Here is a 115,343-nt window from a genome sequence, read left to right on the forward strand (position 1 = left end):
GGGGGGGGGGGGTACTCCTGGTTCTAAAGAGAAATCATTAAACGATCTACAGCAAGAAGTAGCTAAAGCTAAACAAGAATTAGCTAATAAAACTACTGCCTGTCAAGAAGCGCAAGCGCGCTATAATACTATTCTTCAGCAAATCGAAGATATTTTCACCTTAGTTGATGTTCAATTAGTTCTGCCAGCCTGTAATAAGTTGCAAGAAGCCTTACGTGCTTTAGTAACGAGTAGTTCTAGTTTGATCGATGTCCTTGAATCCCGCATCATTCATATGCAAACAGAGATGATGCAAAAAACCAATAGAATTTTGGAATTAGAGCGTAAAGTTCAGGAGCTAGAATCTAAAGGCCAATCTCACGATGGACTCGTTAAAGAATTAAATAGTCAGATAAATAGTCTCAGAAAAGAAAAAGTTGCTTTGGAAGAGGCTCAAGAGAAGAAAATACGTGAATTGCTTAAAGAGAAAGAGAAGCAAATCGACACGTTAACCACAGCGATTAAAAAACTTGAGAATGAGAAAACTCGTGGTGTTTTAGAAACTAAGATGAAAGAGCTTGAAAGAGAGCTTCAAAAAGAGAAAACTCGTTTAGAAGAAAAAGAGAAAGAGCTAACAGCTCTTCAGAAGAAGATGGACGAGCAAACAGCCGAGCTTCAAAAAAAATTAGATCAGCAAAGCGAAACTTCAGCGGCTGAACGTGAGATACTCCTCCAAGAACAAACTAGACTCAGAAAAGAGTTGAGTGAGGCACGTGAAAAAGTTGCTAAGCTTACAAAAGAAGTCGGTGTTACTCGAGCTTTAGAAGAGAAAAATAAAAATCTCACAACATTGCTGCAACAAGAGAGGAAAGAGCGTGCTGCAGAACAAGAACAACAGAAAACTCTTTTAAATACTCTACAACAAGAACTCAATCAAAATAAGCTGAAAATTTCCTCATATATAACTAGAGATCAGGAACAGCAAAAGAGTATTCAAGAGAAAGAAGCTGAGCTTGCAAAATTGAAGTTCACATTGAGTCTTTACGAGCGTATGGTTTCTGATATTGAGAAGAAATTAGAGAAGAAGAAATCCAAAGAACTTTCTAGTTATTTAGAGGCTAAAGAAAAACTTGCTAATTTAACTGGTGGCACTGTTCATTATACAAGAGTTCAGGTTGGAGATATCACGAACACAGAATTGTATAAAAAGATCAGTGATCAAGAGACAGAAATAGGTAACTTGAAAGAGTCTATAATACAAAAAGAAAATCAACATCGTGAAGAAATTGCAGCTTTGAAAGAAGCTCAGCAAGTTGAAATAGCCAAGTTGCGAGCAGAATTAGAACAGAAAATAAGCAACTATAAAGACCAAATTCAAGACCTAAAAGCTAAGGTTCACGAATTGAAAGCTAAAGTAACGGCTACAAGACAAGAGCTAACTACAAGCATAGAAACTACTCAGTTACAAGCTAAGGTAATCATCCAAAAAGATGAGGAGATCAAATTATTAAGAGAGCAAGTAGTTCAATTAACAAAAGACGCAGCCAAAAGCGGTGCTGTTGTTGAGACTATGTCTTTAGCTTTAAGTCCTAAACAAAGATCTAGTTTATTAGCTATCTCTGGTAAGGATGGTGAAGAATAGCTCTTATTAAGTCATTAACCTGAGATTTTCTTTCTTAGAAAATCTTAATCACTCAAGTTGCTTCACCTGGTTAGGAGGTGAAGCAACACTTGTTTTAATCAAAAACTACATTCTTGAATAGATTATAAAATTAAGCTCTAGAGCCTTCAGGATTAAATTTCTTGATAAAGTCATTCTCTAAGTGAAAACGATTTTTTTGTGAATATATAGCTTCCAGACATTCTTTAGGAGTCACTATGTTTTCTGTCATGGTATTGAGAAGTTGCTGACAGGCATATTTCTGTTTTTCCTTAGCTATAGGATTTGCAAGGATATCAATTGCCGCCGCTACTTCTTCTGCGGTGAAGTCGTGTTTACCACCTATGAATTCTGGAAAGATGATAGATCCTGTAATAATATTTGGTAGGGAATACGCGGGAATAAGAATCTTAAAGATATACTTTGCTAAAAAGGTATCAAAAGGCCCTAGAAGGCAGGTAACAATCGTTGGGGTTTGATTTAATGCAGTCTCAAGAACAATAGTCCCACATTTTGCTAAAGCACAATCACAATCTCTCATAAGTTGATAACGGAATTCTGAGGGGACGATTTTGCTATTACGACAACCTTCTTTTTCTAGGAGCTCTAGCATTTTCTTGTCGTATTTAGAATTACAAGAAGACACAAGCAATTGATGTGATTGTGCTAATGATGAGGATAAAAATGCTTGAGCTTGTATTTGTAAATTTCTAAAGATATCCCCTGGTCGGCTACCTGGAAATACTGCAACACTGGGTTGGTCAGAAATTTCTAACTTTTGTTTCCATGAGTTGCAATATTCGAAATTAGAGACGGTTTTTACTAAAGGATGCCCTAGATAGAGAGTTTTTAAAGGAGAGTTTTTAAAAATCTCCTTTTCAAAGGGAAGTATTAGCAAAAGAGTGTCGAGATATTTTTCTAATACTTTCTTTCTTTTAGGTCTCCATGCCCAAATGCTTGGACATACGTAATGAACAATTTTCCCTTTATATCCACATTTTCTTAACTTTTTGATTAGGAAAAAGTGGAAATCGGGGAAATCTATACAAAAAACAGTTTCAGGATTTTCTTTAAGAATAGCTTTGTAGAGTTTTCTGTACTTCTTAAATAAACTGAAAATAGCACTAAAAACTTCCAAAAATCCTGATACCTGAAACTCTTCCATGCGAATGAGAGGTTCGAGGCCCTCCGCGCGCATTAAAGGTCCTCCAACACCGAAACAGCGTATATTGGGATTCAGATCTTTAATATTACGAAGAAGATCACTTCCTAAAGTGTCTCCGCTGGGTTCTCCTGCGGATAAGAAACAGCTAGGGTTATGAGATTCCGGTAAGCGTGATTTCTTATATATGATACGTAAATTTGCTAACGAAGGAAGCAGACCACAGCCATAGCTAAGGATGTTTACAGGATCTCCGGTACGTATGAAATATATAAACGCTAAGAAACCTCCAACGAAGCCTACCTGCCAAAATAATGCTGGTAGAGTAGAGCGGTTATTCATCTCCAAATGACACCATTGGATAAAAAATCTTGAGGAAAAGGTGAATAACCCTAAACAACCAACAATATGCCAGTAAATATTTGGTGGAGGTAGAGGAAGATGAAAAATATTAGGAGAGGCCATCCATTCCATATGGGGATGGTAGTATGCCTCTAGAGCAAACGGTAGTGTTGTAAAAAATAAGGTTAAAGCAAGAATCACTAATGTTGTTCTTAATGAAAGCTTGCGTGAGGAGGCGATATTGAGATTTCTGAAATAAATAACAAGATTTGCCCCGTGAAGTAGAGCTATGGGAAATTGACTTTGGATAAAACCGTGAGCGATCATCATAATCGCTCCTATAGAGGATAAAACCCAAAAAGCCTTGGGGACATAGGCTTTCTTTCGTCTTTCACTTAAAAACCACTGGACGGTAAACGCACTGCCAAAAAATAAATTGGCAATTAATCCTATAGGATACAGTACATGAACCAGATAAAGAGGAAGCATGGCTAGTTTAAACTCAAGAAGGAAGTTCCTTTTTATATTGTAGAGCTTGGTGGTGACGAATCCAAGCAGCAAGTATTTTATCTAGTTTAGGATAAACTAGGCTACGAATTTCTAATAGAGAAAGCGCCTCTGAAAAACGTACGTGGTTTAAAAACTTACGGTTAAAGAAGTGAATTTTCTTTGTTGGCACTAGAGGAGTTAGCCGGTACTGCATTTGCAACACGAGAGCTGTTAAAATAAAATTCTTTTTAGAACAGCTAGTGAAGGAATCTGCAAAAAACTTCCCTAAAAAGTTTTTAATATAATCAAAGACAGAAGTTAAAGATAAACTTGGATGCTGCCGATGCTTATAACGCACATTGAAATTTACGATGGGGAATAGAAATGCCGCCATAAGCTGATGACGATCGTAATTATATTTTTTACTTAATACGTTTTTATCTAAAACATCTAAACACGCAAAGGTTTGCTCTTCTAAAATTTTATTTAAACGAAAAGCCTTATCCATATAGGGAAAGAGGATTTCTAATATCTGATATTTAACAGTTAATTTGAAAAATTCAGAAGAGACTCCGGAGCCTAACATTTTAATGAGTTCTTCAAAAACACGGGCTTGAGAACTCTTAATTAACTCATAACGGCATTCTTGAAGTGCTTCCAAGGTTTTAGGGTCTACCGTGAAAGAAGCTCTCGCAAGAATCTTTAACAAACGCAACATCCGTACGGGATCTTGTTTAAAACGTACAAAGGGATCCCCTATAGTACGTAAGTACCGATTTTGTAGGTCGCCAACCCCACCGGTATAATCTATGATTGTTTCTTCCGTAGGATCATAGAAAAGACCGTTGATTGTGAAGTCTCTTCTTAAAACATCTTCCTCAGCTGTCCCCCAAAGATTGTCTTTAGTAATGAGACAGTCTTCATCAGCGCTTCCTGAACGGAAAGTAGAAACTTCGATAATCTGATTCGAAAAGCGTATGTGAGCTAATCGAAAGCGTTTTCCAACAAGTATACAATTTTTGAAAACAGCTTTGATTTCTTCAGGTTTAGCTGATGTTGAGATATCGAAATCTTTAGGAGTCGTGTTAAGTAACAAATCGCGGATGCATCCGCCAACGATATATGCTTTGTGGCCAGCTTTTCGTAGAGTTTTTACTACAGAGAGTGCGTGTGGAGAAAAGTCTTTGAGTTTTATGTTGTGGTCGGCAGCTGAATAGATAATTGGAGCGGGTGCAGATTTAGAAATTTTTCTAAACAATTCTAAGCCTCTACGCAAGAGAGTTTTGTTGTCACAGACCATTTATTATAGATATCAAGTGTTAAAAAGTCTTGGAAGAAAAAGGGTTTATAAAAGCACTCTTTTTTCTAGGGGAATTTCACCATAGCAAAAATATCGAAGTTTGCAAGAACAAAATGCCTAGCCGAAAGACATTCCTTTATACCCTATACAAGGATTTTTTTTTATTATTTATCTATGTTTTTTCAGAGAATTTTTATTTTAATTTCCCACGATTTCTCAATCCCACTGTTATCGCGAGATTCTGGGATCTTTATAATCTGATGGGGTAAATATTTTATTTTTGAATCAAGATGATTCTAAAAAATTTATGTAAGAGATGTTTAGGATTTTAACAGATAATCTCTCCTTTAAAAATTTCTAAACGGGTTTTTATACGAGTGTGTCAAAAACACGTATCCAAGAATATGATTTCTCTAATAACAATTTTAGTTTTGTGTTAGAAGATTTAAAAGGGATTAGGAAGGTGGTAGGGATTTTAAATTCAGTAAATGCAAACAGTTGCTCTTTGAGAAGCAATTTAAGTTAGAATTTCTATCTTGCCTTATGTGCTAGTAAATCCATGTGGATGCTATTTTTAACACCTAAATCTTACGACATGATCAACTCTTCAATCTATTGATGAATCTTTAAGGGAATAAATGACAAAGGAAGTAAAACAACTTTTCGGTACGGATGGGGTTCGAGGAAGAGCCAATTATGAACCTATGACTGTAGAGCTTTCTGTATTACTTGGTAAGGCTGTTGCAGGCGTTTTACAGGAGAGCAAACCTGGGAAACATCGTGTTGTCGTAGGAAAGGATACTCGGTTGTCAGGATATATGTTTGAGAATGCACTTGTTGCAGGTTTGACTTCTATGGGAATAGAAACTCTAGTATTGGGTCCTATTCCTACTCCAGGGGTAGCTTTTATTACCCGCGCCTATCGTGCAGATGCTGGAATTATGATTTCTGCATCCCACAATCCCTATTGGGATAATGGGATAAAGATTTTTTCCTCAGAAGGATTTAAAATTAGTGATGTTATAGAACGGCGTATTGAGCAGATGGTGGCTCATAGAGATTTTGGAAATTTGCCTGAAGATTATGCTGTGGGGAAGAATAAGCGTGTAGTGGATGCTATGGGTCGTTACATAGAGTTTGCCAAAGCTGCTTTCCCTAAAGGAAGAACATTAAAGGGGTTGAAAATAGTTTTAGATTGTGCGCACGGTGCTGCTTATAAGGTTGCGCCTTCTGTATTTGAAGAGCTTGATGCTGAAGTGATTTGTTATGGTTGTGAGCCTACAGGAAGTAATATCAACGATAACTGTGGGGCTCTTTTCCCTTCAGTAATTCAGAAAGCAGTAATAGAGCACAAGGCTGACGTAGGAATAGCTTTAGACGGTGATGGCGATCGTATTATCATGGTAAATGAAAAAGGCCATATTGTTGATGGCGATATGATTCTGAGTATTTGTGCTAATGATTTAAAGAAAAAGGACCTTTTAAACGGTAATCGTGTTGTTGCTACTGTAATGACTAATTTCGGTGTATTGAAGTATCTAGAAAGTTTGGGGATAGAGACATTGATTTCTCCTGTAGGAGATCGCCATGTTCTACAGAATATGTTGGAGCATGAGGCAAATCTGGGCGGAGAGCAAAGCGGTCATATGATCTTTTTGGATTACAATACTACTGGAGACGGCATTGTTTCTGCTTTGCAAGTGTTACGCATTATGATTGAAAGTGAATCCACACTGTCAGATTTAACATCCCCAATTGTGAAGAGTCCTCAAGCGCTTATCAACGTATCTGTAAAGGAGAAAATTCCTTTAGATACTTTGCCTTTAGTTCAAGAAGCTCTTAGAGATGTAAGATCATCTTTAGGTGATTCTGGTCGTGTTTTATTAAGATATTCTGGAACTGAAAATATTTGCAGGGTTATGGTTGAAGGTTTAAAGAAGCATCAAGTGGACTCTCTCGCTAAGACTATAGCTGATATTGTTGATTCTGAGTTGGGAGCAGGCATTATAGAATAGGGTAATGTATGTGCGGAATATTTGGATATCTAGGTTCTAAATTAGCTGTTCCTGTAATCTTGGATGGATTAGCTAAGCTAGAATACCGGGGCTATGATTCCGCGGGTCTTGCAGCCGTTATTCCAGGGCAGTTGTTTGTAAAAAAAACAATAGGGCGTGTCGATGAGCTTAAAAACTCCTTGGAAAAAGATAGCGTACCATCTTCATTGGCTATAGGCCATACCCGTTGGGCAACGCATGGCGTGCCCACAGTGAAGAATGCTCATCCTCACGTTGATGAAAACTCTACTTGTGCTATTGTCCACAACGGGATTATTGATAATTTTAAAGAATTAAAATCTCTACTTCTTTCTGAAGGCATTGCTTTTTCTTCTGATACAGATTCTGAAGTTATTGCTCAGTTATTTGCTTTTCGTTACCAATCTACCGGAGATTTAGTCCATAGTTTCTCTTGGACTCTATCACAACTTCAGGGAAGTTTTTCCTGTGGTCTTATTCATAAAGACCATCCTAATGTTTTGCTTTGTGCTGCGCAGGAAAGTCCATTAATCATTGGATTAGGGGAGCAGGAGAATTTTATAGCTTCTGATACGCGTGCATTTTTAAAATATACAAAAAGTGTTCAAGCATTAGCTTCTGGAGAGTTAGCTGTTGTAGGCCTTGGAAATGAAGTTGAGACATATAATTTTGCTTTAAAGCGCATTCATAAAGAAGTGCGTCAAGTTGCTTATACCGATGCAGGCTCAGATAAGCAGGGTTACAGTTATTACATGCTTAAAGAAATTTATGAGCAGCCAGAAGTTTTAGAACGTCTTATTCATAAATATTTAGATTCTCAGGGATGTATTACTGAAACATTCTTAGATGGTTTCTCAATAGAAGATTTTGATGAGATTTCTATTGTCGCTTGTGGTTCTTCCTATCACGCAGGCTTCCTAGCAAAGTATATTATAGAGTCTTTAGTTTCTATCCCTGTTCATGTCGAAGTTGCTTCAGAATTTCGTTATCGACAGGCATATATCGGGAAAAAGACCTTAGCGATTTTAATCAGTCAATCTGGGGAAACTGCTGATACATTGGCAGCTTTAAAAGAATTCCATCGTAGACAAGTTGCTTGTATTTTAGGGATTTGCAATGTCGAAGAATCAGCATTAGCTACAGGTGTGGATCATTGTTTATTTTTAGAAGCAGGTATTGAAATTGGTGTCGCTTCTACAAAAGCTTTTACCGCACAGCTGCTTTTATTGATTTTATTAGGACTAAAATTAGCTACTTCAAAACAAACATTGAGTTTAGAAGAATACCGGGCTTGTGGAAAAGGTTTACTTGAGCTCCCAGAATTATGCAATCGCTTATTAGCAAATGAAGATTTGCATGCATGGGCGAATGATTATTGCAACGAAGATAGGTTCATATTTTTAGGACGTCGCTTGATGTATCCTATTTGTATGGAAGCTGCTTTGAAATTGAAAGAAATTGCATATGTTGAAGCTAACTGTTATCCTGCTGGCGAAATGAAACACGGACCCATTGCTTTAATTAGTAAAGGATCTCCGGTGATTACTTTTTGTGGTGACCCCCTTGTCTATGAAAAGATGGTGGGTTGTATTATGGAGGTGAAAGCTCGGCAAGCACATGTGGTTGCGATAGCTTCAGAATCCCAAAAAGACATTGCTGCTGTTTCAGATTCCCAGATATATGTTCCTGATAGTCATCCTTTAGCATCTCCTATCCTTTATACAATAGTGGGACAAATTATGGCCTACACCATGGCTTTGAAGAAAGGCAATGAAATAGATCGTCCTAGGAATCTGGCAAAGTCTGTAACTGTTGAATAAAGTAAAAGCTTAGTGTTTTTATTTCTAATTATCTTTAATTCTAAAATATAAGACAAAATTCGAAAGGTTTTTCTATGTCTAGCAAGGTTTTAGGAGGTTCCCTCATTATTGCGGGGACAGCTATAGGTGCTGGTGTGCTGGCAGTTCCTGTATTAACGGCATATGCAGGTTTTCTTCCCACAACTCTTCTTTATGTGCTCTCCTGGCTTTTTTCCATGGGATCTGGGCTTTGCCTTCTCGAAGTTATGACTTGGTTTAAGGATAAACAACAAATCAACATGCTATCGATGGCTCAATATACCCTAGGGGATATGGGCAAGATTTTCATGTGGCTCCTTTATCTATTTCTATTTTACTCCTTACTTATTGCTTACTTTTGTGAGGGAGGAAATATCCTATTTCGCATTTTTGGCTGTCAGGGTTTAGATATCCCTTGGATACGTCATGCAGCCCCTTTGGCATTTGCAGTTTTGATTTGCCCTACATTAATGATGGGGACAAAAGTCGTAGATTACTGCAACCGCTTTTTTGTTTTTGGATTAGCTATTGCTTTTGCAGTATTTTGTATCTTAGGAGTTCTAGCTTTACAACCCGAACTACTTTTACGTGCCTCGTGGATACGTTCTATGGACGGTTTATCTATTCTGTTTCTTTCATTTGGTTTTCAAAGTGTGGTGCCTTCACTGTATTACTACATGGATAAGAAAGTTAAAGATGTTAAAAAAGCTATCGTTATAGGTAGTTTGATTCCTTTAATTTTATACGTGATTTGGGAAGCCCTTGTTTTGGGAGTAATTCCTTTAGACTTTCTTATGAAAGCTCAGGAAAATGGCTATACGGCAGTAGAGGCTATGAAAAATTCATTGCAATGTTCAATGTTTTACATTGCTGGGGAATTTTTTGGTTTCTTTGCTTTGGTTTCTTCATTTTTAGGCGTAGCTTTAGGTGTTATGGACTTCCTAGTCGATGCCTTTCAATGGAACAAAAAGAAACACAATTTTTCTATTTTCTTTTTAACTTTTATTGTCCCTCTAGCATGGTCGATGTGCTATCCTGAGATTGTTCTTAAATGTCTTAATTATGCTGGAGGCATAGGCGCTGCTTTAATTATTGGAGTTTTCCCCGTGTTAATGGTCTGGAAAGGTCGTTACGGTAAGAAACATTATCAAGAAAAACATTTAATCCCTGGTGGAAAATTTGTTTTATTATTAATGCTCTTGGTAATAGTAATTAATTTGGCTAGCCTTTATTATAAGTTTTAAATAGAACAATAGCACGTTTATTAATTTTTTAATTATGTGTGAGTATAGGAGGTTACATGGGACTATACGATCGTGATTACGCACAAGACTCTCGTTTACCGGGAACATTTACATCTAGAGTATACGGATGGATGACTGCAGGTCTTGCTGTAACGACTTTTGTATCATTAGGATTATACTTTTCTGGGATGTATAAAAGTTTATTTTCATTCTGGTGGGTTTGGTGTATCGCTACTTTAGGAGTATCTTTTTACATCAATGCTAAGATTCATAAGCTTTCTGTTCCTGCAGTTATGGGGTTGTTTTTAGCCTATTCTGCTTTGGAAGGATTGTTCTTTGGAACACTGGTTCCTGTTTATGCTGCTCAGTATGGCGGGGGAATTGTTTGGGCTGCTTTCGGATCTGCAGGATTGATTTTTGGCTTATCGGCTGCCTACGGAGCCTTCACCAAAAGTGATCTTACACAGATGAGCAGCATATTGATGTTTGCTTTGCTTGGTTTAATGCTGGTATCCGTGATATTTGCACTAGTGTCTATATTTGTTTATATGCCCATTTTCTACCTATTAATTTGCTATCTGGGATTAGCAATTTTTGTAGGGTTGACCGTTGTGGATGCTCAAGCAATCCGTAAGGTAGCTCAGAATGTAGGTAATGATGGAGATTTAAGCTACAAGCTATCTTTAATCATGGCGTTAAAGATGTATTGCAACGTGATTATGATATTTTGGTATCTTTTACAGATTTTCTCTTCCTCAGGAAAAAGAAACTAAAAAATATAAGTTTAGGAAGAAGGGAAAAGCTTTTCTAAGAACCTATCTATATGAAATTCTTCAAGATCCCCAATAAGTTCGCCGTAACCGACGAATTTTGTAGGGATCTTCAATTGTTTTGCTACGCGAAACAAAGTTCCACCTTTAGCAGAACCGTCAACTTTAGTAAGGATTAATCCAGATAGAGGAATAGTATCGTGGAAAACACGAACTTGTTCAATAACGTTACCCCCTAAAGTTGCATCTATAGTCATCAGCCTTTCATGGGGAGATCCTGGGTGCACCTTATCACAAACGGAAACAATTTTTGATAGTTCATTCAGTAAATTGGTATGGGTATGCAAACGACCGGAAGTATCTATAAGTACACGATCATAACCCCGAGATATAGCGGAAGCAATCCCGTCATAAGCAATAGCCGCAGGATCTCCGCCAGGTTTCCCAGAGACAAATCCACAACCTAATTTCTCAGCCCAACAACGCATCTGATCCATACCGGCACTACGAAAAGTATCCGTAGCAACAATCATGACTTTCTCTGATCGAGATTGGTAATAGTGTGCTAACTTAGCTACCGTTGTGGTTTTCCCAGATCCATTTGTTCCCAGCATTAACGATACAAAAGGTCCTTGAATTTTAGGGGATTCTATATGAGGAAGATTGGCTACTGTTTCACGAAGTAGCGAACAGACAAGATCTTTAACCGTAGATTCATCAGGTTTACGGCACTTGCGCAATCGAGAACACAAATCTTCGGTCAAATCTGAGCCAAAATCTGCTTCATAAAATAAACTTTCCGTAAATTCTAGAAGATCTGTAGAGAGGGATTTTTTAAATAAAGACTGGATCTTGTTACTAAAGAACTTGAACACAGATTAGAGCAAAGTTAGTTGAAGTAAAAGAAATGATACAAGATAAGGAGGAAAATTCAAAGGGTTATTTATGCACCTTCATGAATATCAAGCTAAGGATCTTTTGGTCTCTTACGATATTGCTATTCCTCCTTATCGTGTAGCCTCTTCTGTTGAAGAAGGGCAACAGATACTTAAAGAGTTAGGTATAAGTGCGGGCGTTGTTAAAGTACAGGTGCATGCTGGCGGTCGAGGGAAAAATGGTGGCGTAATCGTTGCTAAATCTCCTTCTGACATTTTAGCTGCCATTGATAAATTATTGCATATGCGTTTTGTAAGTAACCAAACTTCTGGAGAAGCCCTTCCTGTAGAGAAAGTTCTTATTACCCCTTTGGTAAATATTGCTACTGAGTATTACCTCGCAGTGATTATGGATAGAAAAAACCGTTGTCCAGCGATTATGTTGTCGAAAGCAGGTGGTGTCGATATCGAAGAGGTTGCTCAGAAGTATCCTGATCAGTTGCTTACCGTTCCTCTAACACCTTTTGCTCGTATATATAATTATCAACTTAGACAGATCATTAAATTTATGAACTGGGAAGGGGATACAGGGAAACAAGGAGTGCAGCTAATTAAAAAGCTTGTCCAATGTTTCTATGATAATGATGCTTCTCTTCTTGAAATTAATCCTTTGGTGCTCACTCAAGAAGGAGATCTTCTCGTTTTAGATGCTAAAGTAACTATTGATGACAATGCTTTATATCGTCATCCGAAACTCGAAGTATTATACGATCCTTCTCAAGAAAATGTCCGGGATGTACTCGCTAAACAGATAGGACTTTCCTACATTGCTCTAGAGGGGAATATTGGTTGTTTAGTCAACGGTGCTGGATTAGCTATGAGCACGTTAGATATTCTCAAAATTCACGGTGGATCGGCAGCGAATTTTCTCGATGTAGGAGGAAGTGCTACAGAGCAGCAGATTCAAGAAGCTGTTTCTTTAGTACTCTCAGACGAAAATGTAGAAGTTCTTTTCATCAACATCTTTGGTGGAATTATGGATTGTTCTGCGGTCGCCTCAGGACTAGTTGCTGTTATGCAAACCAGGGAAAACCTCATTCCTACAGTAGTGCGTTTAGAAGGAACAAATGTGGAATTAGGAAAAGATATTGTACAACGTTCAGGAATCCCCTGCCAGTTCACAGATTCCTTAAATGAAGGCGCCCAGCTTGCTGTGACGTTAAGTAAACAAGTTTAAGGAGCTCTATGTTTTGCTCATTAAGTAAAAAAATACCGATAATTACTCAAGGAATTACAGGTAAAGCAGGTTCATTTCATACTGAGCAATGCCTAGCTTATGGATCTAATTTCGTTGCTGGGGTGACTCCAGGAAAAGGAGGAACCGAGCATCTAAACCTCCCTGTGTATGATTCTGTATTGGAAGCAAAACAAGCTACTAATTGTCAGGTGACAATGATTTTTGTTCCCCCTGCTTATGCTGCAGAAGCTATTTTAGAAGCTGAAGATGCAGGAATTGATCTGATTGTCTGCATTACAGAAGGTATTCCAGTAAAAGATATGCTCGAAGTAAGTCATGTTATGCAAAATAGTGCTTCTCGACTTATAGGCCCCAACTGTCCAGGAATTATTAAACCCGGAGCGTGTAAAATTGGTATTATGCCAGGATACATCCATCTTCCTGGAAATGTAGGTGTGGTCTCTAGATCAGGCACTTTAACTTATGAAGCCGTTTGGCAGCTTACCCAACGTAGCATAGGACAAAGCGTGTGCATTGGTATAGGGGGAGATCCTCTAAATGGAACCTCATTTATTGATGTTCTGGAAGAATTTCAAAATGATCCTCAAACAGAACTTATCTTAATGATTGGAGAAATTGGGGGGAGTGCTGAGGAAGAGGCTGCAGAATGGATTCAAACCTACTGCACGAAACCCGTTGTGGCTTTTATTGCAGGGGAAACTGCTCCTAAAGGGAAACGGATGGGACATGCTGGAGCCATTATTTCAGGAAATTCTGGAGATGCAAAAAGTAAGAAAGAAGCTTTAAAAAGATCAGGAGTCTCTGTCGTGGAATCTCCAGCTCTCATTGGAGAAACTGTAGAAGCTGTATTTCGTTCACTATAGTGTTTGCAAGTTATTTATCTATAATTGCTTGCGTGCGCAATTGCTAATATATTTTTCATACGCATAGAAGTTGATAAATTAGGAAAATAGCGAGCTATTTCTTCTTTTTTGCGGATTCTTTTTAAGAAGATATAAATTCATATTCGGAAAGTTCTTAAGATAAAAATTCTTTGTGGTAATATCTTGCTACAATATAATTCGCTTTTCATGATTATATTCGAAAAGGCATGTGAATCACTATGCTTTATAAAGTACGCATTTAAAAAGTATTAGGATTCACAGGCTTTCAAAAACATGAGCACGGAATCTAGAAAGAATCTAGAGCCTACCTATAGGAAAAAAGGTATGACGAAGAAGCCTATATATTTATTATTAGCCACAGCAATATTTTTAAGTATTCCGACGCTTTCTCCTTCAGGATTCGCTGCTGTGAAAAAAGATACGCGGATAGCAGAGGTGCCTCAAGAAGTCCTTTTAAAGGAAATTTCTGGAGGTTTTTCGAAGGTTGCGGAACAGGCAACTCCAGGTGTTGTTTATATTGAGAGTTTTCCTAAATGCAATCGTCCTGTAAATCCTGCGCCAGGACGTCGTGGACCTTATGACAATCCTTTTGATTATTTCAATGACGAGTTTTTTAATCGTTTTTTCGGTCTACCTACACAGAAAGAACGTCCGATGTCCAAAGAGGCTGTTCGTGGTACAGGATTCATAGTTTCTTCAGATGGTTACGTGGTTACTAATAATCATGTGGTCGAAGATGCAGGGAAAATTCATGTTACCTTGCATGACGGTCAAAAATACCCCGCTAAGGTTATAGGCTTAGATCCTAAAACAGATTTAGCAGTTATTAAAATTAATGCTGATAAGCTTCCTCATCTTACTTTTGGGAATTCTGATAATTTGAAAGTAGGAGATTGGGCTATAGCTATTGGAAATCCTTTTGGTTTACAAGCTACGGTAACTGTAGGAGTAATTAGCGCAAAAGGTAGAAATCAGCTACATATTGCAGATTTTGAAGATTTCATACAAACGGACGCTGCTATCAATCCAGGAAACTCTGGGGGACCTCTTCTTAACATCGATGGAAAGGTTATAGGTGTTAACACTGCTATTGTAAGTGGTAGTGGAGGCTATATTGGTATCGGTTTTGCTATTCCTAGCTTGATGGCTAAGAGGATTATCGATCAGTTAATCAGCGATGGTCAGGTAATTCGTGGATTTTTAGGAGTTACTCTACAACCTATAGATGCTGAGCTAGCAGCCTGCTATAAACTAGATAAAGTTTATGGCGCTTTAGTTACAGATGTTGTTAAAGGATCCCCAGCACATAAAGCTGGATTAAAGCAAGAAGATGTGATCATCGCTTACAACGGTAAAGAAGTAGAATCTCTCAGTGCATTCCGTAATGCGATTTCCTTGATGAATCCTGACACGCGTGTATTACTTAAGGTAGTTCGTGAAGGACAGGTTATAGAAATTCCTGTTATTGTTTCTCAGGCTCCTCAAGATGACGGGGTCTCTGCTTTAAATCGTGTAGGCATTCGTGTACAAAATCTTAATCCAGAAACAGCTAAGAAGTTAGGCATGGCTCCTGATAGTAAAGGTGTGCTTATTGTTGCTGTTGAAGCTGGTTCAGTAGCAGGATCTTCAGGAGTAACTCCAGGACAACTTATCTTAGCTGTAAATAGACAAAAAGTTTCTACAGTAGAAGAGCTGAATGCTGTTTTAAAAGATGGAAATAGCGAAAGTATTCTCCTGATGGTCTCACAAGGAGAAGTAATTCGCTTTATTGTGTTAAAACCAGAAGAATAAGCCTAGATTGTTCATAAGCTTATTTTAAGAAAGCACTCTCTTAGAGAGTGCTTTTTTTATGCTTTTCCTAATTTATCAAGAAGAAGGCAAATAGAGAGAAAACCATTTTTTATTTGTTCTAGGGAGAAGTTTTCTTCAGCAGCATGAATAGCATCACTTAAATACGATGTACCACAAATGATAGGCTCTGTTTTGGATATTTCACCAAGCAGTGAAGCAATTGGAATGGTTGCTTCCATAAATAGTCTAAGGCAAGGTTCGTGGTAGAGCTCGGAATAAATCTCTTGCAACGCCAAAACAATAGGAAGATTCGGAGAACTTCTCCATCCCGGTGATCCTTCGAAGATTTCATAGGAAAATTTTAATGTAGGAGGAACAAGTTTTTCTAAATGTTGAATAACTTGTTTTGCTGTTTTCTCTGGATTTTGATTAGGAACTAGCCTGCAAGAAAGATAGGCAGTAGCTTTATGAGGAATAACAGTTTTAAATCCTGGTCCTGTATATCCACCAGAAATTCCATTAATCTCTAAGGTGGGGTACAAACTTAAAGCTTCTTCAGCAGATCTGGCAGGAGCATATAAAGTAGGACAAAAACCTAAAGTTTTCTCATCATCTTTTAAAAGATTTCCTTTAGGAATATCACAGCATTCATTTTCTTTTGGGAGAGAAACATCATTGTAGAAATCTTCTACGGCAATGGAATTATCACTATGGTGTAATGAAGCAAGCATTTCCGCTAAGGCTCTATTTACATTATAAGCAATGCCTCCGAAGATCCCTGAATGCATATCTTTGCTACCTTCTTCTAACGTAACTTTCATTGTTACTAAGCCACGTGCGCCAATGCTAACAGAAGGCGATTTTGCAGAAGAGAACCCGCCATCAACAATCAAGAAATAATCTGCTTGCAAAGCTTCTTGTTTTTCTCTCACGAAACTTTTTAGAGCAGGGCTATCGCTTTCTTCTTCACCTTCAATAATCCATGTAATATTGACGGGGAAACTTTTTCTAGATTGGTAATAATGTTCAAGGGCTTTCCATGTGTAAAAACATTGCCCTTTATTATCGGAAGCCCCACGAGCTATAAGGCGTTCTTCTTCTCTTCTCATAGTAAAAGGATCTGCTAACCATCCGTCAGAAAGATCTGCAGGTTGTACATCATAATGGTTATAGAGAAGTAGAGTAGGCGCTGTCGAACCTGCTTCGCGGTAAGTAGCATAGATTATAGGAGGGTGACCGGGTTTTTCCCATAATTCTATTGAGAATATATCTTTAAGATTGTCAACTAGGAAATCTGCACAACTTTTGCAATTGGCGAGGCAAGTGGGATCTGCAGATATAGAACGAAAATGAAGAAAATCTGAAAATTCCTTGAGCATTTTTTCATAATGACTTTCAAAATAATTGAGATCATTGTTCATAACTTTCCCTAGGAGTTATTGAAAATAATACCCAAGGTAACTTAACTTTGTTTTGCTGAAAAGTAAGAACATTATAGTGTAATTAACACTATAGATTTAAAAAATGATGGAGAACACCTAATGTAGCACATTAGGGATTTGGACAGAGTATGAAAGCTGGAGATACATATAGAAATTTCATCGTTAAATTAAGCCAGGATCTCCCTGAGATAGAAAGTAAATTGCTCGAGGTGGAACATAAACCCTCAGGCGTTTCTATTATGATGATTATCAATAATGACGATGAAAATGTTTTTAATATCTGCTTTAGAACCTGCCCACAAACTTCTAATGGTGTGGCCCACGTTTTAGAACACATGGTTCTCTGTGGTTCTGATAATTATCCAGTGCGTGATCCATTCTTCTCTATGACACGACGTAGTTTAAATACGTTTATGAATGCTTTCACAGGAGCTGACTTCACTTGTTATCCTGCAGCATCACAAATTCCTGAAGATTTCTATAATTTACTTAGTGTGTATATAGACGCTGTTTTCCATCCTCTACTTACAGAAAATAGCTTTTTACAAGAAGGCTGGAGATACGAATTAAATCCAGAAAATGCCTTAACTTATACTGGTGTGGTTTTCAATGAGATGAAAGGCGCGATGATGACGGGAGAATCTCGATTGTCGGAAGCGTTAAATGCGGCCCTATTCCCTTCAGTTACTTATGGAGTAAACTCAGGGGGTGAGCCTAAGGATATCCTTACACTCTCTCATGAAAGTATAGTAGCATTCCATCAAAGCCAATATACTCTTGGGCGTTGCCTATTTTATTTTTATGGAAATATTAAGCCTTCTAGACATTTAGATTTCCTCGAAGAGAAACTCCTTCGTCATGTAGGTAAATTAGAAAAACAAACGGTTTCGGTTCCTCTTCAGAAGAGATTTAAAGAGCCTGTTAGAAATATCCTTAAATATCCTTCGGATAGTCAAGATGAAGATAAGGTGCTTTTTGGCTTGTCATGGTTGACATGTTCTATATTGGATCAGCAAGAACTGTTAGCTTTACATGTTCTTGATGTTGTCCTTATGGGTACAGATGCCGCTCCTTTGAAATCTCGATTATTAAAATCAGGATTTTGTAAGCAAGCTGATATGGGAATCGATAGCGAGATTCGTGAAATTCCTATTACTATTGTTTGTAAGGGATGCTCTCATGGAGGTGCTCAGAAATTAGAATCCTGGATTTTCGCTTGTCTAGAAGAGATTATAAGAGAAGGGATTCCTAATAATCTTGTTGAAGCTGCGGTACATCAATTAGAATTGGCTAGAAAGGAAATTGCTGGTTACTCGCTACCATACGGATTATCATTATTTTTCCGTTCAGGACTATTACGACAGCATGGAGGTCATGCTGAAGATGGATTAAGAATCCATAGTTTATTTGCAGATCTTCGAGAAAAATTAAAACAACCAGACTATCTTCCAAAGCTTATCAGGAAGTATTTCTTAGATAATCCACATTTTGCTCGCGTAATCCTGCTGCCCGATTCTGACTTGATTTCTATTGAAAATCAAGAAGAGCAATCTCTCCTTAAAGAAATCCAGGAGAAGCTCTCACCAGAAGATGTAGAAAAAATACGCCAGACTTCTAAAGTTTTAGAAGAATATCAAGCACAGCATGAAGATCTGGACAAAATTCTTCCCAATTTTTCTTTGGATAAAGTTCCTAATTCAGGAAAAGAATACAATCTTGTTAAGGAAAATATCTCTCATGGAGAGGTTCTTCATCACGATTGCTTCACCAATGATTTAATTTTTGCAGAGTTGGTTATGGATCTTCCTCCTCTGTCTGCTGAAGAATTGCCCTGGTTACGTTTACTTGTTTTTCTAATGTTACAATTAGGATGCGCAGGGAGATCTTATAAAGAGCAATTAGAGTTTCTCCTAGAACATACGGGAGGCGTGGATGTTTCCTATGAATTTTCTCCACATGCCAATAAAAATGCTTTGTTATCACCTTCAGTAGGGATCCGAGGAAAAGCTTTAGCATCCAAAGCTGATAAGCTTTTTCAAGTTATGGGAGATACATTAACAAGTGTCGATTTTACAGATGTAGCTAGAATTAAAGAGCTGCTTATGCAGCATAATGAAGCATTGACAAATAGCGTGCGTAATAGTCCTATGGGTTATGCTGTAAGCATGGCTTGTATGGATAAATCCATATCAGCAACTATGTCCTATTTAGCTTCAGGATTACCTTATGTAGATAAAATTCGTAGTTTAACGAGCAATTTTGATAAGGAAGTGGATAGCGTTGTCGGTATTTTACAATCTTTATATAAAAAATGTTTCTTTGGAAAGCGACAGCTAATCCTGAGTGGTAGCAGTGCAAATTATCAACATTTACATGAGAATAATTTCTATGGAATTTTAGATATAGAAGGTCAATCGCATGAGCCGTGGACAAATCCTTCCATAGATATCTCTCTAGCATCACAAGGATTATATATTCCGGCGCGTGCAGCCTTTAATGCTTTAGCTTTCCCCATTGGAGATTTACCTTATGATCATCCGGATGCTGCAGCACTTACTGTAGCTGCTGAGATCCTTGATAATACTGTCTTACATACAAAAATCCGTGAACAAGGTGGAGCGTATGGGTCAGGAGCTGCTGTAAACCTTGGTAGGGGAGCATTTTATTGTTATAGTTATCGTGATCCAGCAATTTTCGATACACATCAGGCATTTCTTCATGGTATTGATGAAATTTCTAAGGGAAATTTCTCAAATGAAGATATTCATGAAGGAGTCTTGGGAGTTATCCAAAATTTAGATTCGCCAATAGCTCCTGGAAGTCGTGCATCTACAGGATATTACAGATTACGCTGTGGAAGAGTCCCTGCTTTACGTCAGGCATTTCGTAGAGCTGTTCTTAATATAACGAAAGAACATATCTGTTCTGTTATGAAGAAATACTTAAAAGATCCTATGAGTAAAACAACATTCATTTCCTTCGCTGGAAAAGAAATGCTTGAGGACAATGCAACGAATTTCGATCAAGAGTTGCCAATCAAGTCAGCTTTATAAGATATTAGAGTTTATCTTCTTGTAATAAGGAATCTTCTACGGGAAGTTCCTTCTCTTCATAACTTGGCAATAAAGAGGTTGCAGGATTATCAATAGGGGATGGGTCTTCTACCTTATGGACAGAAGAAGACACTTCTAGATCTTCAAACTTCCTTAATGTTGGTAATACGCGATGTTGCAAACTAGAAGACATATCGTTGTAACTTTGCACAGCATTATTAAGGTTTTTCCCAATCTTATGAAAATGATTGAAGACTATGTGTAGACGATGGTGCAACTCTTTTCCTAGTTGACCTATTTCCTGAATTTGTTTTTGTAGATTTTCTTGTTTCCACATATGGGCAACAGTCTTTAGTAATGCCAATAGTGTTAAAGGCCCTGATAAAATGACATTAGAGGTTGCTGCAACATCGATAAGTTCAGGAGCAATACGCAGAGCATCATTAAAAATACTCTCTCCAGGAAGAAAAAGAATCACAAATTCGGGGGAATAATGAAATTTTTCCCAATAGCTTTTTGATTTTAGAGTTTTGATATGATCTTTTATCTTTCCTACAAGATCGGATTTATCAGAAGTATCTTGAGAGAAATACGTTTCTGAAAATGGAGCTTTCGAATCAATAATCAAACAACGCTCGTGAGGAAGACGAATAATCATATCAGCACGTGCTGAACCTTGGGCATCAGTAGCCTGAGTTTCGTAATCGCAATATTTCAACATTCCAGAAAGTTCTAGAATTCTTTCTAATTGAATTTCTCCCCAGCGACCACGTGATCCCGGATGTTTTAAGATGTCTGTAAGAGCTTGTGTTTCTTTCTCAAGCTTTTTCTCCGCAGCGAGAAGATGGGTAATTTGCTCTTTTAAGGAACCGCGATCTTCAGCATGCTTAGTTTCAAAAGTTTCTAAGTTTTGCTTAAAAGCTGTCAACGTAGCTTGAACAGGAGTTAATATAGACTCAATGGTTTTAGACTTTTCAGAAAAGTAGCTTTGCGTTTCTTCTTTCATTTCTTTGATAAGAGATTGTGAAGAAACCGCGAGTTTATTGCTAAACTCTTCCATGAGTTGTTCTTGACGACGCGATAGTTCTAAAGAATTTTTCAGAAGCTCATTTTCATGCTCTAAATTTCTCCTCAATGTAATCTGAGAAGATTCTCTTTTGCGATAGTAAAGAGAAGATAAAGAAATCCCTAAGCCGAAGGCCACAAGAGCAATAGTGATAGGCGTGATAGAATCCATCATTGACGTTTCTTCTTTCCTTGATATGTGATCGCAAAAATGGGGAAAACTACTAAAACATATAACCAAGAAACTAAGAAAAATACTTCAGTAAAGTGATCAACAAGACCTAGGAAGAATAAACACGCTACTAATCCCGTAGTGACGACAAGTAAAAAAGAGGACACCTTAAAGCGTAGGTTTTTGATTCCAGGAAACTTCCATGGAGAGATCATTAAACTTCCGATAAAAAGCAACCCTAAAGAAATCAAAATAACACGTACTTGTACCGGTAATACCGTTGAAAAATCAGAAGCTATAAGTAAAGCTAAAGAGACTACGCAAGCTGCTGCTGCGGGAATAGGTAAACCAATAAAACACGAATGTCGCGTCGTATCTGCGGGTTTTTTAGAAAATAAATTATAACGAACTAATCTTAAGACGCCACATAGAGAGTAAATAATAGAAGTTACGAGAAGAAGAGAGGAAAAAAATCCTCCAGCATACACGCCATCAAGGCTTTTAATCGCAATGAGCGGAGGTGCTATGCCGAATGTCACAGCGTCAGAGAGGGAGTCAAATTGTGCACCAAAAGCACTTTCTGCTTTCATAATGCGTGCAATAGCACCGTCAGAAAAATCTGCAATCATTGCACTAATTAATAAAAGCGAAAGCCCTTGTAGACGATGTAATAGCTCTACGGACGACGACGTCTTTAACACGCTCTTAAAAATAATGAAAAGTCCACAACAGAGGCCAAAAGCTGTGATAGCATTAGGAGTTACTACACGACGTTTGCCTCGGATCTCTGGTTCCAATTCTGCCATGAAAATTCCGGAAGTTCGTTACGGTCTTAGCATAATATATTCATCTAAAATCAACAAGTTTTTGCCGAAAAGATCATTCCATATCTAAGTTAAAAAATGCTCCTCAGAAGCATATTTTTTTCCGGAGAATGAGAGTACTTTTCAATTGCACGAAACGTCGTCTATTCCTATATATGGTATACAAGCGCATAATGTTTCACTACATATTGGGTTTTCTAGAAGAAACGCCTTCTAGGAAGGGGAGAGTTTTCTCTAAGTTTTTTGATCTTCAACTGCGAGAGATCCCCTGATTTTTTCCTAAGTGGTTAGTCGAATTCCGTTATTGCTTACAAATACTTATTTGAATCGAAAATACAGCTGTTAGGGGATGACTATGGTCGAGGTAAAAGAGAAACATTATACTATTGTAAAACGTAATGGCATGTTTGTTCCCTTTAACCAGGATCGAATATCCCAAGCTTTAGAAGCTGCTTTTCGTGATACACGTAGTTTAGAAAATACCTCTCCTTTACCTGAAGATTTAGAAAATTCTATTTCGGATATCACTCATCGAGTTGTTAATGAGGTAGTTCAAAAGATTAGAGAAGGCCAGGTTGTTACCGTTGAACGTATTCAAGATATGGTAGAGAACCAGTTATATGTAAATGGCTTACAAGATGTTGCTAGGGATTATATTATTTATAGAGATCAACATAAAGAGCAACGTGAGGGATCTTGGCACTGTATTTCCGTGATACGTAGGGATGGAAATGCTGTAAGATTCAATCCTATGAAAATTTCAGCAGCTTTAGAAAAAGCTTTTAGAGCTACACAAAAAATTACTGATATTCCTCTTCAAGAGATTCTTTCTGAGATAAATGAGCTAACCAATAAAATCGTCGAAGAAATTTTAGCAGTTTGTTCTCCAGAACACACTATCGATATAGAAGCTATACAAGACATTGTCGAAAAACAATTAATGGTAGTTGGTTATTATGATGTCGCAAAAAATTATATTTTATATCGAGAAGCACGTTCTAGAATTCGTGAAAATAAACAGGATCTAGCTGCGCAAGAAGAAAGCATTGAAGAAGTTTATGATGTTGTCAGAAGTGATGGAACTACTTACCAAATAAATAAAGCTCAATTAACTAATAAATTTGTTTGGGCATGTCAGAGATTTCCTGAAACAACTAATCCTCATACACTTGCCTCTATGGCATTTGCAAATTTCTATTCTGGAATTAAAGAATCAGAAATTGTTTTGGCCTGCATCATGGCAGCACGAGCTAATATAGAAAAAGAGCCAGACTATGCCTACGTAGCTGCAGAATTGCTTACGGATGTTGTTTATCAAGAAACAATGGGGAAAAGTGCTACGGACTCAAGTCTCTCTGAAGCGCAAAAGGAATGTTTTAAAAATTATATTCTAAATGGGGAAAAGTATCGGTTAAATCCTCGTTTAAAAGAGTATGATCTTGATGCACTTGCTGAGGCTTTGGATATATCTAGAGATCGTCAATTCTCTTATATGGGAGTACAAAATCTCTACGATCGTTATTTCAATCAGCATGAAGGACGCAGATTAGAAACAGCACAGATTTTTTGGATGCGTGTTTCTATGGGGCTTGCATTGAATGAAGGTGAAGATAAGACTTCATGGGCGATTACTTTTTATAATCTACTGTCTACATTCCGCTATACACCAGCAACACCCACGCTATTTAATTCTGGAATGCGTCATTCGCAACTAAGTTCTTGTTATTTATCTACCGTACAGGATGATCTGGCGCACATTTACAAAGTTATTGCAGATAACGCTATGCTTTCTAAATGGGCAGGAGGTATTGGCAATGACTGGACAGGAGTGCGTGCTACGGGTTCTTTGATTAAGGGAACCAATGGGAAAAGCCAAGGCGTCATTCCCTTCATCAAAGTAGCCAATGATACAGCAATTGCTGTGAATCAAGGTGGCAAACGTAAAGGAGCCATGTGCGTATATTTAGAAATTTGGCATCTAGATTATGAAGATTTCTTAGAATTAAGAAAAAATACTGGTGATGAACGTCGACGTACCCACGATATCAATACTGCCAGCTGGATTCCTGATTTATTTTTCAAACGTTTAGAACAGAAGAGCACCTGGACACTATTTAGTCCCGATGATGTCCCTGGATTGCATGAGGCTTACGGTTTTGAATTTGATAAGCTTTATGAAGAATATGAAAGAAAAGTGGATACGGGAGAAATTAAATTATACAAAAAAATTCCCGCTGAAGATTTATGGCGTAAGATGCTGAGTATGCTTTATGAAACTGGGCATCCTTGGTTAACATTTAAAGATCCTTCTAATATCCGTGCTGTGCAAGATCATGTTGGAGTTGTTCGTTGTTCAAATTTGTGTACGGAAATTTTATTAAATTCCTCAAAAAATGAAACAGCAGTTTGTAACCTAGGTTCTGTAAACTTAGTAGAGCATATTGAAGATGGAGATATCAATGAAAAGAAACTTGGAGAAACCATCTCAATAGCTATTCGTATTTTAGATAACATCATTGATCTTAACTTTTATCCAACTCAAGAAGCAGCTAACGCAAATTTATCTCATAGAGCCGTAGGGTTGGGATTAATGGGCTTCCAGGATGCTCTTTATAAACTTAATATTAGCTACGCGTCTCAAGAAGCTGTAGAATTTGCTGATAAAAGTTCAGAATTGATTGCATATTATGCAATATTATCCTCCAGTTTATTAGCCAAAGAGCGGGGGACATACAGCTCTTATAAAGGATCTAAATGGGATCGAGGCTATTTACCATTAGATACCGTAGAGTTATTAAAAGAATACCGCGGAGAAGAAAATGTTCTTGTGGACACCTCGTGTCGCAAGGACTGGACACCTGTTCGTGAAGCTATCAAATCTTATGGTATGAGAAATAGCCATACTATGGCAATTGCCCCAACAGCAACTATTTCTAATATTATTGGAGTCACTCAATCAATAGAACCCACATACAAGCATTTATTTGTAAAATCTAATCTTTCTGGAGAATTTACGATTCCTAATGTGTATCTAATTGAGGAGCTTAAGAAATTAGGATTGTGGGATACTGATATGTTGGATGATTTGAAATATTTTGATGGATCCTTGTTAGAGATCGAACGCATTCCTGATAGTTTGAAAAAAATCTTCCTCACAGCGTTTGAAATTGAACCCGAATGGATAATCGAATGTGCTTCTAGAAGACAGAAATGGTTAGATATGGGGCAATCTCTCAATCTATATCTATCAGAACCTAACGGTAAAAAACTTTCTGCTATGTATCTCACAGCATGGAAAAAAGGACTGAAAACCACGTATTACTTAAGGTCCTCAGCAGCTACCTCTGTAGAGAAATCGTTTACTGATATCAATAAACGAGGAATTCAACCTCGATGGATGAAGAATAAGTCAGCTTCTACGAGCATTGTCGTAGAAAGAACTAAGGAAACACCCGTCTGTTCTCTCGAAGAAGGTTGTGAATCTTGTCAGTAATACAAAAGAGAAGGATGGAAATAATGGAAGCAGATATTTTAGACGGTAAATCAAAACGCGTCCAATTAAATAGTAAACGCCTGGTTAACTGTAATCAGGTAGATGTGAATCAGTTAGTCCCAATTAAGTATAAATGGGCATGGGAACATTACTTAAACGGATGTGCGAATAACTGGCTGCCGACAGAAGTCCCCATGGCTCGTGATATCGCCCTATGGAAATCTAATGATCTTTCTGAAGATGAGCGTCGAGTAATTCTCTTGAATCTAGGCTTTTTCAGTACTGCGGAAAGTTTAGTGGGGAACAATATTGTATTGGCTATTTTCAAGCACATTACAAATCCTGAAGCACGTCAATATTTATTGAGACAGGCATTTGAAGAGGCTGTGCATACACATACTTTTCTTTATATTTGTGAGTCTTTGGGATTGGATGAAGCAGAAGTTTTCAATGCCTATAACGAACGCGCAACTATTAAGGCTAAGGATGATTTCCAAATGACCTTAACGGGGGATGTTTTAGATCCGAACTTCTCGACAGATTCTATAGAGGGATTGCGTCAGTTTATTAAGAATTTAGTGGGCTATTATATCATTATGGAAGGTATTTTCTTCTATAGTGGTTTTGTGATGATTCTTTCTTTCCATCGCCAAAACAAAATGACAGGAATAGGAGAACAATATCAGTACATCTTAAGAGATGAAACTATTCATTTGAATTTTGGTATTGATCTTATCAACGGTATTAAAGAAGAGAATCCTGAGGTATGGTCACAAGAGCTTCAAGATGAAATTGTAGCTCTTATTCAGCAAGCAGTAGATCTAGAAATCGAATACGCTAGAGATTGCTTGCCACGGGGTATTCTAGGATTGAAATCCTCAATGTTCATTGATTACGTTCGTCATATTGCCGATCGCCGTTTAGAAAGAATTGGTTTGAAACCTATTTATAACTCTAAGAATCCATTCCCTTGGATGAGTGAGACTATTGATCTTAATAAAGAGAAAAACTTTTTTGAGACTCGTGTAACGGAATACCAAACTTCAGCAAATTTGAACTGGTAATTTCTATTTAAAATAGTTTTTTAGATGTCTTAGCGACTTTCAGCAACCTCTGAAAGTCGTTTTTTTTATTTAAAAAACCATTTTCGATCCTTTTTTCTTGAAAAGAAAATCCTTAGAGAAAACTAAGATAGCTTTTATAATTTCTTGAGACAGAAGTTCTTATTATTATTTCTAAATGAAACCTCAAGATTTAAAGGTTCCTTTTTTTTGGGAAGAACGTAGTACCAAAATCAAGGACGGTGTCCTCTATATTCCCGATCACTATTTTAAACATGATCAATTCATTATGCCATCGTGGGAGGAGCTTTTTAAGAATGACAATCCTATTTCGTGTGAGCTTTGCTCAGGAAATGGTGATTGGGTAATTTCTCAAGCTCGAAATATGCCACATATGAATTGGATAGCTGTTGAAAGACGTTTTGATCGAGTGAGGAAAATCTGGTCGAAAATGCATAATTTTCAGGTCAATAATTTGCGGATCGTCTGCGGAGAAGCACAAACATTTTTTCGTTACTATCTTAAAAATGAGATTGTACAGCGTATAGTTGTTAACTTCCCTGATCCATGGCCTAAATCTCGTCATCGTAAACACCGTTTATTTCAAGATGAGTTCATGAATGATATTGTTAGGGTGTTGAGAGATTCTGGAATCTTAGTTCTTGCTACAGACGATAAAAACTATCTTCTTGAAGCTATCAAGATCATCAGACAGCATTTACTTCCTACGATGGAAGATCCTTACTATTGCAAGGTATTAGATAACTACGGAGATTCTTGGTTTGAAAGATTGTGGAGATCTAAGGGTCAGGAAATCTTTTATACTGAATTTGTAAGGAAAGTTGGGATATAGCTGACTTGAACAGCTGACCTTCACGATGTCAACGTGACGCTCTAACCAACTGAGCTAATACCCCGAAGTTGGGCATAATGTTATCGAGAAAAGAGTATCTTTGCAATAGGCTTATTGATGTTTAGAGGAATAGGATTACTTCAAGGAAATGTTGTTCGATTATCTCACGAAATTTTTCAAGAGGTTCTTACTCCTGGAGATACTGTTGTTGATGCTACTTGCGGTAATGGAAAAGATTGTTTGATCTTAGCTAGACTACTAAAAGGGAAAGGAAAGCTTGTAGCCTATGATGTCCAAAGGGAAGCTTTAGATAAGGCTTCTCTTTTGTGTTCCAGTTCTCTTTCTCCTTTAGAAAGATCTATTATAGAATTTAAAGAAATGTCTCATGAGTATATCAATGAAGCAGGTGCTAAGTTATTTCATTATAATTTAGGTTATCTTCCAAATGGTAATAAGAGTCTTACTACCCTAGAGACAACAACTCTTATCAGTGTTCAAAAAGCTCTCGATTTAGTGGCTCCTCAAGGTGTGATTACTGTCGTATGTTATCCGGGTCATGAAGAGGGAGCAAATGAGATGGTATCTGTTGAGAGACTCGCGAGTGGATTAGATTCTAAATTGTGGGAAGTAGGATCTTTCTATATTATGAATAGAAATAAAGCTCCAAGACTCTTAATTTTTCGTTCTCTTAAGGTAGACGATAGGGAATAATACGGATTTCTTCTTCTAAGCTAATTCCCTGAGATTTTAATTTATCTCGAACCATCTGGATAAGCTCCTTGACTTCGTAAGAAGTGGCTCTCCCCGTATTCACGATAAAATTTGCATGCTTCGGAGATATTTGCGCTCCTCCTAAAGAAAGGCCTTTTAAACCTGCTTCATCTATCAGTTTACCAGCAGAATTTCCTGGAGGATTACGGAAAATACAGCCCGCAGAAGGTTGTTGGTAAGGTTGAGAGAGTAGTCTATTTTGAAGTAGATCTTTAGCTATCTGTGCAGATGAAATATCTTTTGATATACGGAAGGTTGCAGATAAGATAAATTCGTTATGATTTTGAAAACGTGATTTTCGATAACCGAATTCTAATTCTTCCTTTTGGTATGAAATGATTTCTCCATTAGAATTAATCACTTCGACACTTTCAATTACTGAGGCTGTATCTTGATTGCCAATACCAGCATTCATAAATACCGCACCGCCAACAGATCCAGGAATACCTACGGCAAATTCTAATCCCGAATATCCTGATGTAGAAAGGGTTTTACCTAGAAAAGAAAAAGACATCCCTGAATATACTTTAATAGCGGTCTCTGAGAGAAATTCCTTTCCTTGAATACTATTATATAAGACGAAACCATCAAATCCTTGATCGTCGAATAAGCAATTAGAACCTTTGCCCACAATAATGAAGGGATGGTTTTGACTATGCAAAAATTGAATAACTTGCTGCGCCTCACTTGCTGAATGAATCTCTTTAAAGTAATTCGCAGGACCTCCGATACGAAATGTAGAATACTTACTTAACCAAACACTACGACGAACTGAGAAAGGAAAATGGATGACAGTAGATTCTTTCACGTTTAGGATTCCAGGTAAGTTTAAGATATAGTTAGGTCTAACAACATACTAGTGAAGTTTCTGGATGTGTTTCCGGTATAGATAAACGAAAAATATCATTTAAAACTGCGTGAATAAAAGTACAAGCCTCAATATAGCTGAATTTTTTCACTAGCCTCGTGGCTTCAGCGATTAAAATAGCAGTATTTACAGGTTGACCGTAGAAATGCTCGAAAAGCATTAAACGTAAAACATTTTTCTCCATCAAAGTCAATTTCTCAAAAGAAGTGTTTTTAACTGTTTGAGCAATTAATAAATCCAATTCAGGAGACTTTGCAAGGATTTCTTTTGAAAAACTTAAAGCTGAGAAAGCGTGTTTTTGAGTCACAGCAGTTTCAGACATTAAAAGAGGAACAAGACTTTCTTCAGATGTGGGATCTATACCTAAGGCATAAAGCATCTGCAGCACAATCTCCCGCATTTTTTGTTTGGGGAGGGGACGAGAAATCTTGACGTAAGACCCTAAGGAGCTTTCAGGGGTCAGCGTAGACATTATGACACCAAAACAACGATGATTTATTAGTTATAAAAATACACTTTCAGTTTGCCAAATTAAGAACTTAGTATAGAAAGATGCGAAGTGAGAAAGCACTAAGGTTATATTTTAGAAAGTTTTAAATGCAACAAAAAATCATGGCTTCAGATTTGCCCCTAGAGCAGTTTTTATTAAAAACATTGTAAAGATAAGTTTTGAAAAAATTAAATTTTTCTAAATAAAGAGATAAAAAGTTGATGGACAAAGCACCAGGCAATGGGATTTCAATTGCTTTTCTTTTGAGGATGCTCTAAGATCTTAGCTTTCTTGTCTAGATAAGGGGAAGATTATTTCTATAGATTTTTCCCGTGGCAAGGTACTGGCCTCTGATCATTTAAAGAATCGTGTTAACGAGTAATCGGGATAGAGTGTGGCATTAAATTTAAAAATTAATAGACAGATACGAGCTCCTAAGGTCCGTCTTATAGGTTCTTCTGGTGAACAATTAGGCATACTGAATACCAAAGATGCCCTAGATTTGGCTAGAGAAGCTGATTTAGATCTTGTGGAAGTTGCTTCAAATAGCGAGCCACCCGTATGTAAAATCATGGATTACGGCAAGTATCGCTATGATCTAACAAAGAAAGAGAAAGATTCTAAGAAAGCTCAACATCAAGTGCGTATTAAAGAAGTCAAGTTAAAGCCAAATATTGACGAGAATGACTTTTCTACAAAGCTAAAGCAAGCAAGAGCTTTTATTGAAAAAGGAAATAAAGTAAAAATTACATGTATGTTCCGAGGTCGTGAACTTGCTTACCCAGAACATGGGCACAAAGTTGTGCAAAAGATGAGTCAAGGTCTCGAAGACGTAGGATTCATAGAATCTGAGCCAAAATTAAATGGCCGTTCCTTAATTTGCGTAATGGCTCCAGGAACGGTAAAAACTAAGAAAAAGCAGGACAAAATCAATGCCCAAGATGAAAAGCAATAAGTCCGTTGCGGCGCGTTTTAAGTTGACAGGTTCTGGTCAGTTAAAAAGAACTCGCCCAGGGAAGAGGCATAAGTTATCAAAAAAATCTTCGCAAGAAAAACGCAACCTATCTAAGCAACCTCTAGTAGATAAGGGTCAGGTAGGAATGTATAAGCGAATGATGCTTGTTTAAGGATAAAAGGATTTTATTATGGTGAGAGCAACAGGTTCAGTAGCTTCCAGACGCCGTCGTAAGCGCATATTGAAACAGGCTAAAGGTTTTTGGGGAGATAGAAAAGGCCACTTTCGTCAAAGCCGATCCTCTGTAATGAGAGCTATGGCATTTAATTACATGCATAGAAAAGATCGTAAAGGCGATTTCCGTAGTCTTTGGATAGCTCGTCTCAACGTGGCCTCTAGAATAAATGGTCTATCCTACAGTCGTTTAATTAACGGATTAAAATGTGCTGGGATCGATTTAAATAGGAAAATGCTATCCGAAATGGCTATTCATAATCCAATGGGTTTTGCAGAGGTAGCCAATCAAGCAAAAAAAGCTTTAGAGGCAACTGTTTAGGAAACCAATCTCATGACGATTCAAGAGGAGCTTGAGGCTACAAAGCAACAATTTTGTACTGAATTAAATCAAGTTAACTCTTCAAAAGATCTTTTCGACCTAAAGGTTCGCTATTTGGGAAAGAAAGGTCTTTTTCGTTCTTTTGCAGATAAATTAAGGGAGTGTCCTCCGGACCAAAAGGCTCTAGTGGGTGCTTCCATAAATGACTGCAAAACTTATATTGAGGATTTAATCCGAGATAAAAGTAACTCTATTCTTCTAGAAGAAGAATCCGCAGAATTTCTTAAAGAAAAAATTGATGTTACACTACCGGGAGAACCATGCTGTCCTGGAGGCAAGCACATTGTTAAAAAAGTTTTAGACGATGTTGTGGATATCTTTGTTCATTTAGGATTTTGTGTTCGGGAGGCTCCGAATATTGAAAGTGAAGAAAACAACTTTTCTTTACTGAATTTTGAAGAGGATCATCCTGCTAGACAAATGCACGATACTTTTTATCTAGATACTAAAACAGTATTACGCACACATACGTCCAATGTTCAAGTCAGAGAACTTAGTAAAGGGCAACCTCCTATTAAGGTTGTGGCTCCTGGCCTGTGTTTTCGTAATGAAGATATTTCGGCACGTTCGCACGTTATTTTTCATCAGGTAGAGGCTTTCTATGTTGATCATAGTGTAGCACTTTCTGACTTGACAGAGATGTTGACCGAGTTTTACCATACGTTTTTTGAAAGGAAAATAGAGTTGCGTTTACGCCACAGCTACTTTCCTTTTGTTGAGCCGGGAATAGAAGTTGATGTTTCTTGCGAATGTCAAGGGGTAGGATGTTCCCTATGTAAACATACTGGTTGGCTGGAAGTGGCAGGAGCTGGTATGATACATCCTCAAGTTTTGCGCAACAGCGGTGTTGATCCTGAAATCTATACAGGGTATGCTGTTGGCATGGGTATCGAAAGATTGGCCATGTTAAAACATGGAATTTCTGATATCCGTCTTTTCTGTGAAAACGACCTAAGGTTTTTACAGCAATTTTCTTAAGGAAGAATGGCAGAGCGGTTTAATGCACCTGTCTTGAAAACAGGAGACCTGAAAGGGTCCGGGGGTTCGAATCCCTCTTCTTCCGTTTCTTTTTAGATACCAATCTTTTAGCTTATTCTAGCTTCTCTTTTCTAGTTTTCTTCTCATTTTTATTTATTTATTTTTTTATTTGTTTTTAATTTCTTTAGTTCAGCGTTTTATTAATTATAGTTTTATTTGTCTTCTAAAATTAATTGATAGTTAAATTATTTTTATAATAAACTAATAAAACGATTGTCGAATAATAATCTAATTTTTTGATTCCTTTACGGGGAAGTATGAGAAGATCTTGTTATAATTTTGAAAAAGCATTGGAGCATTTAGAGAAATTAAAAAAGATTTCTTATAGTTCTCCATCATCTTTCATAGAGAACGCTAAACTTGATGACATGTTTTCTGTCGATCATCATGTCGATGAAATGAAGCAAGCGTTGAAGAATATAGAAGATTATCTCAAGAAAGCAGGTGCTTTACCGAAGAGTGAGGCAAATAAGGCATTGCAGGAGTCTAATTTCCTTATTGCTGGTGTCCAGAATGTATTTTCGTTTTTAGAAAGTCGTGAGAGAGAACTGTACCAGAGCTTAGTTCATGACTATTCTGAGTTAAGTAAGGTCTATAGTAAGACACAAGCAAATCTTAGCCGAAAAATCATCAAGGAAGAACAGGAAGAAGATGAGGATTTGGTAGAACGAGAATTAGAAGAAATGCATCAAGAAGAGCGTTTCTTAAATAACCTGGTAGAGGTTAAGCGAGATCGTTCTTACGAACTTTTCTACATGTCTGACGAAGAAAATAAGCGTTTCTATACTGATACGCTTACTCAGATTATTTGTAAGCAAGGAAAAATCCATGAAACAGCTCATGAGGGCGATCCCTTAACGAAAACGCTTTTATGGAATAGTGAAGAACTCCACAATTTAGCTTCCTCATTAGTATTTACTAATGATATGCCTATACGGCTATTTTATCAAAAGGCTCTGAGTGATTTAGAAACAGAGTCTACGGAAAAGATTCATAATGCTGTTATGGGGTTGTTCTTTTCTAGATACGAGGCCACTGTAGTTTCTAATAACCCTAAAAAAGATAATCTCCATTATTTCAATGATTTTCTCTATTTCCTCAGGGATGCCTGGAAGGCTTTGAGTAATAATACTCACGATCAGATGCATTATCGACATTCTCATACGTTAATGTCTGCCTTAAGTAGTGGAATCTTTGAAGGTAAACTCGTATTTATAGAGGCTGCTCGGTACTTATATTTTCATATACATACGAAATTGCAATTAGAAGGGGATAAGAAACCTCTGTCTTCAGGACAATATGTTTCTGAGGTATATGAGGAGTTATATCGATTGCTTTCTAAGTATCCAAATGGGCCGTTATTTAAAGCTATAGACAGAATGCTCGATCCGAGTTCCTCAGTGTTTGATCCTATCATTTTAGGTATGTTTCCTGGAATAGAAGGAACTTTGAAATTAGGAGATAAATCTATAACAGTTATACGATCTCCAAGCCCTATAACACAAAGCTCCATACTGTACGCTAATTGTAATGAGGAATTTATAGGATTTCTTAATGCTAAAGCAGATTTAGGAGAGACTACCTTCATTTTAAACATACAGAATCGTTTATCTAGAAAAGATCGTGCGAGAAGTCGTGTGATAGAAGAGAGCTTAGATAGAATCGATAGAGCATTCATATTTTCATTTCCAGAACCCGAGGATCTTCTGAAAAGCATAGAAAGATTACACGGAGAGCAAGAAACATTTTTTGGATTCTTTTCCGTATTGAAAGAAGAATTTAATAAATCGGGCTCCTTATCTCTTTTTTCTATTCCTAATATATCTAAAGGGCAAATTCATGAATTTCTAGACAACAGTTTATCTGTTTTAAAAGATACCTTTTTCTCTAAGAAAAAGATCTTATTTAAAAATGATAAGCTATTACTTCTGCATATTATTTCCTATCTACTTGTCTTTAAGCTTATAGAAATTATAGATCCAAATAATCTCATAGTTATGTCTAAAGATGGTTTGGATTATGCATCGATATTCATTTCAGGATTTACTTCCTTTGCCGGAGAAGAATCATGGGATGAGCATAGACTAAAATTACTCATGGTAAAAGTTCTTGCACCTACTTTAGTAGCTAGAGACCGTTTGATATTTGTAAATCACATAGAACTAATGAGTAAGTTTCTCAATTGTTTGAGAAAAAATAAACAGAACTTGTCTAATCTCAAACCCTTGTTTAGTTATGATTTAGAGAAATGGGATTTCTCAGATTATCTCAACGAAATTACTGAAGCTTAGCATAAGCATAATTCGTAAATATCGCTAAGGCGAATAGAGGGAATAACATTACAGGTAATATCGGTAAAACACTGCTGTTAGATAATACCATCCCCGCTTTTAAAAAGACGAAAAAGGTGTTTATCGTGCCTAGGGGAACAAGATAGGCAAGAGTTACTGTAGATACACGACTGAACCTTAGACAGAGATAAGCTGAGATAATCATCGCTGATATGCAAGCTAAAGGTGAAATCAGCATATAGTAAAATGTAGATAATAAAGATAAAATGCGCTGAGGGATAGTTGTTGATAGTCCTAATCCTGTGGCATTCCAAGGAATGGCTCTGAAAGATTCTGAAAGACGATTTTTACCTCCAGCTGTGAAAATCTTAGAAAAAGGATTATCATAGAACCCAAATTCAATCTCAGGAAATTCTTTCATATCTGAAAACTCACTGAGCTCCATACTACCAGATTCCGTTTCTGAAAAACGTATAACATCAAGACCAATAGGAAGAGATGGCGTTGTAAACGCTAGTTTTTCCATTGTGTAAATTGTCTTTGGATTTTTAATCCAAAATACTTTGTTAAGAGTTAAAGCTTTTTGTTCAATAGAAGAATATAGTAAGACTGTTTGATCTTTGAGATAGAGAGCAGGAACTTTATCTTGTGCCTTATCTAGTGTTCCACGATCCATATGTTCTTTGGTTGTAGATATTTTCTCACATATAGGATGCAACCATTGAAAATTTGCATATAGAAGTAAGGTGATAATGAAGCTCGAACGAATTAAAGGAGCTGTTAAAGATTTCAATGAGAGTCCTGATGCCTGAAGGAGAAGGACTTCCCGTTTGTTTTGCATTGAAAATAATGTAATCGTCGTGGCTACAGCAACCAGTTGAGGAATTAGAAATTCTGCTTTAAGAGCTATTTGAGATAGATAATATAGAATAGAAAGCTTTAAAGAGGCGCCTGAAGCTAATGAGGTTGTATTTCCTTTGATAGCATGTAGAGAATGATGAATTGAGGCATAAAAAACAAAGGCAAGTACTATTAAAGATAGTAGAGATAGCCAAAATTTAGTTAATACATAACGTTTCCAAATATACATAGTCTAAGCATAGCCTCTGCTTTCTCGATACGCACGGATAGCAAAAACCACCCAAGAAATTACCTGCGGAATAATGAACAACATAAGCGCAGGAAATAGTGTAGTGGTATTTTTGCCAACTATTAATAAAATCAAATCCATCACAGGAAAAATACAATAAAGAGCTATAGATTTACGAAATCTTGGTTTATAAGTCCCTAAGACCATTCCCGAATACGTTAATGTGATACAAAGCAAACCTATGCCGATTCTTCTCAAGGTTTCCGGTAAGTGTGCATGACTGAATGATTGTTTAACAAGCTGCTTCCAAGGTAAATAATCTGTTCGCGTTTTCATGTAAGACTTCCCCGCGAATAATGTTGAAGTGATTTTAGGAATCAACATCTCATCCAAAGTTTCTATGTAGTATTCCTTGGAATTTGAAGAATGTTGGTCTGTTAGTGTGGAAGGAAGCTTTGAAATCATAACAACATCCCTGGCCTGTACAGTATCATTTGCCACATCAGGAATGATAGTTTTGATAATTCCTACATTCGCAATTTCCTTATCTCTTTTTAAAGCAATGATCACATTATCAAATTTACTTTTTGCACAATGGTCAACGGTAATGAAAATACGATTGTTTTCTTTTTTTTGTAGCGTCTGAAGTAGAAGTGTGGGTGAAGTCATTGCCATATTAGCAATTTCTTTACAGGTTTGAAATCGACAAATAGAAGCGAGTTCAGAACATGTATAAAAGTTTATACAACAGATAGCGCAGGAAACCATGAGGACAGGGAAGGTAATAATTCCTTGAGAAGCTCCAGATGCTTTAAGGAAAGTGATTTGGTTGTTATCAGAAAGACCTCGAAAAAGCGCAAAAGCTGAAATAAAACAAGAAATAGGAAGAATGAAAGGCAATAAGTAGGGAATCTGATAAGCTGTTAGTCGCAAAACTGTTGGATAGGGAACGTCTTTTGCTATATAACTGACGATTTCTTGAAGAGAACTAATAATAGAAATACAGATAAGACTAAGCGTACAAAAAGTAACGGTTTTTAAATAACGGAAAATTAAGACTTTCCATAAAATAGGCATAGTATACCTGATATCAGGAGTTCTTCAAGTTTAAGGATAATATGACAGCATTTCTTCAAGTCAATAGGCCTTAACTTATTTGTAATGAAATTTACACGGACATGTATTTAGATTATGTTATCCTGTCTACTCAGAAATGATAAGCGATTAGAAGTTTTTTTTTCTGCTTTAGATATGAAAAAAAGCTACTTACTTGCTTTGTCAGGAGGAAGTGATTCATTATTTCTTTTATATCTCCTTAAGTCTCGAGGAGTCTCTTTTACCGCAGTCCATGTAGATTATGGATGGAGAGAGTCTTCTTATCGTGAGGCTGAGGAACTCAAAATTAGATGTGAAGAAGCAGGTGTCCCTATTATTGTAGATCATGTGCCTCCGGAATGTAGAACTTCAAAAGATCCAGAAAATGCTGCCCGGCGCTATCGTTATGCATTATTCCATAAGGTATGTAAGGAACAAAATCTTTCTGGGATATTTTTAGCTCATCATGCTAATGATCAAGCTGAAACTGTATTAAAACGTTTATTAGAAGGGGCATCCTTAAGCAATTTAAAAGGCATGACTCAGGAAACGTATTACGAAGGTATTCCGCTTTTCAGACCCTTATTGCACATCCCTAAACAAATTTTAGTGAACGCTTTAGATGAAGAACATATTCCTTATGTTCAAGATGTAACCAATACCGATGAACGTTATTTGCGCGCTAGGATGCGTAAGAAGATATTCCCTTGGTTAGAAGAGATTTTTGGTAAGAATATTACACAACCTCTATTGACATTAGCTCAAGATTCTGAGGAACTTTCTTCTTACATGAAACTGCAAGCCGAGCCCTTTCTTGAAAATATTCAAAAAGAAGACGCAACATGGTCTATTGAAATTCCTAAAGCATTGGTGGAACAAGTTTTTTTAGCAAAATGGGTTTGTAAGGAATTCTTTCTTAGGGCTGGGGTAGTTGTCTCAAGGCATTTCTTGCAAATGATTTATGATCATCTACATCGTAATTTGCCAGCGCAAATGCGACTTCGAGATAAAAGAGTGATCGTAAAAGCTGGGGTAGTAATGATAGAATAGAAAGTATATAATGATGATTCTCATTGTATATTCGAAGATGATGAGTAGTAGGTCATTGTATATACAGTGTTTCATATTTTTTTTATTTTATAACTAGGTTTTATAAACAAAATAATAAAAAATATGCTATATTAAATAATTACCTGTCTGATTGATTAGCTTAGTTGTGTAGTTTATGTCTAAAGATAAAAAAATGAAGCCCGAATCGAAAAAAAATTTTCCTACGGTATTTTTTTTCCTTCTATTTGGTGTAATCTTCGGCGTGATCGCTGTTCAAAATTTTTTAGTCGCCAAGAAAGCCCGGGTCAGTTTTAGCCATCAGCTAGAGCATTTAGTAAACTTAAAATTGATTTATCCCGAAGATAGCCGAAAGATTGCTCTGAATGATAATTTAGTTTCATTTAGTGGACGTTTTCGTGAATCTCCAACAGCTGAAAGTCAGCTACGCTATCATTATTTAGAGTTGATAGATCAAAGACATCAATTAGAATTTGATCTTCAAGAAATAAATAAGAGTTTAGATAACCTCTCAAAAGAGGTGGAGAGCTCTGTTTTATGGTTTTCTGCGATTTCCGGATCACCTATTCCTGAAACAGGATATTTGATTTCTCCTAGTGTGGAATTAGGAAAATCTTCTTTAGCAGCTCTTGTAGTTCAAGGTTCAAATAATTTCCAAATTATCAATTTACGTTCTTTAGAGCAGCGTTATCAAACTCTTCCTAGATCTAGTGAAAGTCTACGTACATTTGGTTCAGATTTATATGAACTTATTGGAAAGTATTTATCTCCAGCTTTAGGTGTGGGTTCTGAGAGTTTAAAACGTGAGCTAAAAGATCTCTATCAACAAGTGGAGCTTTCTCTAACACAATCGATGGATGCTGAGCAGCTTGGTATTCTTTATCAGAAAGTTTTAGGTTCTTTACAGAGAATTTCTTCATCACTGGCTTTATCTGATAATGGTGAGCGTTTTGGTCAGTTGCGTTCAGTACGTCTGTATCGTGAAGAACGTAGTAAATATGAGAAACTTGTCGAAGATAGTCAGATCAATCAAGCGCAGTTGGATAAGCTTCGAGGAGAACTTAGCCAGGTAGTTTGGTATTTCAATAATCAGGAATTATCTTCTCGGGCTTTAGAAAAACAAGATCCTGAAGTATTTGCTCATTGGTTTTCTGGAGCGAAACAAGAGTGGGAAGGTTTTTCTCATAACCGCACCTTAACTTTTAAGGCTCCTGATCAGCCACGTAATTTGGTATTAGAGAAAACATTTAAAAGTGAAGAGCCTGCTCCGCATTATATAGGATACCTGTTTACATTTTTACCCATTATCCTTGTGCTTGTCTTTGTTTATTTCGTCTTTTCCAGACAAGTACGTGGTATGAATGGCTCTGCGATGTCGTTCGGAAAATCTCCCGCACGTTTGTTAATGAAGGGACAAAATAAAGTTACCTTTGCTGATGTTGCGGGTATTGAAGAAGCTAAAGAAGAGCTAATAGAGATTGTAGACTTTCTAAAAAATCCTACGAAGTTTACGAGTTTAGGGGGAAGAATCCCTAAAGGTGTATTATTAATAGGACCTCCTGGAACAGGAAAAACATTGATAGCCAAAGCAGTTTCTGGGGAAGCGGATCGACCATTCTTCTCGATAGCGGGTTCAGATTTTGTAGAGATGTTTGTTGGGGTCGGTGCCAGTCGTATTCGTGATATGTTTGAGCAAGCTAAAAGAAATGCTCCTTGTATCATTTTTATTGATGAGATTGATGCTGTAGGTCGTCATAGAGGCGCAGGTATCGGTGGTGGTCATGATGAACGAGAACAAACATTAAACCAACTACTTGTTGAGATGGATGGTTTTGGTACGAATGAGGGTGTTATCCTTATGGCTGCAACTAACCGTCCTGACGTATTGGATAAGGCGTTATTACGTCCCGGCCGTTTTGACCGTCGTGTGGTTATGAATTTACCTGATATTAAAGGTAGATTTGAAATCCTAGCCGTACATGCTAAGAGAATCAAGTTAGATCCTACTGTAGATCTTATGGCGGTAGCACGAAGTACCCCAGGAGCTTCTGGAGCTGATTTAGAGAACTTATTAAATGAAGCAGCTCTTCTTGCTGCTCGTAAGGATCGTACTGCTGTGACTGCTGTAGATGTTGCAGAGGCTCGTGATAAGGTTCTCTATGGTAAAGAACGTCGTAGTTTAGAAATGGATGCTGAAGAAAGAAAAACAACAGCATATCATGAATCCGGACATGCTGTTGTAGGTCTTTGTGTGCAACACGCGGATCCTGTGGATAAAGTCACGATTATTCCTAGAGGTTTATCTTTAGGAGCAACACATTTTCTTCCTGAGAAGAATAAGCTTAGCTATTGGAAAAAAGAACTTTTCGATCAGTTAGCTGTTTTGATGGGAGGACGTGCTGCAGAGGATATCTTTTTGGGAGATATTTCTAGCGGTGCTCAACAAGACATTTCTCAGGCTACAAAATTAGTCCGTAGTATGGTCTGCGAATGGGGAATGAGTGAACAGTTGGGTACTGTAACTTATGACGAACGTTCCGATGCCTCTACGGGTTATGGATCCTATCATGAGAAAAGCTACTCAGAAGAAACAGCAAAAGCTATTGACGGTGAATTAAGAGCATTATTAGATGCTGCTTACCAGCGTGCTTTAACAATTATTAGAGAGCATCGAGATGAAGTAGAGCTTATGACTCAGATGTTGATTGAGTTTGAAACTTTAGATGCTAAAGATGTTAAAGAGATCATGGATCATACATGGGATCCTGAAAAGAAAAGAGCGCGTCTGAAAGAAGAAGGGATGTTATTCAAGAAAGTATCTGATGATTTGCCTCCGCCACCACCTCAAGAAGATGCTATGAAAGATGGTACATTAAAACTAAACAATACCACTACTTAAGCTGGTTTTTGAATTTAGCAAGACATTAAAAAAGCCACATAATTTATGTGGCTTTTTTATTTTCTCAAACGACTTGTAAGAAAACTATGCGGTAGGCAGGAGAAGACTACTCACTCAGGGTAGCTTTGTGGCTAAGTTTGTATTGACCTTTTTCGTTAATGCTTAACAGCTTAACAGCCAAAATGTCTCCTTGTTTAACGAAATCACCAACGTTTTCTATACGTTGTTTAGAGAATTCAGAAATATGGCAAAGACCTTCCTTACCTGGAAGAATTTCTACGAAAGCTCCAAAAGGAACAATCGATGTCACACGACCTTCATAGATCTTTCCAACTTCAACTTCGCCAACTAAACCTTCAATAATAGACTTAGCTTTTTCTATCGCTTGTGGAGAAGATGCTGAGATACTGACAAGACCTGAGTCATTAATATCAATTTGAACTCCAGCTTCTTCAATAATTTGACGAATCTGTTTACCTCCAGGTCCAATAACAGTAGCAATCTTATTTGGCTTGATCTGCATCGTTTCGATACGAGGAGCGTATTGCGATAAATCTGTTTTTGGAGCAGCAAGGGCTTCTTTCATGATGTCAAGAATATGTTGACGACCAGCTTTAGCTTGAGTTAGAGCTGCTTGCATAATTGCAGGAGTAATACCTTCTACTTTGATATCCATTTGGAATGCTGTGATTCCTTCAGTGTTCCCAGCAACCTTAAAGTCCATATCTCCTAAATGATCTTCTAATCCAGAAATATCTGAAAGAATAGTTACGTGATCATTATCTAAGATTAATCCCATAGCAATACCTGCTATAGGAGTTCTAATAGGGACTCCAGCGTCCATTAGAGCTAAACAGCCTCCGCAAACAGAAGCCATAGACGAAGAACCGTTAGATTCAGTAATATTGGATTCTATACGGATAGTATAAGGAAACTTTGAGGGATCAGGTAGAGTGTGGGCTAAAGCTTTTTCAGCAAGCTTGCCGTGACCAATTTCTCTTCTTCCGGGAGAGCCTATTCTTCCTACTTCTCCAACAGAGAAAGGAGGGAAGAAATATTGCAAATAAAATTTAGCTAACCCTTCACCATTCAAGTCTTCATAGCGTTGTGCCATGGCTTCGCTACCTAAAGTACAAACAGCCATGGTTTGTGTTTCTCCACGAGTGAATAAACAACTACCGTGGGTTCTTGGTAGGAAAGATGTGTCAATAGAAATAGGGCGGATTGTTGTTACTGAACGTCCATCAGAACGCAAACCTTGTTCGCGTATTAAAGCACGCATATAATCAGATTTAGCTTTTTTAAAGGCTGTTTTAATATTCAAAGCCGTGAAGACTTCATTTTCTTCTAAAAATTTCTCTACAATTTCACTTTCTAATTGTTTTGAAGCGGCCTCGAAAGCTTTTTTCTCTTTGATTTTCAAAAGATCTGAGAATTTACCTTCAACAAATGTATTTACAGAAGACTGCACTTGTTCTGGAAGAGGGACAATCACATCAGTATTCTTTTCCTTACCAATCTTCCTTTGCCAATCTTTGATTGCTCTGCAGATGGTTCCTATGTGTTTATGACCAAAATCAATAGCTTCAATAACCTGCTCTTCTGTGAAGAAGTCACAATGACCTTCAATCATTAAAATAGCATTTTCAGTTCCTGCTAAAACAAGTTCCATTCTAGAAACATCCATCTCAGCTTTTGTCGGATTTACTACCCAACTATTGTTGACGAAGCCAACACGAACACCAGCTACAATACTAATTTGAGGAATGTCAGAAATAGCTAGCGCTGCGGAAACCCCGCAAATAGCTATAGGATCGGGGAGAGTCACCCCATCATATGACCATACATAAGATAAAACTTGAACGTCCTGCATTAACCGGTTTGGCAGAGAAGGACGCATGGAACGATCTATTAGACGAGAAGTTAAAATTTCTCTTTCAGTCGGGCGTCCCTCTCTTTTAATGAACCCACCTAAAGTTTTTCCTATAGAAGAAAATTTTTCTTGATAATCGACTCTTAAAGGAAGGAAGTCTACCGGTTCTTCGAGATTGGACGCACAAACAGATGAAAAGACCCAAGTTTCTTGCATGCGAGCAAGAACAGCCCCGTTAGCCTGACGAGCAATTTTCCCCGTTTCAAATACTAATGTTTTGCCTTCTTCAAGGGTAACGGAAATAGTTTCAAATGTCATGAAGGTCTCCTGATTAGATCTTATGTTCGGGGAAAATCAATGAAAGATTATTTTCTTAGATTTAATCTTGTAATTAAATTTTTATATCTTTCGGTGTCTGTAGAGTTAAGATACTCTAAGAGCTTTCTTCTTTGTCCTACTAATTTTAGTAAGGCTAGTCGAGAATTTTGGTCTTTAGGAGATCTCTTGAGGTGTTCTTTTAGTTCTGTAATGTGTTCCGTTAATATAGCGATCTGCACATCTGCTGAACCGGTATCCTTTTCATGAAGTTGAAACTTTTTTGTAATTTCTTCTTTAGTTCCCTTATCCAAAGACATTGGATGTCTCCTTAAAATAAAATAATTGCCGCAAAAGCCAATTATACTTGAGAAGATTGTTAATGTACACCTTTTGGTATGGTGAGACGGGTTTTTTTGATTTGTAAATAAAAATTCCACATTCTGAATCTCATTCAAAAATGGTTGTTAAACTAATATGAGGACTTTTTACTGTTTCTTATTAGGAGTCTTTTTTTTTATAATCCAATTCAAAAAGTGGTTATGAGTTATTTAGTATAAAGCCGATGGATATAGAAAAAGATATATTTTTTATGAATCAAGCTCTTAAGGAAGCTCGCCTGGCGTATGACGAAGACGAGGTTCCTGTAGGCTGTGTTATAGTTAAAGATAATAAGATAATTGCTCGTGGTCATAATACTACGGAAAGGCTACAAGATCCCACGGCTCATGCTGAAATTTTATGTATAGGGGCAGCAGCACAATATTTGGAGAATTGGCGTTTGGTAGATACTGTGCTCTATTGTACTCTAGAGCCTTGTTTAATGTGTGCCGGAGCTATTCAGTTGGCTCGTATTCGTAGAATTGTCTGGGCAGCCCCAGATTTACGTTTGGGTGCAGGGGGAAGTTGGATAAATGTTTTTACAGAAAAACACCCATTTCACCATGTGGAATGTTTTTCTGGGATCTGTCGTGAAGAGTCTGAACAATTGATGAAACAATTCTTTATAGAGAAGCGAAAAGAGAAAAATGAAAAATAAAATACACGATTTATTAAATCAGCTTTATGAAAATCAAAAATCTCGTTTACAAAGTGTGGGAGAACAAATCATTCCCAACTTAACTTCGGATGATGTATTGCAGCCAATGGATTTTTCTATACTGGAAGAAAATCCTTTCTTTAGGTTTGAGGAGGGTGTTCTTTCTGGATTGGGAGAAGCTAGAGCAGCAATTTTAGCATTATTTGCTGATGAAGTTTAAAACATTCGGGATATTCTATAAGGATTAGGAATTTTTTCTTTATAGCAAAAGAGAATTCCTAACATCATTGATAGGATTGATCCAAATAATATAGCAAAGGCTCCTGAGAACAGAAGAATAAAAAAATAGAAGGTTGTTAAAACGACGAATCCCCATTTACGTGATAGAGTAATAGGAAAGGGGTTAAGTCCTAGGCGTTTTTCCGGATCAAGAAAAACCCAAATCAGTACTAGCGTGCTAATCAAACATTCTGGACCAAATAGAGCTTGCGAACTATGAAATAGTTTTAAGCATGCCCAAATTACGAATCCTATAATAAGAGTCTGGCTAAGAATGAGGACTAGGAAAGTCATAGATCCTAGTTTTCGAATAATGTGGTTGGTTGCTTTATAAAAAAAGGTAAAACCAAGAACATTTCGAATAAGTAGGCGTTGAGTGATATCCATACATCCTTCCTTATGGATGCACAGAGAGTCTGCAGTAATCAGGGGATAGGTAATAAACTGCCAAAATTTATGTTTATGTATTCCCGCTGTCGATAGTGCTAAAGTTTCAATAATTCCTGGAATACCGAAGAGTTTTTTCATCAGATAGGAAAGTAGAGGAGAAATACACGAGGTTATCAAGATAAACGAAGGAAGTTGTCTAAGTACCTGAGTGAGAAACGGGTTTTTGTTATGTTTATCTGGGAAGATAACCCTCATGGAGGTTTTACCTGATTCTTTTCTTTTCAGTAATGCCTTATATTAGATCATGGATTGTTTTATTAGAAGTCCTTATCTAAATAATTAATCAGACGGAGATGTCGTTAGATTTGCTTTAATAGTGTATTCTTTTAATGAAGATAGGAGAGCATTAGTTGCTTGCAATAACTTCATAGACTCCGTAGATGTAGCATTTACAGCTTTTTGGTTTGCTTGAGCTCTTTGTTGTGCGGCGGAAAGCTCTTGTTGGATTAACTGTCGGTTAGCAGTAATTTGCTGATTCGATGTTTGGTAAGCTTGAATTTCTGTTTGGTTTTTATATTCAGGCTTTTTGTCATCAAAATTATCAACTTTTTGAAGATCAGGAACTTTCAATAAAGGCAAGTTGATAAGCTCTTTTGTTTTCTTTTGTTGTGCTACAGTATTATCTTGTAGTACTGCCATAATAGACTTTCCAAATTCTGTAGTTGATGTCGATAACTGTAGCATTACAGAAATACAAAAGTAGATAGCCGAAGGTTTGTTAATTACAATACTCTCGGGGATAACTTGTGTACTTGGAGGAACAACTGTTGGGACTTTATCAATATTTGATGCTGTAGATTGGATGCTCATTATATTAAGTTCCTTAAGATTAAATGTTTGCTATCAAGCTCACAATTTGTGAGAACGTTTGAATTAAAGCCTGACCTACTTGTAAGGACTGTTGGATAATGTTGTTGTTAGTGTTCAAATTACTTGAAATCACTTGGGAACCGTTTCCTAGCCCTGAAATTTGGTTTTGGAGAGCTTGTCGAGAAGCTCCAACAGCTTGATTCGTTGCTTGAACATCCTGTAAGAATGCTGATGAGTTATCATTTAATTTGTTCTTAGGGATGGTTACATATTGGTATAAAGCTTCTTGGTTGTTTAAAAAAGTTTGAGCAGAAGCGTTAGACTGAAGTTCTTGAGCGATAATAGATAAGTTGTCCTGAGCAACCAATACCGACTGGTATACATAGTATACGGTAATAATGAGTGGGTTGGAATCTTTAGCAAATTTTGCAATAATTTCGTCAGCTGTTGCTGTATTGGGCCCACCTGTAATAGATGTTCCGGGAACGTCGATAGCGGCTCTAGGACTAGTTTGAAGTGCTGGAGAAGAGAACCACATAATTTCCTACCTATTTTCTTCGATTAACTTTAAGTTGTTTTCCTACTTGCTTATGAAGGAGGTTTATTGAGTTGGTTTACTGTACTTCCAATGGAACTTGTTGTTTTTAAGAATGAGGAGTCTTGAGAAGCTAGTTGTTGGATGATGTTAATGTTCGTAGATGCGTGTGAGAGAATAATTTGTCCATTTTGTCGAGCAGTCACTAATTCGTCTTGAATGTTAGACCTTTGAGCGGAGTAGTTTTGGTTTTGGTTTTGTACTCGAGTAATTTCGTCTTCTTTCCCCCCAGCACTTACTACAGCAAATTTGATTTGATTAGTTGCTTGGTTTAATTGTTGTTGAATATTAGTATTATCATTTAATTGTTGTGATTGAGTCAGAACTGTTTGTTGTCGAATTTCAATCGCTTGTAAAAGAAGCTCGTAAATGCTAAAAAGCAATGCGCCAATAGGAGGTGTGTTTAATGGATCCAGTGGGGGAAGTTGAGCAGCCTGCGTCGCTTCTCTAGTTGCTATCGAAGCCGTAGATGTGGTGCTTATAGGTTGTACTGTCATAATGGAAAATTTTTTAGTTTTGTTTAGTTTTATTTTACCAATAAACAAAGCGTTTTATTAAATAATAAATTCAAATAATAATTGGTTTGTTTAATAAGTTGTTTTCCTTTAGTAACAAATAGAATTAAAAAATTTTGCAAGGAAAGTAAAAAAGTTTTGATCTCTAAAATTTAGAGTTTCTAAAGAAAATAAAGGACTTGTTATCAATCGATGAATGAGAGATCACTGGATTGGAAATAGGGGCCTTTAGCTAGAGAGGAGAAGGAAGTGTCTGGAAACGAATGTGATGACAGTACAGGAACTTTCGATGAGGATGTGAGTGCTTATGTACTGGTGACTTGTGGGCATGCGTCTTCAGATGGCAAGATGAAAGTAGAGATGACCTATGAAGGAGATCCTGCTGTAATTAGCTATTTATTAACTAAAGCTCAAGATTCTCTAGAAGAGTCTTAGGAGTATTCTTGTATGGGATTTGAGGCCATGCACGTTTTTAATAAGCATCTTTATCAGAAAGTCTATCAAGGATTTAGATGGGAAACTTTGTTGAGTAGATGTAGGTCTTTCTCAATAGAGTGGGTATTTCTATCCTCTATAGTTTTGATTTTCGGTGGATTAGGTTGTGCTTCTATTGTGGACACAACTTTATTTTTATTGATGATATGCTTTTCTGCTTTAGCGTTAATTGCTTCTGTATATTTCCGTTTTTGGGGATATGGTGTAGTTTCTTGTTTATTTCTATCCGTATACTACTATAAGCACATTGCTACCTGCTCTTCATTATTATGGGCTTTGGGACTATCTACAGCCTTTTTATTGTCTTGGGGAATTTTTGTTTTCGGTATATCTCTTATCGACGAAGAAAATGAGGAACAAAAACAAAAATACGATCAGCTATCGAATCAATATACTGAGATTCAAGTGTCTTATGATAAAGCGGTTCTCGATAAAGCTATGGCCTGTGAATTTTTAGAAAAACGCGCACATGCTTTAGAATCTGAGCTTCAAGAATGTCGAACTTTGCTTCAAGATTCCTGTAAAAAGCAGGAGCATATGGCTTTAGATTTGCAAATTCTTGCTGATCAGAAAAACAGTTGGTTAGAGGACTATGCTGTTTTACATAACGAATACGTTCGTCTTGTAGCTGGAGATGAAACTACTTCTGTATTTTCTTGGGTATCAGGAAAAGAAACTCTCCCTAATAGTGAAGGGAGAAGTGAGGATGCCGAACTATGGCTACGAGCTTTGCGTGAAAAAGATGAAAAAATGTCATCTTTGGAAAATGAGCTTATTGAAGAGAAATTATTAAGAAAAAGCTTAGAAAATGAATGTCATAGTCTCAAGTCTCATGTTGAAGAAATAGATCAACTACGCTCACGGCTAGAGGAGTTTCAGAATCTTTTAAACCAGAAGGATGAAGAACTTACACAATTACATGCTCTTGTGAATCAACAAGAAGCTCTTGTTAAGACTCCTGTTGCTGATGAATCCAAATCTTATAAGGACAAGTATTTACAGCTAAAGGCGCAGTTTGCTGAAAAGTCAGAGGCGTTAGCAGAAGTTCGTAAAGAGCTTTTCTTAGTTCGTGAAGATTATCTTGCCTTACAAAAACAAGAGGAAATCACCTCAAGTTTTGCAGATATGGAAGATATTGAGATGATTCAAAACCTTCTCGCACATATAGAAGGCTTAGAAGAAGAGATTACTTCTCTAGAAGAGTTAGTATCTCATAACCTGTCTCAGTAATGAGTAGAGTGTGCTCCCATTGTGCACTGGGCTGATTATCGCAAGTTCTTGCTTCCCAATGATTTCTTGGATCGATAACTCCTTCTTTTTTCCCAACATTGATCATAGGTTCTATGGTAAATGTCATTCCAGGAGCTAAGGGTATATTACTACGGTTTCTATAATGAGGCACATAAGGGTTTTCATGGAATTTGATTCCCACACCATGACCTACAAACTGATCTACCACAGAAAACCCATAAGTATCAGCACAAGCTTCTATAGCTTCGCCAATTTCATATAAGGGTAGATTAGGTTTTAATACAGCGATAGCTGCGTTGAGACAATCTAAAGATGCCTGACAGATGCGTTTCTTGATGTCTGAGACATCACCGATCATGACCATACGACTACAATCACCATAGTATCCATCGACAATGCAAGAAACGTCGATATTCATAATATCGCCGTTCCTTAGAGGAATATCATTTGGAATTCCATGACAGATTACCTCATTAAGTGAAGTACAAATTGTTTTTGGAAAAGGTGGAGACCCGTAATTTAAAGGAGCTGGAATTGCATCATATTCTTTATGTAGTTGACGCGAGAGTTGGTCCAGTTCTTCTGTGGTTACACCTTCTTTAGATGCTTCACAGAGTGCATCAAGGATGCGAGCGGTAATTTGACAGGCATGACGAATTTTTTCAATTTGCTCAGGAGTCTTTAAAATAATGTCATACTGTGACGCGTAGTATTGTTTTTGTTGTTCCCAAGATACTTGAGGGGCCTGGGGATAGTGGCAATGTTTCCACTTGCGTTTGCTTCCACACCAACAGGGATCGTTTCTTTTCATCTAATTACACTACTTAATATAAAAACCTATGTTAAATGCTATTGAAATACCTTTGAGCATCAGGTTTGCAGACATTAATAATAAGGCAATACTGAACAATCTTTCTAAAGCAACTAAACCAGAAGATCCGAGAATACGATTGAAAAAACTCGAGCTTAACAAGGTGAATACAGATAATACCCAAGCGATGATCATAGCACCAAGGATGAGTTCTTTAGAAAACAGATCTTCTTCCATATAGCTAAGCAATGAGGTAATAACCGCGGGTCCGGTGATTACAGGGAAGGCTAGAGGAAAGAAGATAGGCTCCGATTGAGGTTCAGATGAATCGGATTCTATAGGTGGAGGGACCAGCATCATTTTCAGTGACACTGAAAACAATAAAACACCGCCGATAAATTGAAATGCGTAAAGGGAGATATCAAGAAATTGAAAGAATTTCCTTCCAAAGGTGACAAAAAGTAATAAGGTAACAAGAGCAAAAATACATTCTCTAAGAATGATTCGTTGTTGCCTTTTTGCCGAATAGTGCTTCAATAAAGACACAAAAACAGGAACAGATCCTGGGGCATCAAAGAGCACGTAAAATAGTAAGCTAAGATTAATCAGAGTTAATAGCATAAAACGTCTCTTTTATAAGAAGGCTAACTGTAATCCAGACATAAGTAGCTGTGTACCTACAATTGTCGCGAAAAGACCGAGCACCGTTTGTGTAGCAAGAAGTACTTTAGCTTTTTCTTTTCCTCCGCCGACAAAAACTTGTAGGATTATCGTTGCTAAAGAAATGAGGGTCCAAGAAAGAATGAGAATAAGAGAAACAGAAGCGAAGCTGTAGCGTTTACCTATTAAAATACAGCAAGCTGCTAGCCAAGAGGGCCCGATCATAAGAGGTAAAGCTATGGGTGTTACCAAAGATAAAGCAGAGGGGGATGTAAAACCTTTCCAACTATTTTCTCTACTTAAATTTAAAATAGCCCGCATTCCCGTCAAAGTGACGGCAATACCTCCAACAACCTGTATTGCGCATAGAGGAGTTTTTAATACATATAGAGTGCCTAAAGCTGCTTCATAAAGAGCAAACATGCTAAAGAGGGCAAATACACTTTCTCTCGCTAATAGCGACAAGCGCTCTCTTCTGGAATAACGAGCAAGTACATGATTTAATACTAAAACATTAGTTAGAGCATCAGCAGCTAACAGTAATATGCAAGCTTGGGGCAGTAGAAAATAAATAGTATCCATGGGAAGAATTTTTATATGCTCAGGCTATTATTTTTCAAGGTAATCAACTAAAGTGTGGAGAAACATGGACATTACGATACGGGTAGTTAAATTATCTTATGATAGATGAATCAATAGCAGAGAGCATAAAGCTTTATACTAAACCCTTCTCCTCCATTCTTTTGTTTGGTCCTCCAGGAGCTGGTAAAGATTTGTTAGGAAACTTCATAGCCCATGGGGATAGCCAGGTATATGTTTCCCTTGGGGATATTTTCCGTTGTTATCCTATAGGGTCTCCTATTCGACAGCTTTTTCATAAATACGCAGTTTCTGGATCCTTGATTCCTGATGAAGATGTTGTTGCTGTATGGAATTATTATGTTCAAGGATTGGTTGCTACTGGACAATTTCTACCAGATCGTCAAGATCTGCTTATTAGCGGTCTTCCAAGAACAGTAGGACAGGCGAAGCTTTTAGATTCCTATATCACAGTACGTCATGTAATTATTTTAGAGGTGCATGAAGAGGCTAAGTTGCTTGAGCGTACGCAACAATCTCTTTATAGTAAGGGTAGAATTAATGAGGTTGGTATTGAAGTATTGCAAAAGCGCTTGCAATCATATCAAAAAGATATAGATGCCATCATTCAACACTATCCTATTCATAAGATTTCTCGTATTAGTGCTGACCAGAAACCGATGGAAGTACTTCGAGATGTGTTGTCTCGCCTTGCCCATGTATTTTCTCATCCTGGCAAACCTGTGAATTAGACGGGTATATCTGATCCAAAGAAAAATTGCTGATTTTATCTGCAAAGTTCGGATAACGATGTACTATAGCTTGTAATAAGGTATTCCCCAGTTCTTGACTTAAGGGTTCTTGGGATTTTGCAAGTAGAGGAAGTGTAGCTTGCCATTGGAGAACTTCATCTTTAACAATTTTAGGTGTATCGGGTGTTGCCTTAAGATAAGCTTGAAAAGCTTTTTTAGGATATTTTTTACAATAGTCAATACTTTGTTGAAGAGCTATTTGTATAGCCTCAACAACTTCAGGAGATGTAGCTTTTGTGTCTTTTTTACCACATAAGAGAAGTTGAGGACCAGTAGGAAGACCATAAGAATCAGAGAGGAAATAGCCTACAGGCATTCCTAAAGTATCTAGTTTAACACCCTCAATATTATAAAAAGCTCCGTAGAGGAAATCGATTTTTTTCAGTAGCATTGGTGAGATTAAATCAGAGCTCACATTTCTTACGTCTGAGGGAACGACTCCGTGTAGACGTAACGTTTCTAATAGACAGGAAAGATCTCTCGAGTTGTTTAGACAAAAACCCAATACTTTATTGTTCAAGTCTTCAAATTTTGAAATATTGTCTTCTTTTCTGTAGATAAATCCTTGTAGGGTGGAACCGATTAGAGATCCTACTATTTGTACAGGAGCCCCCTGAAGAGAAGTTTTTATTACTCCAAGGGCGTGATAAAGGGTCAAGTCTACTTGTTCAAATAGAACATGAGGAATAACAGCGCCGGTATCGGTACTTTTTTGAATATGTAAATCTATGCCTTGATTGCGGAAAAATCCTTTAGAAACTCCTACATATAGAGGAATGTGGTTGGGATTAGGAGTCCAATCTAAAAGTATGGTTACAGGAGTGAGGTTGCTTGGATTTGTTTGTTTAGCCTTGACTTTCCACATAGGTAGGATAAGCAAAGGAATAAGTAGAAAGGCGAATTTTTTACTCGGCAATCTAAATCTCTTTGTTGTTTTCTCTATGCGAAATAGAGCAAAGGTAAGCTTTTCGCTTAGTAAAATTGATTGAAATAGGATAAAGGTTACCGTTGTTAAGGCAAATAATCCTGAAAAGGTCATTTCCATATCGTAGTTTCTTCGACTTTCGAGAATGAGAATACCCAGACCAGACTGAGAAGCCACCCATTCTCCAGCAATAGCAGCGAATCCTGCAGATCCCATGGCAATTTTTAATCCAGAAAATATATGGGGAAGAGCATAGGGAAGACGGAGTTTAATGAAGATTTGTCGTTTCGTGGCTTGATGTAAAATAAATTGCTCTAAGAGTTCTTCAGGAGTAGATGTGATTCCTTGATAGATCGTTATCGTTAATGGGAAAAAGACCGTAAGTGCTGTGGGGACAATAACAGCATTTAATCCCCAGCCAAACCATAGCACAATTAACGGTGCTAGGGTGAACATGGGAGTACATTGTACTAGTATGAAAAATGGATTTAAGAGATCTTTTGCTGGCTTATAGGTCAACATAAGGATTACTAATCCTATCGACAATAATAGAGCTAAAAAGAATCCCCCTAAAATACCTCGCAAAGTATACCAGGAAGAAGAAAGAATAAGATTCATAGAATCTGAAAAATTCGCTGCTATTTTTGATGGAGGTGGGCAGAGAAAAGAAAAGGATGCGTTATTTTTAGCAAAAAATTCCCAAAACAAAATTAAAAGTGAAATAGTTAGAAAGTAACATAAAAACTTTTTTTTCATTTTGTTAGTGTAGAAGAAGAAATAATAAAGAAATCATAAGGGAATAGAGTATATGCGGCAAGAAAATGATAGTTTAGGAATTGTAGAAGTCCCTGAAGATAAATTATATGGTGCGCAAACTGCGCGTTCTCAGAAATATTTTTCCTGGGCTCCTGAGGTTATGCCTCAAGAAGTTATCCGTGCTTTAGTTTGGATTAAAAAGTGTGCTGCTAAGGCGAACCGTGATTTAGGATTTTTAGATTCAAAATATTGTGACATGATTGTTTCTGCTGCTGACGAGATTCTCGAAGGCAAGTTTGACGAGCACTTTCCTTTAAAGGTATGGCAAACGGGCAGCGGAACACAATCCAATATGAACGTAAATGAGGTTATTGCTAATTTAGCTATTCAACGTCATGGAGGCGTTATAGGTAGTAAAACACCGATACATCCTAATGATCATGTAAATAAATCCCAATCTTCTAATGATGTTTTCCCCACAGCTATGCATATTGCTGCGGTGATTAGCCTTAAGAAAAAGTTGATTCCCGCAATGGATCATTTGCAAAGGGCATTAGATGCTAAGGTTGCTGAATTTCGCGATTGTGTGAAGATAGGCAGAACACATTTAATGGATGCTGTTCCCATGACATTAGGACAGGAGTTTTCTGGCTATAGTAATCAGATACGTCAATCTTTAGAGAGGGTTGCGTTCTCTCTTACACATATGTATGAGTTGGCTATAGGAGGAACTGCAGTAGGTACGGGGTTGAATGTTCCTGATGGATTCATAGAGAAAGTTATCCACTATTTGCGTCAGGAAACAGGAGAGCCTTTCATTGTTGCATCGAATTATTTTTCAGCATTATCCAATCACGATACGTTAGTAAATGCTCATGGTGTTTTAGCTACTTTAGCTTGTGCCTTAACGAAGATAGCTACGGATCTGAGTTTTCTGGGATCAGGTCCTCGATGTGGTTTAGGAGAATTACTATTTCCTGAGAATGAACCGGGATCTTCAATAATGCCTGGTAAAATCAATCCCACACAATGCGAAGCTTTGCAAATGGTTTGTGCTCAGGTTATAGGAAATAATCAAGCAGTAATCATTGGTGGAAGTCGAGGAAATTTTGAACTCAATGTCATGAAACCATTGATAATTTATAATTTCTTACAATCTGTGGATATTCTTTCGGGAGCCATGCAAGCTTTTGCTGATTACTTTGTTTCAGGCTTACGTGTGAACAAATATCGTCTCAAAGAATATTTAGATAATTCTTTAATGCTTGTTACAGCTTTAACCCCAGTTTTAGGGTATGATAAGTGTTCTAAAATGGCTTTAAAGGCTTTTCATGACAATATAAGCTTAAAGGAAGCGTGTATACAGATGGGATACCTATCTGCAGAAGAGTTCGATCGTCTTGTTGTTCCCGAGTCTATGGTAGGGAAACATTAATGAGAGGATTTACTCTCTAAATTGATCAAAGCTTGAGCAAATAAGAGAGCACTCTTCGTATTTGAAAAGATATGATCAACACCGATAAGCTCATCTAAATGATAGCGTTTAAGATCGCTTAGCGGTGTTTTTTTTACCCCTGCCAAAAGTAAAAGTGTTCCTTGACGATCACATTCTAGGAAGAACTCTTCTAGAGCATGCATAGCGGATGCATCGATTGTAGGTACACGACTCATACATAATATGAAAATCTTTGGAGGCTTTTCTATTTCATTGAGAAGATTTTTCAATCTATCAGCGATTCCAAAGAAGAAAGGACCATTGATCTCATAAATTTCGGTATGTGCAGGAACTTCAGATTTCGAAAATAGGTCATCATCTTTCGCCTGCTTATTCTCATCAAAATATCTTGCTGTAGATATCACGTCAGAAAGATCACTCATCTGTTTCATGAATAGAAATGCAGCTAACATCATACCCACTTGCACAGCAGAGGTGATTGTTGTCATAACTGTAAGAATAAAGACAGTTAAGAGGACAACAACATCTTTCTTAGGAGCAGTGAATAAATGAATAAAGTGATGGATTTCACTCATATTCCAAGCAATAAGAATAAGAACAGCAGCCAAGCAGGTAAGGGGGATTTTTACTGTTAGTGGTGCTAAAGCTAAAAGAATAACGCAGATAAAGGCGGAATGAATTAGCCCCGCTACAGGTGTTGTAGCTCCAGATTTAATACTTGCGGCAGTTCTTGATAAAGAACCTGTTACAGGCATTCCGGCAAAAAATGATGTGCCGATATTTGCGATACCTTGGGCAACAAGTTGGCAATTGGATTGATGTCTCCATCCTGTCATACCATCGGCAACTACAGCTGAAAGTAGAGTTTCAATACCGGAAAGAACAGCAATAGTTAATGCATCCGGCATAAGCTGTAAAATTTTTGTCAGGCTAAGATGCGGAAACGAAGGCAACGGTATTGATTGCGGAAGAGCTCCGTAACGGCTGCCAATCGTAGGGATATCGATTTTTAGCAACCATACTAATGTTGAAGCTACGATAATAGCAATCATTACCCCTGGGTATCGTGGCTTATAATTACGGAAATAAATCATGATTAGTAGGGTAAATAACCCTACGGCAAAAGCTTTACTATCCCATGTCCAAAGATAATCCCAATAAGCTATCCATTTAGCAATAAAATCTGTAGGAACGCTATCTCCCATTTGTAGACCTAAAAAGTCTCTAATTTGAGAGGAAAAAATGATAACAGCTAAACCTGTCGTTAGTCCTGTAACCACCGGATACGGCATATATTTAATGAAAGTGCCAAGCCCGGTAAGTCCAAAGGCTACCAGGAATACCCCTCCCATTAGGGTGATTGTGAATAACCCCTCGACCCCGTATTTTGCTGAAATACAGTAAAGTATAGAGATGAAAGCACTTGTTGGTCCTGATATAAGAACACGACTACCGCCTAAAGCAGAGGCTATAAAGCCTCCAACGATCGAGGCTAATAAACCTTGAATAGGGGATACGCCAACACCGATCGCAATAGCAATAGCAAAGGGAAATGCTAGAACGCCTACGGTAAGTCCGGCTAAGAAATCTTTTTTAAATGTATTAAAGGTGTAACCTTCCTTAATACAAGTGTAAAGCTTGGGAACAAGGTGTTTAAACGATAAGGCGACTTTCACTAGACTCCTAACGTGGATTCAGAACTAGAGAACTTTATTATTGTTCTGTTCTTTAGTATCTTTGTCAAATAGTTCGTTATGTTTATAGACGTTTTGTTGCGTCAAATCTAAGCTTCAAGAATATAGAATTGCTGTATAAAACGGTGCTAAATAACAAATTTTTGATTTTAGTATATAAAAAAGAAACGCTTTTCTTAATCTGGAAGGATTTTTCCTACTTTACCTAACCTGTAAATAGGAGTACACTAGTTCGTAGAATTATTTTTGAGGTCATTATGTTGAAATTCCAATTGTGTGCTCTGTTTTTATTTGGATATATCGCGATTGTTTTCGAGCATATTGTGCGAGTGAATAAATCTGCTGTAGCCCTAGCTATGGGAGGTTTAATGTGGCTAGTTTGTTTTTCTCATATGCAACATGCGGATCATATGATTCTAGCTGAAGAAATTGCTGATATGGCTCAGGTAATCTTTTTCTTATTCGCAGCGATGGCCATTGTTGAACTCATAGATGCACACAAAGGGTTTTCGATTATAGTGCGATGTTGTTATATACAATCTAGAACTCTACTTCTTTGGGTTCTGATAGGGCTTTCTTTCTTCCTCTCTGCTGCCTTGGATAACTTAACATCCATCATTATCATTATTTCTATTTTGAAACGTTTAGTTAAATCTCGAGAAGATCGTCTGCTTTTAGGAGCTATTTGCGTCATTAGTGTAAATGCTGGAGGTGCTTGGACTCCTTTAGGAGATGTAACGACAACAATGTTGTGGATTAATAATAAAGTGACCTCTTGGGGAATCATTCGCGCTTTATTTGTTCCTAGTTTAGTTTGTGTTCTCATTGCTGGAGTTTGCGCACAATTCATGCTTAAAAAGAGAACCACAGGAATGATCTCTAAGGATGTTGAAATGGAGGGGTCTCCTAAAAAAAGTGGTTTAATCATCTGTATTGGTTTAGGATCTTTATTGATGGTTCCTATTTGGAAAGCTTGCTTAGGTGTTCCACCATTTATCGGAGCTTTGCTAGGACTCGGGCTTGTTTGGTTGGCCAGCGACTGGATTCATTCTCCCCACGGGGAAGATCGCTACCATTTGCGCATTCCTCATATTTTAACCAAGATCGATATCTCTTCTATTACCTTCTTTATAGGTATCTTACTGGCTGTTAATGCTCTAACTTTTTCTAATGTTCTCTCTGAACTTTCAATGAGCATGGATAGGATATTTTCTAGGAATGTTGTAGCTATTTTTATTGGTCTTATTTCAAGCGTATTGGATAATGTTCCTCTTGTTGCTGCGACTATGGGTATGTATCAAGTCCCAATGGACGATACTTTATGGAAGTTGATTGCTTATGCAGCAGGCACCGGAGGAAGTATTTTAATCATTGGATCAGCTGCCGGAGTTGCCTTCATGGGCATCGAGAAAGTTGATTTCCTATGGTATTTTAAGAAGATCTCTTGGATTGCACTAGCTAGTTATTTTGGCGGTCTTATTTCATATTTTATGCTCGAGCGTATCGCTATGTTTTTCTGAGCTGGTTGTTTCTGAGTTAAAAAATTTTTTTAAAAACTTTGTTTTAATAAAATCTTTATACCTCTATCATACCGCCTCCTTATAAACATTCTCTATTTGGAAGAGAGGTAAATATGAAAGTAAAACAAATTACAGCCTTAATTTGCTCCCTAGTACTAGGTTTTCAAATTTCAGGTTCTGCTAAGACCTTAGTTCAAAAAAATGCATGTTCAGATTTGGATTTTTTAGAACATTTACTCGATGTTAAATACGCTCCTAAGGAGTGGAAGCATAAGCTTTTTCATTGGAATTTGAAGGACGCAACGGATCAAGCACGTTTGAGATTATGTATCGAGGAAAATCCTTCAACCAGGCATTGCCAAGGAGTTCTTTCGCAATACATATCTGATTTAAATGACTTCCACGCTGGGATTACTTTCTTCAGTACGGAAAACTCTCATTTACCTTATACAATCAAGTTAAGCAGTTCTCATAGATGCTTTGTTGTTGATGTGCATACATATAGCTCCGAAATTTCTATAGGTGATGAAATCTTAGAGATGGACGGCCAGCCAATTATGCAAATAATTGAAAGCATACGCGTTGGTAGAGGTGCTCCTTCTGATTACGCTGCAGCTGCACGAACACTATTTTCTCGTTCTGCTGCCTTAGGCCATCAAATCCCTATCGGAATAGTTACGTTAAAAATTCGTCGTCCTAGTGGTTTAACGCGTACGGTAAAAGTTAAATGGCGCCATACTCCTGAATATATTCAGGATCTATCTTTAATAGCTCCTTTGGTAAAAGATCCAGTAATTGAAATGAGATCTGGACGCGCTTTACCTTTAACGTCTAACGCATCTGAAAATTGTTTATTCACAAATGAGATGGTTCCTTATTTCTGGGGTGAATTACGCGAGCAATACAAACGCGGTTTAAACAGTGATTACAACATAGGAAGTAAAAAAGGATTCTTACCTGATTTCGGACATGTGACATGGAGAGCTAAAAGTGGTCCTTACCATGCCTATGTATTCACATGCACAGATAATCGTGGACAGTCCCACAATATTGGATTCCTTAGAATTTCTACATATTCTTGGACAGATATGGAAGACCGTAGTGTTATGAATATGGAATCCCCATGGAATGACTTCGGTGAAATCATCAATGTATTGCAAGATAAAACAGAAGCTTTGATTATCGATCAGACAAATAATCCAGGCGGTAGTGTATTCTATCTTTATGCATTGATCTCCAGATTAACAGATAGACCTTTAGAAACACCTAGACATAGAATGATTCTAACCCAAAATGAAGTTCAATCTGCAGTAAAATGGTTGAATCTTCTTGAAGGTGTTGAAACTGATGAGCAAGCAAGAAATGCTCTCGGTGATGATATGGAAGGTTATCTTATCGATATGAATGCTGTAGGATATCTACAGACATTTTCTAATACCGTTTTAAAATGTTGGGCAAATGGAGATATTAACCTCTCCACACCTATGCCTTTATTAGGGTTTGCTAACGTGCATCCACATCCTCAGGATCGTTATACACATCCTATATGTGTCTTAATCAACCAGGAAGATTTCTCCTGTGGAGATTTATTCCCTGCGATTATGAAGGATAACGGTCGAGCACTTATTGTAGGAATGACTACAGCAGGAGCTGGAGGTTTTGTCTTTAACGTAGAGTTTCCTAATAGAACAGGAATTAAAAATTGTTCTTTAACTGGATCTCTAGCAGTAAGACCAGACGGTTCTTATATAGAGAATTTAGGAGTCTCTCCTCATGTATGTTTAGATTTTACAGATATGGACGTACAAACAGGAAGATATCCTGATTACATTAACAATGTGAAAAATTTAGTTCTTGATCTCATTGATAAAGAAGCAGATAAAAATGCCTCTCATTCGGAAGAAAGATAAAATATAAGAACTAGATCGTAATAAATATAACAATATACAAATCTTCTGTTATATTAATAACCTTTAGAAAAAGTAAAAAATCTTTTTCTAAAGGTTTTTTTATTAAGCATCATGCTCAATTTGGGAGGTGAGATGTATGCGTAGGGTTATACTAAGTAATCCTAGAGGATTTTGCGCTGGGGTAGTTCGTGCTATCCAAGTGGTAGAGGCTGCTTTAGAAAAATGGGGAGCCCCGATTTATGTGAAGCATGAAATTGTTCATAACCGTCATGTAGTAGATGATCTCAAGAGGAGAGGGGCTATCTTTATTGAAGATCTTGCTGATGTTCCTTGCGGAGAAAAGATTATCTATTCTGCTCACGGTATTCCTCCGGAAGTTCGTGAAGAAGCAAAAACTCGGAATCTTTTTGATATTGATGCAACATGTGTTCTGGTAACTAAGATTCATTCTGCAGTTAAGCTTTATGCAAGTAAAGGTTATCAAATTATTTTGATAGGAAAGAAAAAACACGTAGAAGTTATTGGGATTCGTGGAGAAGCTCCTGAAAGTGTTACAGTAGTAGAAAAGGTGGAAGATGTAGCTAGCCTTCCTTTCGGAGTGGAAGTGCCTTTATTTTTTGTGACCCAAACAACGTTGAGTCTGGATGATGTTGCCGACATTACCCAAGCATTAAAGGTGCGTTATCCGAATATTGTCACTTTACCTAGTTCTTCTGTATGTTATGCTACGCAAAATCGTCAAGAAGCTCTACGCTCAGTATTGCCTAAGGTGAATTTCGTTTATGTTATTGGAGATGTACAAAGCTCTAACTCCAATCGTTTACGAGAAGTTGCTGAAAAACGAAATATTCCCGCTAGACTAGTAAATAGTCCCGATCATATTTCTGATGAGATTTTGAATTATTCGGGTGATATAGCAATAACAGCAGGAGCGTCAACTCCTGAACATATTGTTCAATCTTGTATTTCTAGGTTAAAAGAGTTAATACCCGATCTACAAGTTGAAGAAGATATATTTGCTATAGAAGATGTCGTATTCCAACCGCCTAAAGAGCTTCGTAATTAAAAAGTCTTCATTCTTACATGTATTGCGAGTAGGGATTCATAGGATAGTATTCTCTATTAGAGAATATGTTTATTTATCCTTCTCGCTCTACATTAGATATCCCAAACTCATCGTATACGATCTGGCGAAGTTTTTTTATTCTTTATTGAGAAATCCCTATAGGAGATTACGTCGTTCTCCCCAATCTTCATTGCTAAAGGAAGGGAACGTTTATGGAGAGACTCCTTGGTCAGCATTAAATAAAGTGAGTAGAGAATTCGGAGTTACTTCTCAAGATGTTGTTTATGATTTAGGCTGTGGCTTAGGAAAAGTATGTTTTTGGTTTTCCCATATTCTGAAATGTCATGTTGTGGGTATAGATAGCCAATCTACTTTTATTAACTTCGCTTCTCGTATGCATAGACTGTTATCTGCACAGCCGACACTATTTTTTAAAGAATATTTTCATGAAACAGAATTATCACAAGCTTCTTGTGTCTATTTTTACGGTTCGTCGTATTCTTTGAAGGTATTAAAAAATGTTTTAAATGCTTTAGTAAAGTTAAAGTCAGGGAGTATGGTCATCAGTATTTCCTTTCCTTTAGATTCCTTGCCGGATGGAGATACAATATTTTTCACAGAGAAAAGCTGTGATGTTACCTTCCCTTGGGGCAAGACAAAAGCATATAAAAATATACGAAAGTAAATTTTATTGATAAAGACTGCGAACAGCGTCGTGTTCTGTTTGTAGTACTTGTAGTAAGAAATTATCCATATTTTTCCAATGATCTTTCACCTCTTCGATAGAGCGAGTAATTTCATCGTGTTCCATACGGAATATCTCTTTATAATTTTCTGCGAATGTTCGTGACGCAGTTTCTTTTAACTCATAAATTTTTGATGAGGCCTCTGTAAGCTGCGATAGCGAGGTACAAATTTTACCAGCACCTTTAAAGAATGTTCGTGCTGTTGCTCCTTTCCATAATCCTGTATGTTTTTGGATAAATCCTAGAATCCGTTTTCCAGAGATCTCACCAATAATCGGTGTTGCAGCTCCTATGATACCTAAAGTTGCCGTAGCAATTCCTAACCATTGTGAAATCTTGGCTTGACTTTCATAACTTTCAATAAGCTCTTTAGCTTTTTCTAAAAGATGTTTTCTAGCTTCTAAACGAGAAAGATTATCTTGTTCTCTACTGTTCAACATGAGTTTCATAATTTCTGCGCAGATTCTAAGAACATCCAAATTCGATACACGCATATGCATCAGGGAGCTTAGTTGTGCTTCTGTAAGAGCAAATTCAATAATTTCATCAGGTAAGTTACGAGATTGTGTATAGTGAGCAGACATTTGATTAGAAAGTTCTTCAATAGCGAAGTCTCTTTTCTGTTTATGATGTTGCTGTTCCTGATCCTGACGTTCTTGCTGTCCGTGTTCTCCTTTTCCTTCTTCTCTTTCTTGATACTTTGTATCGAGACGTGTTTCTGTAGTCTCTTTCTGTACATGGCTGAATAGAGCCATAGGACTGAGAGAGGATGTAGAGGATTTTGGTGAAGATGGTGTTGATTTTGCGGTTTCCTCGGAAGTTCGGGCAGTATCTTTCAGACTATGTTCTTTTATAGTTTGCTTGTCATAAGTTTGAACTTCAACTTGTGTTGTAGACAAGGTAAGGGATGATTTTTCCCCGTAACCATCGTCTTTGGATTCTGGTAGAGTTAAAACCAGCGTTGTTGTTTTTGTTATGAGATTCTCGTCTTTAGGGGCTAAGCAAGAGGAAAATCCCATACTGGCTTGCGCTTTTTGTTCTTTTACAGAACCAAAGGATGAGGATTGGCTAGCCTGTCGTAAAGCAGGATTTTTATCAGCAGATGAAAATGTATCGAGAGATTTCTGTGATGACAGATTTGGTAGAGATGAAGATTTCATCAGCATACCATTCTTTGCCATTAAAGTTTCCGAAGGTGCAGGTTTATTTTGGGAAGGAAGTTGTGAAAATACCGATCCCGATTGATTCAGTAAACTCAGGCAAGTATCCGACATGGAACGTAAGATAGCCATTTGGCAACAATCAGGAACGCTAACCTCAGTATCAGTTGTTGAAGATGCCTCTGATCCTGATTCTACCATTAACAAATCAAGCTCGGCACTTTCTGAAGATGTACTCGTTGTTGTTGAACAAGATGCTGTCATAACATTCCTTAAAAAAGAATTTATCTTAGAGCTTCCAGAAACGTTCTATCCATTTCTCTGCATAACTGTAACACGCGTGCGAGATTTTCGAAAGAATCATGAATACTTTCTATGAGTTCTTGAGTGCGAGAGAGGTAATCATCCCTTTCCAAAGTTAATAACTCTATTTTTGTTTCAAGAGATACATAATGAGATTTAATTTTAAACAGACTGGATCGCACCCAAAGCATAGCTCCACGTAAAAGACCTAAAGCTCCTTCTAAAGCAGGTCCTATACCCCGCATAGCTCCTTCTGCAAGTGGAGAAAGCCCAAGATTCTCCATGCTTAAAGTGGCGATAGAGAGTAGGGCAGCTATGACATAAAGAACAATTTGTACGATCTTCAATATCTTTTGTTTTAATTGCTTATTTTTCCCAGGAAGAAGTTTTTCAATAGCTTCCCAGCCGTTTAAAGCATCCAATAAAGTTAATGTTAGGGCAATAAGGCCCGCAAGTAAACTGACCCAAGAGAAAATACCTCCGCCCATAACGATAGCAACGGAAGCTAGTCCTATGGAGATCCAAGGAGTAATCCACTCTACAATAGTAGCTAATGAACCCCAACGTTTTGCTTGTTCCTCCTTCTCTATAGATTTTTGGATTTGTTTTATGCGCTCTTCGTGAGTTGCTTCTAATTCCCTTTGGGTAGTTTCCACACAATCTTTGTAGGATGCATAAGCAGAAAAATCCGAAAGTATCCCTTGTTTTGTTAAAAGGTAACTTAAGGTAAATACACCAACAGAAGGAGGACTAATAATAGGAACAACAGAAGCTGCTCGTGTTTTTTTATTTTTTTGGGTTTTTTTAAAGAGACATTCTTGATGCTGCTGTTTTCCTGGATGCTCATCTTGTGATAATCCTTTATTATATTTTCCTTGAGGCGATTTTAGAGTTAGTCGGTCTTCTTCTTTTTGGCGTAAATCAGTATCTTGAGAAGAAAGTATTTTCTCTTCAGATTGCATTCTATGTTCTAAATCTTCTGTAGATTCACGGAAGATATCAGCTCTTGTTAAACTATCTTTTGTTTTTGGTTCTTCTTCAAACCGTTTAGATGTTGGTGTAGATGGGAATTTCTCAGAGGAAGAGTTCTTTTCAGAGGCTTTTTCCTGAGATTTCGGCATCATTAAATCTTTAAGTAAGCTTTTCATCGATTCTTTGGAATTCTTCTGCGAGAAAAGGTTCCAAGGTGAAGATGTTGATGCCTGTTCTTTCTTTGGTAATTGTGAGGCTAGAGAACTTCCAAATTGTAAGATTTTTTCTCTAGAACTTGCAGGAGTTAGCTGTTTATTCGCGATAACTTGTCCCTCACTTTTTATACATGAGGTTTTACTAAGTTTATCCGTAAAGAATTTTTGTAGAGATTTCCCTAAAGATTCTGGAGCTAGAGTAATCGAATATTTTATATTAGATATTCCTTCAGATTGCTTAGGACTATCTGGAATATAAGGCTGTTGATTTAATAAAATCTCTGTAGATTGTGCTAGCCAGGAAGACATAGTCAGTTCCCTAGAGTTATGGGATTATGCATGGTTTTTTATATCCAAGATTTCTGCTTTCAGTTCTTGATAAGCGCTATGATGTTTCGCTCGTTCCCATGCAAGTTCTAAGGCCTTACTTGCATCTTCATGTTGGTCCATGAGAGTATAGCAAATATAGGCATAATAATGAGGATAGGGATCTTTATCCCGCAACAATGCAGTCACAGCGTAGGCATGTAAGGCCTGAGGATAAAGTTGGCTCATATGCAAAGATGCTCCTAGAGAAAACCAAAATTTAGAGACAAAAGGATTAAAAAAGACTAACCAGCGAAAAGTTTCACTACTTTCTTGGTATTCTCTATTCAGATAGGCGTTGTAACCTTCTTTATAGACACGCTCTAATTCCTCAGAAGAGATTTTAAAAAGTTTTTGGTATGTATCTAACGGAAGATCTTTACTTGGAAAATATCCTGACAGATAACTCTCCAAATCTTCCGGAAAGGGATAATCTTCTTTGCTCGATGAAGCTATTTTTTCTAATAAATAAGCTAAATATGACATTACGGACGCAAATTGTAAATAAAGGTATCCATGAGTTCTTTAAGAAGTTTTAATACATTGGAGCGTGCTTGATGGCATTGTGAAACTTCTTGAAGATGCCTTTGCATATCGGTTCGTTCAAGCTGTGTGATTTTCTCCATATTTTCTTTGCGCATCTGAATATTTTCTTTCAGGAGCTTTTTCTCTTCTTCAGACCATTGCAATGTGTCTGTTATCGTTACCCCAAGTTTTCTAGCTTGATCTACAAGAGCTTTCATTTCTGAATTCTCTCTCCAATCAATAGCTCCTTTCTCAGAGTTGATTTTAGAAATGAGTAACGTTAATGTGTCTACGTTATCGGTACGTTCTTTAACACGCAGATATAATTCTTGGGCTTCCGCTTCAGCTTGTCCGAGAATTCTTTCCATAAGTTTCATAAAACGTATAAATACGTTTTCAACTTTTGGAGTGGGAATTGGGGCAAATCCTTGCAGAGGAGTTGCTGCTGTGAAAAGTGCCATTGGAGATTGTGCTTTTCTTTTAAATGTTTTTTCTTCCTCAATGTTAATCTCTCGAGACTGCCGTACATCATTAAGGTAGCGTAGATGCGCTATGGAGAGTCCGGAAGAAACTTCTTCAATTTCCTCAAAAGAAACCTTAGCTTTGTATTTTTTCCCTCGGTCTCTTCCTTGAGAATCATCTTCTTGATGCTGTCCTTCATGTTGTCGATCTTGTTTTTGATCCCGACTCTCGCGATCTTGTTTAGATTCCTGCGACTTTGTTGTGAGGATTTGCTGTTCTTTTTTCTCTGTAACAAAGGAACCATAAGATTGAGAAGAAATGTGTTCTCCATCTTTTTCCATTCGAGATTGCTGGGATGCTGTTGTATGAACAGCGCGTTGAGCAGATTGTCCCAAGGTATGTTGTGTTGAAGAGTGCGTGGTGGGAGATCGAGAATCAGAAGTTTTCGTAGAAGAATAGCCGGCGAAAGCTTTGGAGGATTGTTGTGATTCTTTCGGTGCGGCATGTGTTTCTTTTGTAGATCTTGGCGCCACGTCCTGAGGTTTGCATCCTTCTTGAGGAAGAAGTTGTTCTTGTTTCTCTAAACTTGTTGGTTCTTCTTGTGTTTTTGTAGGATCAGCAGTTTCTAAAGCCTGTAGGAGATCAGAGATGAGTATCTCAACTTCAACGGTTTCCGGGGGAAGGAAAACAAGGTTATGCGTGCAATCTTGTAAGGGGTTAGCATTTTCTCCGGAAGTTGCAGAAATTTGCGCAAGAGCAAGAGCGGCAAGAGAACTTAGAGAAGCCGGCGCTGATCCTTCTGAAGTAAACACAGAAAGCGCGACTTCTCCGGCTGCGGTTTTTAAAATGCTGGAAGTTGTTGATGCTGAGGATGAAGAAGAGGCATCTTCCTTTAACGTCATGTTGGTAGATGGGACTGCTGAAGGCAGGGGAGTGTTCATACTAATTTTCGCACGAATAAGTTATGGGGACATAGAAACGATGAAAATTATATAAAACCCCATTTTCCTGCAAGTTTGATTATGAAAGGGTTAGACGATAGGAGAGAATACTCGAGAATGTAGGGATTTTCTATTTACAAAAACAGCATTAGGAATCAAAATGAATCTGCTAACCACCATAGAGTGTTTTTCTGCCCAGGTGGTGAAATTGGTAGACACGCTGGATTTAGGATCCAGTGCTTCGCGGCATGTAGGTTCAAGTCCTATCCTGGGCATTTCAACATCTCTTCTCTAGGAAAAATCATTAAATTCCCGTTCGTAGTAAAATAAAATCTAGAGTTTTAGATTTTTTTTGAGGAATTTCATGAAGAAAATGCTTCTAATTTTCGCTTGTTTTCTAAGTTGTTGTTTTTCTGCAGCTTTTGGAGAAAATTCCCTTGCTTCGGAGTCTGTGTCCCTAGTAAAGGCGGTGCCTGTATCGGGATTGCAATTTCAAGAACAAAACGGTCACGTTCCCTATAGTTTCTACTATCCTTATGATTATGGGTATTATTATCCTGAGACTTACGGAGGATATACAGGAACGTCACAGGGTAATGACGATTGTTATTCGCGATTTGAGGATGGCACCTTTTTCTATCATTGTGATTAGGGATTTCTTGGGTGATAGGAAAGAAAATTTTCCACTAAGGTATCCGCAGCTACGTGAGTATAGATCTCTGTAGAAGAAATACGGGCGTGTCCGAGCATTTCTTGAATGACGCGAAGGTCAGCTTTATTGTCTAATAAATGTGTTGCAAAGGCATGTCTTAGAGAGTGTGGCGAGACGCGTTTATGGGTCACTTGCTTTGCGTAGTAGTGGATTCTCCTCCATACACAAGAGCGTTCTAACTTGCGCCCACGTGTAGAGAGGAATAGGTGATGTTCTTCCGGGTTTTTCTTTTGAAAGTTCTCTCGAAAAGGACAAAGATAGGTATCAATAGCTTTACAGGCGAGTTTTCCTAGGGGAACAAGTCGTGTTTTAGAACCTTTTCCGGTAACACGTAGAAAATCATCACTAACGTCACCAATGCATAAACCACAGAGCTCGGATACACGAATGCCTGTGGAATATAGTGTATGGAGAATTGCGGTATCTCTAGCAGAAATGACAGGAGAAACTCTATCTTGTTGAGCAGCAGATAAAAGAGCATCAACTTCTTTTGGAGTTAAAACAGAGGGAAGGCGTTTCCAAATTTTCGGATGTTCAATAAGAGGAGGGTGATCAAGGAGCTTTGCCTCTTTAAGAAATCGGAAAAATACTTTTAAGGCAATCAGGCGACGCGCTAAAGTAGACTCGGCTTCTTTGCGTTTATGTAGCTGCTGAACAAACAGATATACGCTATCTTGGGAGATTTCTTTAGTTGATGTAATAGCGCTTATTTTTAGGAATAGGGTAATGTCCTGACAATATGCAGAAATAGAATTGCGGCAAAGACCGCGATCTACCGAGAGAAAAAGAACAAATTGTTCAAGAATAACATCACAAAACTGGGCTGAGGTCATAAAATCTAATTTCGGCTGGTATAGTTTTGAGTATAGATATTAAGGTAGTTTTTAAGCTAGGACGAGGTAAACGATGGATAGAAAAGGCTTTTTAGAGAGCTCCTCAACAAAGATATTACAAGATTTGGCTGTAGCCCCTATAGATTTGACAGTCCCTGGAGTAATTTCTGAAGAGCGTATAGAAAGATTTTCCTTGTCTGTAGAAGGTTTTACATTAAGTTACGCTACGGAACGTATCGATGAGGGGATTTTATCTGCATTAACAGATTTAGCTTCTGAACGCGGTCTTATCGAATCCATGCAGGCAATGCAAAATGGAGAAGTTGTTAACTATATTGATAACTTCCCTAGTGAATCTCGACCTGCTTTACATACCGCGACACGTGCGTGGGTTAAGGAAATCCCTTTAAAAGGTAATGCTGAGGATATTTCCTTAAGGTCAAAAATTGAAGCGCAACGTCTAAAAGATTTTCTTAATAAATATAGGGACGTCTTTACAACTATTGTACAAATCGGAATAGGAGGTTCCGAACTTGGACCTAAAGCTTTACATTGTGCTTTAAAAGGCTGTTGCCCATCGGATAAGAAAGTATATTTCGTATCTAATATAGATCCCGACAATGCTGCAGAAGTTTTACAAGAGATAGATTGTGCAAAGACTTTGGTTGTCACTGTATCGAAATCAGGAACTACATTAGAGACTGCTGTTAATGAAGAATTACTAGCAGATCATTTCTCAAAACAAGGGTTGAGTTTCCGCGAGCATTTCATTGCCGTTACCTGCGAGGGTAGCCCTATGGATGATACGGATAAATATCTTGAAGTTTTCCATATTTGGGATAGTATCGGAGGACGCTATTCCTCTACATCTATGGTTGGTGGAGTTGTTTTAGGCTTTGCCTATGGCTTTGATATGTTTTTACAGCTCCTTGAAGGAGCTGCGGCTATGGATTTGGCCGCTTTAGAACCTCGTATGAGTGAGAATCTTCCTCTATTATCGGCAATGTTAGGAATCTGGAATCGTAATTTCTTACGTTACCCTACTTCTGTTGTAGTTCCCTACGCTACAGGATTGGAATACTTCCCCGCGCATCTACAGCAATGTGGTATGGAATCTAACGGGAAGAGTGTTGCTCAGACTGGGGAGATAATAAGTTTTGCTACAAGTCCTATTATTTGGGGTGAGGTAGGAACAAATAGCCAACACTCCTTTTTCCAATGTCTCCATCAAGGTAGTGATATTGTTCCTGTGGAATTCATTGGTTTTCTTGAGAATCAGAGGGGAAAGGATATCGTTGTATCAGGATCTAGTTCTTCTCAAAAGCTTTTCGCTAATATGGTAGCCCAGGCGATAGCCTTAGCAAAAGGACGGGAAAATACTAATCCGAATAAAAATTTTAGAGGAAATCGTCCCTCTTCTATTCTTGTATCTGAGAGACTCACTCCTTACGCTATGGGAGCTCTTTTAGCCTTCTATGAACATAAAATAGTCTTTCAGGGTTTTTGCTGGGGAATTAACTCTTTCGACCAGGAAGGAGTTACTTTAGGAAAAGACCTAGCGAACCAGGTTCTAGAGGTTATGCAGGGGCAAGCAAAAGCAGGAACCCTTCTTGAGGCAGAAGCATTGTTAAGACTTTTTAACGATGCTAAAAAATAAAAATACCTGGATCTAAAGATTTGAGAGAGACAAAACTCGTTTCCTCTCAATATTTTAATGGTTTTTATGGTATAATTAGCGCTTTCATTTTCTAAGCGATGGATGAAACGCTATGTTTTTTATTCGTGTGCGTTCAGTAGGATTTTTAGATATTCACGGTGTTTTATCTACTCGTAAGGGAGAACAGGTTATCAAATCCGGTACGGGGGTTTGGGTAGGGGCTCGAGGAGCCATTTTCTATCGTATAGCCTTCTAGCCTTCTTCAATGTCGTTTTTTGATTTGCAACTGTTTTTAAGAAACAGTAACGTTTCTTTTTGTCTTTTTTCACACGCCAATATTTTTTGAGATTTTTCTACTCTGTTTTACTCGGACATTCCTATCTTTTATAAGAGTTTGGAATGGGAACTATGGTTTGACAGAAACGTTATTAAAGCATAAGTCTTGGTATAGAATTCAGATGCGGAGTATTGTGGATAAGAGCACAGCGCTTTTATTTATTTCGCCTCTTAACACGGTTTTAGCTGGGGAATTTTCTTTCTTTGGCTATCGAAAAATAGACGCGCTTGATTTTGTTTTTATTTAAAGATTATAGTGATTTTTTTTAGGGAGGCGTGATTATGAAATTAACACGTACGGTTAGTGTTGCTGTGACGGGTGGAACAGGGCAAATCGCCTACAGTTTTTTGTTCGCTCTAGCTCACGGTGATGTTTTTGGTAATGATTGCGGCATTGATCTACGCGTGTATGACCTCCCAGGTTTAGAAAGAGTACTTTCCGGTGTTCGTATGGAACTCGATGATTGTGCTTATCCTCTTTTACAATCCCTACGTGTTACGACTTCTTTAGAAGATGCTTTTGATGGTATTGATGCAGCTTTTCTAATAGGAGCAGCACCCCGAGGTCCTGGAATGGAACGCTCGGATCTTTTAAAACGTAATGGAGAAATTTTTTCTCTGCAAGGTTCAGTGCTAAATACTTCTGCTAAACGAGATGCGAAGATTTTTGTCGTTGGAAATCCTGTGAATACCAATTGTTGGATTGCTATGAATCAGGCTCCAAAATTGAATAGAAGAAATTTTCATTCCATGCTCCGTTTAGATCAAAACCGTATGCATACGATGTTAGCACATCGTGCGGAAGTTCCTTTAGATGAGGTTACTAATGTTGTTATTTGGGGTAATCATTCCGCAAAACAAGTTCCTGATTTTACACAGGCATTGATTTCAGGAAAACCTGCTGTAGAGGTCATAAGTGATCGTGATTGGCTTGAAAACATTATGCTGCCTTCTATTCAAAATCGAGGAAGTGCTGTGATTGAAGCTCGTGGAAAGTCTTCTGCGGGATCTGCCGCTCGTGCTTTAGCAGAAGCTGCACGCTCTATTTTTCTTCCTAAAGATGGAGAGTGGTTCTCTACTGGGGTATGTTCCGACTATAATCCTTACGGTATCCCTGAAGATTTAATTTTTGGTTTCCCATGTCGTATGTTGCCCTCTGGGGATTACGAGATTGTTCCTGGATTATCCTGGGATGCCTTTATAAAAAATAAGATTCAAATATCCTTGGATGAAATTTCTCAGGAAAAAGCCAATGTCTCTTTGTTATAGTGCAAGTTAGTGGGGTGATTTATGACTCAATCTTTTGATGTATTAAGTCAAAATGCTTTTAAAAAGATTTTTAATAAACAGCGATTTCTTTTTATTTTTTCTAGTTTGTGCTGTTTTGGTTTTGTTTTTGCCATATTTTTAAAACTATGTTCACAGTTTGTTCTTAGTTTTTCGTTGTCGACACTAGGATTGGGAGCTTTTTTCTCTTCTTTTAGTATTGTTTGTGCTTCTGCTGTCATTGTACAGGCACTTTTAAAACAAGAATCCGCGGGAAATGTGGGTAAAATAATTTCAGCGTTTCATAAGAATTGGAAATCGCTTTGGTTATCGCTACTTGTTTCCATGCCATTTTTTATAGCTATGGTTGTAGTAAGCACAGTAATTTTACTCTCGGTATTTTTAAGCTCTTTACCTTGGATTGGTAAATTCTTTCATACCTTGCTAATTTTTGTTCCTTACCTTTCAGCAACAACTTTGATCTTGCTATTTCTAGGTGCGTTCGTATCTCTATTCTTCTGCATACCCGCTTTAAGTGATCATGATAGCATTGACTATATGCACTTACTTCGTTGTTTTCAGGGAAATATCTTGAACCAATCTATTGGGTTTGTCATAGCAGCGACACCTCTAGCTTTGTGTAGCTGGTTAGCTTTAGATTCGTTTTATTTGATGTCGCATTTAGTCTGTTTATCAGATATGAATACAGGATCATTCTTGATGGAAGTCTTAGTATTGGTCATGCCAATAGCTTTAATTCTTACACCTGCAGTTTCTTTTTTCTTTAATTTCTCTTTTGATTTTTACTTAGAGAAGCAAACCTCAAAAGAAAATCTAATTAAAGAGTGAATAGAAACTCTTTAGCTATATAAGCTGTAGATTGTTTTAATACAGCTTGAGCGAGCATATCTCCGGTAAGACCGTGATAAAGTAGACCTTTGGATCCTAGACCCCCTAGGAACCAAAGGTTTTCTTTTATTCTACTAATTACAGGTAAGCGAGTAGAACTTGATGAGCGCATTCCTGCATAATAGTTAAGGATTTTTGCTTCTTTAAGAGCGGGAAATAACGAAAGAACAGGGGGCATGATTTCGTTGTAAGCAGTAGTTTCGTCAGTAACCGGTTCGGGCTGGTTGTGTTCGAAAGTTGCTCCTAAAATGCAGGTATTATTTTCTGTATTTGCCACCATATATTTATGCGCATTGATACTAAATTGTGGCATGGCTAGGCCTTCAGGCCAAGAAATTTCTATAAGCTGACCTTTTACACTAGATAGAGGGAGTTTCTGTAATTCGGGGAGAATATGAGCATTAGCTCCGGGAGTTACAATAATGTGATCGTAAAACTCTTCGATATCTTCAATATTTTCTATAAGTTCGTCATAAAACTGCGTACCAAGATTAGCACAGGCATCCCAAAGACCGTTAATATAGGCATTATTATTTATAGTTACGCCGTTCTTTATGAATAGGGCGCCGAGATTAGAAACTATACCCGGAACTGTCATTTCACAACGTGCTTTTTCCCACCATTCTAATTCATTAGGAAATTCTTCAACGCGTTTCATGAAAATTTCGGCCTGCTCATCGTCTATAGCTGGGCGGATTATTCCTCGAGAAAGAACAATAGGGATATTTAATGCTTTACTAGCTTCTGTGATTAAGCCGTGAGTAGAGGTAATTCCTAAATCTGCAAGCGGGGGTTTACTAGCTTTTTTCCCAGTAAAGCCATGAAGGAGGCCCGAAGATAATCCCGATGCGCCATGACCTAAAGGAACGGGATCGAAAAGATCTATTGTTGCTGTTCCCTGAGAGTGTAGTAGCAAATGCCAAGTTACAGAAAGCCCAGCATACCCTGCTCCTAAAACTGCTATACGCATATGTTTACCTTGAAATCTAGGATCTTAATTAAGAACTTGTCTCTATATCTACTCCTGAGAATAAGCAAATAATGCATTAAATAACAGAGGGGAATGTAGAAGAAAAGAAAGGAGAACTAAAGAAAAAATGAGAGAGGCCCGAAAGCCTCTCCCAAAGGGTGATTGAGATCGTTATAAACGGATTTTTTCCGTTGAAAAGAGGAAAATCGCTAATAACGCTAACAAAGCAATTATTGTAATTTCTGTAACCTCTTTTTTTGCAAAAAAAGTTTTCGCATTCTTACCTTTCTTCCCAGCATCTATGTAGAATGGAATACCTAAAGCCAAGAGAATGATCGCCATAAATAGGTAATTTAAACCTCCAGCATAGATCAACCAGATAGAATAAATAACACCAAAAATTCCTGTGTATTTTGCAGTGGAAGATTTAATTGGTCCTTTATTTGGATAATTCTTGTCTTTGCTGAATTTAAAAAGAAAAGCAGCACTTGCTAAATAGGCAGGTAAAACCATCACTCCTGTAATGCTCAGCATCGTATTCCATGCATTTGTTGAAAAATATACGAGAAGCATCGCGATTTGCATAAGAGCACTCGTTATATATAACGAGACTTTAGGAGAATGCGCAGCATTTTCTATTGTGAAGATCTCTGGGAATGTACCATTTTTCGCTGCAGAATAAGGAATTTCCGCAACGATCATAGTCCAAGATAACCAACTAGAGAGTATGGCTACAAGAAGACCTATGTTCATTAAGACCTCACCCCATTTACCTACAAGAATATCTAATACTCCAGCAGTTGAAGGATTGGCAATACCAGCAAGTTGATGTTGAAATAGGGAACCAAAAGGTAGGATAGATAACAGTATGTAAACAGTTAAGCATCCTACAAAACCTAGTATAGTAGCTTTCCCAACGGCACTGGAGTTTTTCGCACGTGCCGACATAACGACAGCACCTTCGATTCCAATGAAGGCCCATAAAGTCACCAACATTGTACTTTTCAACTGGCTAGTTACTGATCCTAATAACGGTTGTGTTTTTGTAGCTGTATGTCCCCAAAAATCCGTTTTGAAAATAGCAAGTTTGAAAACGAATGCTGTGATAACAATAAATACAATAAGAGGAACGAGTTTACATACTGTTCCGATAATATTGATGAAAGACGCCTGACGGATTCCTTTAAGGACTATGAAATTGAAAACCCATATAAGGATAGAGCCTCCAATAATTGCAGGAATAGTATTTCCCCCTTTAAAATAGGGAGGAAAGAAATAATTTAATGCATCCATGGTCATAACGGCATAACCGACATTACCAAAGATTTGGCATAACCAATATCCCCAACCAATAGTAAATCCTATATAAGGTCCAAATCCTTCTCGGCTGTACATGTAGATCCCTGTTGTTAAATCAGGGCGTACTAATGAGAGAATTTTAAAAGTATTGGCAATAAAAAACATGCCTACGCCTGTCAGGATCCACGCTAAGATAATAGCTCCTGCTCCCGCGGATGCTGCCATATTTTGGGGAAGGCTAAAAATTCCTCCCCCAATCATAGAGCTAATTACCATACCTGCTAAAGCTATGGCTCCAAGATTTGTCTTGGTTTTACCCCCATTAGAAATCATGAATTCTCCTTATCTAATTGTTGCCGGATCGGCATTTTCAAAGTTGAGAAACCCTAATGCAGTTAATGAGAAGCCATACTTTTGCTTAATATTGATGTAGTTATGGAAATATTGAAATTCACTATGTTTGACAACGGAGCGAAGGTCTAGTTCATGCTGTAGGGATTTTTTTAACCACATTTTTGCATGAGATTCTGCGATCTCATCATTAATCCATGTGGGGAAAAATTCTACGTATTCCGCGGCCCATCCACCGATAAGCTCACCGTTTTTATCCTGTCCCCAGCAGATGCCAACACCTGTAGCAATTGCATGAGTACCATCTGATGTGGCAGCTCCGCGTCCAGCCATGATCACTTCTAAAACAGCACCATGTTTGAAGAATTTAACACATTGGTCTACGGGAACAATATTCCCAAAAAGTTCTTTAGGTAGTACAGATGTATAGGGAACGATGTTAAAATTTTCGACTTTCGCTTGTAAAAGAGCGGAGTCATAGCAGAAAGTTTCGAAAGGTTGAGGAGGCATTCCATCATCGGATTCTCCTACTCCTCCCGTGTGGAAGGCTAATGTTGGGTAGCGTGTCCCGTAAGGCATGTATAAACTCCTAAAGATGTAGATAATGAGGTTATAGGATTAGGTAGAGAAGTTAGCCCGAACACCGTAAACTCTAGCAGAACGTTTATCAGGTCTTCGTGCTGGATGAATGTAAATTTGTAGATCTGGAGTTAGAGAAATATGAGGTCCAAATCCTATAGTTGCAAATGTTTCTACTACAGTTTCATATTTGCGAATTTTTCTTTCCGTAACGACTTTAGGATTCACTTTGCTTATCGAGCAAGCAGCTCCTAATAGATCTTGAGAATTACGATTTATTGGATTTGCTGATGCTAATCCAAGAACATAAGAACGATTAAGATTTACTGCTGTTCCTGTAGCTCCATTCCATCTTCCAAATACATAGAGTTTTTCACCGAAGTGCTGACCAAAATTCAGTGACCATCCTGTTGTTTGTGTAGGCTGCTGAGGAACCTTTCTCGTAGAATAAATTAATGCAGAATATTGCCCACTACCTAGTGTACTTTGTGGTGCCCAAGAAAAGTAACCATAAAAGTTATAGCGGTTTCTTGTGAGATTATAGACATCAAAAGAAGTCCCTAAAATATTATAGGCATCCTGAAAACCAGCCTGGATATTTATAGAAGGGGTAGGTGTAAATTGTACATAGGCACCAATACTTCCTAAGGAATATGTCGCACTAGCATTTTGTGATAAGGCATAGCTTAAAAATCCAGATTGCTGATCGTTGTCGTATAAAGTTCCGTCTATAGAATATAAGCTATATTGGCCTAACGAAACGGTAAGCATCTCTCCTGGGAATGTCTGTGAGAATGTAAGTTGTGATAGTGTATTTGCTCGAGAGCTGTAATCGTTGATCCCACCGGCGATGCCTATAGCGTTGTTAGCATTCTCCGCGTTGTTTCTCCAATAACGTATTAGGGTATAGGAGAAATCAATACTCCCCACGCCTGCTGTAGGGCTATTGTATAACTGCCAAGAAATGCTAGGACTCATGTAAAATTGCCAAGTAGGCTGCTTTTCATCGATTGCTGTTAGGGCACCTTTTTTAGGATAAAACCATTGAGGGAGAATGGTAAAATCCACAGATATTTGAGAGTTAGTCTCTTTTTCTATCGAGTACAACAATTTTGAGATCGACAACCCCTCATCGCAAGGGTGATCTTCTAAGACATTACGTACTGGGGTAAGTATGTGACGACGAGGTTCTTGGCGTAAGGTTTCAGATGATTCTGATGTGACAGGTAAGGAGGAAGTGTCAGAATCTTTAGCGTTACTTTTTTTTAGTCTGTCGGAGTATCTATGATGATGATGCTCAGGGTGATTTGGATCGATTCCATAAGCGGGCATCGTCAACATACCGTAAGTACATAGAGCGGTTAATAGAGAAGAACGAAAAGACGCCATGAACTACCAAAAGAAAAGATACGCTGCTCTTTGTTGTGACTCTAAAAAAAAGAAGTTTTTTTATGCCATCATTTTTGGTAGAAGTTAAAGAATTATTATCTTAACACTACTCTGTCATCCGATGTCTTAAGAGTAAAGCAGCAGCTTCGTTGCTGAGAAGTTTTTGAGAGTATGTGTATTGAACCTTAGAGATTTCAGGGATATATATAGGGGGTAAGAACTTCTGAGCTGTATAGGTAATTCCTAGATAGGAAATTTTTTTTAATTTGCATAACTCACCGATACGCAAAACATTTTCCTTATGATTATCAATATAAATGATCTTTTCAGGATGAGCATCTATAGCATCTAGAAATAGTTGTAGTCCTGGCCCTTTGTGTAGTTCTTCTCCGAATAACACCCCGGAAGAAAAGAGAATCCCTTTTGGTAGATAGGTAGGCGTGGCGGGAGCTGTGCTATCTAATTCTAGGTTTAAGCTTTTCAATTGTTGCAAAGTGATATTTTTTGAAGAGTGTTTACGTTCTGTATAAGCAAAAAGTGTTTTCTTTTTTTCGTGGATCTTTGTGATGAGAATTTGCATAGCGTTTTCTATAGTTTTTACAGATCCTTTTTCTTGAAAACCTTCCCAATAGGGGTAGGTAGTTTCCCAAGCTTCATTTTCAGAAAGCCCTAATTGTTGAAATCCTTCTACTGTTTTCTGTAACCATAAGGATTGTGTTAATGCTTGAGCGCCTTCTAATAAAGTGTCATCAAGATCAAATATTAACCAAAAGTCACTGCTATCATAAAGGATATCACCTGCGATCTCATGAATAGATTTTACCTCTACATAACGTGCGGTTTCACTGCTGTAAATAGCTAGAGGGAAAAGAAAAAAGAAAAATAGACAATATTTTTGCATATGCTTTCGAATAAAAAATTTTAAAAAGCATAAGGCAAAACAAGGATTTTTTACATGGCATTAACGATATTTTCCACACTCATACGGAATCTCTCACTATCTTCTTCAGAGAGCTTCCCAGGGAACCATAGAGAAAATTGTAGTAAAGCCTGCTCTGCAAACATTTCGTATCCATAAAGGATGCGGCATCCTTGCATTTTAGCCTTTCTTGTGTAGGTAGATTCTTTAGGTAATGTATTGATATCGATAATTACAGGAGGGGAGATTTCAGGGATTTCTACATTAGGGGGAAGGCATAAAACCAAGATATCTATATTGTGATTTTCTGATAGAGAGCTTAAAGGAAATGCATTCCCATTACATAACTCAGCGAGTTTTTCAGCATTAGCTTTTGTCCGGTTGAAAATACTAATACGAGCTCCTGAATAAGCAAATGTTGTTGCTATAGCCATTGCTGCTCCTCCGGAGCCTACAATAGCTACATGTGTATTTTGTAAGGCAATATTTTTGCGTTTCAAAAGGTTTAATAGCCCCGAACCGTCTGTATTGTATCCCGTGATCTTATTATCATTGAAAACTAGAGTATTGCAAGATTGACAATGTTTTACAGAAGTGTCAAGAACATCGATATAATCAAGAACATCCGTTTTAAAAGGCATGGTTACACTAAGCCCACGAAAAGGGAGATCTCGCGTTAGAGAGAAAAATTCTTTAAGTTCTTGAGATGTTAAAAGAATTTTTATGTAGCTCATTTTCATATTGAGTTCTGAGAACAGCTTATTGTGGGAAAGATGACTGATACTACGATCTACGGGATTGCCAATAAGACCATAAATACTGGCTTCTGAAGAGAGATTGGCATAGTTATATGCTAATAGATCTTCTATAGAAAGTTGTCCTGGAGCTACTTTAGGAGCATTTATCCCCGAAGCATAATTAATAGCATTTTTCATTAATGGCGAAAGTATGCGAGAGGCAATTCCTTCATTGCCCATGCAAAGTACTGTAGTATTTTCGGGAAGATGTTTTTTTATCTGTATATAACGGAGAGTGTCTATGGATTTGGTTGAGGTAATAGCGATTTTATAATGATGTGCTTGTTGTTTTAGCATATCGTTATAAAGGTTCGGAACGTATTCTGAAGTTTTGCTATGATATGAAAGAATAATCTTTATATTAGGGTATTGATTTTGGATCGTTCTTAAGGCTTCTTTAGGAAAGTCTTTATCGATATCGAGATAATCAGGCTGTAATTTTGCTAGTTCCATGGTGCGTTCTACCCATGCTGATTCCGATAAACTAGCGTGTTTTTTTAATGTGAGAATAGGTTTCTTTGCTAAAGAAACCAAGTGTTTTAGCTGATCTGATGATAGAGATAAAAGATAGTCGATGCGCAATTCTATACTATCTACTAGAGGTAACGAATGCAAAAGTTGTTGTTTTGCCTCTGAAAAAGAAGGACCGCTAATTGTTGCACATAACATGACATTCACTTTTTAGAACTTCATAAAGGATATCCATTTTTGGTGTTGCACAATAAGTACCATTATAAGGAGCAACTCTTCCTAAATGTTCTATCATGACCATTCTTACAGCTTTTTTCGATAGATTTTTCTTATCATAACCGAGTGTGTGGATAATATTTTCCGGATTATAAAATCCGTTATGAAGATGTTGTGGGATCAAAGATCGTAGTTCTTCAAGAGTTGTAGGCAAATAGAAATGTTTTAATAAATTGTATAACTGCTCAATAAGATAAGGATTTTTCATAATTCCTGATTCTAGAGAAATTCTCATTTCTATCATCATTCCTACACTTACTGCTAATCCATGAGGGATATACCCTTTGGATAACGTTTCTATTGCATGGGCAATCGTATGACCAAAATTGAGTATTTTTCTTAGATTCTTATCTTTAGGATCTTTAGCAACAATAGCAGCTTTAATCATGCAGTTTCTTTTAATAAACTCATTGAGAATTTCCCGGGAAGAAAAGAGCATGTCACTATAATTATGTAAAAACTCCCATATATACGCGTCGGCAATACACCCGTGTTTTATGGATTCAGAAATTCCATGAAACCATTCTTTCTTTGGTAATGTTGCTAAGAACTCAGGACATATCCACACATCTTTCGGGGGATAAAAAGTTCCTAGACGATTTTTTAATCCTCGTAGATTGATACCGTTTTTCCCACCGATGCTTGCGTCAATCATTGCTGTCATTGTTGTGGGAATTAAAAATAACTGAACCCCTCGACAATATGTAGAAGCCAGGAATCCTGCCATATCTAAAACTATACCCCCACCGATACCAATAATTGTAGATCCTAAAGAAACATCTTGATCCACAAGCTGGTTTTGTAGAGAAATAAAGATTTCCCACGTTTTATTTTTTTCTCCAGGGGGGAATGTCAATAGGATTACCTTGTAACCTAAAGAATCCATGAAATCTAAGATGGGAGGAAGAATTTCTTCTGCCACATGGAGATCGCTAATAATTACAATAGGAAAATTCGTAGATATTGAAGAAAATAACTTCTTATTGAAGAAATTTTCCACGAGTTTAACGTTGTGCGGGTCGGAGATAAAATTCTCTATCATAGCTTAGCACACCGTTGTTGTAATAATAAATCAGCAAGAACAAGATTTACCATTGCTTCTACAACACCCACAGCCCTTATAGCTACACAAGGATCATGACGACCCTCTTTTTGTGTAGCATAAATAGTTGGTTCTCCAGTTTTTGTTGCTGTGAAGCAAGGTTTCCTAATGGAAGATGTAGGCTTAAATGCTACGCGTCCATGGAGAGGCATTCCTAAGGTAATTCCTCCCAGAGATCCTCCACAGTTATTCGACCCCATAGAGATATTCCCATCTTCAATTATAAATGGATCGATATATTCTGATCCAAATCTATCTGCGGAAGCAAATCCTAAGCCTATTTCAAATCCTTTAGCAGCGGGAATGCTCATAAGTGCTGAGGCTAAGACTGCCTGCACTTTATTAAAAACTGGCTCGCCAAGACTTTCATGAATAGGAGAAGTAATAAAAGATACTACTCCGCCTAAAGAGTCTTGTTCATTTTGCAGGCTAGTTAATATTTGTGAAATAGAGTCCTTATCGATAGGAGAAAGGAAAGGAGAACTATAGATACTTTGCGCGAATTCTTTAGAGAATTTCGGATATTCTTCAATAGATTCTTTTCCGATTTTAGATAAGAAGGCTAAACAATGAATATCGTGGTGAGCAAGAATCTTTGCTGCGACAACCCCTGCTGCTACACGACATGCCGTTTCTCTGGCGGAGGATCTTCCTCCTCCTAGAGGATCTACAATACCATATTTTTTTTCATAAGCAAATTGTCCGTGACCAGGACGATAACGATCATCTTGCTTAAGATACGTATCACTTTTTACATCGGTATTGAAAATTTGGAGGGAAATAGGAGTTCCCGTTGTCTTTCCTTGATATACTCCGGAAAGAATATGAACGTTATCGGTTTCTCTGCGAGGAGATGTTCCAGGTCTTCCGGGGGATCTACGTGACATTGCCGGGACGAAATCCTCAGGTTCAAGCAGTAGACCTGCAGGACAACCGTCGATAACAACCCCAACAGAGGGCCCGTGAGATTCCCCCCACGTGGTCAGAGAAAATAAAGAACCGAATCGATTTCTCATTGATTTAGTAAAGTATTAAGAGATTCGCATGCAGATAACAACGAATGCTTGTCTAAGAGATCTACATGATCTAGAGGAAAAGTATAATTCGCTACACGTTGCATATGATCTATACGTTGTTGTAAGATTTCTTCTACATTGGGCGCACGCTTTAATCTTTCAGGAAGGCCCCGCTTCAAGAGTCGTTTATGAATTTCAATAACGGGAAGAGATAGATAGACCAAAGTTCCCCTGTTCTTAATTATAGCACAAGCTTCTTCGTGCATAATTGTACCTCCACCCAAAGCTGTGACGCTATTATCTAGGGGTAAAGAGCGTAGGGCTTCTATTTCTAAAGATGTAAATACCTCGTCTCCAACAGATTGAAATATCTCGCATGCTGAGGAATATAGCTCGTTGCCATAGTTACTTACAATTAAATCATCGATATCAAAGAAAGAAATCGATAGATAGTTAGCGAAGGCGCGACCCAGCAAGGTCTTGCCTACGGTTGGTAGCCCGCACAGAAATAGATTCATAGTATTCCTGAATATTTGTGTTTAGGGAATTTAAAATTTGTATAAAATTTGGAAAAGTTTTTTTTATACATTCAGTATCAGAGATAATACTATCTCCAGAGGCATACATCGCTGCTATAGATAACGCCATGGCTATTCTGTGATCATTATGGGAATCCATACAAGCTCCATATAGAGGACTAGGATTGATGAGCAAACCATCATGACAGGGTTGAATACATGCACCCATTTTTTGCAGTTCTTCGGTAATAGCAATAATGCGATCGCTTTCTTTATCTTTAGCTCCTCGAGCATTATATAGATGTGATGGGGAGGTAGCAAAGCAGCAGAGAACCGCAAGGATAGGAAGAGCATCGATAAAGGGATCCATATCTATATTCCCACCAGAGAATGTTGAGGGGAAAACAATAACGGTATTGCTTTCAAAAACAATATTTGCTCCCAGCTTCTGAAGGAGAAATAACAATTCTTTATCTCCTTGGACATCATCGACATTAAGATTTTCTAAGTATGTAGGATGTGGGGATTGAGAAAGTAGTGCAGCAGCAACAAGAAATGCAGCACTACTAAAATCACCCCCAACAGTATAGGAAAAAGCTTCGGGTTGAGCTTTTCCTGGAAATGAATAGGTGTCTTCTGATTGTGAATAGGGGATGGCTAATTGTTCTAACCACCATAAGGTCAATTTAAACCAGGGTCGTTCTTTAGGATTGATTATAGTAAACGAGAAAGGACCTTCTGCTAAAGAGCATGCCATTGCGAGCGCTGAGGCATATTGCGAATCGTCTCCTAGGACTTCAGTATATCCTGAAGAAATAGGTCCTGAAACAGAGAAAGGGATTGTGTGGAGATCTCCTTGATACGAGAATGTAGCTCCGAAATTTTCTAAGGCTCGGATTAATGGAGCTATGGGACGCCTTTGTAGTTGGGAAGATCCTGTAATTGTTATTTTTTCAGAAAATATCGCTGCAATTGCTGTGAAAAAACGAAAAACGATTCCTGAACTTCCTGCATCGATAACCGTGTTTTTTGGTAATCTAAGATTGGAGGTTCCTGTAATTTCAAGAGATGTAGAGCTTTTATGAATCTTTGCTCCAAGTTGCTCACAAACTCGAATCATTACTTCTGAATCAGGAGATTCTAAGACGTTATTTATTATTGAAGTGCCATGAGATATAGAAGCCCAAAAAATTGCTCGTAGAGTATGGGACTTCGATGGAGGAATGGTAACATTGCCAGAAACAGACGAAGGAGAAATCTTATAAGCAAGCATTTTGGCTAACTTATTTTAGTTTTCCAAAAGCTTGCCTGAATTATTATTTATCGTCTAAGAAAATGTAATTCTTATAAGGTTAAACTGAGCAGGTTGTTTCTGTTAGTTTTTCTAAATAACTTAGTAGCTGTAAGCATAACGTGCTTTCGAACTCGCAAGCATAAGAAAGAAGTTCTTCCGCATGAGGTATTGTTGCTAATTCTGATTCCATTTCTGCTAAATGTTCCTGCTCTTCTAAGATGATTGATTTTATTGTAATCTTGCTTCCTGCATCTTTCAAAACATTATGATAGATAGGATAGAGTTCGGAAGCGCGCATTTCTATAGCAGAAGTTACAAGTACATAGGCAGTAGTTTTTAATGCTTGTCCAGAAAGATGGTATTGATTTTTAAGTACCCTACATGTGCGCAAATCTAGGAGATGCAAATAATACTTTATTCCATACGTCCCTAGCATTTGTCCTAGAGAGTAATCGAGAAAAGGTTCATTGGAGATTCTCGATATTTGTGTTTTTAGATAAAACGCATGACGGAATTCTTCAGCAGCATGTTTTAATACTTCTCTTTTCACTTGTGTAGGATGCTCGCTAGCTGAGATTTTTTTTGCCCCACAGTTTTCTAAAAAGGACAATGTATTGATCCATTTACTGTGTAAATCATCAGAGGCAACTATATTCTTAAGGACAGATTGCCAACGTGTTGCACAGGATGCAAATGTTTTTATTGTACTCGTAAGCATAGGGCCTCCTGGAGATAATGATAAATTCTATGAAGGTCTTCCTCATGGATGCAATAGGGAGGAAGCACGTAAATGGTATTTCCTAAAGGACGTAAAATTATGTGGTTTTCTATAAAAAAATCATAGAGCGTGTCACGTAAATTAGAAAAATATCCTAATGAAGATGTGGGATAGTCTATAGCAAGCACTGTTCCTAAAACATCACAACGTTGCCAATGTGCTCCATAATGTGATTGGAAGTGTTTATGACAATTCTCAATCATTTCTCGTTGATGTCTACATTGAGGAGATAACGTCAGATCTAAAGAAGCGAGAGCTGCCGCACATCCTAAGGGATTCCCTGTATAGGTATGGCCGTGGAGAAACGCTTCTCTGCGGTCTTTAGATACAAAAGCTTGATAAATCTCTTCTCGGACTACAGTCACAGCAAAGGGAAGAAATCCTCCTGTCAATCCCTTAGAAAGACAAATTATATCAGGAGGTGTTTGGATAAATTCTGAAGCAAATAACGGTCCTGTACGTCCAAACCCTGTAAGAATTTCATCAGCTATACATAGCACGCCATAATGTTTAGCGAGTTCTAGGATAGCATTCAGTCCTTCAGGATTATGTATGCGCATGCCTGCTACGCCCTGTAAAACAGGCTCATAAATAAATCCTGCAATTTCTCCAGTAGCAAATAGAGCTTCTGCTTGTTGTATAGAAATATCTTCTTTTCCGTAATAAGGAGGCTCTATAGTGTTCGTAGGAAAAAATAAGGATTGGAAAGGTTTGTTTATATCTGTAGGTCCTACTACAGACATAGCTCCGAAAGTGTCGCCGTGATAACCATTTGCTAAAGATACAAAACGTGTCTTTTTTATTCCTCGATTGTAGAAATATTGTAGAGCAATTTTTATAGCTATTTCTATAGAGCAAGACCCGTTGTCAGAGAAAAAACAACGTTCTAAGCCCTGAGGAAGAATTTGAGTGAGTTTTTGTGAGAGCTCTTCAGCAGGAGAATGTGTAATATTAGAAAAAATTACATGTTCTAATTGATCCGCCTGCTCAGAGATTTTCTTGGCAATATAGGGATGAGTGTGTCCGTGGAGGTTACACCACCAAGAAGATATAGCATCAAGATAGGCTGTTCCAGATTCTGTGTAGAGATAGGCACCTTCTCCACGTGTAATATGGATAGGGTTATGGTCTAACCCTGGCTGAGCAAAGGGATGCCATATCTTAGAATGTGTTTTCTTTGTAGAAGTATATTTTACATCTTGAGGCATAGTTTTTCTTCTTTAATTTTCCAGGTTTCCTTCCATAGATTCGCGTAGTGTTGTACTGTTTCTTTAGAGATGGTGGTTTCGTGATTTAAACGTCCTAAAAAAGGTGCCCCTGTCATATTAAGTAGCCATTTTTCTTCTTCCTCAGAATATTGATTGAGAACCATACCTAAGATATTTAAGTTTCTTGCTCGCATGGCCTCTATTGTCAAACATGTGTGATTAATACTTCCTAAATAACCTTTGCTCACAAGTACCCAAGAGCATGGCCATTTAGCAAAGACATCTCCCTGTAGGGAGTTTGGTGTGCATGGCGAGAGAAATCCTCCAGAAGTTTCAATAATCAATGTAGCTTGTGTTTCTGGGAGGGAGATATTGTCTTCATGAATGAGAATATTGTCAGCTTGTGCTGCTTGATGTGCTGCTAGCGGATGGGTAAATCGATAAGCTTCTTCATGACATAAAGTTCCTGAGAGTTCATGAACTATCCTGCTATCAGAACGTTCTAAAGACCCTGCTTGTATCGGTTTCCAATATTCTGCCTGAAGTAAACTAGTTAAGATCGCACTGACAAAAGTCTTGCCTACTTCTGTATCAATTCCTGCTACGATAATATGCATAAGCTTTCTTGAATTTCATATAATTTATTCAGAAATTCTGTGATTTCACTTTTTGTATTAAATGCGTGAAGACAGATTCGTAATAATTCTTCTTTTTGTTTTACCGTTGGGCTCACAATAGGACGTACGTCAAATCCAGAATTTTGTAGTTTACTAGCTGCGGTATGTACTTGTGTGCTTCCTGATATACATAGGGGCTGAATTGGAGTATTGACATTGTCTTGAAGTATAGGGAGTTGCATGCTTTTGGCATTTTCTCGGAAATAGACAATCAGCTCTTGGAGATTTTTTCTAGGAACTGTAGCTTTTTCATTGTATTGATAAGCGAGGTGTATCATTGTAACCGCATGGGGAGGTAGAGCAGTTGTATAGATAAAAGGACGAGAGAAATTAATGAGGTAGTCCTTAAGAAGTTTACTACCTACAATAGCTGCACCATGAATTCCTAAAGCTTTTCCAAAAGTATATACAGTTGCTGCCACATCATTTTGCAAGCCTAAAGAAGCTACAAGCCCTTCTCCTTTATCTCCAAAGATACCTATAGAATGCGCCTCATCAACAATAAGATGAGCTGAATATTTCTTACATAATTCACAGATAGTTTTTAGAGGAGATACAGAACCATGTAGAGAATATACAGATTCTACACAGACAAATGTCTCTCCACGGTGGGGTTGCGATAAGCGTTTTTCTAAATGCTCAATATCATTATGACGAAAGGGGATGCTTTGAGCTTTAGAAAGACGAATTCCATCGTGAATAGAAGCATGGATATATATATCATGAATCACACGGTCTTTCTGAGAGGCTAATGCAGAAATTAACCCCAAATTTGCTGTATATCCCGAATTAAATATCAATGCGCTTTCTCTATTGTGATAGGCAGCAATGTATTGTTCCACACGATCTGCTAACAGAGATTGCCCTGTGAGCAGACGTGATCCTGTAGAACCTAGGGAATGGGTATGATCTAATGTATTAGAGAGTGCTTGTTTCAATTCTAATGATCTAGCAAAGCCTAGATAGTCATTAGATGTGAAATCTATAGTCGCCGAGGTCGTTTTTAAAGTTCGATACGTGTTTCTATGTTTTTGTTTCTCTAGTCTTTCTGTTAGCAGGTCGCAGATTGGCATGGCTGCCCTCTTTTCATTGAGAATGCTGGACGGTGACGCATCCCAAGTAAATTCAGCATAGCAGTATCTTCATTCATATCGTTGTTATCTACGGTTAGAAGCTTCTCTCCATAGAAAATAGAATTCGCTCCCGCGATGAAACATAGCGTTTGTTGTTCTACAGATAGAAAAGCGCGCCCTGCAGCGAGACGTACCATAGAATGAGGAAATACAATCCGTGCTGTAGCTATTGTGCGTAATATTTCCCAAAAGGATATCGATTCTTGATCTTGAAGAGGAGTTCCTTCTATAGGCCAGAGTACATTTACAGGCACAGATTCTGGCATGCGTTCTCTACAAGCTAGAGTATGGAGTAATCCGATACGATCATCGGCAGTTTCTCCCATACCAACAATCCCACCGCAACATGTGCTAATTCCGGATTTCTCAACTACATCTAAAGTTCTCAAACGATCTTCATATTTTCTTGTAGTAATGATAGTTTTATAAAATCCTTCAGAAGAGTCTAAATTATGATTATAAGCATAAAGACCGGCCTCATAAAGTTTTTCTGCTTGGCTAGCAGTTAACATTCCTAAAGCACAACAAACCTCAGCTCCCATATTTGTAATACCCTTGATCATTTCCAGGGTGCGATCAAATTGATGATTATCCTTTACCTCTCTCCAAGCAGCTCCTAGGCAGACACGCGTAGCTCCCGAGTCTACAGCATGTTTTGCTCGGTCCATAACTTCAGTGATTTTCATCATTGGTTCGGGTTTGACATTAGTTTGGTAGCGGGAAGATTGTGCGCAATAGGCGCAATCCTCAGTGCAACCTCCTGTTTTTATCGAAACTAGATAACAAGTCTGTAATTCTGAATGGGGAAAGTTACTTCTTAGTATAGCATTCGCTCTATGAATTAATTCAAAAACGGGTGTGTCATATACTTCTTTAATAGCTTCTAATGACCATTGTTCAGGGCATTCATTCATAAATAATATTTTCCTAGAAAGAGGTTGAAAACGTAGACAAAGGAGACAATTTTTAACACAGAATCTGTAGAAAGTCAATATTAACAGAGTTTTGAAAAACTATGTTAAAGCATTTAAAATTAGAAAGATAAACGTGCGTTTTATTTAGATTTAAAACTAACTTAACTAATAAGTGTGTTTAATAAGATGGGATTGGAAGCTTTCCTATTATTTCATTAGATATAGATGAATCAACTAATTTTAATAAGAAAGGGGTTAATGAAAAGAGGTTGTGCATCCTCCATCAAGAATTAAATTAGTTCCTGAAATGAAGGATGATGATGAAGATAGAAAAAATTCTATAGTTTTTGCTAGTTCCTCAGTTTCACAAAAACGTCGTAGAGGTATGGACTCAGTCTCTTTATTATATTCTTCTAGGTAGCTAGAGTGGTTTGTTCTCGCTTTTTCTCGGATTCTCTCTTCATGGAATCGGGTGCGTACAACTCCGGGAGAGACAACATTTATGCGAATTCCTTTTGGGCCTAATTCGTGTGCCATTGCTTTGGCATATGTTGTCCACATACGACGAATAACACAGGAAAGACCGTAGGAAGGAATTAACTGTGTTGATGTGGTTCCTCCTATAATAACAATAGAGCTCTGTGGACTCATATAGGGAAGAGTAGCTTGAATTAAGGCTGTCTGTGCTACAAAGGTTATTTGCAGTGTAGCTTCCCAAGATTCTGGAGATTGTAGTATCCCGCTCCAAATAGGACGCGGGGTAGAAATAATGAGTCCTTGAATAGGACGATTCAGGTCTTTGAGTGTTCTTTTATAATCGGCGAGATATCCCGGAAAGGAGTAGTCTATGGCTAGGGTTGAAGAATTAGGATTCTTCTCATGTAGGGCGCATAGCTTGCTGTTTTGTCTTCCTACGAGTAATAGATAGTAATCTCGATCATGAAGATAATGTGCGATTGCTGATCCTAATTGACCTGAAGCTCCTGTGAGCACAATACAGGGATGATTTTCCTCTGTTGTTGCGAATGCATAAGTAGAGGAACAAAGGACCAATGAGATTAAAAAATAATGAAACCGTCTTCTAAGATTGCTGCAGTTATACATAGGGAATTCGATTTATAGGTGTTGCTCTGTATCAGAATAATCAGATTATTGGCCAAGATTATTCAGATAATTTCGTATAAAGTTTTGTGTTTGACTATATCCCATGGCGGGGATTTGATAGTCAGGATTTTCTAAATATTTTTCAAGGAATAAGGATACCCAAATTCCACAAGATGAACCATCTTGTTGTATAGGGGTATTGACAACCTTTTTTACAGTAAATGGGGAACGCCCTCCATCAGCATCGAGATGGTAGTTTCCTAATCTAGTTGCAATAGACTTTAAGGCGGGATCAATCTTATTGTTCTCTATAAAATGCGCAAGACTATCGAAGAAAAGAATCTCTCTTCTATCTAGATTCACAATGACTAGTGTCCAGTGAGATATTCCTGCGTAACCTGCTTGTATTGTCGCCCACATTCTTGTTACCATTTCATCTTCATTATTAGCCATAGGGTGGTGCCACATAGGATAGGCGAATATGCGGAAATTGTTACAATTTCTCCCCTGCAGATGGGGATAATTGCTTATTTCATTGTGGCGACATTGGGTAAGATCGGGTTGATCTAGGGGCCCTTGCGTATTCAAGTCAAGCATATGCATGTCTTGAAGTATCATACGTTCTATAGAAAAACGGCTAGCTGCCATTGTTTCTGGTGGAACAAACAGGTCGGTGTAGTGTTCGGATAACCGCAGGAATTGATCTAAAATTTGTGATTGATCCCAAGATGGGAATGCGATCATTGGTCCTGGGGTATAGGGAGTAGTTTGATATGTTGTATCGTATCCGTAAGGGGAATACGGAGGATAATCATAATCTACACAGATTTCATGAGTATTGAGATCTAAGATATTTTGTGTGGACATGAAGCACAGAATTAATCCTAGAGTAACTATAATAAGTATAGCAGCGAGAATGACTCGGGCTAATTTACTTAAAAATGAAGCATTATCAAATGATCCTGGACCCGTAATAGGTGTTTTTTTCTCTATAGACCCGGATCTTTGATCTTGAGGGGTCAGGGGAGTAGGGTTGTATAGGGTATAGATCGATCCAGATTGGACACTTGGCGGGGAAAGAAGGAAATTAGCCATAAAACTGTTTTTTTAATTTTTTTCGCAAAGATTATAACTCTTTTAGAAAAATAAATCATTTAGTTTTAAGTATAATTAGTTATTTTATACTAATGTCTCGTATTTTGTTTTTACATTGTCTTTATAAATATTAGATATTCTCCTTACTCCCATATAAAAAATGGGAGTAGTAGCTAGGCTAAAGAAAACTTTATAAAGATATGAGCAGGTCATAATTTGTAAAGTTTTTGTAAAGGATAGATGCATTCCTATATAGACGACGCCGAGATCAACAATTAGGGTATCCACCATTTGTGAGAGCATGGAGGAGGCGTTATTGCGTATCCAGGGAGATGATCTGGGAAAGCGTCGTTTAAAAAAATGAAAGGAAATGATGTCCAGCTGTTGTGAAACAGAGAAGGCGGTAAACGAGGCAATAAAAGCTATTGGACTGATATCAAATAGAGTATGCCAGGCATCTGCGATTGCTGCGGATGAAGCTGGAAGAAGAGAAACGATTTGGAGAAATATCAGGCAGAAAATATTGCCAACGAATGCTGAAAATATCATGTGTCGCGTTTTTTCAGGACCAAAGATCTCGTTAACGATATTAGAAATCACAAAGGTTAGAGGATAGAAAAGTAGTCCTCCGGGAATAGTGAAGTAGGGGGTAACTACGAGCCTAGAAGCTGCTACCAGATTCGATAGAATCAGGATTAATGAGAAAGCGAGGGATAGATTAAAAAATATCTTATTTTTATGAGAGGACACGGTCATTTAAAAAGTAGATGATATCTTGATAATATATATCGTGAGGGCCAAAAACAATGAAATCAAGCTGCCCCTCCTCTAGAAAGCATTGCATTTTTTCTGAGATGTTATTTAATTCGCTAAACTCGTGAATGATAAAAAATGTTGTTTGTAGAGAACTTGGATTACAAGGACGCTGTATAATGTGTTCTGTTTTAAATGGAGAAACAAACACATTGTTATTAAAGGTGTGGGATAATTGTTCCGTCGAGCTTAATATGGCAGCTCCGTAGGCTTTTCTTTGTCCCTGTTCTTCAATAAGACCGTTTTCCACTGTAAACCAAAAACATCGTGAAATGGCAAGAGCGTTGCTGTTAAGGATGCGCGGCTGATCTTCTATGGGATAGATATCTTTTGCTCGTCTTACAGCTTTTATAAATAGCTGCCCCATAGCAGAGAAAAACTTCATAAATTCGGGATGTAGCAGCCAAGGAACGTGGCAAAATAAATCATGAATAAGATCAGGAAGAACGGAAAATCCGTCGTCATCCAAGGTGCGCATTTGTGTGGCTATAGGGAACCGCTTCTCGCTCAACTCAAATAAATAATTGTGCGGAGGGAGATAATCTTGTGTTGGCGATAATGTAAACCCTGATTTTGATAATAAGATATTATTTATATGATTGAAATCTATAGGGGAGCCTTTAACTAGATTTAGAGCCTCTAAATACTCAAAAAAAACTTGAGGACAGTAAGCTTCCCATAAAGGAAGTCGAGAATTTAAGAGGGCGTCCGAATGATTTTCAGATTTAGAAAGTATTGTGGCAATGTGATGAGCCATGAACGATCGGAATTTTATAATTTAGGAGCTACTTTAGTTAACAAAGCTTTCTGTTTATTGATTATTACAGATTAAAGAATGATTCACATGGAAAAGAATCAAAGAGATTTAAATTCTAAGGTCCTTTAGGATTTTTGTCGAGAGAAAGCTAAGCTCTCTCAGAGCTATAAATAACGGTGTTTTTCTGCATTTTGAGATGAATTTATGCGTGTTGGTATTATCGGATGTTCAGGAAGAATGGGAACGTTGCTCACCACAGCATTGCAATCAATCACACGCTTTACTTTAGGTCCGGGCTTTTGCAGAACGAGTGCACATTCTCTATCTTCTGTTATAGAGAATAATGATGTTCTTGTGGATTTTTCTTCCTCATCTTTTTCTGAAGAATTTCTTGCGGCTTTGCTTCGTAATCCAAAACCTTTAATTTTTGCTACGACTAAACCTATAGCTTCTTCATCCATAGATAAAAAATTAGAAGATTTAGCTGCTTGTGTTCCTGTTGTTGTATGTCCAAATACTAGTTTAGGAGCATACGTACAAAAACGTTTAGCTGCTTTGCTCGCTAGTGTTTTTGATGATACCTATGACATCCGTATTACTGAGGTACATCATAGAAAGAAGAAAGACTTGATCTCAGGAACAGCTAATGAATTAGTTTCTATTCTTTGTGATACTAAACAGAAAGAATGGCAGCAAGAATATCGTGTTGGATCTAGCTGTGACAACGTGAAAAATATTGAATTGCATGCATCACGCGTCGGTAACATTTCCGGGGAGCATGAAATAGCTTTTATCAGTGATAACGAGCAAATCACTTTACGGCATACGGTCTTTTCTCGTGAGGTCTTTGCTGAGGGAGTTTTGAGAATTTTAGATTGGCTGTTAAATGAATCCCCACCTCCCGGATGTTATGGACCTGAAGTAGGGCTAAAGGTTTCTGTGTGAACGAACAGTTCTTGCTTAAAAAACAAAACCGTTATTACAATGCGGCCTCCAAGATTTCTTGATTTTTGAATAAGAGGAGTGCGTATTTCGTCTTATCGATGCTCTAAATTAAGTGGCTGTTTTGTTAACCCACTTTCTCATTCACTATCAATGATGATATAGTATGATTTCAGGAGGCAACACATGCGTGTGGCTGTTTTGGGGGCTACCGGACTGGTTGGTCAAAAATTTGTAGCTCTCTTGGATAAATGGTTTCCTTGGCATATTTGTGAAGTTGTTGCCTCCGAGACAAAATATAGTCAAACTTATGGTTCTGCGTGTGTTTGGCAAGAGTCTTTGGGCCCTATGCCGGAAAGTATGGTCCATGTGCCTATTCGTAGAATCGAAGAGATCGAATCAGATGTTATTGTATCCTTCTTGCCGGAAAGAATAGCGGAATCCTTAGAGACATATTGTCTGTCTAAGGGAAAATTAATTTTTTCTAATTCGTCCGCCTTTAGAATGCATCCTGCGGTTCCTATTATTATTCCCGAAATAAATCAGGATCATCTTAGCCTTATTGCTACGCAGCCTTTCCCAGGAAGGATAATAACCAATTCTAATTGTTGTGTCTCTGGTATTGCTTTAGCTTTAGCTCCCCTGAAGGAATTTAAGATTGATCGTGTGAATATTGTCACTTTGCAATCGGCAAGTGGTGCTGGCCATCCTGGAGTTTCTTCTATGGATGTTTTGGGGAATACTATTCCTCATATAGTGGGAGAAGAAGAAAAAATCCTTAGGGAAACATTAAAGATTTTAGGGAAATGTGATGAACCCGCACAGTTTCCCATAGCAGTTACTGTCCATCGTGTTCCTGTAGTTTATGGACACACGTTAACGTTACATATAACTTTTCTTGATCCTGTCGATGTAAAGGACATTCTTAATTGCTATCATCATAGGAATGTAGTCTTCCCGGGTACGTATAAGCTTTATGATTCTCCTTGGCATCCACAAGCAAGAAAAGATCTTGCAGATGATGACATGCGTGTGCATATAGGACCCATTACTTATGGGGGCGATTCTCGAACAATAAAAATGAATGTATTGATACATAATCTTGTCCGAGGTGCTGCGGGCGCTTTATTGACGAATATGCACAATTATTGTTTTCAGAATTCTGGAGAATATGCATGTCTCCAGTAGTATATAAATTTGGCGGGACAAGTTTAGGAACCGCAGAGAGTATACGCAAGGTGTACGCTATTGTTCGTAAAGATACACCGCATTTTATTGTTGTCAGTGCTGTAGCAGGAATTACAGATTTACTAGATATGTTTTGCTGTGTTTCCAGTGAATATCGTGAACAAATTATTCTTGATATTGCAAACCGGCATAATGAAATTATTCACGAACTTCAACTCACATTTTCCATATCTCCTTGGATAGAAAAGTTAGATAGTTATGTAGATAGAGCAGAAATTTCTCCTAGTGATCGAGCTGAAATTCTTGCTTTAGGTGAGGATATATCAGCTTCTTTATTTCAAGCTTTCTGTGATAGTAATAACTTTCCTATAGAGTTTTTAGAAGCAAGAACTGTCATATTGACAAATGGCGCCTACCATCGTGCAGTTCCTGATATTTCGCGTATGCGAGAAAATTGGCATGCTCTTAATCTCAAAAGTGATATTTGCTATATCACTCAGGGATTTATAGGAGCAGATACTTCTGGGAAGACCACAGTATTGGGTAGAGGAGGAAGTGATTATTCCGGAGCATTAATTGCTGAAATGAGTAATGCTGAAGAAGTACGTATTTATACTGATGTGAACGGTATTTATACTATGGATCCGAGGATCATTGAAGATGCGCAACTCATTCCAGAGTTGAGTTTTGAAGAAATGCAGAATCTCGCTACCTTTGGTGCTAAAATTCTCTATCCTCCTATGCTTTCTCCGTGTGTACGTGCAGGGATTCCTATTTTTGTAACCTCGACTTTCGATGTTTCTAAGGGAGGTACTTGGATCTATGCTATGGATAAAACTGTAAGCTATGCACCCCGTGTAAAAGCACTGTCCTTACGTCAGCGTCAACGATTATGGTCTGTAGATTGTGGTGTTTTAGGTGCTGTTAGCCTAGATAAGATTTTACCTATACTAGATACTTACCATGTTCTTCCTGGTTTAATAACTTCTCAGGATGCGAAAGTATCCTTTACAACAGATGACGATGATATTTCTGAAGAAATTATCCAGGACCTCTATAGCAAGCTATCTGATATAGGGATAGTGCACATGCTTTATGATTTAGCTTTGATTACTATGATCGGTTCTGGATTAGCTTCAACAAAGGTTGTAACTACTGTTACAGATAAATTACGAAATTATCCTTCTCCGGTTTTTTGCTGTTGTCAAAGTTGCATGGCATTGAGCTTAGTAGTTCCTGAAAATCTAGCGGGAAACATTGTAGAACAACTCCATAATGATTATGTTAAGCAGAAGTTTTCTGTAGTATAATAGCAACCATTATGAAATTACTCACCGCGTGCGTCACTCCTTTTCTTCCTAATTATGCAATTGATTTCCCAAGTTTTGAGAAGATTTTACGTTCTCAAGAAAAAGAAGGAAATAGTGTTGTCCTTCTTGGAAGTACTGGAGAAAGCCTAGCATTAACAATAAAAGAGAAAGAGGCCCTGGTTTCTTTCGCTTGTTCTTTGAAGCTCCAGGTTCCTATAGTTGTTGGGGTCTCTGGTGTTTCACTAAACGATGCTTTAGAATGGATAAAGATATGCTGTGCTTATTCTATTGAGGGTTTTTTAATCACTAGTCCTATTTATACAAAACCCGGGATTTGCGGTCAGACATTATGGTTTGAACATCTCTTAAATGCTACGGATAAACCTGCAATTTTATATAACATTCCCTCTAGAGCAGGAACGCCTTTGTATTTAGAAACTGTACGTACATTATCTACCCATCCTTCCTTTTATGGAGTAAAAGATTCTGGAGGGTCTGTTGAAAAATGTCGCGAATATATGCAGATACATCCCGATCTTATTTTATATTGTGGCGATGATGGTTTGTGGCCGCAAATGTATTCATACGGAGCTCAGGGACTCATTTCTGTTTTGTCTAATGGTTGGCCAAGAGAAGCGCGTAGCTACGTAGATAATCCTTATCAAGAAAGTAATGCCTCATTGTGGCAAGAGCTTTCTCTTTGGCTTAGTCATACGACAAATCCTATCGCAATAAAGGCATTACTCGCGTATAAGCAAGACATTGCTCATAATGTTTTGCGTTTGCCCCTATCTTTCAGGGATTTGCAAAATGCAGAATCTTTGCCGATCATTGTGAAAAAAATGTCGCAATGGTCACAAGTATATCAGCCGGTTCTCGGATAGATTTCACCAAAGAGAGTACACATTTTCAATAGGTTATATTGCAAAATATAACAGCTCTTTCCTGTTGATTTTAAATGATTTGTGCTGCATTTTCCTTTGCTTGTTAGCGCTTTTTCTCTACTTAATTACAGATGCATCGCCATACTAAAATTCCTTTGTTGCCTGTTCAAGCGATTGAACCTATAGCTGGACTGAAAAATGAACAGAGTCAGGTAATTTGCAAATCGAATTTTCTGAATTTTATTTTAGAAATGCTTAAGTTAGATAGAATTTATAAGTTTTTATCAAGAATCGGGCTAACACGATTCTCTGCCTTTATTCATCATGCTATGTTGATGTTCATCACAGTAGTTTATATATCGCTTTCTTGTGTTTTACATATTTTATGCATGCATAATCCTTTAGAAGATAAAGAGAAGAAAAGATATTTCAGGTATTGAAAATCCTCTTGTGAAATTAGTGAGAGCTCTTTTTATCTATAAGATGTATTAATTTTTACTAATATTTATCTTAATTTCTATATTTTTATTTATAACAATTTTAAGGTCGTTTTTTTTTACACATTTGTTTGCTTTTTGGATTTTTATCTCCTATACTGCCTCATGAATTTGATTGGGTTGATTCAAATTAAGTAAGAACACGAGTTGGTATGATTAAGAGATTTTTTATTTATAGTTTAACCACTGCACTCCTGCCTTTAGTATGCTGTAGTCATATTTTTGCTGAGACTACAGAGGCTGCTGTCCAAGAACCTGTTGAGAAACGAAGTTCTAGAATGGATTGTTGTTTTGATTCTATAAGTGACGGCGATAGGGAAGCCCTAGCAGATCAGCTAGATTCTTTGTTTCAAGTTTTAGTCGAGGAGGGTCAAGAATTATATCGTGATCTTGCTCTTGTATGTAAGAACGAGAATATAGAATTAGAAAGTAATGAACAGGCTGTAGAGTTAATGAAAGAATCTCCCTCTGGGCAGAGAATTCTACAGGCGTGTAGAAATATTTTCTCATGTCTTCATATGTCTTCTGAAGAATTAAGTGATGAAAATCTTTCTTTTGATGTTTTGTTACAAAAACTCGATGAGATTGGCAATATCTGGCGTTATTATCGCCATTCTAAAGATATGGAATATGCTTATAAAGATCTCGAAATGCGAGAAAAAGAATTGGATTTTAAAAAGGACCTTCTTGCTTGGCAGAAAGAGAAAACAGATAAGGAGCTCGCGTGGAAGCGTGAGAGGTACGCTAGAGATATGGTGATGCACAAGAGATGATAACAAACACCAGAGTTTGGCAATCTTATAAAAGTATCTGTGATTTTCTTCGCAGATACTTTTTTTATTTTATAACCCAAGAGATTTTAAAAAAAAGCTGTAGACAAAATAGAAGTAATGCATCAAAAACTTATGTCAATTTTTTCACAGATACGAATTGTCAGGCAAAATCTAGTCTGTAAGTTCGTTCATCCTAACTACTTTATAGAAATTATATTTTTTAAAGTGTGGGGATGTGGTCGTGGAAACATCTCTAGGTTTGATTTTACAGAATGAAGTGCTACGCATAGTACAAAGGCTTGTTGGGAAATAGGGACTATCCTTTTCTTGGCATGAGAGTTTATGAATACCTATATCTGCCTATATGGCTGGATGTTTTTATGGTTTTGCCTGTCGATCTTGGCAGCAGTCCGAATCTAGAAAGTATCAGTTTAGAAGACCAAGAAATTAATTCTAACGATACCGAGCAACACTTTCCTGAACAGACTACTGAACAAGTAAATTTATTTATTCACGGGGGTCCTAGACCGTTTGTCACGGAATCCTCAGATGTATTTGAAGCCGTAAGTGTTTTTGATGACAATATAGAAATGCCTGCGGCACATCATATCGATGTTACCTACATTAATGGTAGCTCTCAAACTCTAATGGAGGCGCAGCTTGAATCCTTATACATTAGTGAAGTGCGTAACACAGCTGTACGCATGCTGTATAATTCAGGCTCAGAAGATTGGTGCTCGCGATTGTCTCGCAGACCTGTTTTCTCTCGATCTAGTCCGTTATGTCAAGCATTGTTAGATTCTTTGCAGCATTTCTTCTCTCATCCAGGGAATCGGCATAGAAGACATACAATTATATTTTACGGAGATGGGGGAGCTGCGGTTCAGCAAGTGTTAGATAATTCTCCATATGCAGATAATATTTTTGTGATTGGTATTGCTCCAACCGTATACGTCAGGGGAGATAATGTACGTCACTTTAGAGTATCTGGAGATGTCACCACTCTTTTTGATCGTGATGGATTTACACAAACTAATGTAACGACTGTTCCCTACTCGTCGGGAACGGAGGGTTTATTTTTCCCAAGCATACGTTGCCCAAGTTATCTTTGGGCTTTGCGTTTAACAGGAACCCCCCCCCCATTTATCTAAAGTAGTTCAAGAGAGGACTAGCTTTCGTTATCCCACATATAAGTTATGTAAAAATGCCCTAAGAGTCGGCAGTGTGTTTTGCCTAACTCTTTCCTCGGTATTTGCTATTGCTTTAATTTGTGGGGCAGCTCAGCCCGCTTTAATCATCTGTTTAGTTATTTCTTTGGTTCTTACCCTAGTGCTCTTGGCAATATCCTTGCGTCGTTATATACGACGTGAATTCGGGCCCGCCCTTCCTGAAGGTTTTCTTTCAGTAATAAAAAAAGAGTTTCCCACAGCTATTTATGAGCTAGTAGTTCAGGAGAGATTGAATCTTCAAGAACTTCGCGCTGTTATTTCAGGTTTATCTTCTGGGATATTTACTTTTCCCTCGAAAAGATCCCGGGAGAAGGTAGAGAGATTCGGTCTTGAGCGTTTACAAAGCGCTTGTGAGGGTGTTCAATTGCCCGATCTAGAGAAGATCTTATTAAAGAACTGTCCTTTTTATTTAATGAATAAGTTTATCCAACTAGGTCCTAAAGAGTTCCCTAAATCTGTTAATTTACCTCCCGAAGTCTATTGGTTAAGTCGTTTAGGATTGTCAGACAGTCATGTTGTATTTTTTAATTTTTATGTTTGGATTTTGTCTCAAGTAGTGTCTAAGGAAGAATATGAAACACTTTTGAAGCATGCGAAAGATTCTACTTGGGACCAGATTAAAGATTTAACTGGGGGCTTAAGACTTCGTGTAAGAGAGGGTGTAGACAACTATTTTATCGAAGAGGTTGGTCTGACTAAAGGTTCGCTGAAATCTCTCGTCGGTGGCCCCTGGTTATTGTATCTATGTAAACATGGTGTCTGTTGGGAACAATTACAATTACTTAAAGAATTAGACTGTTCAAGTGTTAGCCTAATGGATGAATTCGAAACGTCTCATAGAAGAACTTGTTTGATGAAATCATACTTTTCTATTTCACCCTATGTTAATGAAAGTGATATCGAGACTTTTGACTCACACGTAATCTTATTTACTTTTAGCGAATGGAAGGAAAGTCTTGATTTACATAAGGATAAAAAGGATTTTTGTATTTATGATGAGACTATGACTCTCTTAAAAAAACGTAGTCAAAGTATTTTGCGAGAATGTGATACAGATAAAGATATCCCCCCTCTGCCTGAGCGCAACATAAATAGAGAGACGGCGGCGATCGTAGAGTGAAAATCTTTTAAGTTTAGACAGTAAGGTAGGTTTTGTGAATCCACTTCCAAATGCTCGATACCCGATCTCCTCGGAACAACGTCAATCTGCATCGGTAATTAAACAGGCGAGTAGAGCACGTAATTTGATGATTGGATTGCGCAATCATATTATAATTATAGGTAGTATATTTTTCTCTATTGCCTCCGTTGCATTAATTGCTATAGTCGCTTGTGGATTTACACAACCTGCAATCCTTTCTTGTTTATTAATATCTCTCATTGTCGCTGGGGTCATGCTGATTTTAATGGTGCGTCATATCCGCGAAACGCGACCTGTACTTCCCTCGGGTTTTCTTTCAGTAATAAAAAAAGAGTTTCCTACAGTTATTTATGAGCTAGTAGTTCAAGAGAGACTGACTCTTCAAGAACTTCGTGCAGTTCTTTTAGGTTTATCTTTAGGAGCATTTACTTTTCCATCGATAGCATGTCAGGAGAAAGTAGAGAGATTTAGTCTTGAGCGTTTGCAAAAGGCCTGTGAGGGAATTCAACTGCCCGATTTAGAAAAGATTCTGTTGAAGAACTGTCCATTGTACTTTGTTAATAAGTTCATTCAATTAGGTCCTAAAGAATTTCCTGAAGCCGAAAATATGGATCCTGAGATTTATTGGGTGTGTCGTACAGGGCTAGATTCTATATATAATACCGCCTTCGATCCTGATACATGGGTATTAGCTCATGTGATCACTCAGGAAGAGTATGAAATGCTATTAATGCACGCAAAAAATAATACTTGGGATCAAGTTAAAAAGACTTTTATTGCTAAAGAATTAAATCCTAGACTTAAAAAATTTATAGAAGTTGCAGATGTTGAAGGTTTTACTATTGATAGAGAGATGTTGTTATCGAGTCTGCCCTTAGCGTCGATACTAAGATTATGTAAGCACGGAGTCTGTTGGAAACAGTTGGAACTGTTTAAGGAAGTAGAGTGCAAATACATAAATTTCTTTACTCTATTTGAATTGGCATCTAGGAATTTGAATGCCATGAAGTTAATGCTTGTTATTGCTCCTCATATTAATGAGAATAAGAAAGAATTCGATCCGTTTATTACTCTAGTTACTTGGGAAGAATGGATTCAAGAATATAAAAAAATAAAAGCACCTAGTTTCTTTTTTGCTAATACTTTAAAGTTTTTAAGTAAGAAAAGTGGGAAGATTCTAAAGCATCCACTACCGTTCGAAACTCCTGTATATTCTACAAATATTCATACAGGTGAGAGAGTTTTGGAATCTGATTCTGCAAAAGGAACGAAGTTTTTTAATTCATAGTGCCCTCTAATCATATAACTTAGTGAGCATATCAAGAATTTAACAAATATACCCTCACATTCGGATGCCAGCGCTGCTTTGCCTATAGTGAAATCCTCTTTTAAGAATAAGTTATATAAGAATACAGCTCTAATAGTAGGTGTTTTTTTTGTTTAGCTCTTTCCTCGGTATTTGCAATTACGCTAGCTTGTGGATTTATACAACCAGTGTTGATTGTATGTTCGGTGGTCTCCGTTGTTCTTGCCGTTGTGTTTTTGGCAAAGGTAGCGCAAAGTTATAAAAGACAGGTTTTTGATACCTCTCTTCCTTCAGGCTTTCTTAACGTAATAAAAAAAGAATTTCCTGAAATCCTTTACGAGTTGATTGTTCAGCAGAGATTGACTCTACAAGAGCTGCGCGCTGTTATTACAGGTTTATCTTCTGGGGTATTTACTTTTCCTTCGAGGAAATGTCAGGAGAAGGTAGAGAGATTTGGTCTTGAGCGTTTGTAAAAGGCCTGTGAGGGAATTCAACTGCCCGATTTAGAAAAGATTCTATTGAAGAACTGCCCATTTTATTCAATTAGTTCCTAAAGAGTTTCCTGAAGCCGCAAATATAGATCCTGAAATGTATTGGGTATCTCCAATAGGTTTGTCGGATCATGCTGACATAGCGTTGCATCCTTTTATTTGGATTCTTGCAAGGGTTATCTCTAAGGAAGAGTATGAAACATTGCTACATCATGCACAAAATTTATGTAAGCATGGAGTGAGTTAGGATCAACTATAGTTATTTAATGAGGTAAGTAGTCAAAGTATCAATCTATTGAATGCTTCTGATTATTCATTCAGGGGTCTGAATATTCAGCGATTGTTATTTGTCATTGCTTCCAGCTTGAAGGAAGAGTCTCAGGATTTTGATCCGGAAATTGCTCTTCTGTTATCAGAGGAATGGATGAAAGATTATGAAAAGAATCGACATAAAGATGATCGGAAGCTTTTTAACGGTACTATAGATCTTTTAAACAAGAATTAAAAAAAATTTTTATAAAATTAGAAGGTGAGGGACTTCCTGAGGTTTATAAATATGACCTGAATAGGTCTACTGGGGAGAGAATTCGATAGGAATAGCTATTCGTAGATTCTTAATTTTAAAAATGATATAATCGCCCTTTAGTTTGTTTATTTTTAATAGTTTAAGGGAATTGTGAATCCATCAAGTATACCTTCACATTCTGGTTCTAACGGATCTTCAATAATTAAACAAAATATTCAATCATGCGTAACAGATAGGTTGCGTAAGTATGCTTTAATTGTAACTAGTATTTTTTGTTCGATCGTTGCCATTGCTATGGTCGCTATAGTTGCTTGTGGATTTACACAACCTGCAATCCTTGCTTGTTTATTAATATCTCTCATTGTCGCTGGAGTGATGCTGGTTTTAATGGTGCGTCATATCCGCGAAACGCGACCTGTACTTCCCTCAGGTTTTCTTTCAGTAATAAAAAGAGAGTTTCCCACAGTTATTTATGAGCTAGTAGTTCAGGAGAGGTTGAATCTTCAAGAACTTCGCGCAGTTCTTTTAGGTTTATCTTCAGGAGTATTTACTTTTCCATCGATAGCATGTCAGAAGAAGGTAGAGAGATTTGGTCTTGAGCGTTTACAAAAGGGTTGTGAGGGGATAGAGTTGCCTGATTTGGAGAAGATCTTATTGAAGAACTGTCCATTTTATTTTGTTAATAAGTTCATTCAATTAGGTCCTAAAGAGTTCCCTGAAGCAGAAAATATGGATCCTGCACTTTATTGGGTATCTAGAACTGGGTTCTCCTCTACTTGCAACACGGTCTTTGATCCCTATGTCTGGTTGTTAGCGCATGTGGTGACTCAGCAAGAATACGAAATGCTATTGAGTCATGCGAAAGATTCTACCTGGGATCAAATTCGAGAAACTTTCGTTAAAGGCGAGCTGCGTAATCGACTTGGAGCATTGATAGACACTGTAGATATAGAATACTTCGATACGAAAAGAGACTCTTTGAAGGCATGTCTTGGTGGTTTAGGTTTTACGTGGCTCCTCTATTTATGTAAGCATGGAGTTTGTTGGGAACAATTACAGTTATTTAAAGAAATTGAAAGCAGGGATATCAACTTTATAGCCATGTTCGATGTATCCTCAAGAGGGATGACGACCACAAAATTGATCTATGCCATTGCTCCTTATATTGATGAGAATAAGGAAGAATTCGATCCATTTATTTCTCTGATTACTTGGGATCAATGGATCCAAGAATATAAGAATAATAAACACAATCGTAGATGGCGTTTCTTTAAAGGGACTATGAATTTCTTAAATAAACAGAGTAAGCACATCTTAAAATACGATGACATTCCTGGGAGCCCCAGCTATTCTATAGATAATCGTACGGGTAGAAGAACCCTTGATTACGGTCCCTTTGACGATGGGAAAAATCAAGAAATAGAATAGGATCTATAGAACTCTACTTTTATACTTGTTTTGTATATAAGCGCCACAGAATCATTCGGATAAGGGATGAGCGCATCTTGCTGTATTTGGATGTTTTAGAAGTTAAGTAATAATTGGATACTATGACAGTGATAGGTGTTTCTCCCACTTTATCAGTAGTTAAGCAAAATAGTGGAATACGTTACCTTGTAGATACTTTGTATAAGAATGCTCTACTTGTCAGTAGCCTATGTTGCTTATTTCTTTCTGGTATTTTTACCATCCTAGTTGCTTTTGGGATAGCTCAGCCTGTAATCATTACATGTTTGGTGCTATCCTTTATTCTCTCTGGAATACTTTCGGGTCTGATTTTGCATCGTTGTGCAGCGCGAGATGGAAGATTGCCCATACCCGAAGGTTTTCGTTATGTAATTAGAAAGCATTTTCCTGAAGTGCTTTATGATTTGGTTATTGAAAAAGAATTAACACTCCAAGAACTTCGTGCTGTTATTTCAGGTTTATCTTCTGGGACATTTACTTTTCCCTCGATAGCATGTCGGGAAAAGGTAGAAAGGTTTGATCTTGAGCGTTTGCAAAAGGGCTGTGAGGGGATAGAGTTTCCTGATTTGGAGAATTTGCTTTTAAAGCACTGTCCGTTTTATTTCATGAATAAATTTGTCCAACTAGGTCCTAAGGATTTACCTCAGTCAGAAAATATGTCCCCCGCTACCTACTGGTTTTCTCGTACAGGTCTATCGGATAGATTGGATACGGTGTGCCATCCTTATGTTTGGTTTCTTGCTCAGGTAATCTCTCAAGGTGAATATGAAACTTTGCTGTTGCATGCGAAGAAGGGAACGTGGTTTGCAGTTAAGGATTTATTCAAAACGGTTATCAATAAAATTCTTATACATATGAGAAATATTCCTCTAGATAATGTTTGGACAGAAACAGAAGCGCTATTTACCTGTATTAAGCTGCCCTGGCTATTATACCTGTGTAAACACGGTGTTAGCTGGAAGCAACTACAGTTGTTCAAAGAAATACGCTATCAGGATGTAAAGTTTCTTAATAAGATCAATAGGTTGGAAGGGGGAATCAACCTGATGAAATTAGTGAGCACAATTGCCCCTTGTATTGATGAAAATAGAAAAGGATTTGATCCATATATCGCTTTGCTAACTTGGGATGAGTGGATTAGAGAGCATGAAAATCATACTCATTATGAAGGAATAGTAGACTTTCTAAATAGCCGCAGTAAACATCATTTAACGAAACAGATTATCTTTAAAATTCCCTGCTATTCTTACGATCCTATTACCGGAGATCGCAAATCTAAGAGATGGCTGAAAATTATGAATTAAATTTATTTCGACTACTCTCTCTGCCTTAATTCACAGACAGTGCCGAACGGATTTATTGATTGTTTTTACCTATGTAAATTGGTATAATTTTTCGAATTTATTAGATTAAGTAGGGTGTAGATTATGAATCCTATACAAACTTCCCCTCTTCCAGGATCTAATGCTTCCTTGATACTGACGAAAAAAGACAGGAGCACGACGCCTTGTATAACAGATAAGTTGCATAAATGTGCTCTAGCCGTAGCGAGTCTTGTTTTCCTTGCGCTTTCTGCTACATTTACAGCCTTTATTATCTTAGGACTTACTCATTTTTCCATTGTTTTAGGTTTAATAATTTCTCTCGCTCTTTCAGGAGTGATGCTTACATCGTTATATCGTTTATACCATCCATGTCGAGAAAAATTACCCATTCCCTCGGGCTTCCTTTCAGTAATTAAGCAAGAGTTCCCTCAAGTAGTTTATGATCTAACTATTCAGGAAAGACTGACTCTTCAAGAACTTCGTGCTGTTATTTCAGGTTTATCTTCTGGGACATTTACTTTTCCCTCAGAAGCATGTCAGGTAAAGTTAGAGAGATTTGGTCTTGAGCGTTTACAGCAGGCCTGTGCAGATATTAAATTACCCGATTTAGAAAACCTACTTGTAAAACATTGTCCTCTCTATTTCATAAAAACATTTATTCAGATCGGCCCTAGAGAGTTTCCAGAAGCAGAAAATTTGGATCCTGAAGTCTATTGGTTATCTCGTACGGGATTAACCCACCGTTTGGATACAGCTTTTCATCACTATATCTGGATTTTCTCTAAAGTGATTTCTAAATCTGAATATGAAACTTTATTAGATCATGCTCAAAATAACACCTGGGATCAAGCGTATCCTATGGTTGAGGAAATCCGAACCCGACTTATAGGTCGTGTACCAAATGAGTCTGTGGAATATTTTTATGTTGATAGGGCTTGGCTATCCCATTGTTTTAGTCAATTTTCTCTAGAATGGTTGTTGTATTTATGTAAGCACGGTGTTTCTTGGGGGCAATTACAATTAATTGGACAGGTGGAATGTAGAGATATGATATTCCTTTCCATGTTCAATGATGCCAACGGAGGTATGAATTTAATAGAGCTCATCCTCTCTATATATCCACATATTCAGGAAGATCATGATGAATTTGATGCTTCCATTACACTACTTACCTGGGATGAGTGGATTGATGATTATGAGAAACATAAAGAGGATTTCGGTTGGCGTTTCTATGATAGGACGATTACCTTCTTAAATGAACGTAGAGGGGAGTCTTTGATAAGAAAAGAGCTTCCACATATTCCTATTTATTCAATAGATAGTGCAACAGGAACGAAGATACTCGAGTAGTGTATTTTATAAAGCAGCGCTCTGGATTTACTTTTCATCATTTCTCCGGTTGCAACTAATAATTTTTATGTCAGATTTTTCTAAGAAATAAAGGATTCTGAAATGGATTGATTTTGCCTGTTGTTTTTAATTTTAGATGCGATTAAAAAATCTCGGATTTTTTTTGTTTCCAAAATTTAGAAATAACTAGGTGGGCTATGACTTTAAAAAACATATTCCCTGAGACACACTCCTTTCATTCTTTATCCTTAATAGATCTGGGAAAGAAGATGCGTTGCGTAATGGATACATTGCGTAAGAATGCTATAGCTATAACGGGTATATTTTGTTTTGTCTTTGCTGTTAGCTTTTTATCATTAGTTATCTATGGATTTTCTCATCCTTTAATTGTAATAGGTTTGGTTCTCTCTTTAGTTGTTGTGGGAGTAGTAGTTGCTCTGGCATTACGTCATGCAATGCTTAAGCTGAAGCATCCTCTTCCTGCAGGGTTTCGTTCTCTGATAGAAGAATCTTATCCTAAAATTATTCATGATCTTGTCTTCAGTAAGGCTCTTAATTTTCAAGAATTCCGTGCTGTTTTATTAGGATTGTCTTCAGGGAATTTTAATTTTCCTTCTGAAGATTGTAAAAATAGAGTGGAATCGTTTGGCCTTGAGCGTTTGCAAAGCGCCTGTGAGGGCATTCAATTGCCCGATTTAGAGAAAATTCTGTTAAAGAATTGTCCTTTGTACTTGATAAATAAGTTCATTCAACTTGGTCCTAGGGAATTTCCTGAGGCTGAGCATATGGAACCCACTGTGTATTGGGTGAATCGAGCAGGTTTATCGAATATAAATCAAACAGCGTTTCATCCTTTTGTTTGGCTGTTAGCACGTCTTATTTCTCAAGAAGAATATAATATGCTATGCCAACACGCACGAAATAACACTTGGGAAGAGGTGCGTACTCTTGTTGAAGAGCTAAATTTGCGATTTAGAACGTATTTAGAAAATGAAACTATAAAAGGATTTGAACGAAGGGGTTCATGGTTATTAGAAGATTTTAATAAATCACGCGCTCCTTGGTTATTGGCGCTATGTAAACATGGGATTACTTGGGAGCAATTACAGTTATTTAAAGATATAGAATGTCGCCAACTAAGTTTTCTTCATACATTCGATACATCTCGTGTTGGAGGTATTCTCATGGAATTATTATTAGTTATTTCTCCTTATCTTAATGAGGAAAATTCAGAAAATTTTGACCCTAAAATAGCTTTACTTACATTGAAAGAGTGGATGCATTTCTATCATCATGATTCTCATCGTGTTTATGGTTTTCATAAAGGGACTTTAGAATTTTTTAACAAACACAGCAAAGGTAACCTGCAGAAACCAAAACTTTCCTCGTCTCATCTTCATTACTATCTCATAGATCCCAATACGGGAGTAAGATATCGCTGACCAGCAATCTTATTAATGCGAATGCTGATTCTGGTTTGATGTATTATTGATTTTCTTAAGTATTTAAGAATCAATTTTTGTTCCTGGGTACAAAAAAAATATTCTATTATCAATTACTATTTGATCTCCTAAGTGGTTAATACATAATTTGTACTTAAAGATATTGTGTTAGCATTGAAAATGAGAATTGATAATCAAAGACCTGCGGATGCTCAGGAAGGAAATAGAGCTACCGCACCCTCTGTTTCTAATAAATTTGCTAAATCTAAAATTTCCTACGCTTTAATAATATTAGTCACGCTATTTGCCATCGGGATAATAGCTCTTTCTGTTGCCATCCCTGTATTAGGCTTAACAATTAGCGTGGGGCTTCCTTTAATTGCTGCAGCTACTTTTGGCTGTATTAGTGCATTGATTGGATTGCAGCGTATTTATGCACATAGAAGAAATCGTATTGTCGAAAATAAGAAAATCCCTAATAAATTGCGTGAGCGAATTTTTGCTAAATATCCTCGAGCTTTCCTGTCTCATATACATAAGGAAGATGGTTCTACAGCTACAGTCTCTGTGTTAGATAAATATAATTTATCATTTGCTCAGCTTTATAGATTAGGAGTTTTAGCTTCGGGAGCAGATAGAGATCCTCTTACAGATTCTCAAGAATTACTCGCAGCTTTTAATAGTTTATCTCAAGAATCTCGGGAAAATTTGGCAAATTTAATGCGTAATGGTGAATTAGATTTAGATTCTATCATTGAAGAGAATTGCCCGTGCTATTGGTTAGAAACTTTCTCTTCTAAGGTGCTTCAGGATTATAATAGTGATATCTTAAATAGTTTAATCACTGGACAAATGGCGTTTTTAGGAATTTTTCATCCTGAATATTTACCAGTTTTCTCTTCAATAAGTATGCAAGACTATCGAACATTATCCGCAGCTATGGATCAATCCATGTATACCCTCTGGAAAGAAGACGCTAATGTAAAAGCTATAGTAGATAGAGCTTTGGCTACACAACCTTCTTTATCCAGAGAAGATAGAGAAGAGTTTCTGATTTGGTTATATTCAGGATTAGGGATTTGCACGTTAAATACAGAAGCAAAAGCTTTGCTAAAAGATCTTAGCGATCATAAAGGTCAGTATTTAAATAAATTTTCAAAAAAACAGATTTGGAATCGTATTTTAGATATATCTACAGATGTCGATGATGTTGAATTTCAACCTAGCCTTGCTTATAAAACCTGGGAAGAATGGGTATAAAGCAGTTGCGTTTCTGATATAATATTCAAAATAATCAGGGCTGTTCTTAACCTATACGTAGTTTGCTAATATCCTCATTTGACCTTGCAAAGGTGATTATATTAGTATGACTTCGGCTTTTAGTTTTTTCCTGACATAGAGAGTTCTCGATATAAAAGCTATAGAGAATGAAACAAATAGAGGTATTGTGAAAGAGGATCCCTATTTAGAAGTAAAAAGACACTTAGCTCGTGAAGCTGCTGCTTTAGTGACCTCCGGAATGCTTTTAGGATTGGGAAGTGGTTCGACCTCTAGAGAGTTTATTAGAGCTGTTTCTGCAAAGCAGAAAAAAGAGAACCTAGATATTCGTGCTGTAGCATCTTCAAAAGAATCCTATTCTCTAGCCAGTAGTTTGGGTATTCCTTTAATTGATGATGAAGAATTCACTGAAACCGATCTTGCTGTTGATGGTGCTGACGAAATAGATCCCCAGCTACGTATGATCAAAGGTGGAGGCGGAGCTATGTTTCGAGAAAAGATTCTACTACAGTCGAGCCGGCGATGTTTAATACTTGCTGATGAGAGTAAAAGTGTTGAGGTATTAGGAAAATTCGGTGTTCCTGTAGAGATCAGTCCTTTTGGAAGGTCTTCTATTGTTGCTGCGTTGGAAAATCTTGGATATCAGGGTCATCTAAGAAAGAATCCTCGTGGGGGACTTTTTATCACTAATAACGGGAATTATATTTACGATATTCATACTCCGAATGTATATCCTCATCCCGAGGAAGATCTTCTGAAGCTATTACAAATTCATGGTATTATTGAAGTGGGGTTTGTTATAGCGAATGTAGAAGTATGGTTTGGTTATACCAACGGTCAAATTGGTAAGAAAAATACTGGTAAAGTATGAGTATAGAGAAAGAATTGCTCCAAGATACCCCTTTGGTTTTGCTTAACTTTTACAAGTTAGTTAGCTTTTGTCATTACGCAGGAATTATCCTGGGTACCGATGAGAAGAAATTTGCGATATACGGACATGTATCGATGGGACAAGCATTTCAAAATTCTGATCCCTCACACTTTTCTTTATCACGACCATTAACTCATGACCTTCTCAATTTTGTTTTCTCAGGTTTTGATATTCATGTAATGCGTGTTGTCATCAGTGATTACAAAGATAATGTATTTTACACACGCATGTTTTTAGAGCAAAAACAAGGAGATTTCCTTTATATCACAGATGTTGATGCTCGCCCTAGCGACAGTATTCCCTTAGCGCTTACACATAAAGTTCCTATTCTTTGTGTGAAATCTGTATTTGATGCTGCCGTAGCTTACGAAGAATAAAATATCACGGTATCTTATGGCAAAAATTCCCTATGCTATTTTAGAGAAAGGCTCATTGTTATTGGCTTCTCCTGATACAGATCAGGGAGTCTTTGCTCGCAGTGTAATTTTATTATGCGAGCATAGTCTTAATGGTTCATTCGGGCTAATTTTAAATAAGACACTAGGTCTAGAGATATCTGATGATATTTTTACTTTTGATAAGGTGTCTAATAACAATATCCGTTTTTGTATGGGGGGTCCTCTACAGGCGAATCAAATGATGCTTTTGCATTCCTGTTCTGAAATTCCTGAGCAAACATTAGAAATCTGTCCTTCTGTATATTTAGGGGGAGATCTATCTTTTTTACAAGAGATCGCTACTAGTGATACGGGACCTACGATCAACTTATGTTTTGGTTATAGTGGTTGGCAAGCAGGGCAATTAGAAAGGGAGTTTTTAGATGGAAATTGGTTTTTAGCTCCTGCAAGTTATGAGTATGTATTTTCTGATAATCCTGAAAATCTCTGGTCTATGATTCTTAAAGATTTGGGAGGGAAATATGCATCGCTATCAACAGTTCCTGAAAATCTTCTTCTGAATTAGACGAGAGATTTATTTAATCTTTAGAAAGTCTTTTTCTAGGTTTTAAAGTGGCTATGGCTCAGAATAATCCCGGATTTTTTTAGGGGGTTATATGCCGGTTATTGATGAAACAATAATGACATACGCTGATGCTTGTCGCTATTTTCCTGGAGGAGTAAATTCTCCAATACGCGCATGCATTCCTGTAGGAATTATTCCTCCCATTGTCTCTAGTGCTTCTAGAGATATTTTTATAGATAGTTTCGGAAAAAATTTTATTGATTTTTGTGGATCTTGGGGATCGTTAATCCATGGTCATAGCCATCCAAAAATTTTAGATGCTATTTGTACTGCAGCATCTCAAGGCACCTCCTATGGCCTCACTTCGGAAAATGAAATTTCTCTAGCAGCCACTTTATTTTCTTGTTTGAAATTACAAGATCACAAACTACGTTTTGTTTCTTCAGGGACGGAAGCCACAATGACTTCTGTACGTCTTGCTTGTGGAGCAACTAAGCGCTCAGTGATTATTAAATTTTTAGGATGTTACCACGGACATGCTGATATTTTGTTAAAAGGAATTTCTATAGACGAGAGTAACCTTTTGGAAGTTTCTCTTATCGTAGATAAATATTTTTCTTCGAATCCTTGTCTCCCTATTACGTTAATTTTACCCTACAATGATGTTAAGGTTTTTGAGGAAGTAATGCGGCAGATAGGAGAGCGTGTTGCTTGCGTGATCTTCGAACCTATAGCAATCAATATGGGGGTTATCCTTCCTGAATCTGGATGGATTGAGAGTATTATAACTACATGCCGATGTTATTCAGCTTTATCGATTATGGATGAGGTTGTTACAGGATTTCGTATGGGAATTCGAGGTATGCGTTCTATCATTGATGCCGTTCCTGATATTACTGTGTATGGTAAGATTTTAGGGGGAGGTATGCCCGTCGCTGCACTTTTAGCTCATGAAAGTATTATGGATCATTTGATGCCTCTGGGGACAGTATTTCAAGCAGGAACTTTATCAGGAAATCCTATTGCTATGGCCGCAGGACAAGCCTCAGTAGAGCTTTGCCAGGAGATAGATTTTTATCCTAAGTTAAGAAATCTCGCAGAAGATTTTTTGTCTCCTATAGAAGATGCAATCCGTTCTAAAGGATTCCCAGTAGCATTGGTAAAAGCGGGTTCTATGTTCTCATTATTCTTTAGAGAAACACCTCCGAAGAATCTCTATGATGTGCAGCAATGTGATCAGAAAGCTTTTGGTATATTTTATCGGCATGCGTTTTCTCAGGGAGTGTATTTGTCTCCTGCTTCTATGGAAGCGAGTTTCATTTCTGCTGTACATAGTAAAGAAAATCTAGCCTATACGCAAAATGTGCTTATTGATAGTTTAGTGAAAACATTTGAAAGCATTTAAGATAAAAGGTTTTCTCAAGGTTTTGAGGATATGAGCATGGAGGCAAAAAAACGTTCTCGTGTTTTCCGTATACTCTGTTTATTCCCTTTGGAATTAGGCAGATGGATGGGTTTTACCTGTGCGGTAATAAAAAGTTTTTCATGGAAGAAAAGCTTATTTCGATCTGCGAGTATACAGGGATATGATATCGGCGTTGCCTCTTTACCTGTAGTTATGCTTACAGGAGCTGTTACAGGAATCGTTTTAGCTCTACAATCCTATTATCAACTAGGTATTCATGGCTTATCCTGCGCTATAGGATTTTTCGTTGTGAAAAGTATTCTAGTAGAAATAGGCCCTGTACTTACTGCTCTTGCCCTCTCTGGAAGAGTAGGAGGAGCAATTGCTGCATTCTTAGGAACTATGCGCATGACTGAACAAGTTAGTGCTATGGAAACTTTAGGGGTTAATCCTTTAGCCTATTTTGCACTACCAAGAATTATTGCAGGGATTATTGCTATGCCTGCTTTGGTAATTGCTGCGGTATGGTCAGGAATTTTTTGTGGATATTTGCTATGTCGTTATGCCTTCCAACTTCCTGCTCAGGTCTATTTGCATATGGTATCAGGAAATGTATTTGTATCCGATATTGTGATGGTGATTGTTAAATCTCTAGTATTCGGATTTATTATCACGTCTTTAGCCTGTTATCAGGGATTAGGGAAACATTGTCGCATTACAAATGTGGCGAAGGTAACCACAGCAGGAGTTGTTACTTCGTATATCTCTATCTTATTTGCTAATTGTGTGATTACATCATTCTTTCATGTTCTAGGTTGCTAGGGAGAGATATGGTAGAGCCCTGGATTTCTGTAGATCGTATTTATAAAAGTTATTGTAATACCGAAGGTCAAGGTCATACGGTATTGCATGGGATTTCCTTGCAGGTATTTCCAGATGAGCTTTTAGTGATTTTAGGTAAATCTGGGACAGGGAAAAGTGTCCTCCTCCGTCATATTATGGGATTAGAGATTCCTGATTCTGGAGAGGTGCGTTATGCTAAGGAACTTACCCATAAAGGACGTTTAAAAGATCTCACCATTGGTATGGTGTTTCAGGGTGGCGCCCTTTTTGATTTTCTTTCTGTTAGAGAAAATGTTGCTTTTGGTCTTCATGCGTATAATGAACGCCATAAGGTATTTTCTAAAGGTGAGATAAACGCTAAAGTAGATCAAGCTTTAGCGAACGTAGGATTAAGTTATGCCGCAGAGTTTATGCCAAATAAGTTGTCGGGTGGCATGGTTAAGCGTGTCGCTTTGGCACGCTCTTTGATTTATTCTCCTAAACTTGTTCTTTATGACGAGCCTACAGCGGGATTAGATCCCATGACAAGTCGGGAAATGACTCATCTGATTTTCCGTTTGCGTAGGGAACAGGGAATCGGAGGAATTGTTATTACCCACGATATTACATTAGCATTAACTCTTGCAGATCGTATTGCTATTCATCATGAAGGAACAATTCCCCATATCTATACAAAGGAAGAATTTATAGAGACAAACGATGTATTGGCAAGGCAATTTCTTGCCGGTCAATAACATTGTAAAATGCCGATTAAGGAGGGCGAGTGTCTAAAGAAGATCGTAAATCAATATTTTTTGGATTATTTCTTTGTGTGGGGATTTTAGGTTTATTTTCTGTAATGTTATTCACTCCTAAAAGTCGTGGAGACGGCAAGCAAGAAATTCATGTGGCTTTTACTCATCTTAGCGGTGTGAGCAAGGGAATGAATGTTTGCCTTGCGGGAAAGATAATTGGTTCTGTAGCTTCTGTACAAAATATTATGGATAGGGGAATTTCCGGAGAGTCTGGAGAGCTTTATTGTTATGAATTGGTATTAAAAATAGATTCAGGAGTGTCTCTATATAAAGATGATACTTTTGCTATGTACTCTCCTAAAATCATAGGGGAATCTATTGTAAATATCATTCCTGGCAAGACAAGAGGAGAATGTAGTCGTCTTTATGCTCAGGATTTAGTTTATGGGCATAATATTGATCCTATTGAAAAGCTGATACAATTTGTTGATAAGGCAGATAAAGCGTTAGGGAAACTAGAAGCTGAAACTGTGAATCTCTATTCTAAAATATCAACGCTGCTTGATGAAGAAAAAGATTCTTCATTAGTGAAACAGGCGCGCTTAGCAACAGAATCTATATGTAAAAGCGCGGACAGATTTGCCGATTGTTTAGACAACACACGTATTGGACGGATCGATGAATTGATGGAAGATTGTAAGGATATTACCGCTACTGTTAAAGATTACGGATTATTATATCAGTACAATTCGCAATGGAAAAAACAACAAAGAGCAAAAAATAAGAAAAAACAGAGTCTTGAGCAGCAGGAAATCGCCTTGGAAAATAGGTAGATTTTTTGTTTTTTCTATGCCATGAAGAAAATGTTTCAGCGGGGTGTTAGGGCTGTTTTATGGATAAGATATCGGATGCGGTAAGTGAGGCTCTAGAAAAAGCTTTTGAGCTCGCTAAATCAGCAAAAAATCCTTACGTAAGTGAAAACCACTTCCTTAAATGTCTTTTAGAGAATACGGAATCTCTGTTTTATTTGATAATTAAGGATCTTCACAGCAATCCTAAATTACTTATTTCTGCAGTAGATGAAGCGCTTTCTTTAGAACCTTCAGTTGTTGAAGGCGATGCAATGCCTAAGCCTTCACCAGGACTGCAAAGTCTGCTATTAGATGCGAAGCATGAGGCTAAAGATCTGGGAGATGAATATCTTTCTGGAGATCATGTATTATTAGCTTTTTGGAAATCCAACAAGGAGCCTTTCGCTTCTTGGAAAAAAACGGTAAAAATATCCTTAGACGATCTTAAAAAACTCATTATTAATATAAGGCGTGGCAATCGTATGGACTCTCCTAGTGCGGAAAATAATCTCCGAGGCCTAGAAAAGTATTGTAAGAACCTAACTTCATTAGCGAAAGAAGGAAAGTTGGATCCTGTGATAGGTAGGGATGAGGAAATTCGTCGTACTGTTCAAGTGTTATCGCGAAGAACTAAGAATAATCCCATGCTTATAGGTGAACCAGGAGTAGGAAAAACAGCAATTGCTGAGGGACTAGCTCTGCGTATTGTTCAGGGGGATATTCCCGAAAGCTTAAAAGGCAAACAGCTCTATGTTTTAGATATGGGAGCGTTAATTGCAGGAGCTAAATATCGCGGAGAATTCGAAGAACGATTAAAAAGCGTTCTTAAAGATGTAGAATCTGTTGATGGCGAGAGCATTTTATTTATTGATGAAGTCCATACTCTTGTAGGCGCTGGGGCTACTGATGGAGCTATGGATGCAGCAAATTTATTAAAGCCTGCTTTAGCACGTGGAACACTCCATTGCATTGGTGCTACAACTCTTAATGAGTATCAAAAGTATATTGAAAAAGATGCCGCTTT

101 protein-coding genes, 3 tRNA genes and 2 pseudogenes (1 of these 106 running past the window's edge) are annotated in these 115,343 nt (G+C 37.6%); 59 read left to right on the top strand and 47 right to left on the bottom strand.

The genetic code is table 11. From position 1 onward, the window contains the following. A partial coding sequence (locus O6937_RS04370; RefSeq protein WP_332390441.1) for a hypothetical protein occupies nt 1-1,621 on the top strand: 1,621 nt, incomplete at its 5' end. Nucleotides 1,622-1,751: 130 nt separating this feature from the next. Here O6937_RS04370 and lpxB read toward each other — a convergent pair. Then, nucleotides 1,752-3,632, bottom strand: a complete 1,881-nt coding sequence (lpxB, locus tag O6937_RS04375) for a lipid-A-disaccharide synthase (RefSeq protein WP_332390442.1) — start codon at nt 3,630-3,632, stop codon at nt 1,752-1,754. Nucleotides 3,633-3,645: 13 nt separating this feature from the next. Further along, entirely contained in the window at nt 3,646-4,932 is a 1,287-nt protein-coding gene (pcnB, locus tag O6937_RS04380) for a polynucleotide adenylyltransferase PcnB (RefSeq protein WP_332390443.1), read from the bottom strand. A gap of 638 nt (nt 4,933-5,570) precedes the next feature. Between pcnB and glmM the strand changes: the two genes are divergently transcribed. The 4 genes from glmM (at nt 5,571) to O6937_RS04400 (ending at nt 10,820) form a co-directional block, all read left to right on the top strand. Beyond that, entirely contained in the window at nt 5,571-6,947 is a 1,377-nt protein-coding gene (gene glmM / locus O6937_RS04385; protein ID WP_332390444.1) for a phosphoglucosamine mutase, read from the top strand. Between the two features lie 8 nt (nt 6,948-6,955). Beyond that, nucleotides 6,956-8,785, top strand: coding sequence for a glutamine--fructose-6-phosphate transaminase (isomerizing) (gene glmS / locus O6937_RS04390; RefSeq protein ID WP_332390445.1), 1,830 nt, complete (start codon nt 6,956-6,958; stop codon nt 8,783-8,785). Nucleotides 8,786-8,859: 74 nt separating this feature from the next. After that, the gene (locus O6937_RS04395) at nt 8,860-10,047 is read left to right on the top strand and encodes an aromatic amino acid transport family protein (protein ID WP_332390446.1); all 1,188 of its coding nucleotides are present in this window, start codon (nt 8,860-8,862) and stop codon (nt 10,045-10,047) included. Nucleotides 10,048-10,103: 56 nt separating this feature from the next. Beyond that, nucleotides 10,104-10,820: a Bax inhibitor-1/YccA family protein gene (locus O6937_RS04400; RefSeq protein ID WP_332390447.1), complete on the top strand. Its 717-nt coding sequence runs from the start codon at nt 10,104-10,106 to the stop codon at nt 10,818-10,820. 11 nt (nt 10,821-10,831) lie between these two features. On the opposite strand, the gene ftsY is transcribed toward O6937_RS04400, so the two are convergent. Then, the gene (gene ftsY / locus O6937_RS04405; protein WP_332390448.1) at nt 10,832-11,692 is read right to left on the bottom strand and encodes a signal recognition particle-docking protein FtsY; all 861 of its coding nucleotides are present in this window, start codon (nt 11,690-11,692) and stop codon (nt 10,832-10,834) included. Between the two features lie 70 nt (nt 11,693-11,762). Here ftsY and sucC point away from each other — a divergent pair, with 70 nt between their 5' ends. The 3 genes from sucC to htrA all read left to right on the top strand — a co-directional run bounded on the left by sucC (nt 11,763) and on the right by htrA (nt 15,625). Beyond that, the gene (gene sucC, locus O6937_RS04410; protein ID WP_332390449.1) at nt 11,763-12,929 is read left to right on the top strand and encodes an ADP-forming succinate--CoA ligase subunit beta; all 1,167 of its coding nucleotides are present in this window, start codon (nt 11,763-11,765) and stop codon (nt 12,927-12,929) included. An 8-nt stretch (nt 12,930-12,937) separates the two neighbouring features. After that, nucleotides 12,938-13,813: a succinate--CoA ligase subunit alpha gene (gene sucD, locus O6937_RS04415; protein ID WP_332390450.1), complete on the top strand. Its 876-nt coding sequence runs from the start codon at nt 12,938-12,940 to the stop codon at nt 13,811-13,813. A gap of 345 nt (nt 13,814-14,158) precedes the next feature. Next, a complete protein-coding gene (gene htrA / locus O6937_RS04420; RefSeq protein WP_332390451.1) occupies nt 14,159-15,625 on the top strand; it encodes a serine protease HtrA in 1,467 nt (488 codons plus the stop codon). A 56-nt stretch (nt 15,626-15,681) separates the two neighbouring features. Here the strand turns inward: htrA and O6937_RS04425 are convergent, their stop codons facing one another. After that, nucleotides 15,682-17,046: a M20/M25/M40 family metallo-hydrolase gene (locus O6937_RS04425; RefSeq protein ID WP_332390452.1), complete on the bottom strand. Its 1,365-nt coding sequence runs from the start codon at nt 17,044-17,046 to the stop codon at nt 15,682-15,684. A 149-nt stretch (nt 17,047-17,195) separates the two neighbouring features. Here O6937_RS04425 and O6937_RS04430 point away from each other — a divergent pair, with 149 nt between their 5' ends. Next, nucleotides 17,196-20,120 (top strand): insulinase family protein, encoded by a 2,925-nt coding sequence (locus O6937_RS04430; RefSeq protein ID WP_332390453.1) that lies wholly within the window; start codon nt 17,196-17,198, stop codon nt 20,118-20,120. 4 nt (nt 20,121-20,124) lie between these two features. Here O6937_RS04430 and rmuC read toward each other — a convergent pair whose 3' ends face one another. After that, entirely contained in the window at nt 20,125-21,360 is a 1,236-nt protein-coding gene (gene rmuC / locus O6937_RS04435) for a DNA recombination protein RmuC (RefSeq protein ID WP_332390454.1), read from the bottom strand. Continuing rightward, on the bottom strand, nt 21,357-22,163 hold the full coding sequence (locus O6937_RS04440; protein ID WP_332390455.1) for a CDP-alcohol phosphatidyltransferase family protein: 807 nt from the start codon (nt 22,161-22,163) through the stop codon (nt 21,357-21,359). Before O6937_RS04440 ends, rmuC begins: the two co-directional genes overlap by 4 nt. A gap of 373 nt (nt 22,164-22,536) precedes the next feature. Here O6937_RS04440 and O6937_RS04445 point away from each other — a divergent pair, with 373 nt between their 5' ends. The 3 genes from O6937_RS04445 (at nt 22,537) to trmB (ending at nt 27,588) form a co-directional block, all read left to right on the top strand. After that, the gene (locus O6937_RS04445; RefSeq protein ID WP_332390456.1) at nt 22,537-25,674 is read left to right on the top strand and encodes a ribonucleoside-diphosphate reductase subunit alpha; all 3,138 of its coding nucleotides are present in this window, start codon (nt 22,537-22,539) and stop codon (nt 25,672-25,674) included. A gap of 23 nt (nt 25,675-25,697) precedes the next feature. Then, entirely contained in the window at nt 25,698-26,738 is a 1,041-nt protein-coding gene (locus O6937_RS04450; protein ID WP_332390457.1) for a ribonucleotide-diphosphate reductase subunit beta, read from the top strand. A 175-nt stretch (nt 26,739-26,913) separates the two neighbouring features. Beyond that, nucleotides 26,914-27,588, top strand: a complete 675-nt coding sequence (gene trmB, locus O6937_RS04455; protein ID WP_332390458.1) for a tRNA (guanosine(46)-N7)-methyltransferase TrmB — start codon at nt 26,914-26,916, stop codon at nt 27,586-27,588. Here trmB and O6937_RS04460 read toward each other — a convergent pair. Then, nucleotides 27,579-27,652 (bottom strand) — tRNA-Val (locus tag O6937_RS04460). The two genes, trmB and O6937_RS04460, sit on opposite strands and share 10 nt — an antisense overlap. Nucleotides 27,653-27,705: 53 nt before the next feature. On the opposite strand from O6937_RS04460, the gene O6937_RS04465 reads away from it, so the two are divergent. Beyond that, nucleotides 27,706-28,299 carry a class I SAM-dependent methyltransferase gene (locus tag O6937_RS04465; RefSeq protein WP_332390459.1) on the top strand — a complete coding sequence of 198 codons (594 nt, stop codon included), beginning with the start codon at nt 27,706-27,708 and terminating at the stop codon, nt 28,297-28,299. On the opposite strand, the gene murB is transcribed toward O6937_RS04465, so the two are convergent. Then, on the bottom strand, nt 28,277-29,167 hold the full coding sequence (gene murB, locus O6937_RS04470; protein ID WP_332390460.1) for a UDP-N-acetylmuramate dehydrogenase: 891 nt from the start codon (nt 29,165-29,167) through the stop codon (nt 28,277-28,279). The genes O6937_RS04465 and murB overlap by 23 nt on opposite strands. Before the next feature lie 37 nt (nt 29,168-29,204). Next, nucleotides 29,205-29,699 carry a transcription antitermination factor NusB gene (gene nusB, locus O6937_RS04475; RefSeq protein WP_332390461.1) on the bottom strand — a complete coding sequence of 165 codons (495 nt, stop codon included), beginning with the start codon at nt 29,697-29,699 and terminating at the stop codon, nt 29,205-29,207. A gap of 412 nt (nt 29,700-30,111) precedes the next feature. On the opposite strand from nusB, the gene infC reads away from it, so the two are divergent. The 6 genes from infC (at nt 30,112) to O6937_RS04505 (ending at nt 34,617) form a co-directional block, all read left to right on the top strand. After that, entirely contained in the window at nt 30,112-30,672 is a 561-nt protein-coding gene (infC, locus tag O6937_RS04480) for a translation initiation factor IF-3 (protein ID WP_332381646.1), read from the top strand. After that, nucleotides 30,650-30,844, top strand: a complete 195-nt coding sequence (gene rpmI, locus O6937_RS04485; protein ID WP_011006725.1) for a 50S ribosomal protein L35 — start codon at nt 30,650-30,652, stop codon at nt 30,842-30,844. Before infC ends, rpmI begins: the two co-directional genes overlap by 23 nt. Nucleotides 30,845-30,862: 18 nt before the next feature. Beyond that, on the top strand, nt 30,863-31,228 hold the full coding sequence (rplT, locus tag O6937_RS04490) for a 50S ribosomal protein L20 (RefSeq protein WP_332390462.1): 366 nt from the start codon (nt 30,863-30,865) through the stop codon (nt 31,226-31,228). Between the two features lie 12 nt (nt 31,229-31,240). Then, on the top strand, nt 31,241-32,266 hold the full coding sequence (pheS, locus tag O6937_RS04495) for a phenylalanine--tRNA ligase subunit alpha (protein WP_332390463.1): 1,026 nt from the start codon (nt 31,241-31,243) through the stop codon (nt 32,264-32,266). Further along, nucleotides 32,267-32,351 (top strand) — tRNA-Ser (locus tag O6937_RS04500). 232 nt (nt 32,352-32,583) lie between these two features. Continuing rightward, nucleotides 32,584-34,617, top strand: coding sequence for a calcium-binding protein (locus tag O6937_RS04505; protein ID WP_332390464.1), 2,034 nt, complete (start codon nt 32,584-32,586; stop codon nt 34,615-34,617). On the opposite strand, the gene O6937_RS04510 is transcribed toward O6937_RS04505, so the two are convergent. Beyond that, entirely contained in the window at nt 34,604-35,707 is a 1,104-nt protein-coding gene (locus O6937_RS04510; protein WP_332390465.1) for an LptF/LptG family permease, read from the bottom strand. The genes O6937_RS04505 and O6937_RS04510 overlap by 14 nt on opposite strands. A gap of 3 nt (nt 35,708-35,710) precedes the next feature. Further along, nucleotides 35,711-36,784, bottom strand: a complete 1,074-nt coding sequence (locus O6937_RS04515) for an LptF/LptG family permease (RefSeq protein ID WP_332390466.1) — start codon at nt 36,782-36,784, stop codon at nt 35,711-35,713. A 114-nt stretch (nt 36,785-36,898) separates the two neighbouring features. Here O6937_RS04515 and tilS point away from each other — a divergent pair, with 114 nt between their 5' ends. Then, complete coding sequence (gene tilS / locus O6937_RS04520) at nt 36,899-37,852, top strand: tRNA lysidine(34) synthetase TilS (RefSeq protein WP_332390467.1); 954 nt, start codon at nt 36,899-36,901, stop codon at nt 37,850-37,852. A gap of 175 nt (nt 37,853-38,027) precedes the next feature. Continuing rightward, complete coding sequence (ftsH, locus tag O6937_RS04525) at nt 38,028-40,769, top strand: ATP-dependent zinc metalloprotease FtsH (RefSeq protein ID WP_332390468.1); 2,742 nt, start codon at nt 38,028-38,030, stop codon at nt 40,767-40,769. 106 nt (nt 40,770-40,875) lie between these two features. On the opposite strand, the gene pnp is transcribed toward ftsH, so the two are convergent. Both pnp and rpsO read right to left on the bottom strand, forming a co-directional pair. After that, on the bottom strand, nt 40,876-42,960 hold the full coding sequence (gene pnp, locus O6937_RS04530) for a polyribonucleotide nucleotidyltransferase (protein WP_332390469.1): 2,085 nt from the start codon (nt 42,958-42,960) through the stop codon (nt 40,876-40,878). 47 nt (nt 42,961-43,007) lie between these two features. Next, complete coding sequence (gene rpsO, locus O6937_RS04535; protein ID WP_011006716.1) at nt 43,008-43,277, bottom strand: 30S ribosomal protein S15; 270 nt, start codon at nt 43,275-43,277, stop codon at nt 43,008-43,010. A 245-nt stretch (nt 43,278-43,522) separates the two neighbouring features. Between rpsO and tadA the strand changes: the two genes are divergently transcribed. Together tadA and O6937_RS04545 are read left to right on the top strand one after the other, a co-directional pair. Beyond that, nucleotides 43,523-43,996 carry a tRNA adenosine(34) deaminase TadA gene (gene tadA / locus O6937_RS04540; protein ID WP_332390470.1) on the top strand — a complete coding sequence of 158 codons (474 nt, stop codon included), beginning with the start codon at nt 43,523-43,525 and terminating at the stop codon, nt 43,994-43,996. Continuing rightward, nucleotides 43,986-44,216 carry a hypothetical protein gene (locus O6937_RS04545; RefSeq protein WP_332390471.1) on the top strand — a complete coding sequence of 77 codons (231 nt, stop codon included), beginning with the start codon at nt 43,986-43,988 and terminating at the stop codon, nt 44,214-44,216. Before tadA ends, O6937_RS04545 begins: the two co-directional genes overlap by 11 nt. On the opposite strand, the gene O6937_RS04550 is transcribed toward O6937_RS04545, so the two are convergent. From O6937_RS04550 to O6937_RS04565, 4 genes are all read right to left on the bottom strand, one after another. Continuing rightward, nucleotides 44,213-44,920: a hypothetical protein gene (locus tag O6937_RS04550; RefSeq protein ID WP_332390472.1), complete on the bottom strand. Its 708-nt coding sequence runs from the start codon at nt 44,918-44,920 to the stop codon at nt 44,213-44,215. The two genes, O6937_RS04545 and O6937_RS04550, sit on opposite strands and share 4 nt — an antisense overlap. Nucleotides 44,921-45,004: 84 nt before the next feature. Beyond that, entirely contained in the window at nt 45,005-45,535 is a 531-nt protein-coding gene (locus tag O6937_RS04555; RefSeq protein ID WP_332390473.1) for a CT847 family type III secretion system effector, read from the bottom strand. A gap of 19 nt (nt 45,536-45,554) precedes the next feature. Then, complete coding sequence (locus tag O6937_RS04560; protein WP_332381633.1) at nt 45,555-46,073, bottom strand: DUF720 domain-containing protein; 519 nt, start codon at nt 46,071-46,073, stop codon at nt 45,555-45,557. 50 nt (nt 46,074-46,123) lie between these two features. Then, nucleotides 46,124-46,627, bottom strand: coding sequence for a DUF720 domain-containing protein (locus O6937_RS04565; RefSeq protein ID WP_332381632.1), 504 nt, complete (start codon nt 46,625-46,627; stop codon nt 46,124-46,126). Between the two features lie 267 nt (nt 46,628-46,894). On the opposite strand from O6937_RS04565, the gene O6937_RS04570 reads away from it, so the two are divergent. Then, nucleotides 46,895-47,080: a hypothetical protein gene (locus O6937_RS04570; protein ID WP_332381631.1), complete on the top strand. Its 186-nt coding sequence runs from the start codon at nt 46,895-46,897 to the stop codon at nt 47,078-47,080. A gap of 138 nt (nt 47,081-47,218) precedes the next feature. Then, nucleotides 47,219-48,370: a hypothetical protein gene (locus O6937_RS04575; RefSeq protein ID WP_332390538.1), complete on the top strand. Its 1,152-nt coding sequence runs from the start codon at nt 47,219-47,221 to the stop codon at nt 48,368-48,370. Here the strand turns inward: O6937_RS04575 and O6937_RS04580 are convergent. Genes O6937_RS04580 through O6937_RS04590 form a run of 3 tightly spaced genes read right to left on the bottom strand, consistent with a single transcriptional unit; the run spans nt 48,327 to nt 50,444 of the window. Continuing rightward, on the bottom strand, nt 48,327-49,202 hold the full coding sequence (locus tag O6937_RS04580; RefSeq protein WP_332390474.1) for a methionyl aminopeptidase: 876 nt from the start codon (nt 49,200-49,202) through the stop codon (nt 48,327-48,329). The genes O6937_RS04575 and O6937_RS04580 overlap by 44 nt on opposite strands. A 9-nt stretch (nt 49,203-49,211) precedes the next feature. Beyond that, nucleotides 49,212-49,823 (bottom strand): MarC family protein, encoded by a 612-nt coding sequence (locus O6937_RS04585; RefSeq protein WP_213241380.1) that lies wholly within the window; start codon nt 49,821-49,823, stop codon nt 49,212-49,214. Between the two features lie 12 nt (nt 49,824-49,835). After that, on the bottom strand, nt 49,836-50,444 hold the full coding sequence (locus tag O6937_RS04590; RefSeq protein ID WP_332390475.1) for a MarC family protein: 609 nt from the start codon (nt 50,442-50,444) through the stop codon (nt 49,836-49,838). Between the two features lie 98 nt (nt 50,445-50,542). On the opposite strand from O6937_RS04590, the gene O6937_RS04595 reads away from it, so the two are divergent. Then, the gene (locus O6937_RS04595) at nt 50,543-51,193 is read left to right on the top strand and encodes a nucleoside monophosphate kinase (protein ID WP_332390476.1); all 651 of its coding nucleotides are present in this window, start codon (nt 50,543-50,545) and stop codon (nt 51,191-51,193) included. Here the strand turns inward: O6937_RS04595 and O6937_RS04600 are convergent. Continuing rightward, on the bottom strand, nt 51,102-52,934 hold the full coding sequence (locus O6937_RS04600; RefSeq protein WP_332390477.1) for an ABC transporter substrate-binding protein: 1,833 nt from the start codon (nt 52,932-52,934) through the stop codon (nt 51,102-51,104). The genes O6937_RS04595 and O6937_RS04600 overlap by 92 nt on opposite strands. Before the next feature lie 52 nt (nt 52,935-52,986). Between O6937_RS04600 and fumC the strand changes: the two genes are divergently transcribed. Further along, a complete protein-coding gene (fumC, locus tag O6937_RS04605; RefSeq protein ID WP_332390478.1) occupies nt 52,987-54,369 on the top strand; it encodes a class II fumarate hydratase in 1,383 nt (460 codons plus the stop codon). On the opposite strand, the gene O6937_RS04610 is transcribed toward fumC, so the two are convergent. Then, nucleotides 54,366-56,066, bottom strand: a complete 1,701-nt coding sequence (locus tag O6937_RS04610; RefSeq protein WP_332381625.1) for a solute carrier family 26 protein — start codon at nt 56,064-56,066, stop codon at nt 54,366-54,368. The genes fumC and O6937_RS04610 overlap by 4 nt on opposite strands. A 275-nt stretch (nt 56,067-56,341) precedes the next feature. Here O6937_RS04610 and O6937_RS04615 point away from each other — a divergent pair, with 275 nt between their 5' ends. The 4 genes from O6937_RS04615 to O6937_RS04630 all read left to right on the top strand — a co-directional run bounded on the left by O6937_RS04615 (nt 56,342) and on the right by O6937_RS04630 (nt 61,265). Beyond that, nucleotides 56,342-57,604, top strand: a complete 1,263-nt coding sequence (locus O6937_RS04615) for an NhaD family Na+:H+ antiporter (protein ID WP_332390479.1) — start codon at nt 56,342-56,344, stop codon at nt 57,602-57,604. 113 nt (nt 57,605-57,717) lie between these two features. Further along, nucleotides 57,718-59,514, top strand: a complete 1,797-nt coding sequence (locus tag O6937_RS04620) for a protease-like activity factor CPAF (RefSeq protein ID WP_332390480.1) — start codon at nt 57,718-57,720, stop codon at nt 59,512-59,514. 136 nt (nt 59,515-59,650) lie between these two features. Next, nucleotides 59,651-60,580: a 4-hydroxy-3-methylbut-2-enyl diphosphate reductase gene (ispH, locus tag O6937_RS04625; RefSeq protein WP_332390481.1), complete on the top strand. Its 930-nt coding sequence runs from the start codon at nt 59,651-59,653 to the stop codon at nt 60,578-60,580. Then, the gene (locus O6937_RS04630) at nt 60,543-61,265 is read left to right on the top strand and encodes a class I SAM-dependent methyltransferase (protein ID WP_332390482.1); all 723 of its coding nucleotides are present in this window, start codon (nt 60,543-60,545) and stop codon (nt 61,263-61,265) included. The genes ispH and O6937_RS04630 overlap by 38 nt, the downstream gene beginning before the upstream one ends. 3 nt (nt 61,266-61,268) lie before the next feature. Here the strand turns inward: O6937_RS04630 and O6937_RS04635 are convergent, their stop codons facing one another. The 5 genes from O6937_RS04635 to O6937_RS04655 form a co-directional block, all read right to left on the bottom strand. After that, entirely contained in the window at nt 61,269-62,750 is a 1,482-nt protein-coding gene (locus O6937_RS04635) for a hypothetical protein (RefSeq protein ID WP_332390483.1), read from the bottom strand. 20 nt (nt 62,751-62,770) lie between these two features. Then, nucleotides 62,771-64,285: a hypothetical protein gene (locus O6937_RS04640; RefSeq protein WP_332390484.1), complete on the bottom strand. Its 1,515-nt coding sequence runs from the start codon at nt 64,283-64,285 to the stop codon at nt 62,771-62,773. A 24-nt stretch (nt 64,286-64,309) separates the two neighbouring features. Then, nucleotides 64,310-64,828, bottom strand: coding sequence for a SycD/LcrH family type III secretion system chaperone (locus O6937_RS04645; RefSeq protein WP_332390485.1), 519 nt, complete (start codon nt 64,826-64,828; stop codon nt 64,310-64,312). Then, nucleotides 64,828-66,270, bottom strand: coding sequence for a hypothetical protein (locus O6937_RS04650; RefSeq protein WP_332390486.1), 1,443 nt, complete (start codon nt 66,268-66,270; stop codon nt 64,828-64,830). Before O6937_RS04650 ends, O6937_RS04645 begins: the two co-directional genes overlap by 1 nt. Before the next feature lie 90 nt (nt 66,271-66,360). Next, complete coding sequence (locus tag O6937_RS04655) at nt 66,361-66,489, bottom strand: hypothetical protein (protein WP_332390487.1); 129 nt, start codon at nt 66,487-66,489, stop codon at nt 66,361-66,363. Here O6937_RS04655 and O6937_RS04660 point away from each other — a divergent pair. Together O6937_RS04660 and O6937_RS04665 are read left to right on the top strand one after the other, a co-directional pair. Beyond that, nucleotides 66,464-66,545, top strand: a tRNA-Leu gene (locus tag O6937_RS04660). The genes O6937_RS04655 and O6937_RS04660 overlap by 26 nt on opposite strands. 89 nt (nt 66,546-66,634) lie before the next feature. Further along, nucleotides 66,635-66,922 (top strand): hypothetical protein, encoded by a 288-nt coding sequence (locus O6937_RS04665; protein WP_332390488.1) that lies wholly within the window; start codon nt 66,635-66,637, stop codon nt 66,920-66,922. On the opposite strand, the gene O6937_RS04670 is transcribed toward O6937_RS04665, so the two are convergent. Continuing rightward, nucleotides 66,919-67,815 carry a site-specific tyrosine recombinase XerD gene (locus O6937_RS04670; RefSeq protein WP_332390489.1) on the bottom strand — a complete coding sequence of 299 codons (897 nt, stop codon included), beginning with the start codon at nt 67,813-67,815 and terminating at the stop codon, nt 66,919-66,921. The two genes, O6937_RS04665 and O6937_RS04670, sit on opposite strands and share 4 nt — an antisense overlap. 73 nt (nt 67,816-67,888) lie before the next feature. Between O6937_RS04670 and O6937_RS04675 the strand changes: the two genes are divergently transcribed. The 4 genes from O6937_RS04675 (at nt 67,889) to O6937_RS04690 (ending at nt 71,923) form a co-directional block, all read left to right on the top strand. Further along, on the top strand, nt 67,889-69,472 hold the full coding sequence (locus O6937_RS04675) for a glucose-6-phosphate isomerase (RefSeq protein ID WP_332390490.1): 1,584 nt from the start codon (nt 67,889-67,891) through the stop codon (nt 69,470-69,472). A gap of 112 nt (nt 69,473-69,584) precedes the next feature. Next, entirely contained in the window at nt 69,585-69,728 is a 144-nt protein-coding gene (gene ltuA / locus O6937_RS04680; protein ID WP_213241346.1) for a protein LtuA, read from the top strand. A gap of 362 nt (nt 69,729-70,090) precedes the next feature. Then, nucleotides 70,091-71,077, top strand: coding sequence for a malate dehydrogenase (locus O6937_RS04685; protein WP_332390491.1), 987 nt, complete (start codon nt 70,091-70,093; stop codon nt 71,075-71,077). A gap of 21 nt (nt 71,078-71,098) precedes the next feature. Then, complete coding sequence (locus tag O6937_RS04690) at nt 71,099-71,923, top strand: hypothetical protein (RefSeq protein WP_332390492.1); 825 nt, start codon at nt 71,099-71,101, stop codon at nt 71,921-71,923. On the opposite strand, the gene O6937_RS04695 is transcribed toward O6937_RS04690, so the two are convergent. The 19 genes from O6937_RS04695 to O6937_RS04785 form a co-directional block, all read right to left on the bottom strand. Further along, nucleotides 71,913-72,953: an FAD-dependent oxidoreductase gene (locus tag O6937_RS04695; RefSeq protein WP_332390493.1), complete on the bottom strand. Its 1,041-nt coding sequence runs from the start codon at nt 72,951-72,953 to the stop codon at nt 71,913-71,915. The two genes, O6937_RS04690 and O6937_RS04695, sit on opposite strands and share 11 nt — an antisense overlap. A gap of 171 nt (nt 72,954-73,124) precedes the next feature. After that, a complete protein-coding gene (gene aaxC / locus O6937_RS04700) occupies nt 73,125-74,585 on the bottom strand; it encodes an arginine/agmatine antiporter AaxC (RefSeq protein WP_332390494.1) in 1,461 nt (486 codons plus the stop codon). Nucleotides 74,586-74,594: 9 nt separating this feature from the next. Further along, nucleotides 74,595-75,182 (bottom strand): pyruvoyl-dependent arginine decarboxylase AaxB, encoded by a 588-nt coding sequence (aaxB, locus tag O6937_RS04705; protein ID WP_332390495.1) that lies wholly within the window; start codon nt 75,180-75,182, stop codon nt 74,595-74,597. A 39-nt stretch (nt 75,183-75,221) separates the two neighbouring features. Then, entirely contained in the window at nt 75,222-76,571 is a 1,350-nt protein-coding gene (aaxA, locus tag O6937_RS04710) for a porin AaxA (RefSeq protein WP_332390496.1), read from the bottom strand. A gap of 106 nt (nt 76,572-76,677) precedes the next feature. After that, on the bottom strand, nt 76,678-77,472 hold the full coding sequence (locus O6937_RS04715; RefSeq protein ID WP_332390497.1) for a DUF2608 domain-containing protein: 795 nt from the start codon (nt 77,470-77,472) through the stop codon (nt 76,678-76,680). A 50-nt stretch (nt 77,473-77,522) separates the two neighbouring features. Further along, complete coding sequence (locus O6937_RS04720; RefSeq protein WP_332390498.1) at nt 77,523-78,956, bottom strand: bifunctional 3-dehydroquinate dehydratase/shikimate dehydrogenase; 1,434 nt, start codon at nt 78,954-78,956, stop codon at nt 77,523-77,525. Beyond that, nucleotides 78,937-80,076 (bottom strand): 3-dehydroquinate synthase, encoded by a 1,140-nt coding sequence (gene aroB / locus O6937_RS04725; protein WP_332390499.1) that lies wholly within the window; start codon nt 80,074-80,076, stop codon nt 78,937-78,939. Before aroB ends, O6937_RS04720 begins: the two co-directional genes overlap by 20 nt. After that, a complete protein-coding gene (aroC, locus tag O6937_RS04730; RefSeq protein WP_332390500.1) occupies nt 80,073-81,152 on the bottom strand; it encodes a chorismate synthase in 1,080 nt (359 codons plus the stop codon). Before aroC ends, aroB begins: the two co-directional genes overlap by 4 nt. Then, complete coding sequence (locus O6937_RS04735) at nt 81,149-81,670, bottom strand: shikimate kinase (protein ID WP_332390501.1); 522 nt, start codon at nt 81,668-81,670, stop codon at nt 81,149-81,151. The genes aroC and O6937_RS04735 overlap by 4 nt, the downstream gene beginning before the upstream one ends. Beyond that, nucleotides 81,606-82,943 carry a 3-phosphoshikimate 1-carboxyvinyltransferase gene (aroA, locus tag O6937_RS04740; RefSeq protein WP_332390502.1) on the bottom strand — a complete coding sequence of 446 codons (1,338 nt, stop codon included), beginning with the start codon at nt 82,941-82,943 and terminating at the stop codon, nt 81,606-81,608. The genes O6937_RS04735 and aroA overlap by 65 nt, the downstream gene beginning before the upstream one ends. A gap of 79 nt (nt 82,944-83,022) precedes the next feature. Then, nucleotides 83,023-83,682, bottom strand: coding sequence for a hypothetical protein (locus tag O6937_RS04745; RefSeq protein WP_332390503.1), 660 nt, complete (start codon nt 83,680-83,682; stop codon nt 83,023-83,025). Then, nucleotides 83,664-84,950, bottom strand: coding sequence for an adenosylmethionine--8-amino-7-oxononanoate transaminase (bioA, locus tag O6937_RS04750; protein ID WP_332390504.1), 1,287 nt, complete (start codon nt 84,948-84,950; stop codon nt 83,664-83,666). The genes O6937_RS04745 and bioA overlap by 19 nt, the downstream gene beginning before the upstream one ends. Further along, the gene (gene bioD / locus O6937_RS04755) at nt 84,935-85,567 is read right to left on the bottom strand and encodes a dethiobiotin synthase (protein ID WP_332390505.1); all 633 of its coding nucleotides are present in this window, start codon (nt 85,565-85,567) and stop codon (nt 84,935-84,937) included. Before bioD ends, bioA begins: the two co-directional genes overlap by 16 nt. Further along, a complete protein-coding gene (locus O6937_RS04760; RefSeq protein WP_332390506.1) occupies nt 85,552-86,700 on the bottom strand; it encodes an aminotransferase class I/II-fold pyridoxal phosphate-dependent enzyme in 1,149 nt (382 codons plus the stop codon). The genes bioD and O6937_RS04760 overlap by 16 nt, the downstream gene beginning before the upstream one ends. Then, nucleotides 86,679-87,674 (bottom strand): biotin synthase BioB, encoded by a 996-nt coding sequence (gene bioB, locus O6937_RS04765; RefSeq protein ID WP_332390507.1) that lies wholly within the window; start codon nt 87,672-87,674, stop codon nt 86,679-86,681. Before bioB ends, O6937_RS04760 begins: the two co-directional genes overlap by 22 nt. A 255-nt stretch (nt 87,675-87,929) precedes the next feature. Further along, on the bottom strand, nt 87,930-88,778 hold the full coding sequence (locus tag O6937_RS04770; RefSeq protein ID WP_332390508.1) for an SDR family oxidoreductase: 849 nt from the start codon (nt 88,776-88,778) through the stop codon (nt 87,930-87,932). Between the two features lie 45 nt (nt 88,779-88,823). Further along, nucleotides 88,824-89,873: a Ulp1 family isopeptidase gene (locus tag O6937_RS04775; protein WP_332390509.1), complete on the bottom strand. Its 1,050-nt coding sequence runs from the start codon at nt 89,871-89,873 to the stop codon at nt 88,824-88,826. A gap of 84 nt (nt 89,874-89,957) precedes the next feature. Continuing rightward, nucleotides 89,958-90,629 (bottom strand): queuosine precursor transporter, encoded by a 672-nt coding sequence (locus O6937_RS04780; protein WP_332390510.1) that lies wholly within the window; start codon nt 90,627-90,629, stop codon nt 89,958-89,960. After that, a complete protein-coding gene (locus O6937_RS04785; protein WP_332390511.1) occupies nt 90,610-91,443 on the bottom strand; it encodes a phenylalanine 4-monooxygenase in 834 nt (277 codons plus the stop codon). Before O6937_RS04785 ends, O6937_RS04780 begins: the two co-directional genes overlap by 20 nt. Nucleotides 91,444-91,647: 204 nt before the next feature. Here O6937_RS04785 and O6937_RS04790 point away from each other — a divergent pair, with 204 nt between their 5' ends. The 22 genes and pseudogenes from O6937_RS04790 to O6937_RS04895 all read left to right on the top strand — a co-directional run. Then, nucleotides 91,648-92,388 carry a 4-hydroxy-tetrahydrodipicolinate reductase gene (locus O6937_RS04790; RefSeq protein WP_332390512.1) on the top strand — a complete coding sequence of 247 codons (741 nt, stop codon included), beginning with the start codon at nt 91,648-91,650 and terminating at the stop codon, nt 92,386-92,388. 183 nt (nt 92,389-92,571) lie between these two features. Continuing rightward, nucleotides 92,572-93,573 carry an aspartate-semialdehyde dehydrogenase gene (asd, locus tag O6937_RS04795; RefSeq protein WP_332390513.1) on the top strand — a complete coding sequence of 334 codons (1,002 nt, stop codon included), beginning with the start codon at nt 92,572-92,574 and terminating at the stop codon, nt 93,571-93,573. After that, nucleotides 93,561-94,883: an aspartate kinase gene (locus O6937_RS04800; protein ID WP_332390514.1), complete on the top strand. Its 1,323-nt coding sequence runs from the start codon at nt 93,561-93,563 to the stop codon at nt 94,881-94,883. Before asd ends, O6937_RS04800 begins: the two co-directional genes overlap by 13 nt. An 11-nt stretch (nt 94,884-94,894) precedes the next feature. Next, nucleotides 94,895-95,767, top strand: coding sequence for a 4-hydroxy-tetrahydrodipicolinate synthase (dapA, locus tag O6937_RS04805; protein ID WP_332390515.1), 873 nt, complete (start codon nt 94,895-94,897; stop codon nt 95,765-95,767). Between the two features lie 649 nt (nt 95,768-96,416). After that, nucleotides 96,417-97,037 (top strand): hypothetical protein, encoded by a 621-nt coding sequence (locus O6937_RS04810; protein ID WP_332390516.1) that lies wholly within the window; start codon nt 96,417-96,419, stop codon nt 97,035-97,037. 380 nt (nt 97,038-97,417) lie between these two features. Further along, nucleotides 97,418-98,164 (top strand): annotated as a pseudogene (locus O6937_RS04815) (DUF687 family protein); the annotation flags it as partial. Between the two features lie 97 nt (nt 98,165-98,261). Beyond that, a complete protein-coding gene (locus O6937_RS04820; RefSeq protein WP_332390517.1) occupies nt 98,262-99,386 on the top strand; it encodes a DUF1389 domain-containing protein in 1,125 nt (374 codons plus the stop codon). A gap of 34 nt (nt 99,387-99,420) precedes the next feature. Beyond that, a complete protein-coding gene (locus O6937_RS04825) occupies nt 99,421-100,695 on the top strand; it encodes a DUF1389 domain-containing protein (RefSeq protein WP_332390518.1) in 1,275 nt (424 codons plus the stop codon). Nucleotides 100,696-100,943: 248 nt separating this feature from the next. After that, nucleotides 100,944-101,451, top strand: a pseudogene (locus O6937_RS04830) (DUF1389 domain-containing protein). Between the two features lie 429 nt (nt 101,452-101,880). Further along, the gene (locus O6937_RS04835; protein WP_332390519.1) at nt 101,881-103,158 is read left to right on the top strand and encodes a DUF1389 domain-containing protein; all 1,278 of its coding nucleotides are present in this window, start codon (nt 101,881-101,883) and stop codon (nt 103,156-103,158) included. A gap of 122 nt (nt 103,159-103,280) precedes the next feature. After that, nucleotides 103,281-104,501, top strand: a complete 1,221-nt coding sequence (locus O6937_RS04840) for a DUF1389 domain-containing protein (RefSeq protein WP_332390520.1) — start codon at nt 103,281-103,283, stop codon at nt 104,499-104,501. Nucleotides 104,502-104,624: 123 nt separating this feature from the next. Further along, nucleotides 104,625-105,872 carry a DUF1389 domain-containing protein gene (locus tag O6937_RS04845; protein ID WP_332390521.1) on the top strand — a complete coding sequence of 416 codons (1,248 nt, stop codon included), beginning with the start codon at nt 104,625-104,627 and terminating at the stop codon, nt 105,870-105,872. Nucleotides 105,873-106,141: 269 nt separating this feature from the next. Beyond that, a complete protein-coding gene (locus O6937_RS04850) occupies nt 106,142-107,314 on the top strand; it encodes a DUF1389 domain-containing protein (RefSeq protein WP_332390522.1) in 1,173 nt (390 codons plus the stop codon). A gap of 165 nt (nt 107,315-107,479) precedes the next feature. Then, nucleotides 107,480-108,574, top strand: coding sequence for a DUF1389 domain-containing protein (locus O6937_RS04855; protein WP_332390523.1), 1,095 nt, complete (start codon nt 107,480-107,482; stop codon nt 108,572-108,574). Between the two features lie 187 nt (nt 108,575-108,761). After that, nucleotides 108,762-109,463 (top strand): ribose 5-phosphate isomerase A, encoded by a 702-nt coding sequence (rpiA, locus tag O6937_RS04860; protein ID WP_332390524.1) that lies wholly within the window; start codon nt 108,762-108,764, stop codon nt 109,461-109,463. Further along, the gene (locus O6937_RS04865) at nt 109,460-109,900 is read left to right on the top strand and encodes a bifunctional nuclease family protein (RefSeq protein ID WP_332390525.1); all 441 of its coding nucleotides are present in this window, start codon (nt 109,460-109,462) and stop codon (nt 109,898-109,900) included. The genes rpiA and O6937_RS04865 overlap by 4 nt, the downstream gene beginning before the upstream one ends. Nucleotides 109,901-109,916: 16 nt before the next feature. After that, a complete protein-coding gene (locus O6937_RS04870; RefSeq protein WP_332390526.1) occupies nt 109,917-110,486 on the top strand; it encodes a YqgE/AlgH family protein in 570 nt (189 codons plus the stop codon). Between the two features lie 91 nt (nt 110,487-110,577). Then, nucleotides 110,578-111,891: an aspartate aminotransferase family protein gene (locus O6937_RS04875; RefSeq protein WP_332390527.1), complete on the top strand. Its 1,314-nt coding sequence runs from the start codon at nt 110,578-110,580 to the stop codon at nt 111,889-111,891. A 36-nt stretch (nt 111,892-111,927) separates the two neighbouring features. After that, nucleotides 111,928-112,713 (top strand): MlaE family ABC transporter permease, encoded by a 786-nt coding sequence (locus tag O6937_RS04880; RefSeq protein WP_332390539.1) that lies wholly within the window; start codon nt 111,928-111,930, stop codon nt 112,711-112,713. Between the two features lie 8 nt (nt 112,714-112,721). Beyond that, nucleotides 112,722-113,468: an ABC transporter ATP-binding protein gene (locus O6937_RS04885; RefSeq protein ID WP_332390528.1), complete on the top strand. Its 747-nt coding sequence runs from the start codon at nt 112,722-112,724 to the stop codon at nt 113,466-113,468. A gap of 29 nt (nt 113,469-113,497) precedes the next feature. Continuing rightward, nucleotides 113,498-114,301, top strand: a complete 804-nt coding sequence (locus tag O6937_RS04890) for an MlaD family protein (protein ID WP_332390529.1) — start codon at nt 113,498-113,500, stop codon at nt 114,299-114,301. 59 nt (nt 114,302-114,360) lie between these two features. Continuing rightward, nucleotides 114,361-115,343 carry the beginning of an ATP-dependent Clp protease ATP-binding subunit gene (locus tag O6937_RS04895; RefSeq protein ID WP_332390530.1) on the top strand. The gene runs 1,612 nt beyond the window's last position, so the window shows 983 of its 2,595 coding nt (coding positions 1-983); its start codon is at nt 114,361-114,363; its stop codon lies beyond the right edge, outside the window.

Origin of the sequence: Chlamydia sp. 04-14, assembly GCF_036632095.1 — a bacterium.
GTDB lineage: Bacteria > Chlamydiota > Chlamydiia > Chlamydiales > Chlamydiaceae > Chlamydia.

Excerpts from the sequence above, each read along its gene's own strand:
- lpxB (WP_332390442.1), bottom strand. The coding sequence starts at position 3,632 with ATGCTTCCTCTTTATCTGGTTCATGTACTGTATCCTATAGGATTAATT.
- pcnB (WP_332390443.1), bottom strand. The coding sequence starts at position 4,932 with ATGGTCTGTGACAACAAAACTCTCTTGCGTAGAGGCTTAGAATTGTTT.
- glmM (WP_332390444.1), top strand. The coding sequence starts at position 5,571 with ATGACAAAGGAAGTAAAACAACTTTTCGGTACGGATGGGGTTCGAGGA.
- glmS (WP_332390445.1), top strand. The coding sequence starts at position 6,956 with ATGTGCGGAATATTTGGATATCTAGGTTCTAAATTAGCTGTTCCTGTA.
- O6937_RS04395 (WP_332390446.1), top strand. The coding sequence starts at position 8,860 with ATGTCTAGCAAGGTTTTAGGAGGTTCCCTCATTATTGCGGGGACAGCT.
- O6937_RS04400 (WP_332390447.1), top strand. The coding sequence starts at position 10,104 with ATGGGACTATACGATCGTGATTACGCACAAGACTCTCGTTTACCGGGA.
- sucC (WP_332390449.1), top strand. The coding sequence starts at position 11,763 with ATGCACCTTCATGAATATCAAGCTAAGGATCTTTTGGTCTCTTACGAT.
- sucD (WP_332390450.1), top strand. The coding sequence starts at position 12,938 with ATGTTTTGCTCATTAAGTAAAAAAATACCGATAATTACTCAAGGAATT.
- htrA (WP_332390451.1), top strand. The coding sequence starts at position 14,159 with ATGACGAAGAAGCCTATATATTTATTATTAGCCACAGCAATATTTTTA.
- O6937_RS04425 (WP_332390452.1), bottom strand. The coding sequence starts at position 17,046 with ATGAACAATGATCTCAATTATTTTGAAAGTCATTATGAAAAAATGCTC.
- O6937_RS04430 (WP_332390453.1), top strand. The coding sequence starts at position 17,196 with ATGAAAGCTGGAGATACATATAGAAATTTCATCGTTAAATTAAGCCAG.
- rmuC (WP_332390454.1), bottom strand. The coding sequence starts at position 21,360 with ATGATGGATTCTATCACGCCTATCACTATTGCTCTTGTGGCCTTCGGC.
- O6937_RS04440 (WP_332390455.1), bottom strand. The coding sequence starts at position 22,163 with ATGGCAGAATTGGAACCAGAGATCCGAGGCAAACGTCGTGTAGTAACT.
- O6937_RS04445 (WP_332390456.1), top strand. The coding sequence starts at position 22,537 with ATGGTCGAGGTAAAAGAGAAACATTATACTATTGTAAAACGTAATGGC.
- O6937_RS04450 (WP_332390457.1), top strand. The coding sequence starts at position 25,698 with ATGGAAGCAGATATTTTAGACGGTAAATCAAAACGCGTCCAATTAAAT.
- trmB (WP_332390458.1), top strand. The coding sequence starts at position 26,914 with ATGAAACCTCAAGATTTAAAGGTTCCTTTTTTTTGGGAAGAACGTAGT.
- O6937_RS04465 (WP_332390459.1), top strand. The coding sequence starts at position 27,706 with ATGTTTAGAGGAATAGGATTACTTCAAGGAAATGTTGTTCGATTATCT.
- nusB (WP_332390461.1), bottom strand. The coding sequence starts at position 29,699 with ATGTCTACGCTGACCCCTGAAAGCTCCTTAGGGTCTTACGTCAAGATT.
- rpmI (WP_011006725.1), top strand. The coding sequence starts at position 30,650 with ATGCCCAAGATGAAAAGCAATAAGTCCGTTGCGGCGCGTTTTAAGTTG.
- rplT (WP_332390462.1), top strand. The coding sequence starts at position 30,863 with ATGGTGAGAGCAACAGGTTCAGTAGCTTCCAGACGCCGTCGTAAGCGC.
- pheS (WP_332390463.1), top strand. The coding sequence starts at position 31,241 with ATGACGATTCAAGAGGAGCTTGAGGCTACAAAGCAACAATTTTGTACT.
- O6937_RS04505 (WP_332390464.1), top strand. The coding sequence starts at position 32,584 with ATGAGAAGATCTTGTTATAATTTTGAAAAAGCATTGGAGCATTTAGAG.
- O6937_RS04510 (WP_332390465.1), bottom strand. The coding sequence starts at position 35,707 with ATGTATATTTGGAAACGTTATGTATTAACTAAATTTTGGCTATCTCTA.
- O6937_RS04515 (WP_332390466.1), bottom strand. The coding sequence starts at position 36,784 with ATGCCTATTTTATGGAAAGTCTTAATTTTCCGTTATTTAAAAACCGTT.
- tilS (WP_332390467.1), top strand. The coding sequence starts at position 36,899 with ATGTTATCCTGTCTACTCAGAAATGATAAGCGATTAGAAGTTTTTTTT.
- ftsH (WP_332390468.1), top strand. The coding sequence starts at position 38,028 with ATGTCTAAAGATAAAAAAATGAAGCCCGAATCGAAAAAAAATTTTCCT.
- pnp (WP_332390469.1), bottom strand. The coding sequence starts at position 42,960 with ATGACATTTGAAACTATTTCCGTTACCCTTGAAGAAGGCAAAACATTA.
- rpsO (WP_011006716.1), bottom strand. The coding sequence starts at position 43,277 with ATGTCTTTGGATAAGGGAACTAAAGAAGAAATTACAAAAAAGTTTCAA.
- tadA (WP_332390470.1), top strand. The coding sequence starts at position 43,523 with ATGGATATAGAAAAAGATATATTTTTTATGAATCAAGCTCTTAAGGAA.
- O6937_RS04545 (WP_332390471.1), top strand. The coding sequence starts at position 43,986 with ATGAAAAATAAAATACACGATTTATTAAATCAGCTTTATGAAAATCAA.
- O6937_RS04550 (WP_332390472.1), bottom strand. The coding sequence starts at position 44,920 with ATGAGGGTTATCTTCCCAGATAAACATAACAAAAACCCGTTTCTCACT.
- O6937_RS04555 (WP_332390473.1), bottom strand. The coding sequence starts at position 45,535 with ATGAGCATCCAATCTACAGCATCAAATATTGATAAAGTCCCAACAGTT.
- O6937_RS04560 (WP_332381633.1), bottom strand. The coding sequence starts at position 46,073 with ATGTGGTTCTCTTCTCCAGCACTTCAAACTAGTCCTAGAGCCGCTATC.
- O6937_RS04565 (WP_332381632.1), bottom strand. The coding sequence starts at position 46,627 with ATGACAGTACAACCTATAAGCACCACATCTACGGCTTCGATAGCAACT.
- O6937_RS04580 (WP_332390474.1), bottom strand. The coding sequence starts at position 49,202 with ATGAAAAGAAACGATCCCTGTTGGTGTGGAAGCAAACGCAAGTGGAAA.
- O6937_RS04585 (WP_213241380.1), bottom strand. The coding sequence starts at position 49,823 with ATGCTATTAACTCTGATTAATCTTAGCTTACTATTTTACGTGCTCTTT.
- O6937_RS04590 (WP_332390475.1), bottom strand. The coding sequence starts at position 50,444 with ATGGATACTATTTATTTTCTACTGCCCCAAGCTTGCATATTACTGTTA.
- O6937_RS04595 (WP_332390476.1), top strand. The coding sequence starts at position 50,543 with ATGATAGATGAATCAATAGCAGAGAGCATAAAGCTTTATACTAAACCC.
- O6937_RS04600 (WP_332390477.1), bottom strand. The coding sequence starts at position 52,934 with ATGAAAAAAAAGTTTTTATGTTACTTTCTAACTATTTCACTTTTAATT.
- fumC (WP_332390478.1), top strand. The coding sequence starts at position 52,987 with ATGCGGCAAGAAAATGATAGTTTAGGAATTGTAGAAGTCCCTGAAGAT.
- O6937_RS04615 (WP_332390479.1), top strand. The coding sequence starts at position 56,342 with ATGTTGAAATTCCAATTGTGTGCTCTGTTTTTATTTGGATATATCGCG.
- O6937_RS04620 (WP_332390480.1), top strand. The coding sequence starts at position 57,718 with ATGAAAGTAAAACAAATTACAGCCTTAATTTGCTCCCTAGTACTAGGT.
- ispH (WP_332390481.1), top strand. The coding sequence starts at position 59,651 with ATGCGTAGGGTTATACTAAGTAATCCTAGAGGATTTTGCGCTGGGGTA.
- O6937_RS04630 (WP_332390482.1), top strand. The coding sequence starts at position 60,543 with ATGTCGTATTCCAACCGCCTAAAGAGCTTCGTAATTAAAAAGTCTTCA.
- O6937_RS04635 (WP_332390483.1), bottom strand. The coding sequence starts at position 62,750 with ATGACAGCATCTTGTTCAACAACAACGAGTACATCTTCAGAAAGTGCC.
- O6937_RS04640 (WP_332390484.1), bottom strand. The coding sequence starts at position 64,285 with ATGTCTTCCTGGCTAGCACAATCTACAGAGATTTTATTAAATCAACAG.
- O6937_RS04645 (WP_332390485.1), bottom strand. The coding sequence starts at position 64,828 with ATGTCATATTTAGCTTATTTATTAGAAAAAATAGCTTCATCGAGCAAA.
- O6937_RS04650 (WP_332390486.1), bottom strand. The coding sequence starts at position 66,270 with ATGAACACTCCCCTGCCTTCAGCAGTCCCATCTACCAACATGACGTTA.
- O6937_RS04665 (WP_332390488.1), top strand. The coding sequence starts at position 66,635 with ATGAAGAAAATGCTTCTAATTTTCGCTTGTTTTCTAAGTTGTTGTTTT.
- O6937_RS04670 (WP_332390489.1), bottom strand. The coding sequence starts at position 67,815 with ATGACCTCAGCCCAGTTTTGTGATGTTATTCTTGAACAATTTGTTCTT.
- O6937_RS04675 (WP_332390490.1), top strand. The coding sequence starts at position 67,889 with ATGGATAGAAAAGGCTTTTTAGAGAGCTCCTCAACAAAGATATTACAA.
- ltuA (WP_213241346.1), top strand. The coding sequence starts at position 69,585 with ATGTTTTTTATTCGTGTGCGTTCAGTAGGATTTTTAGATATTCACGGT.
- O6937_RS04685 (WP_332390491.1), top strand. The coding sequence starts at position 70,091 with ATGAAATTAACACGTACGGTTAGTGTTGCTGTGACGGGTGGAACAGGG.
- O6937_RS04690 (WP_332390492.1), top strand. The coding sequence starts at position 71,099 with ATGACTCAATCTTTTGATGTATTAAGTCAAAATGCTTTTAAAAAGATT.
- O6937_RS04695 (WP_332390493.1), bottom strand. The coding sequence starts at position 72,953 with ATGCGTATAGCAGTTTTAGGAGCAGGGTATGCTGGGCTTTCTGTAACT.
- aaxC (WP_332390494.1), bottom strand. The coding sequence starts at position 74,585 with ATGATTTCTAATGGGGGTAAAACCAAGACAAATCTTGGAGCCATAGCT.
- aaxB (WP_332390495.1), bottom strand. The coding sequence starts at position 75,182 with ATGCCTTACGGGACACGCTACCCAACATTAGCCTTCCACACGGGAGGA.
- aaxA (WP_332390496.1), bottom strand. The coding sequence starts at position 76,571 with ATGGCGTCTTTTCGTTCTTCTCTATTAACCGCTCTATGTACTTACGGT.
- O6937_RS04715 (WP_332390497.1), bottom strand. The coding sequence starts at position 77,472 with ATGCAAAAATATTGTCTATTTTTCTTTTTTCTTTTCCCTCTAGCTATT.
- O6937_RS04720 (WP_332390498.1), bottom strand. The coding sequence starts at position 78,956 with ATGTTATGTGCAACAATTAGCGGTCCTTCTTTTTCAGAGGCAAAACAA.
- aroB (WP_332390499.1), bottom strand. The coding sequence starts at position 80,076 with ATGATAGAGAATTTTATCTCCGACCCGCACAACGTTAAACTCGTGGAA.
- aroC (WP_332390500.1), bottom strand. The coding sequence starts at position 81,152 with ATGAGAAATCGATTCGGTTCTTTATTTTCTCTGACCACGTGGGGGGAA.
- O6937_RS04735 (WP_332390501.1), bottom strand. The coding sequence starts at position 81,670 with ATGAATCTATTTCTGTGCGGGCTACCAACCGTAGGCAAGACCTTGCTG.
- aroA (WP_332390502.1), bottom strand. The coding sequence starts at position 82,943 with ATGCTTGCTTATAAGATTTCTCCTTCGTCTGTTTCTGGCAATGTTACC.
- O6937_RS04745 (WP_332390503.1), bottom strand. The coding sequence starts at position 83,682 with ATGCTTACGAGTACAATAAAAACATTTGCATCCTGTGCAACACGTTGG.
- bioA (WP_332390504.1), bottom strand. The coding sequence starts at position 84,950 with ATGCCTCAAGATGTAAAATATACTTCTACAAAGAAAACACATTCTAAG.
- bioD (WP_332390505.1), bottom strand. The coding sequence starts at position 85,567 with ATGCATATTATCGTAGCAGGAATTGATACAGAAGTAGGCAAGACTTTT.
- O6937_RS04760 (WP_332390506.1), bottom strand. The coding sequence starts at position 86,700 with ATGCCAATCTGCGACCTGCTAACAGAAAGACTAGAGAAACAAAAACAT.
- bioB (WP_332390507.1), bottom strand. The coding sequence starts at position 87,674 with ATGAATGAATGCCCTGAACAATGGTCATTAGAAGCTATTAAAGAAGTA.
- O6937_RS04770 (WP_332390508.1), bottom strand. The coding sequence starts at position 88,778 with ATGTATAACTGCAGCAATCTTAGAAGACGGTTTCATTATTTTTTAATC.
- O6937_RS04775 (WP_332390509.1), bottom strand. The coding sequence starts at position 89,873 with ATGGCTAATTTCCTTCTTTCCCCGCCAAGTGTCCAATCTGGATCGATC.
- O6937_RS04780 (WP_332390510.1), bottom strand. The coding sequence starts at position 90,629 with ATGACCGTGTCCTCTCATAAAAATAAGATATTTTTTAATCTATCCCTC.
- O6937_RS04785 (WP_332390511.1), bottom strand. The coding sequence starts at position 91,443 with ATGGCTCATCACATTGCCACAATACTTTCTAAATCTGAAAATCATTCG.
- O6937_RS04790 (WP_332390512.1), top strand. The coding sequence starts at position 91,648 with ATGCGTGTTGGTATTATCGGATGTTCAGGAAGAATGGGAACGTTGCTC.
- asd (WP_332390513.1), top strand. The coding sequence starts at position 92,572 with ATGCGTGTGGCTGTTTTGGGGGCTACCGGACTGGTTGGTCAAAAATTT.
- O6937_RS04800 (WP_332390514.1), top strand. The coding sequence starts at position 93,561 with ATGTCTCCAGTAGTATATAAATTTGGCGGGACAAGTTTAGGAACCGCA.
- dapA (WP_332390515.1), top strand. The coding sequence starts at position 94,895 with ATGAAATTACTCACCGCGTGCGTCACTCCTTTTCTTCCTAATTATGCA.
- O6937_RS04810 (WP_332390516.1), top strand. The coding sequence starts at position 96,417 with ATGATTAAGAGATTTTTTATTTATAGTTTAACCACTGCACTCCTGCCT.
- O6937_RS04840 (WP_332390520.1), top strand. The coding sequence starts at position 103,281 with ATGACAGTGATAGGTGTTTCTCCCACTTTATCAGTAGTTAAGCAAAAT.
- O6937_RS04845 (WP_332390521.1), top strand. The coding sequence starts at position 104,625 with ATGAATCCTATACAAACTTCCCCTCTTCCAGGATCTAATGCTTCCTTG.
- O6937_RS04850 (WP_332390522.1), top strand. The coding sequence starts at position 106,142 with ATGCGTTGCGTAATGGATACATTGCGTAAGAATGCTATAGCTATAACG.
- O6937_RS04865 (WP_332390525.1), top strand. The coding sequence starts at position 109,460 with ATGAGTATAGAGAAAGAATTGCTCCAAGATACCCCTTTGGTTTTGCTT.
- O6937_RS04870 (WP_332390526.1), top strand. The coding sequence starts at position 109,917 with ATGGCAAAAATTCCCTATGCTATTTTAGAGAAAGGCTCATTGTTATTG.
- O6937_RS04875 (WP_332390527.1), top strand. The coding sequence starts at position 110,578 with ATGCCGGTTATTGATGAAACAATAATGACATACGCTGATGCTTGTCGC.
- O6937_RS04880 (WP_332390539.1), top strand. The coding sequence starts at position 111,928 with ATGGAGGCAAAAAAACGTTCTCGTGTTTTCCGTATACTCTGTTTATTC.
- O6937_RS04885 (WP_332390528.1), top strand. The coding sequence starts at position 112,722 with ATGGTAGAGCCCTGGATTTCTGTAGATCGTATTTATAAAAGTTATTGT.